This is a genomic window from Streptomyces sp. 5-10 (assembly GCF_014712245.1).
GTDB lineage: Bacteria > Actinomycetota > Actinomycetes > Streptomycetales > Streptomycetaceae > Streptomyces > Streptomyces violaceusniger.
The window spans coordinates 1-105,473 of the sequence record NZ_JACVYG010000040.1 but is presented as its reverse complement, the minus strand read 5'-3'; the positions used below and the strand labels follow the sequence as shown (position 1 = coordinate 105,473).

Sequence of the window (105,473 nt, the reverse complement as noted above, 5' to 3'; positions counted from 1 at the left end):
CGGGCGCTTCCCTTCGGTGTTTCCAACCTTACCAGATCCGATTTCCGGTCGTTTCCGATCCGAATTCCGTTTCCGGCCCCCTGCTGGAGCGGGGTCTTTCGCGCCTTCCGGCGTGTCCACTACTTTAGCGGATTCCCCCGGATGCTCATAATCGAGTTCCCCGGTCCGAATTTCGGCATGCCGAAATCCATCCCGATGAGGGGCCGTGCAGTAGTGGTTTGCCGCCGGTGCGGCTCGAGTGGTCGTCACGTTTCCCCGCAGGGCTCCGTGGCAACTCGGTGAACAGTACACGACGCCCCGAGGACCACCAAACCCATGGCCGGACCCCCCGTCAGGGCGTACTGTCGATGGCATGACGAGCGCATGTGTTCACCCACGGTGGTGGGCCGCCTGACGGCGGCCGCCCCTTCGAGCACATGCGCAACCACGGCCGCCGCTCCGGCGGCCGTTCGCGTTTCTCCCTCCCGCGAAGCCCGGCCGGCCGGGTCGGCGGTCCCGACGCAACGGGAGACGCGGAGAGATGACAGAGACGAAGACGGCACGGCGCCGGATCTTCAGTGGGATCAAACCGAGCGGGCATCTGACCCTCGGGAACTACCTCGGGGCCGTACGCCGGTGGGTTCAGGAGGACCAGCACCGTGCCGACGCGCTGTTCTGCGTCGTCGATCTGCACGCGCTCACGGTGGAGCACGATCCGGCGCGGGTGCGGCGGCTGACCCGACAGGCCGCCACGCTGCTGCTGGCCTCGGGGCTCGACCCCGAGCGCTGCACGCTGTTCGTGCAGAGCCATGTGGATGAGCACGCGCGGCTGTCCTACCTCATGGAGTGCACGGCCACCGACGGCGAGATGCGACGGATGATCCAGTACAAGGAGAAGTCCGCGCGGGAGCGGGCGAGAGGGGGCAGCGTACGGCTGTCGCTGCTCACCTATCCGGCGCTGATGGCCGCCGACATCCTCGTCTACGGAACGCATGAGGTGCCGGTCGGCGAGGACCAGACGCAGCATGTGGAGCTGGCCCGGGATCTGGCGCAGCGGTTCAACCAGCGCTACGGACCCGTCTTCACCGTGCCCCGGGCCACCAGTCCGCGGGTCTCGGCGCGGGTGATGGATCTGCAGGACCCGACCTCGAAGATGGGGAAGTCGCACGCGGAGACGGCGGGCATCGTCTATCTGCTCGACGAGCCGGACGTGGTGCGGAAGAAGATCATGCGGGCGGTCACGGACAGCGGCAGCGAGGTGCGGTACGACCGGACGGAGCAGCCGGGGGTGGCCAATCTGCTGGATGTGCTGGCCTCGTGCACCGATGGCAAGCCGGAGGTGCTGGCCGGGGAGTTCAGCTCGTACGGGGCGCTGAAGGGGGCCACGGCGGAGGCGGTGCTGGAGGTGCTGCGGCCGCTCCAGGCCCGGCACGCCGAGCTGTGCGCCGATCCGTCGTACGTGGACGGGGTGCTGCGGGCCGGGGCCGAGCGGGCGCGTGGGCTGGCCCGGCCCCGGGTGGACGAGGCGTATGCGGCGGTCGGGCTGCTGCCACCCGCCTGAGCTGCGCGGCTCCCGCCTGAGCTGCGCGGCCCTCCGTCAGCTGTTGCCGGAGGCGAGCTCGCGGCTGCGGTCGCGGGCCGCCTCCAGCGCGGCGATCAGCGCGGCGCGCACCCCGTGGCTCTCCAGCTCGCGGATGGCGTTGATGGTGGTGCCCGCCGGGGAGGTCACGGCCTCGCGCAGCTTGACCGGGTGCTGATCGCTGTCGCGCAGCATCACCGCCGCGCCGATGGCCGCCTGGACGATCAGGTCATGGGCCTTGTCGCGGGGCAGGCCCAGCAGGATGCCGGCGTCGGTCATCGCCTCGACGAGGAAGTAGAAGTAGGCCGGGCCGGAGCCGGAGAGCGCGGTCGCGGCGTCCTGCTGGGACTCGGGGACGCGCAGCGTCTTGCCGACGCCGCCGAAGATCGCCTCGGTGTGGGCGAGGTGCTCCTCGGTGGCGTGGCTGCCCGCCGAGATGACGGACATGGCCTCGTCGACCAGCGCCGGGGTGTTGGTCATGACCCGGACCACCGGGGTGCCGGCGGCCAGGCGCGCCTCGAAGAAGGAGGTGGGGATGCCGGCGGCGCCGGAGACGACCAGCCGGTCGGCGGGGACGTGCGGGGCGAGCTCATCGAGCAGGGCGCCCATGTCCTGCGGTTTGACGGTGAGGATGAGGGTGTCGGCGGCCTTGGCGGCCTCGGCGTTGGAGACGGCCTCGACGCCGTAGCGGGACCGGAGCTCCTCGGCGCGCTCGGGGCGGCGGGCCGTGACCAGCAGGTCGGACGGCGACCAGCCGCCTCGGATCATTCCGCTGAGAAGGGCTTCGCCGATCTTTCCCGTGCCGAGCACGGCGACCTTCTCCGTCATGGTGCGGCTCTCCTCATGCCTGTGCGGCTCGTACGGGTGCTGCCTAGGTGTTCTCCGCCATCCTCGCACGGGTGGCGCATTCCCCCTGGCGTTTATGGATTTCTTATTCATCGTTCGATGAATTAATTTTTATGCGCCCTCCGGCGTGAGGGGGAGGCGGCTTTGCGCCCGCGCCAACCAGGGCGCCCGGAACGAAGCAGTCCTGTTCGATGACTCGGTGTTCACAAGTCGGTTACATATCGACTTGCAAACGGTCACAGTCTCATGGACACAATAGGGGCCGGTGTCTATACGTACGGGAAGGGGGCGATGGTGAGGACGCTGCGGCATACCGCTCACGCACTGGTAACGGCGGTTGCCGTGTTGCTCGCCCTCTTCATCGCGGCCGATTCCGCGTCCGCGCAGGTCATCCATCCCGAAACGGTCAGCGTCACCGCATCGGCCGATTCGCGGCCGGCCACCGATTCATTGGTCTCCGCGCACGGCGACCACGGAATCGAAGATTGCAAGGGGCTCCGCGGAAGGGCCCCGCTCTCCGCTCCCACGCCGAGCGGCAAATACGGATGTGTGTGCGGTTGCGATGCCGGTGTCCCGGTGCCGCGTACCGCCATCTCCGCACCGATCACCGGACGGCAAGCCGTTCCGGTGTCGAGATCGGGCGAACTGCCCGTCATCCTCCAGATCTTCCGCTGCTGAGAGCTACACCGCCGTAGCCCGGCGGTCCGTCTCACGCACATCGCAACGCTTTTCACGCGTCTCGCAGCAAGCGATCTCAACCGCCAGCGACCGATTCCATCGATCCCACTGACGTAGCGCTATGCCGTGCCCCCGCCTGCCCATGAGCCGGTGACGGGGCGCACTGGAGGCAACCCTCATGCGAAATCTCCTTGACCGTTTCCGTGGTGCCGGAGGCACCTCAGGCTCATCCGGCGCCGGAACCTTCCGCGCCGACTTCACCGCTTCTCTCGTCGTCTTCCTGGTGGCCGTCCCCCTGTGCGTGGGGGTGGCGGTCGCCTCCGGCGTGCCGGCCGAACTCGGCCTGATCACCGGCATCGTCGGCGGGCTGGTCACCGGCCTCCTGCCGGGCAGCAGCCTCCAGGTCTCCGGCCCGGCCGCCGGTCTGACCGTGCTGGTCTACGAGGCCGTGGAGCAATACGGCGTCGCCGCGCTCGGCGTCCTCGTCCTCATCTCCGGACTGCTCCAGCTGGCCATGGGCGCGCTCGGCTTCGGCCGCTGGTTCCGGGCGATCTCCGTCGCCGTGGTGCAGGGCATGCTCGCGGGCATCGGCCTGGTGCTGATCGCCGGACAGCTGTACGCGCTCGCCGACGCCAAGGCCCCGAGCAGCGGGCTCGACAAGATCTTCAGCATTCCGGGGCTCATCGGGGATGTGGCCGGTTCCGCGGACGCCCTGAAGGCGGTCGCCGTGGGCGCCGGGACGATCGTCGTCCTGGTGCTGTGGCCGCGCTTCCGCCAGGGCGCCAAGGTGCTGCCCGCACCGCTGGCGGCCGTCGCACTCGCCACGGCCGCGACCGCGATCTTCGACCTGCCGATCGCACGGGTCGAGGTCAAGGGTCTGCTGGACGCCATCCAGCCGCCCGGCGGCAGTGAGTTCCAGGCCCTCGCCGAGGTGGGCGTCATCGGCACCGTGCTCGCGTTCACGCTGATCGCCTCCGCCGAGAGCCTGTTCAGCGCCGCGGCCGTGGACCGGCTGCACGACGGCCCGCGCACCGACTACGACAAGGAACTGATGGCGCAGGGCGCGGGCAACGCGGTGTGCGGTGTCCTCGGCGCGCTGCCGATGACCGCGGTGATCGTGCGAAGCTCGGCCAATGTGCAGGCCGGTGCGAAGACGAAGGCGTCGCGGGTGCTGCACGGTGTGTGGCTGCTGGTCTTCGCGGTGCTCTTCCCCTCGGCGCTGGGCGTCATCCCGGTGGCGACGCTCGCCGGTGTGCTGGTGCACGCGGGCTGGAAGCTGATCCCGACCAAGGACCTGGTGCCGCTGTGGAAGGCCCACCGGGGTGAGGCGATCATCCTGCTCGTCACCGCCGGCGCGATCGTGATCACCAATATGTTCGAGGGCGTGATCATCGGTCTGCTGATGGCCGTGGTCAAGACCGCCTGGGAGACCTCGCATGTGCATGTCGAGGTCAGCGGGCGCGAGGACGCCGGCCGGCCCCTGCACGTGCGGGTGCGCGGCAACGCGACCTTCCTGCGGCTGCCCAAGCTGCTGGACGAGTTGGAAGGGCTGCCCCGTGAGCGCGAGGTGGAGCTCGACCTGACCGGGCTGCGCCATGTGGACCACGCCTGCGAGATGGCGCTGGCCACCTGGACCGAGCGGCACAACGCGGTGGTCAAGCGGGGCGCCGCCCTCGAGGAGCGGGTCCCGGCGTAACGGCACCCGTATAAGACGGCACCCCTATAAGAGGGAGACGCCCGTACAAGAGGGAGACCCCGGATAAAGGGGAAGACCCCCTTCCGTCGCCCGGCCCCCGGCGCCGCACTCGCGGTGCCGGGGGCCGACTGCGCTCCGGGCCGGCTCGTGGGTCAGCCGCGGGGCGCGGTTGGGTCAGCCGCAGGGCGCGGTGACGAAGCCGTCGCTGCCGGTCTTCACATACGCGTCGGAGACGTACTGGCCCGGGGCGATGTTGTCCCAGATGTCCGAGGTGCCGTACGGCCCCGAGACCTTCTGGCCGTGCCGCTGGCAGCGGATGGGGACCCGGCTGTTGTACGGCAGCACCTTGACGATCGGGTAGTTGGTGCCGGGCCCGCTGCGGACGCGCACCTGGTAGCCGGGCGCGACCGGATAGGTGACCGCTCCGGCGGTGGTTTCCACCGTGTCCGCGACGGTGTCCGTGGCGTCGGTGGTGGCTACGGCTTCCGTGCTCTCTTCGATGGCCATGGCGGCCCCTCCCCCGTTGAACTTCTTTCCGAAGTTGTGCACATGTCGTGTGAAGTGACACGACATGCGGAGGCTAACAAGGCTCGCACGTGTCATCGACTAGGCTCGCCGAGTCGCGAATGCGGCCGAATTCACGGGGGTGGGGCATGCCGCCGGTGCGCAGAGCCGGGACGGGCCCGGAAGCGGAGGATCCGGAGTACGCCGGTCAGTACCAGCTCGAGGCGCGCCTCGGATCCGGTGGCATGGGCGTGGTCCATCTGGCCCGCTCGCCCTCGGGGCGGCGGCTCGCGGTGAAGGTCGTCCATGCCGAGCTGGCCGAAGACCCCGAGTTCCGGGCGCGGTTCCGGCAGGAGGTGGCGGCCGCCCGGCGGGTCAGCGGCGCGTTCACGGCGCCCGTGGTGGATGCCGACCCGGAGGGGCCGCGGCCCTGGATGGCCACCCTCTACATCCCCGGCCCGACCCTCGCCGAACACGTCAAGCGGAGCGGCCCGCTGGCGCCGGACGAGACGGTGCGGCTGGCGGCGGGGCTCGCCGAGGCGCTGCGGGACATCCATCGGGCGGGCGTGGTGCACCGCGATCTCAAACCGAGCAATGTGCTGCTCGCGGCGGACGGCCCGAAGGTCATCGACTTCGGCATCTCCCGGCCGTCCGACAGCGAACTGCGCACCGAGACGGGGAAGTTGATCGGCACCCCGCCGTTCATGGCGCCGGAGCAGTTCCAGCGGCCGCGTGCGGTGGGCCCGGCGGCGGATGTGTTCGCGCTGGGGTCGGTGCTGGTGCACGCGGCCACCGGGCGGGGGCCGTTCGAGTCCGAGAGCCCGTACATCGTGGCGTACCAGGTGGTGCACGACGAGGCGGATCTGGCCGGGGTGCCGGATGAGCTGCTGCCGCTGGTCGAGCGGTGTCTGGCCAAGAACCCCGAGGACCGCCCCACGCCGGACGCGCTGATGACGGTCCTGCGCGCCGTCCGCGGACCCCTGTCGCCGGTGCCGCGCGGCTCCGTGCCGCTGGTGCCGCAGCAGCGGACACCGGAGCCGCACTCGCTGCCGGGGGTGCGCTGGGGGCAGGACGACGGCGCCATGGACACGCATGTGAAGGCTTCCGCTGCCGCCGCTGTCGCCCCTGCCGATACGGCGGATCCCGATACGGCGGCCCCCGATACGGCGGCCCCCGATCCCCTGGCTCCCGATCCCGTGGATCCCGATACGCATGTGAAGGCGGCCCCCGAGCCGGAACCGGCCGCGGACCAACCCGAGTCGGGGGCGGACAAGCCCGTGGCGCGGCGCCGGGGGATCCGGCGGTGGGCCCTCTCCGGGCTCGCGGCCGCCGTCCTGCTCGGCGCGGGCACGGTCGTCGCACTGCGCCCGTTCGACGGCACGGACTCCTCCGGCGGCGGCCGGCCGCGGATCAGCGCGGCGACCGCGGAGGCGTGGCGCCCCTGGACGACCGGACTGGACCTCGGAAAGGCCGCGGGCTCGGGGGCGCGGCCCGCGTTCTGCTCGTACGGAGCGGGCGCGCTGTACTGCGCCCTTCGCGGAGTCGAGACCGCCCGGGTCGATCCGGACGACGGCCGCGTGGTCTGGTCGCGGCCGTCCGCGGCGGCGCGCCCCGGGGACGGCGCGACGGTCTCCGTTCCCGTGGTCGCGGGCGGTCTGGTGCGGACGGTGTCCCCGGACGGCGGGCGGCTGCGGGCGCTCGACCCCACGACCCACCGCGTCCGCTGGAGCCGCGATGTGTCCCGCTACCAGGGCGGGGTCTACTCCTCGGGCGACACCGTGCTGCTGGTCACGCCGGACGGCGTGGTCACGGCGGTGAACGGGACGACGAACAAGGAGCGTTGGAGCCATCGGCTGCCCGGCCACGCCCGGCCCGTCTTCTTCTCGTACGGCGACGGCCGCACCGCGTACGCCGTGACCACCGCGGGCGACGGCTCGCACACGCTGGTCACGGCGGTGGACACGGTGCGCGGTACGACGCGCTGGCACGCCTCGCTCAGCGGCAACCTCACCCCGGCCGGGAGCGGCCCCGGTGGCGTGCTGCTGCTGACCGAGACGGATTCCCGGACCAGTACCACCGCCGTGGTCCGCTACGACCCGGAGCGGCGCGCGGCGCGGCGGGTCGCGCTGTCCGCGCCGGTGTCCGCGCTCAGCGCCGCCACCAGCGGCGACCGGGTGTATGTCCTGGGCACGGACGGCGGGTTGGTGGCCGTCGACACCGCGCGCGCGGGCTCGGCGCGGGCGCGGCTCTGGCGCCTGGAGACCTCGGTCTCCAACGCCTCGCCGCTGGTGGCGGCGGACGGCCGACTGTACTTCTCGGCGGCGGACGGCCGGCTGCTGGCCGTGGACGCCCGGCGGGGCGAGGTGCTCGGCGAGACCCGCTCGCGCGGGGGCGCGGCCGGTCAGGGCTTCCTGGATCTGATGCCCGCGCCGGTGGTGGCGGACGGCAAGGTGTTCGCGACGGCCCCGGACGGCACGCTCTTCGCCGTGGACGGGCGGAATCCGGCCGGTTGGTGAGCGGCGCCACGGGCCCCCGGCGCGAGCCGGGCACAGTGCCGCGTCAGTCAAGGTGTGCCCGGTGGCGAGGCGTCCTGGTGCGGTCAGCCGCAAGGCGCCGAACCGGCCTCGAGCGGCGCCGCCCGGACGAAGCCCGGGGGAGGCCTACGCGGTCGGTTCGGCAACGCCGCCGGGGGCACCTCCCAGCGGTAGCCGGGGGCGGCCGTGCCAGGGCGGCGAGCGGGGCACACCTTGGCTGACGCGGCGCTAAAGTGACCGCGGATCGTGGGTCGGGTGGGAGAAGACAGGAATGGCACTGCGCGCCGGGGACCCGGAGTCCATCGGAGGCTACGCACTCGAACGGCGGCTCGGCCGTGGCGGGATGGGCACGGTGTATCTGGCCCGGTCGCAGTCGGGGCGGCGGCTGGCGCTGAAGGTGGTGCATCAGCAGTTCGCCGACGACGACGAGTTCCGGGTGCGGTTCCGGCAGGAGGTCGCGGCCGCCCGGCGGGTCAGCGGCGCGTTCACCGCCGCCGTCGTGGACGCGGACCCCGATGCCGTACTGCCGTGGATGGCGACCTCGTACGTCCCCGGCCGCACCCTTGCCGAGCAGGTCGCGGCGGACGGGCCGCTGCGCGGCGCCGGGCTGCGGCGGCTGGCGATCGGGCTGGTCGAGGCGTTACGGGACATCCACCGGGCGGGTGTGGTGCACCGGGATCTGAAACCGGCCAACATCGTGCTGTCCGACGAGGGCCCCCGCGTCATCGACTTCGGCATCTCCCGGGCGGCCGACCACCAGACCCTGACCATGACCGGCCGGGTCATGGGCACGCCCCCGTTCATGTCGCCGGAGCAGCTGCGCGATCCGCGCGAGGTCGGGCCGGAGTCCGATGTGTTCTCGCTGGCGACGGTGCTGGTGTACGCGGCGACCGGCCAGAGCCCGTTCGACGCGGACAGCCCGTATATGACCGCCTATCACGTGGTGTACGAGCCCCCGGCGCTGGACGCGGTGGCCCGGCCGCTGCGGGACGCGGTCGCGGACTGCCTGAGCAAGGACCCGTCCGCGCGGCCCGGTCTTGACGAGCTGCTGGAACGGCTGCGGACACTGCCCGAGGACGACGGTGACGACCGTAAGGGCGGTGACGACGACCGTAAGGACGTCACGGGCGCGGACGGCGGCACCGGCGTGGGCGACGAAGGCGACGCCGCCGTGCCGACCGAAGTCGGCCGTGCGCCGGGCCGCGCCCGTCTCACCCGCCGCCCCCTGGTGGCCGCTGCGGCGGCCGCGGGCCTGGTCGCCGTCGTCGTGGGGACGATCGTCGTCCTCAGGGCCGGATCCGGACCCGAGGGCGAGCCGGACGCCCGCCCCACCACCCGCTCGTCGGCGAACGGCTCGCTCCCGTCCGGCTGGCGCCCCTGGCAGCGCACCCTCGCCGGGCCCGGCACCGACATCGTGACCAGGGGTGATGGCACCCCGCGCTCGATCAGCGAGCCGACCGGCCGCCGCTGTCTGCCCTTGGGCACGGATCTGTACTGCGGTGGTTCCGGGATCCCCCTGACCCGGCTGGACGTCCGGGGGCATGTGGCCTGGCACCGGTCGGCGAAGCCGAGCGAGCTGATCGGAGTGGCCGACGGCCTCGTGCTGGGCACCGTGGAGCAGTCGGACGGCACGGCACGGCTGGAGGGCTATCGCACCAGCGACGGTGAGCGGGTCTGGCGGACCGACATCGGCAGCGCGTACCAGGGGGCGGTGTTCCAGCGGGGGCGCCACCCGGCCGTGCTCACCCAGAGCTGGGACGACGAGACCTTCCAGGCGGTGGAGGTGCGCACCGGCCGCACGCTCTGGTCACGCCGGGTCGGCCACGGGCTGAGCTGCGGCCCGAGCGTGGTGGCCGGGCGCCCCCTCGCCGACTGCGGTCCGGCGGAGGACCAGGGCGACCCGGCCGTTCCGAGCGGGCTCTACGCCCTCTCCCCCACCACGGGAGCGCCCCGGCGGATCGGCACGCTCTCCGTGGGCTCCCTCCTCGCCGAGCGCGCGGGCGACCTGCTCTATCTGGAGCAGCGCGAGCACGACACCGACGACTACACCGATCTGCTGTTCCTCGGCGCGAACGGGGGGCGGGAGCGCCGGGTGAAGCTGCCCGACGGGCTCTCCGCCCGGCAGACCACGCCCGCCCTGGTGGGCGACACGCTCTACTTCGTCCGGCAGAACGGCGAGGTCACCGCCGTCACCACGGCCGGAAAGCGGCTGTGGAGCAAGGCGACGCGGGTGGAGTGGCTGGGCGCACCCGTGGTGTCCGGGCGCCGGAACGCGCTGTACCTGGCCACGGCCGCGGGCCGGGTGGTGGCGCTGGACCGCCGCGACGGCCGGGTGCTGTGGCGGACCAAGGCGCGGACGGACCCCGGTGGCATCCCCGCCGAGCTGACGCTGAGCGGGGACGCCCTCACCACGGTCTACGGATACGACACCCTGGAGGCGTCCGGGATGGACGTCAGCCGGGGCGGCTGAGGCGAAGTGGGGCATCAGCCGGGGCGGCTGAGGCGAAGGGGCATCCGCCGGGGCGACTGCCGCGCGACATCAGTCGGGGCGGCTGGTGTCGCGCGAGATCTGCCCAGGCGGCTGACGCCCCGCTGCGTCAGCCCAGGCGGCTGATGTCGCGGACCGCGCCCTTGTCCGCGCTGGTGGCCATCGCCGCGTAGGCGCGCAGCGCGGTGGACACCTTGCGCTCGCGGTTCTTCGGGGCGTAGACGCCGCCGAGTTCCTCGCGGCGGGCCGCCAACTCCTCCTCGCTCACCAGGAGGTCGATGGAGCGGGCGGGGATGTCGATGCGGATCCGGTCGCCGTCCCGGACCAGGGCGATCGTGCCGCCGGACGCCCCCTCCGGCGAGGCGTGGCCGATGGAGAGACCCGACGTGCCGCCGGAGAAGCGGCCGTCGGTGACCAGCGCGCACGCCTTGCCCAGGCCCCGGCCCTTGAGGAAGGAGGTCGGGTAGAGCATCTCCTGCATCCCGGGGCCGCCCTTGGGGCCCTCGTAGCGGATGACGACGACGTCGCCCTCCTTGACCTGCTTGCCCAGGATCCGCTCGACGGCCTCCTCCTGGGATTCGCAGACCACGGCCGGGCCCTCGAAGGTCCAGATGGACTCGTCCACGCCCGCGGTCTTCACCACACAGCCGTCGACGGCCAGATTGCCCTTGAGGACGGCGAGTCCGCCGTCCTTGGAGTAGGCGTGCTCCATGTCGCGGATGCAGCCGCCGGCGGCGTCCGTGTCCAGCGAGTCCCAGCGCTCGGACTGCGAGAAGGCGGTGGCGGAGCGCTTGCAGCCGGGGGCCGCGTGCCACAGCTCGACGGCCTCGGCGGACGGCGAACCGCCGCGCACGTCCCAGGTCTTGAGCCAGTCGGCGAGCGAGGAGCTGTGCACGGAGTGGACGTCCTCGTTCAGCAGCCCGCCGCGGAACAGCTCGCCGAGGATCGCCGGGATGCCGCCCGCGCGGTGCACGTCCTCCATGTAGTACGTGCCGCCGGGGGCGACGTTCGGGGCGACCTTGGCGAGGCACGGCACCCGGCGGGAGACCTCGTCGATGTCCTCGAGGTCGTAGTCGAGACCGGCCTCCTGGGCGGCGGCCAGCAGGTGCAGGATCGTGTTGGTCGAGCCGCCCATGGCGATGTCGAGCGCCATGGCGTTCTCGAAGGCGGCGCGGGAGCCGATGGAGCGCGGCAGAACCGTCTCGTCGTCCTGCTCGTAGTGGCGCTTGGTGATCTCCACGACCGTGCGGCCGGCGGTCTCGTAGAGCGCCTTGCGGGCGGTGTGGGTGGCCAGCACCGAACCGTTGCCCGGCAGGGAGAGGCCGATCGCCTCGGTCAGGCAGTTCATCGAGTTGGCGGTGAACATGCCGGAACAGGAGCCGCAGGTCGGGCAGGCGTTGTTCTCGATGCGGAGGATGTCCTCGTCCGAGACGTTCTCGTTGACCGCGTCCGAGATCGCGTTGATCAGGTCCAGCTTGCGGACGGTGCCGTCGACGAGCGTGGCCCGGCCGGCCTCCATGGGGCCGCCGGAGACGAAGACGGTCGGGATGTTGAGCCGCATCGCGGCCATCAGCATCCCGGGGGTGATCTTGTCGCAGTTGGAGATGCAGATCAGCGCGTCGGCGCAGTGCGCCTCGACCATGTACTCCACGGAGTCGGCGATCAGGTCGCGGGAGGGGAGGCTGTAGAGCATCCCGCCGTGGCCCATGGCGATGCCGTCGTCCACGGCGATGGTGTTGAACTCGCGCGGAATGCCGCCCGCCGCGTGGATCGCCTCGCTGACGATCCGGCCGACCGGCTGGAGGTGGGTGTGGCCGGGCACGAACTCGGTGAAGCTGTTGGCCACGGCGACGATCGGCTTGCCGAAGTCCTCGCGCGCTACGCCGGAAGCCTGCATAAGGGCGCGGGCGCCCGCCATGTTGCGGCCATGGGTGACGGTGCGAGACCTCAGCTCGGGCACGGTGCTCGGCTCCCTCGTGATACGTGCGTCCTGCGGATCGGATCGGAGTCTTCTGAGCCTACGCCTGTGTCCACGGATCCGGATGGTCCGTCCGGATCCAGAGACGGCCGGGTCACGGAGCGGAACGGGTCGATCAGCTCTCGGTCAGCGATCGGGCCGTCAGCGATCGGGCGTCAGCGATCGGCTCGTTCGTGCCCGGCCGGGCCGGGTTGCGATCAGCTCTCGGTCAGATAGCGCTGGAGGGTCGGCCCCACCATGGCCACGATGTCGTCCGTCTCCGCCGAGGCCATCGGCTCCATCCGGATCACATACCGCAGCATCGCGATCCCGATCAGATGCCCGGCCGCGAGCTGGGCCCGGAACTCGGGGTTCGGGACGTCCAGCTCACCCGCCATCCGCAGCAGCACCCGGCGCTCGATCATGCCGCGCAGCACCACGGCGGCGGTCTCGTTGGTCAGCGCCGAGCGCATCACGGCGAGCAGCGGCAGCCTGCTGACCGGGTTCTCCCAGATGCCGAACATATAGCGGGCCATCCGCTCGCCCGCGCCCTCCCGGCTGCCGTGCACCGCGTCCGGGACGCCCATGGCGGGGGCGAAGATCAGCTCGATGGCGGCCTCGAAGACCTGCTCCTTGGTGCCGAAGTAGTGGTGGACCAGCGCCGGGTCCACCTCCGCGGCCTTGGCGATGCCGCGGATCGAGGTCTTGTCGTAGCCCCGCTCGGCGAACTCGTTGCGCGCCGCGATCAGGATCCGGTCGCGGGCGGCGGGGCCGTCGGACGCGCTCGTACGGGCCGGGCGGCCGCGCTTGCGCGGGGGTGTGGCGGACCCGGATGCGGCGGCGGTCATGAACCGGGCACCGCCCTGCTCGGCCGGGTGGCCGAGGTCGACGAGGCGAGGTGCAGCCGGGTGAAGGCCAGGGCCTCCGCCAGATCGGCCTCGCGCTCGGTCGTGGACATGGCACGCCGGGTGTTGACCTCGACGACCACATTGCCGTCGAAACCGCCGGCCGCGAGCCGTTCCAGCAACTCGGCGCAGGGCTGGGTGCCGCGCCCCGGCACCAGGTGCTCGTCCTTGTTGGAGCCCTGGCCGTCGGCGAGGTGGAGATGGGCCAGCCGGTCGCCCATGCGGTCCACCATCTCCAGCGCGTCCGTACGGGCGGTGGCGGTGTGCGACAGGTCGATCGTGAAGTGGCGGTAGTCGTCCTGGGTGACGTCCCAGCCCGGGGCGTACGCCAGCATCTCGCGGTCGCGATAGCGCCACGGGTACATGTTCTCGACCGCGAACCGCACCTCGGTCTCGTCCGCCATCCGCCAGATTCCGCGGACGAACTCGCGGGCGTACGCCCGCTGCCATCGGAACGGCGGGTGGACCACGACGGTGGACGCGTCGAGCTTCTCGGCGGCCGCCCTCGCCCGCTGCAGCTTCACCCACGGGTCGGTCGACCAGACCCGCTGGGTGATCAGCAGGCAGGGGGCGTGCACGGCGAGGATCGGCACCTGGTGGTAGTCCGAGAGCCGACGCAGCGCCTCGATGTCCTGGCTGACCGGATCGGTCCACACCATGACTTCGACGCCGTCGTAGCCCAGGCGTGCCGCGATCTCGAAGGCCGTCGCCGTCGACTCCGGATAGACCGAGGCTGTGGACAGCGCGACCTTCGCATCCGGGATGCGCACCACTGGCTCTGTCACGAGGGACAGCGTACGGCGGCTGCTCTCCGCAACCGAACCGCGGCGGCCATTGCGGCGGAACGTCCGCCGCTTTCCGGCCTCGGTCACGCTCCGTGCTCAGGTGGGCAGATGGTCCAGGCGGCGGAGGATCACGCCCTCGCGCAGCGCCCACGGGCAGATCTCCAGCTGGTCCACGCCGAACAGGTCCATCGCGGCCTCCGCCACCAGCGCCCCGGCCGTGAGCTGCCCGGCCCGGCCCTCGGAGACCCCGGGCAGCTCGGCCCGCTCCCGGGTGGGCATGGCGGCCAGCTTGGGCACCCACTCCTCCAGCGCCCGGCGGGTGAGCCGCCGCTCCACGTACAGCCCCTCGGCGGAGCGCGCGGCGCCGGTGATCCTGGCCAGCTGCTTGAAGGTCTTGGAGGTGGCCACCACATGGTCCGGCGCCCCGTGCCGGCTGAAATCGCCGACGCTCCGGGCGATCTCGGCCCGCACATGGCGCCGCAGGGCCCGTACGTCCGCCGGGTCGGGCGGATCGCCGGGCAGCCAGGCCCCGGTCAGCCGGCCGGCCCCCAGCGGCAGCGAAACCGCCGCGTCGGGCTCCTCGTCCATGCCGTACGCGATCTCCAGCGAACCGCCGCCGATGTCCAGGACCAGCAGCTTCCCCGCGGACCAGCCGAACCAGCGGCGGGCGGCCAGGAAGGTGAGCCGCGCCTCGTCCGCGCCGCTGAGCACCTGGAGCCGTACGCCGGTCTCCTCGGCGACCCGGGCCAGGACCTCATCGGCGTTGGACGCCTCGCGGACGGCGGAGGTCGCGAACGGCAGGACGTCCTCGACGCCCTTGTCCTCGGCCGCCTCCAGCGCCTCCCGGACCACCGCGATCAGGCGGTCGACGCCCTCGGGGCCGATGGCCCCGGCCCCGTCGATGAGTTCGGCCAGCCGCAGCTCGGCCTTGTGCGAATGCGCGGGCAGCGGGCGCGCGCCGGGGTGGGCGTCCATCACGAGCAGATGAACCGTATTCGAACCCACGTCGAGGACACCGAGTCTCATAACGTGAACGCTACTGCGCCCAGCTCGGTGTCATGCACAGGTCCCCCGCGTTCTCGCATGCGTTCTCGCGTGCGTTATCGCGCGCGTTCTCGCGCAGAGCCGCGCCGGGGACGTGTGCGGTCCCCACCTCCGGCTTCGCACCGAAGGCGCCTACCCTTGCACCGTGGCAAAGACGAAAAAGGCGAAGCAGGACAAACGCCGGAAGGCCGCCCTGGAGTGGGCGGCCGAGGAGCCGATGGCGTCCGGGGCGGAGGGCGCCGGGGACGCCGAGGGCGCCGAGGACGCCGAGGACGTCCCGAGCGCCGAGGACGAGGTCGGTCTGGACTTCGCCCGTGCATGGGTCGAATTCCCCGATCCGGCCGACGACGAGCAGCTCTTCCGATGCGATCTGACCTGGCTGACCTCCCGGTGGACCTGCATCTTCGGCCAGGGCTGCCAGGGCATCCAGGCGGGGCGGGCCGACGACGGCTGCTGCACGCTGGGCGCGCACTTCTCCGACGAGGACGACGAGGCGCGGGTCGGACGCCATATGGCCCGGCTGACCCCGGAGATCTGGCAGTTCCACGACGAGGGGCACGCCTCGGGATGGGTGCAGGAGGACGAGGACGGCGAGCGGCAGACCCGGCGCCACAAGGGCTCGTGCATCTTCCAGAACCGGCCCGGCTTCGCGGGTGGCGCGGGCTGCGCGCTGCACATCCTGGCGCTGCGGGAGGGGCGCGAGCCGCTGGAGACCAAGCCGGACGTGTGCTGGCAGCTGCCGGTGCGCCGGTCCTACGACTGGATCGACCGGCCGGACGATACGCGGGTGCTGCGGATCACCATCGGCGAGTACGACCGGCGCGGCTGGGGGCCGGGCGGCCACGACCTGCACTGGTGGTGCACCTCGGCCACCTCGGCGCACGGGGCCGGGGAGCCGGTGTTCCGGTCGTACCGGCCGGAGCTCACGGAGCTGATGGGCAAGGCCGGGTACGACCGGCTGGCCGAGCTGTGCGAGCGGCGCATGGCGTCGTCGCTGCCGCTGGTGGCGCCGCATCCGGCGGACCCGGACTTTCCGGTGGATCCGGCGGACCCGGACTTTCCGGTGGATCCGGCGGACCCGGTCGCTGCGGTGGACCTGGGCGATCCGGCGGACCCGGCCGATCCGGTGGACCCGACCGACTGACGCGGCTGTGCCGATGTCATGGGCGGACCGTAGGGCCCGCCGCAGGCACCACGACCCGGCGCGTCTACGGGGTGTCCGGCGGGCCACGCGGCGGAGCTCGATGCTTTCCCCTCCCCGCCCCTTCCCGTAACCAGGGGGCTCCGCCCCCTGGACCCCGATGAGTCTGGGGCGCAACCCTGGCCCGGGCCTGGGACGCAACCCCGGTCCCGAGGCCCGGGACACAACCCCGCCCCGGGGTCCGGGACGAAGCCCAGGCCCGGGCCTGGGACGCAGCCCCGGTTCCGAGGCCCGGGACGCAACCCCGGCTCGGGCTCTGAGACGGAGCCCCGACTCAGGCTCTGGGACGCAACCCTGGCCCGGGACGAAGGGCGCAGCCCCGCCCCGGCACCCGGAGCGCAACCCCGGCCCGGGACGAAGGGCGCAGCCCCAGTTCCGGGCCCCGGAGCGCAACCCGGTTTCGGGGTCTGGGACGCAACCCCGGTTCCGAGGCCTGGGACGAAGCCCTGGCCCGGGGTCCGGGGCGGAGCCCCGGCTCGGGGTCTGGGGCGGAGCCCCGGCTCGGGGTCTGGGGCGAAGCCCCGGTTTCGGGAAGGGGCGGGGAGGGGAGCAGCCCGCCGCAGGCGCCGCGACCCGTCGGACACCCGCTAGACCCCCGGTTGGCGTGTCCGGGCCCGCCCGTCCAGGGGGCCGGGTCTGCCAGGCGTCCGGTCCACGCGTCAGCGCCTCGCGTCAGCGCCTCGCGGCGGGTGAGCCCGAGGGCGTCGGCGACGGGTCGCCCGGGGGCGGGGTTGGCTGGTTGGAGGGGGGCGTGGGGGTGGGCGTGGGCTCGGGGGGCGTGCCTCGGCCCTCGATCCGCACCACCGCGCCCGCCGGGTCCACCGAGACCCGCGCGCTCCAGTGACCGGCCGGCTCCCGATCGTGGTCCACCGAGACCGTGATGGTCGTGGAGTCGCCGGGCCGCAGCACCCCGGCCGTGTGGTTCAGCTGGAGCCAGGGCGCCCCGGCGGAGGCCGACCAGCGCACCGGTGAGCCGCCGGAGGCGGTGAGGGTGATGACCGTCTCATCGCCCTCGGGGTGGGCCGTGACCGTGAGCCGCCCCGGTCCCGGGGCGGGCCGGGAGGGTCCGGAGCCGTCACCGGGGCGGCCGCCACCGGCCGGGGAGCCGTCCGGGTGGGACGCCTCGCCGCCCTCGCGCCCCGGCCGCTCCACCGTCCCGTCCGCGTCGATCACCTCGACCGACACATCCGACGCCCCACGGCCCGCCTTGGCACCGCGCGGCCCGGAGCCCAACCCCGTGCCGGAACGGTCCTGCGCGCCGCCGGTCTGCTCGTAGGAGCGCCGGGCGGGCCGGTCCTGACCGGCCGGGGCCTGGTCCGCACTGTCAGCGTCGGCGGCCGCCACCGATTCCGTGTCGCGCTCGTCACCGGCGAGCGGGGCGCCCCGGTAGGCGGCCCACAGGGCGAGCACCGGGGCCGCCACCACCGTGGCGACCACCGTCGTGGTCATCACACGGCTGCGCATCCGGCTGCGGCGGGCGGCCCGGTCCTGGGGCTCCAGCGGAAAGCCGCGCCGGTCGAACCGCGGCCCGGCGCCCGCGCGGGCGGGCCGTCCGCCCCGCGCGGACAGCAGCGCGGCGTGCACGGCGGCGCGGGGGGCCTCCACCACCGGCAGCGCGGCGGGCGCGGCCGCCGTACCGGGCCAGGGTCCGTCGGCCGTGGCGCGCTCGGCCATGCGGCGGCACTCGCGGCAGTCGTCCACATGGCGCACCAGCTCACGGCGGAGCGCGGCGGAGAGCAGTACCTGGGTGTCGCCCGCGAGCCGCGCGACCACCGGGCAGTGGCCGAGCTCGACGACGGCGAGCGCGGCGCGGGTCCGCTCCACCTCGCAGGCGGCGCTGGAGAGCAGGGCGCGGGTCTCCTCCTGGTCCTTGCCGAGCACGGCGGCCACCTCGGAGGGGCCCAGCCGGTGGCGCACCGCGAGTTCGAGCGCCTCGCGCTGCTCGGCGGAGGTCCCGGCGGCCTCCGGCCAGGCCAGCGCGGCCAGTTCGCGGCGGCGCTGGGCGGCGATGTGCTCGGGCAGCTCGGCCCCGGCGCCGTCGCCCGGGGTGTCCGTCCCCGTACGGCCGCGGCGCTCGGCCAGCTTGCGCAGACAGGCCCAGCGGGCGACCGCGTACAGCCAGGGGCGGGACAGCTCGCCCTCCGCGGTGGCCCGGCCGCGCCCCCGGCCGGTGCGGCGCTCGGCCACGGCCAGTACGTCGCCCACCGCGACGGCCGCGGCGTCGTGCTCGCACAGGGCGGACAGGCAGTACGTGAACAGGCCGTCCAGATACGGCTCGTAGCGTTCCGGAGGCCGCTGGGGGCGGGTCGTGGTGGAGCGGGGCGCACGGCGCCGCGCCCGCTGTGCGCCGGTGGTCTGTGTCGAGTGCTCGGACCTGCTGCTCATCACCCGGCGACGGTAGGCGGATGATGCAGACTTCCTCGCGCCACTTGGGCTGTTTTAACCCTTACGGGTGACCATCTCCCTCATAAGGGGACAGGTGTCCCCCTCCGGTGGCCGCGACCTGCTATGCGCCCGGCGCCCTCCGGAGGACCGGCGAAGGGGCCCGGGAAGGAGCCGGCGAAGGGGCCCGTGGGGGAACCGGCGAAGGGGCCCGTGGAGGAGCCGGTGAACGGGCGGCCGAAGGAGCCGATGAGGAGGCCGGTGAGGGGGCCGTGACCTCCGCCGTTCGGCTCTGTCGGTGGCCGACGCTAGCGTTACGGCATGGCTGCCCGTAGCTCCTCCCGCTCATCCGCCAAGGACCGGCCCTCCTACCGCTGTACGGAGTGCGGCTGGACCACCGCCAAGTGGCTCGGCCGCTGCCCGGAGTGCCAAGCGTGGGGCACCGTCGAGGAGTACGGAGCGCCCGCGGTGCGCACCACCACACCCGGCCGGGTCACCTCGGCCGCCCTGCCCATCGGCCAGGTGGACGGCCGTCAGGCCACCGCGCGGGGCACGGGCGTGGACGAGCTGGACCGGGTGCTCGGCGGCGGGCTGGTCCCGGGCGCGGTCGTGCTGCTCGCCGGGGAGCCCGGGGTCGGCAAGTCCACGCTGCTGCTGGACGTGGCGGCCAAGGCCGCCTCGGAGGAGCACCGCACGCTCTACATCACCGGTGAGGAGTCGGCGAGTCAGGTGCGGCTGCGCGCCGACCGCATCGGCGCGCTGAGCGAGCACCTCTACCTCGCCGCCGAGACCGACCTCTCCGCGGTCCTCGGCCATCTGGACTCGGTCAAGCCCTCGCTGCTCGTCCTGGACTCGGTGCAGACCGTCGCCTCGCCCGAGATCGACGGCGCGCCGGGCGGGATGGCGCAGGTGCGCGAGGTGGCCGGGGCGCTCATCCGCGCGTCCAAGGAGCGCGGGATGTCCACGCTGCTGGTGGGCCACGTCACCAAGGACGGCGCCATCGCCGGGCCCCGGTTGCTGGAGCATCTGGTCGATGTCGTGCTGCACTTCGAGGGCGACCGGCACGCCCGGCTGCGGCTGGTCCGTGGGGTGAAGAACCGCTACGGGGCGACGGACGAGGTCGGCTGCTTCGAGCTGCACGACGAGGGCATCACCGGGCTCGCCGACCCCTCCGGGCTGTTCCTCACCCGCCGCGACGAGCCGGTGCCCGGCACGTGTCTGACGGTCACCCTGGAGGGCCGCCGGCCGCTGGTGGCCGAGGTGCAGGCGCTCACCGTGGACTCCCAGATCCCCTCGCCCCGCCGCACCACCTCCGGTCTGGAGACCTCCCGGGTCTCGATGATGCTCGCCGTGCTGGAGCAGCGCGGCCGGATCAGCGCGCTGGGCAAGCGGGACATCTACAGCGCCACGGTGGGCGGGGTGAAGCTGTCCGAGCCCGCCGCCGACCTCGCCGTGGCACTCGCGCTGGCCAGCGCCGCCAGTGACACCCCGCTGCCCAAGAACCTGGTGGCGATCGGCGAGGTGGGGCTCGCGGGCGAGGTCAGGCGGGTCACCGGGGTGCAGCGGCGGCTGGCGGAGGCCGCCCGGCTCGGCTTCACCCACGCCCTGGTGCCGGGCGACCCGGGCCGGATCCCGGACGGGATGCGGGTGCTTGAGGTGGCGGACATCGGGGACGCGCTGCGGATGCTGCCCCGGCGCCGGGAGCGGGGCGAGAAGGCGCGGGGGGAGGCGGACGACCGGGGCTGACAAGGGGCGGTGGGAGGCGGACGACCGGGGTTGACATGGTGGGCGAGGCGTCACCGGGGCGGTGGCGGGTGCGTGGCCGAGTGCGCTGGTGAGGGCGTACGGCGGGGGTCGGCGAGCCGGGGAGCGGGGGTCGGCGAGCCGGGTGGCGCGCGGACCGGCGGGAGTCGCGCTCCGCTCCGTGCCCACGGTCGTACGCCGGGAGACCCCACGGGGGGCCGGTGGCCGCCGGTAGACTTTGCCCTGGTCTCGCCCATACGTGGCCTCGCGCATCGGCAGGGCAGGGCGACTCGTGGCACCGACAGACCTTGCGACGGAGGAGTGCAGTGGCAGCAGGCGACCGGGCATCGGCACCCGGCAAGGCCGACGGTCTGATGCGTGCCTCCCTGAGCGCGGTCGCGCCCGGCACGGCGTTGCGCGACGGCCTCGAGCGCGTTCTCCGGGGGAACACCGGCGGGCTGATCGTGCTCGGCACCGACAAGACCGTCGAGTCGCTGTGCACCGGCGGCTTCGTCATCGACGTCGAGTTCACCGCGACCCGGCTGCGCGAGCTGTGCAAGCTGGACGGCGCGCTGGTGCTCGACAAGGACATCACCAAGATCGTGCGGGCCGGGGTGCAGCTGGTGCCGGACGCGGCGATCCCCACCGAGGAGACCGGCACCCGGCACCGGACCGCGCAGCGCGTCTCCATCCAGACCGGGTTCCCGGTGGTCTCGGTCAGCCAGTCGATGCGGCTGATCGCGCTGTATGTGGACGGTCAGCGGCGGGTCCTGGAGGACTCGGCGGCGATCCTCTCCCGCGCCAACCAGGCGCTGGCCACCCTGGAGCGGTACAAGCTCCGCCTCGACGAGGTGGCGGGCACGCTCTCGGCCCTGGAGATCGAGGACCTGGTCACCGTCCGGGATGTGAGCGCGGTCGCGCAGCGGCTGGAGATGGTCCGCCGCATCGCCACCGAGATCGCGGAGTACGTGGTCGAGCTGGGCACCGACGGCCGGCTGCTCTCCCTCCAGCTGGACGAGCTGATCGCGGGCGTGGAGCCCGAGCGTGAGCTGGTGGTGCGGGACTACGTGCCCGAGCCGACCGCCAAGCGCACCCGTACGGTGGCCGACGCGCTCGCCGAGCTGGACCGGCTGACCCACGCCGAACTGCTCGAACTCCCCATCGTGGCCCGGGCGCTGGGGTACACGGGCTCGCCCGAAACGCTCGACTCGGCGGTCTCGCCGCGCGGCTTCCGGCTGCTGGCCAAGGTGCCGCGGCTGCCGGGCGCCATCATCGAGCGACTGGTCGAGCACTTCGGCGGCCTGCAGAAGCTGTTGGCCGCGAGCGTGGACGACCTGCAGATGGTGGACGGCGTGGGCGAGGCCCGGGCGCGCTCGGTCCGCGAGGGCCTGTCGCGGCTGGCGGAGTCGTCCATCCTGGAGCGGTACGTGTAGCTCCGCGGGGCCGCGGGCCGTGGGTGCGTCCTCCGCGCCGCCGGCGGCGCGGACCGCCCCCGGCGGCGCGGGCCCGCTCGCCGCGGACGGCCCGCCGGACCTCGACGCGCTGTCCGCGGCGGCGACTCCCCGGCGACGTAGGCGATCCCGCCCGGTTCGGGGGCGAGGCGTCGTACCGCGTCCGGGAGTGACGGGGCGCGGGTCGTTGCGTGCGGGGTCGGGGCCCGGCGGCTCCCGCCCCCGCGAGCGGTGCCCGCGCCTTCCGGCGGGGTTGATCGTGGCGGCCTTGTCCACCAGGACCCCGTCGGGCCGGGTGTCGGGCCGACGTGCGGGGCCACCCTCGCGGCACGACGGCCAGGGGCCGCCGGCCGCGAGGGGCAGGCCGCCGGCCGTGAGGGGCATCGTGGTGGCACTGAGCAGGTCAGAGGAAGTCCGCTACGGTTCGGTAGCGCCCCGAAGGAGCGCGGGGCCGTGTCGATGTGCGGCTCCGCCGCGTGGGACCAGCCACGACGGCGCCGCAGTCGGCCGACGGCGCATCGCGACACTTCCGGCGGAGCGCTTGGGTGCGGGTCCCGGCCGCGTGCGCCGCCCGCCTCACATCCAGGCGGTCGAGCCGTCGGGGCGTATCGGCACCTTTCGTTTCCAGGTGACCCAGTCATCCTCCACGAGCGCGGACTCGTCGATCTCGATGCCCCACCCCGGCCGGTCCGGGCGCAGGTCGAGGTGTCCGTCGGCGGGGAGATAGGGGTCGGGGCACCACGACACGTCGTCCGGCTTGTACTCCAGGATGGAGAAGTTGGTCGTCGCGGCCGCGAAGTGCACGTTCGCCGCGGTGGCGAGCGGGCCGAGCGGGTTGTGCGGCGCGACCGGGACGTAGTGCGCGTCGGCGATGGCGGCGATCTTCACCATCTGGGTGAGACCGCCGACGACGCAGATGTCCGGCTGCACGATGTCGGCTCCGCCGACGCTCAGCAGCGCGAGGAACTCATGGGGGGAGTACAGGCACTCCCCCGTGGCCAGCGGCACCGCGATCTCGGAACGGAGCCGGCCCCAGGCGGGGATGTGCTCGGGCCGTATCGGTTCTTCGAGGAAGAGCGGCTGGTTGGGGGCGAGCGCGGCGCCGAGGTCGACCGCCTGCCACGGTTCCCACAGACAGGCGTGCGCGTCGAACGCGAACTCCCACTCCGCGGGGTGTCCGGCGCGGACCTCGCCGAAGTAGTCGCCCAGTTGACGGACCAGGAGCCCGAACCGGGTGCGGTGCGGTTCCGTCCGGTAGGGGCTGAGTTTGAAGGCGGTGACACCGTACCGTTCGTGCAACGCGGCGGTGGTCCCGGACAGTTCGCCGATGTCCGGCGCGGAGTACAGACCGGCGTAGACCCGCACCCGGTCGCGTACGGCGCCGCCCAGCAGCTGGTAGACCGGCACCCCCACGGCCTTGGCGGCGATGTCCCACAGCGCGTGGTCGATGGCGGCGACGGCGGCCAGGCCCAGCGCGCCCTGGGGGAAGCGGCCGGACTGCAGCAGGAACTGGTTGATCCGGGCGGGGGACCGGGCGTCCATGCCCTTGATCTGCTCGAACAGATAGTCGAGCAGGGGCGGATACGCCAGGTCGGGGCCGTGGTTGTACACCTCCGACCACCCGTCGACCCCGTCCTCGGTGGCGATCTTGACCAGTACCCGGGGCCGGTCGCCCACCCGCTGCCGGAAGGTCCGCAGGGACTCGATCCTCATGCCACACGCTCCCCGGCCGTCTCGGGCACCAGGGAGTGCCACGGCGCCATGGACTCGGCGACCTCGCGGGCGAGGGCCGGGGACACCGGGTGGCTGGGGGGACGGACGTCCCGCCGGCACAGACCGATCCGGTGCATGGCCTCCTTCACCACCGACACGTTGTGGGCCGCGTCGTCGCGGGCCCGCAACTCCTCGAAGTGGCGGATCCGCCGCCAGACCCGGGCGGCGGTGCCGTAGTCCTCGTCGCGGAGCGCGGTGAGCATCCGCAGGGACACCGCCGGGGCGATGTTGACCAGGCCGGAGGTGAAGGCCCGGGCCCCCGCCTGCCAGTAGGCCGGGGCGTAGGACTCGGCGAGCCCTGCGATCCACAGCAGGCCGTCGGCGGCCTCCGCCCGCGTGGTGGCGAACGCGACCGGGTCGGGGACGGAGTACTTCAGCCCGACGACGTTCGGCGCCCGTTCCACCAGGCGGGTGATGTGCGCTCCGGTGACCGCGCGCTTGGTGAGGTAGGGCAGCACTCCGAGGTCCGGTACGGACCGGGCGATCCGCGCGTTGTACTCGACCCAGCCGTCCGCCGACAGATACGGCAGGACGGGCTGATGGATCATGATCGCGTCCGCGCCCGAGTCGCGGGCGAAGCGCGCGTCGGAGACGGCCGTCTGGATGTCGAGCCCCACCCCGGCGACGATCACCGTGGGCTCCGCCGGGGCGTCCGCCGGTGCGTCCGCCGTGGTGCCGGCGTGGGCGTCGCGGGCGGTGAGGACGCACCTCAGCACCTGACGGCGTTCGTCCGGGGAGAGGGCGTAGAACTCGCCGGTGTTGCCGTTCGGCGTCAGCGCGGTGACTCCATTGCGGATCAGACGTGCCGCCAGCGAGACGGTCAGATCGTGGTCGACGGCGCCCTCCTCGTCGTACGGGACCACCGGGATCCCGATGACGGTGGCGAGCCGGTCGACCAGGCGGGCGGTGCTGAACGAGGCGTTCACGAGGTGGTCCCTCCATGCGGTGCGACGGGGCCCGCGGGGTCGTCGTGGGGCTGGGTGACGGGCTTGACGCGCACCCAGAACAGGTAGATCGCCGCGCTGGCCAGACAGCTCACCGCCGCGCCGAGCAGCGGGCCCACATAGGAGCCGCCGCCGGACGCCAGGAACAGTCCGATGGCGATGGGGCTGAGCAGGTTGCCCACCTGGGAGCCGAAGTTCTGGAAGCCGGCCACCACACCGACGTACTCCGAGGAGCGCGCCACTTCCGCCGGGAGGCTCAGGATCGCCGCGCCGGCGAAGGAGTGGGCGGCGCTGCTGACGGTCAGGATCACCATCAGCACCACATTGCTCTCGATGAACGGGGCGAAGCCGATGCAGGCGCTCAGGCCGAGCCCGGCGACGATGGGCACCTTCCGGGCCAGGTTGGGGGAGGCTCCGGAGGCCAGCATCCGGTCGGACACGATGCCGCCGAGCACGGTGGAGCCGATCGCGACGAGCGCCGGAATCCACCCCACCATGCCGAAGTCCGCCTCGGAGAACCCGCGGTCGTCGAGCAGATAGCTGGGATACCAGGTGAGGAAGAACGCCCCGGCGAGCGAGCGGAACACATAGCCGACCGTCAGCGCCCACACCTGGGAATCGCTCAGCAGGTCGCGCCACGGCACGGTGCCGCCGCCGCTGCCGCCGACCGCCGGTTCCACGGGCTCCTCCCCGCCCTGGTCGGACCGGATGTGGGCCAGTTCCGCCGCGGAGACGCGCGGATGGTCCCCGGGGTCGCGGTAGACGACGGCCCACCCCACGAGCCAGAGGAGACCGACCACGCCGATCACGACGAAGGACAGCCGCCAGCCGCCGAGCACGGTCAGCGCCGTCACCACCGGAATCGACAGCGCCGTGCCGATCTGCTGGCCCATGTCGAACAGGCTGGAGGCGAAGGCCCGTTCCCGGCGCGGGAACCACCGCGAGACGACCTTGACGTTCGCCGGCTGCACCGGCGCCTCGCCGATACCGAGGCCGAGGCGGAACACCACGACCGATCCGACGCCGCGCGCGAAGGCCATCAGGGCCGTCCAGATCGACCACCAGCCGACCGCGATGGGGTAGACGACCCTCGGGCCGAAGCGGTCGAGCAGCCAGCCGGAGGGAATCTGGAACAGGGCGTAGGTCCAGAAGAACGCCGAGAGCATCACCCCCTGCACGGCGGAGCTGATGTGGAACTCGTCGGACATATGGGGCATCGCCACGCTCAGCGCGGCGCGGTCGAGATAGGCGATCGTGAGGCCGAGCGCCGAGAAGCCGACGATCGTCCATCGCATGTGGCTGCGTTGCCGAGGCGGTGACGCCGGGGATCTCCCGGCCTTGGACAGGGGCACGCTGGACTGGGGCACCATCGCTCCCGAAGTTGGATAGGCTCCCCCATAGAGGGAGCATGCTGACTCTCTGTCGCGGCCCGGGATCTTGGCGGTGAACGGGCCGCATCTCACGTCGTCAGTGGATGAGCGGCTGCTGCCTGATCAGTTCAGTCGGTCCGGCTGCCGGCCGGCGCGGCCGGTGCGCCCGAGGCACCCCCGCAGCACCATGGACATAGGCCCCCTAATCCGGGCATTGCGCCTCTCATATATGACGTACGATGCACGACGCGATGAAGGTAGGAGCGCCCAGGGTTATTCGTCAACGCTTTTGACAAACTCTGCGGCTGATGATCCGTCACCGATTCGGGCAGCGGTCGGCGCGCAGCGCACGGTGACACCACCGCCCCCCGGCAGAAGCGGCCGGGGGGCGGATTCGGTCCTTGGCGGGGGATCCAGACCTCGGCGGGGCCCGGTCCTCGGCGGGGCCTAGTCCTTCTCGAGGACGAACGACACCTTGGCCGTCCCGAGCCCGTCCACCTTCACCTCGACCAGGTACGTGCCCGGCTTGGCCGACGCGCTGCCCGACGGCGTGGCGCAGTGCTCGGCGCTGCGCTTGCGGTCCCACTCCACGGTGCGCTTGGTCTGGCCGGACCCGGGCACCTCGACCAGCGCGGCGGCGCTGCCCTCCGGGCAGTCGTCGGAGGCCCAGACGTGGGCGTTGTGGGCGTCGGTGATGGTCAGCGAGGCGGCCGCGCGCCCGAAGTCGACCTTGCAGGAGCTCGCCTTGGTGTTCTTCACGACGATCTCGAAGGTGGGCTTCTCCCCCGGCGCCCAGGTGTTCTTGACCTTGGAGTCCTTGACGCTGCGCACCGTCAGATCCGCGTCGCCGGGGCGGCAGTCCGGCAGGCTCGACCCGGCGGGCAGGCCCTGCCCGGTCCCGGTGCCGATGCCACCGCCCGCGCCGCCACCCGATGAACCGCCCGCGCCGCCCGCACCGCCCGCGCCACCGGACCCGCTGCCGCCGCCCGCGCCACCGCCGCTCGCGTCCGCGCCGCCGTCGTCCGAGCCGCCGCCGCTGCCCCCGCTGCCGCCGGAGCCCGAGCCGCCGCTGTCCGACTCATCGCGCCCGCCCGGCCGTTCGCTGTTGACCGGCCCGGAGGAGGAGGGGCCCGGGGTGATCGTGCTCGCGGGTCCCCCGCCGCCCGATCCCTTGCCCTCGTCACGTCCGCCACCGCCCGAACCACCCCAGCCGAAGGCCCAGATGACCACGAGGATGATGGCGATGAGCAGGGCCAGCGCAACGGCCCTCCGCCGCCAGTAAATGGAGGAGGGAAGCGGCCCGATCGGATTGCGCAGAGATCCCACGCGGAAACTCTACGAGAGATCGGGAGCGGTACCGGCCAATAACCCTCGCTCCAGGCCCTACTTTTCTCATGATCCGACCGGATCCGGCACATGAGGGCCCCACAGGCGGCCATGAGGTGCCCCCGAGGTCACCCCGGGGGCACCGGAAGACCGCACCCGGGCGCGGCAAGCGGCCATCCGTTCCCGTACGGGCGCCGTATCGCACGATTCGGCAACGACTGGCGCGGCTGAAACCCGAACGCCCGCGCCCTGGGCCCCGCGAGCCGTCCCGTCATGTCAGGATCGAGAGCGATGACTGCCATTTCCGCTTCCGCCGCCCCGGCCGCCGCATCCTCCGACCCCGACGGAGCCGTTCTGCACCGGCCCGTCATCGACTGGTTCGACGCGCACGCGCGCGACCTCCCCTGGCGCCGCCCCGAGGCGGGCGCCTGGGGTGTGATGGTGAGCGAGTTCATGCTCCAGCAGACCCCGGTGAACCGGGTGCTGCCGGTGTACGAGCAGTGGCTCGCCCGCTGGCCGCGCCCGGCCGACCTGGCCGCGGAACCGCCCGGGGAGGCGGTCCGCGCCTGGGGCCGGCTCGGCTATCCGCGCCGGGCGCTGCGGCTGCACGGCGCCGCGGCCGCCATAAGGGAGCGGCACGGCGGTGACGTACCGCGCGACCACGCCCAGTTGCTGGCGCTGCCGGGGGTGGGTGAGTACACGGCGGCGGCCGTGGCCTCGTTCGCGTACGGCCAGCGCCATCCGGTCCTGGACACCAATGTCCGCAGGGTGTTCGCGCGCGCGGTCAGCGGTGCGCAGTACCCGCCGAACGCCACCACCGCCGCCGAGCGCAAGCTGGCCCGCGCCCTGCTCCCCGAGGACGAGCCGACCGCGGCGCGCTGGGCGGCGGCCACGATGGAGCTGGGCGCGCTGGTCTGCACGGCCCGCACCCCGGACTGCGCGCGCTGCCCGATCGCCGCGCTGTGCGCCTGGCGGCAGGCCGGTTCGCCGGAGCACGACGGACCGCCGCGGCGCGGCCAGACCTACGCGGGTACGGACCGTCAGGTGCGCGGCAAGCTGCTCGCGGTGCTGCGGGAGGCTGTGACACCGGTGCCGCAGGCGGCGCTGGACCAGGTGTGGGACGAGCCGGTGCAGCGCGCCCGCGCGCTCGACGGACTCGTCTCCGACGGACTGGTGGAGCCGCTCCCGGGCGGCCTCTACCGGCTGCCGCTGACCTGAGAACATCCCTCGTCACGGCCCTGTCTGTGACAGACCTGTGACACGCCCAGGACCCGGTTCTGACACTCGGTCGAACCGGGTTCCGTTGTTACACAACCTATGGGTAGCTGTGCGTTTGCCGAGGCGCAGTTGCGCATGGCGCCGCAACAGCGCCTCCGTAGCGTCCTTCCCGTGCCGAGCGAGAAGCCGGACACACAAGCGGCGGGGAAACAGCGGGATGGAGGCTGCACACCATGAGCAGCAGCAGCAATGTTCTGGACTTTGAGGAGTACGTGCGGAATCGGCAGGACGCGCTGCTGCGCAGCGCCCGTCGGCTGATCCCCGACCCGGTCGAGGCACAGGACCTGCTCCAGACCGCCTTGGTGCGCACCTACGGCCGCTGGGACGGCATAGCCGACAAGTCACTCGCGGACGCCTACCTCCGGCGCGTCATGATCAACACCCGCACCGAGTGGTGGCGCGCCCGCAAGCTGGACGAGGTGCCCACCGAGCAGCTTCCGGAGGCGAGCGTCGAGGACGGCACCGAGCAGCACGCCGACCGCGCCCTGCTGATGGACATCCTTTCCGTGCTGGCTCCCAAGCAGCGCAGTGTCGTGGTGCTGCGACACTGGGAGCAGATGACGACCGAAGAGACCGCGGAGGCGCTCGGAATGTCGACCGGAACGGTCAAGAGCACGCTGCACCGGGCGCTGGCCCGGCTGCGGCAGGAGCTGGAGAGCCGCGATCTGGACGCCCGGGCGCTCGGCCGTCGGGACGGGGACGCGGGGTCGGCCACCAACGTCCGGCGGCACACGGGTCGGGTCCGGCGCGCCCGCCAGGAGCGGGGGCAGGAACGGTGCGCGGCCTGACCAGGGCCTCTCCCAGCAGGACAGTCATGCTCACCGGCGGCGCGGTCGTGGGCCTCGCGGCCGCCGGCGGCTGGATGCTGGCCGGATGCGGCGACGCGAGCCAGGGGGTGCGCAAGGAGGGACCGGCGAGCACCGAGTGGGCCTCGGCCGCCGCGGACTCCGGCGCGTACGCGGGTGGCCGCGCCTCGGGCCGGCCGTCACCGGCTGCCGGGAAGAAGGTCGACGTGATCAAGCTGGTCAAGGCGGATCCGCGCGTCAGCGACGATCTGAAGACGAGCCTCAAGCCCTGCCCCGCGGCCAAGGAGCGCGAGGCCAAGCAGGAGATCAAGGGCTATCCGGTGGACGTGACGTCCGGCCGGCTGACCGGCTCCGCCGACTCCGACCTGGTCATCAACGTCATGAGCTGCACCGACGGCTTCGGCATCGGCTCGTATGTGTACCGCAAGGTGGGCGGCCGGTACGAGAACGTCTTCAGCGACGAGCAGCCGCCCGTCTACGCCGACGTCGCCAAGGACGGGCTGCGGGTGACCAAGCTCTCCTACACCTCCGGGGACTCGGTCTGTTGCCCTTCGAGCGAGACCGTGATCACCTACGGCTGGTCCGGGGCGGACCGTTCGTTCACGGTGCGGTCCCGCGAGCGCACCGACTACAGCAAGAATGTGCCCAAGGAAGACGCGACCCCGGTGCCGACCGCGCGCGCCGACGACGGAACGGAAGGCTGAAGCGAGGCTGTGGCCGAGACCCATGTGCTCTTCGTCGAGGACGACGATGTCATCCGTGAAGCCACGCAGCTCGCCCTGGAGCGCGATGGCTTTCTCGTGACGGCCGCGCCCGACGGGCTGACCGGCCTGGAGCGCTTCCGGGCCGACCGCCCCGATATCGCGCTGCTCGATGTGATGGTTCCGGGCCTGGACGGGGTCAGCCTGTGCCGCCGGATCCGCGACGAGTCCACCGTTCCCGTGATCATGCTCTCCGCGCGCGCCGACTCCATCGATGTGGTGCTCGGCCTCGAAGCCGGCGCCGACGACTATGTGACCAAGCCCTTCGACGGCGCGGTGCTGGTGGCCCGCATCCGGGCCGTGCTGCGCCGCTTCGGCCATGCCAGCGGCCCCGGCGGGCGGGGCGCGGAGCCGGTCCCCGAGGAGCCCGACGGCGGGGTGCTGCGCTTCGGCGATCTGGAGGTCGACCCCGAGGGCATGGAGGTCCGCAAGGGCGGCCTTCAGGTGGCGCTCACCCCGACCGAGATGCGGCTGCTGCTGGAGTTCTCGGCCGCGCCCGGCACCGTGCTCTCCCGCGACCGGCTGCTGGAGCGGGTCTGGGAGTACGGCTGGGGCGGGGACACCCGGGTCGTGGACGTCCATGTGCAGCGGCTGCGCGGCAAGATAGGCCAGGACCGCATCGAGACGGTCCGCGGCTTCGGCTACAAGCTCAAGGGCTGAGCGGCGTTGCGGCGGTTCGCCCTGCGCACGGGCCTGCGGTGGAAGGTCAGCCTCGCCATCGCGGCCGTGAGCACGCTGGTGGCGGTGGTGCTGAGCCTCGTCGTCCACAACGCGGCCCGCGTCTCGATGCTCGACAACAGCCGCACCGTGATGGACGAGCGGGTGAAGGTCGCCCAGCGGTGGTACGAGCAGTCCCGGGTGCTGGGGTTCGGCGCCAAGCTGGACGACCCCCGTCTGCCCGACCAGCTGAAGAAGGAGGCGTGGCGCGGCCAGCGCGCCACCTATCTGGAGGACTCCGGCACCGGCACCCCCGAGGTGTGGGCCTCGGTGCCGCTGCGGAACGGCAAGGTGCTGTCCGTCCACACCAAGTTCCAGGACCGGTTCGCCGTCCTCGACGACCTGGACCGGGTGCTGATCATCGGCTCGGTGGCGGTGGTGCTGGGCGGTATCGCGCTCGGTGTACTCGTCGGCGATCAGCTCTCCCGGCGGCTGCGCAAGGCGGCCACCGCCGCCCGCAAGCTGGCCGAGGGCGACTCCGAGGTCCGGGTGCGCGAGGCGATCGGCGGCCGGGTGCGCGACGAGACCGACGATCTGGCGCGGGCGGTGGACGGCATGGCCGAGGCGCTGCAGCAGCGGCTGGAGGCGGAGCGCCGGGTCACCGCCGATATCGCCCACGAGCTGCGCACCCCGGTCACCGGCCTGCTCACGGCCGCCGAACTGCTGCCGCCGGGCCGCCCCACCGAGCTGGTACGGGACCGGGCGCAGGCGATGCGCACCCTGGTCGAGGACGTCCTGGAGGTGGCACGGCTGGACGGCTTCGCGGAGCGCGCGGAGCTCCAGGAGATAGCCCTGGCCGAGTTCATCACCCGCCGGGTCCGGGCGGTGGCCCCGGACGCGGCCGTCAACGTGGTGCGCGACGCCCATGTCTCCACCGACCCCCGGCGGCTGGAGCGGATCCTGGGCAATCTGCTGGCCAACGCCGCCCGGCACGGCAAACCGCCCTTCGAGGTCACCGTCGAAGGGCGGATACTGCGCGTCCGCGACCATGGCCCCGGCTTCCCGGAGGAGCTGCTGAAGGACGGGCCGAGCCGGTTCCGCACCGGCAGCAAGGACCGCGCGGGCACCGGGCACGGCCTGGGGCTGACCATAGCCGCGGGCCAGGCGCGGGTGCTGGGCGCCCGGCTGACGTTCCGCAACGCGGATCCGCTGATGGACGGCGGCGACGAGGCGGACGGGGAGTGCGTGGGCGCGGTCGCCGTGCTGTGGCTGCCGGAGTCCGCGCCCACCAACACCGGCAGCTTCCCGATCATCGAGGTGCCGGACTGAGCCGAGTCCGAGTTCTCGGACCGGGCGCTCAGTCCGAGACGCAGCCGCTCCGGGGCTTGTCGAAGTCCATCTGCTCGCGGGGCTGGGTGAACGAGAACCAGTTGCCGGAGTCGTCGCGGAAGAGCGCCTCGGTGCCGTACGGACGCTCCTGGGGCTCCTGGACGAACTCCACGCCCTTCGCCTTGAGCGCCTCGTAGTCCCGGTGGATGTCATCGGTGGTGATCACCCCGGGGCCGAGCACACCCTTGGCGACCAGCGTCCTGAGGGCTTCGGCGGACTCCGGGTCGAGCCCCGGCGAGCTGGGCACCATCAGGGTCAGCTGCACATCCGGCTGGTCCTTGGCGCCGACCGTCAGCCAGCGCATACCGCCGCCCTCGCCGTCCCCGCCGATGCTCATGTCGGTGCGGTCCTCGAAGCCCAGCTTCTCGGTGTAGAACTCCTTGGCCCGGTCCTGGTCGAGGACCCAGATGGTGACGATGGACATCCCTTTGATCATTGCTGCCTCCGGAGGCATCGGGGTGGGCCGCGCGTCGTCGCGACAAGGCCACGCTAGGCAGCGGCGGATTCATTCCGCTTCTCCAGAATTGCTGTCCTTGGAGCCGGGGGCTCGGACACCGGGGGCGGGGGCGGGGGAGCCGGGGGCTCGGGCGTCGCGCCCGCCGTACCACAGCATCGCGTAACACCCCGGGATGACCGATGCCGCCCGGCCGACGTGCAGGTCCCGGTACGCGCTGGGGGTGAGCCCGGTCTGCTTCTTGAAGCTCGTGGAGAAGGTGCCGAGGCTGCTGAAGCCGACGAGCGAGCAGATCTCGGTGACCGAGAGATTGGCCGAGCGCAGCAGCTCCTCGGCCCGCTCGATGCGGCGCCGGGTCAGATACTGCCCCGGCGTGGATCCGTAGGCGCCCTTGAAGGCGCGGATGAAGTGATAGCGCGAATAGCCGGCATGCCCGGCGACCGCGTCCAGGTCGAGCGGCTCGGCCCAGTCGCGGTCCATCACGTCCTTCGCGAGGCGCAGCCGGCGCAGTTGCGCCAGCCGCGCCTCGTCCGGCGAGGTCACCATGGGGCCGATGCTGTCATGTCCCACTGACAGCGGCCCTCTGATGGCGGCCCGGCCCACCCGGACCGCTGGTCAGACGGTCTCGGCGATCGGCGCCGGGTCAGACGGTCTCGGCGATCGGCGCCGTCTCGGCCGCGGCCTCGTCACCGTCGGCCGGCTTGGCGGCGGCCCCGCGCAGCGGGACCTCCTTGACGAACCAGGCGGCGACGGCACCGACGATGCTGATCAGCGCGCCCCACAGGAACACCTGGTGGGCACCGCTGGCCACCGCGTGGGTGTACGCGTCCCGGATGGGCGGCGGCAGCAGCTTGAGGCTGGCCGGGTCGAGCTGGGCACTCCCGGAGGTGATGGCCGCGGCCTTACTCCCGCCCCGCTCGGCCATGGTGTCGTTCACCTGGTTGGTGAACAGGGCGCCGAGGATGGCGACGCCGAAGGAGCCGCCCAGGGTGCGGAAGAGGGTGGCGGAGGAGCTGCCGACGCCCATGTCCTTCATCTCGACGCTGTTCTGCGCCACCAGCATGGTCGTCTGCATCAGGCAGCCCATGCCCATGCCGAGCACCGCCATGTAGAGACCGGAGGTGAAGCGGGTGGTCTCGGTGTCCATCGTGGACAGCAGGAACATCCCGGCGGTGATCAGGATGCCGCCGACTACGGGGAAGATCTTGTACTTGCCGGTCGCGGTGGTGACCCGGCCCGCGACCAGCGAGACGACCAGCATGCCCAGCAGCATCGGGAGCAGCAGCAGCCCGGAGTTGGTGGCCGTGGCGCCCTGCACGGTCTGCTGGTAGAGCGGCAGGAAGGTGGTCGAGCCGAACATCACGAAACCGGTGAGGAAGCCGATCGCGGTGACCAGCGTGAAGTTGGGGTTCCGGAAGATGTGCAGCGGCAGCACGGGCTCGGCGACCCGCGTCTCGACGTAGAGGAACGCGGCGAGCGAGAGGACACCGACCGCACCGAGGCCGATGATCTGGGCCGACCCCCAGGCGTACTCGTTGCCGCCCCAGGTGGTGATCAGCACGAGGGCGGTGATGCCCACGGTCAGCAGGGCCGCGCCGGTGTAGTCGATCCGTCCCTCGGAGCGCTTCTTCGGCAGGTGCAGCACCGCGGTGATCGCCGCCAGGGCGATGGCACCGAGCGGGAGGTTGATGTAGAAGATCCAGCGCCAGCCGAGGTGGTCGGTGAGCGTACCGCCGACCAGCGGGCCACCGATCATGGCCACGGCCATCACACCGGCCATGATGCCCTGGTAGCGACCACGCTCCCGGGGCGGCACCAGGTCACCGATGATCGCCATCACGCCGACCATCAGACCGCCCGCGCCCAGGCCCTGGATGGCCCGGAAGCCGATCAGCTCACCCATGCTCTGCGCCATACCGGACAGCGCCGAGCCGCCGAGGAAGATCACGATGGAGGTGAGGAAGACGCCCTTGCGGCCGTACATGTCGCCGAGCTTGCCCCAGATGGGGGTCGAGGCGGCGGTGGCCAGGGTGTACGCGGTCACCACCCAGGAGAGGTGGTCGAGGCCACCGAGCTCGCCGACGATGGTCGGCATCGCGGTGCCCACGATCATGTTGTCGAGCATCGCGAGCAGCATCGCGATCATCAGCGCGAATATCACCACACTGGTGCTGCGCTGCTTGGGCTCGGCCTTGGCCGGGGGCTGCTGGGCCTCCCGGGCGGCCTGAGCCGGTGCCGAAGCGGATGGCGCTTCGTCGTCTGATTGTTTACGGACCATGTTCTCCGTCTCCCCCTGGATGATGAGAGCCCTGACGCCCACTTACTTGCCGCCCGGCTAGTTCAGTACAGTAGAGAAGGTAAGGCGCCAACTAGCCGGGCGTCAAGTAAGTTACGTTCGCCCTGGCCAGGCAGCCAGACCACCAGTACAGGAGAGCACCATGGGCAGCACACCGCGGCGGGGCGACACCCGCCAGCGCATCCAGGACGTCGCCCTGGAACTCTTCGCCGAGCACGGCTACGAGAAGACCTCGCTGCGCGAGATCGCCGAGCAGCTCGAGGTCACCAAGGCGGCCCTCTACTACCACTTCAAGACCAAGGAGGACATCGTCCTCAGCCTGTTCCAGGACCTGGGCCGGCCGCTGGACGAGCTGATCGCCTGGGGCGAGCAGCAGCCGCGCACCCTGGAGACCAAGCAGGAGCTGCTGCGCCGCTACAGCGCGGCCCTGGACATCGGCGAGCCGCTGATGCGCTTCATGCAGGAGAACCAGGCGACGGTGCGCGAGCTGAGCATCGGCCAGATCTTCAAGAAGCGGATGCTCGCGATGTCCGCCCTGGTCAGGGACCCCGAGGCGCCCCTGGTCGACCAGGTCCGGAGCGTCACCGCGCTGTTCAGCATGCATGCGCGGATGTTCGCGCTGCAGACGGTCGAGGGCGACCCCGAGGACAAGCGGGAGGCTGTCCTGGAGGTCGCCCTCGATCTGCTGAAGCAGGCGCACGCGTCATCGACCCACGGATGACGCACGACGCGTCAGATATGAGCGTCAGAGCGTCGGATGTGAGCGTCAGACCTTGACGCCGTGGTCGCGGAGGAACTTGAGCGGCTCGACGGCGGAGCCGTAGTTCGGCGTCGTACGGATCTCGAAGTGCAGGTGGGGGCCGGTCGAGTTGCCGGTGCTGCCGGAGAGGCCGATCTGCTGGCCGGTGCTCACGGACTGCCCGACCCGGACGTCGATCCGGGAGAGGTGGGCGTACTGCGAGTACGTCGCGTTGTCGTGCTTGATCACGATCGCGTTGCCGTACGCGGGGCCGTCACCGCCACCGTTCGGGCCCGCCTTGACGACCACGCCGCCGTGCGCCGCGTGCACCGGGGTGCCGGTCGGCACGACGAAGTCCTGACCGCTGTGGTTGTGCGACCAGAGGTTGCCCGCCAGGCCGAAGGCGGCGCCTATCGCGTACTTGTCGACCGGGGTCTCCCAGGCGTTCGCCGCCTTCGCGGGGGCCTTCGCGGACGCCTTAGGAGCGGACGCCTTAGGAGCGGACGCCTTCGCGGCGGACGCCTTCGCGGCGGGGGCCTTCGGGGCGGGCGCCTTCGGGGCGGGCGCCTTCGGGGCGGCCTGGCTGACGGACGGGGCGGAGGCGGCCGTGCCCGTCCCCACGGCGAACGCCGTCCCGGCGCCGAGCGCGAGGGAGGCCCCCAGACCCACGGCGACCACGGCGGCGCGCCCCCTGGACACGGACGTAAGCGAGAATCGGCGGTTTGTGGCGCGCGGGGCCATGGGAAGTACCTCCAGAAGCGTCTTAGGGACGCCCCTTGTTATCCCGTTCTCGTTAATAGGCCAAGGTGTTCTTCTACTAAGTGGGTACGTAGCGAATTCCTTATGGGGAGCCGTATCCCGTGCGGAATTCCCAGAAACTCCCATCACACCTCTGACCTGCGAGATCCCCTATTTTCCGTAGTAGACCCCGGACGGCCTGTGTGAGATGTCACCTTCGCAGGGACTTTCGGATGTCCGGTTCGGGACCAAGGGCCTTACCCCGCTGTACGCTGTCGGCGGCCCTCCGCGGCCGGGGGGGCACACGACTACCGGGGGGAATGGGACGTGGATCCCGCAACCATCGGCGCTCGCCTCGCGTCGAGCGTCGTCACACCGCTCATCAAGAAGCTGTTCGTCAAGGAGGGGCCGGGCGCCGGGCTGGTGAACCAGCCGGTCCGCATTTCCTCCCTCATCTCGTTCCGGGGCGAGAAGCGCACCCTGACCGAGAAGGACCTCACCAAGCTCGCCGCCGAACTCGTCGCACAGGCCACCCGGCACGCGGGACCCGGCGAGCGGCCCTGCCCCGCCGACGAGGACGAGCTCGTCGCCGAGAAGCTGGCCACCACGCTGTACGCGCTCGGCGACCTCGACATGAACGACGTCCAGGCGGTGCAGCTCGGCCACCGCGGACTGGCCCATGAGCTGACCCACGCCACCCGCACGCGGGGACGGGACACCCTGCACCTCAGCCAGGGCGGCGCGGCGCTCCACGAGCGGCTGCTGGACACCGCCTGCCTGCACATCCTGCACTTCTTCACCCAGCGCTCGACCTTCGTCGCCCGCTCCCTCGTCGAGCAGAGCGGCCAGCTCAGCGACCTCATCACCAAGATCGACATCCTGATCGAGCGCATCCCGTCGCAATCCGCGCAGGACGCGGGGTTCGAGCGGCGGTACGCGGAGTACATGATCGGCAAGCACTCCACGCTGACGATCGTCGGGATCGACCTCAGCCACGCAGAGGCCACGTGGCCGCTGGACGCGGCGTATCTCAGCCTGGAGGCGGTCTCCTCCGGCGAGGAGCGCGCTCTGGGCGACCCGTTCGGCGAGGCGCCCGCCGCCACGCATACCGCCCTCCCCGCTCCCCTTCCCGCCGTCCTTCCCGCCGACCGGGCGCTCTCCGGCCACCAGCGCGTGCTGCTGCGCGGGGTCGCGGGCTCCGGAAAGACCACGCTGGTGCAGTGGCTCGCCGTCTGCACCGCGCGGCAGGACTCGCTGCGCGGTCTGGAGCAGCTGATCGGCCGCGTCCCCTTCGTCCTCCCGCTGCGCACGATCGCCCGCCAGGAATCGCTGCCCTCCCCGGCCTCGTTCCTGGCCTCCGTCCACAACCCCCTGGACAGCGCCCAGCCGCCCGGCTGGGCCGACCGCGTCCTGACCGCCGGGCGCGGGCTGCTGCTGATCGACGGCATCGACGAGATCCCCGAGCGCGACCGCGAGCGCACCCGCGCCTGGCTCGCCGACCTCCTCATCGCCTACCCGAACAACCTGTGGCTGGTCACCTCCCGCCCCTCGGCCGTGGCCGACGACTGGCTGGGGGCGCAGGACTTCACCGAGTTCACGCTCTCCCCGATGAGCCGCGAGGACATGGCGGCGTTCATCGACCGCTGGCACGAGGCGGCGCGCCAGACCTGCGTCACGGAGGAGGAGCGGACGGCGCTCAACGCGTACCAGTCGGCCCTCCACACCGCCATCCGCACCAAGCAGGACCTCAGCCGGCTCGCCACCAACCCCCTGATGTGCGGCCTGATCTGCGCCCTGCACCGCGCCCGCCGCGGCTATCTGCCACCGGGCCGCAAGGCGCTGTACGACGCCGCGCTGTCGATGCTGCTGACGCGGCGCGACGCCGAGCGCCACGTCTACGCGCCCGGCGACGTCCAACTGGACGAGGAGCCGCAGATCCAGCTCCTCCAGCGGCTCGCCTACTACCTGATCCGCAACGGCCAGGCCGAGCTGGACCGCGACCGCGCGGAGCGCATCATCGAGGAGGCCCTTCCCTCCGTCCCCGCCGCCCGCGCCCTGGGCGACGCGCCCGCCATCCTGGGCCATCTGCTGCTGCGCAGCGGGCTGTTGCGCGAGCCCTCGGTGAGCACGGTGGACTTCGTCCACCGCACCTTCCAGGACTACCTGGGCGCGAAGGCGGCGGTGGAGGCGTGGGACGTCGGCCTGCTGGTCCGCCATGCGCATGACGCCCAGTGGGAGGACGTCTTCCGCATGGCGGTGGCGCATGGGCGGCCGCGCGAGCGGGCGGAACTGCTGAGCACATTGCTGAAGGAATCGGAGCGATGGGACCCACAGACATCGCTCCGCCAGAACCTGCTGGCCATGGCCTGTCTGGAGCACGCACCCGATCTGGACCCGGCGATACGGGACGAGGTCAGGCGGCGTGCGATGGAGTTCATCCCGCCCTTGGACATCCCGCGAGCACGGGATCTGGCCAGGGTGGGCCCCCTGGTGCTGGATCTCCTTCCGGGGCCGGAGGGACTGACGGACGAGGTGGCGGAATGCTGCGTGGTGACGGCCTCACGCATACCGGTGGACGCGGCGATCCCGTATCTGGCCAGGTTCGCCGACCACCCGGCGGTCGGGGTGCGTGCGCAACTGGCGTCGAGCTGGGGGCGGTACGACACCGAGCGGTACTTCCATGAGGTGATCCTCCGCCTGGACCGGGACGACCTGTACTTCGTGGCCGAGTCCATGGAGCATCTGCGGCTGCTCCTGGACACGGGGCCGCGTCCGTGGCTGATCCTGCGCGGGGACTTCACGGAGGACGAGATCAGGAACAACCTCAAGGGCGAGGAGGTGACCCGGCTGCGGCTGAACGGCAACGAGATGGTCACCGACCTCGGCGCCGCGCTCGGCCATCTGGTGAACCTCGAGACGCTCTATCTGACCGGCTGCTTCGCGGCCCCCGACCTCTCCCCCCTGGCCGAACTCTCCCTCCGCACCTTGGTCTTCGAGCCGCCCGGCGGGTGGGGCAAGGCTGTCCTCCCCAAGGGCCTGGGGGAGCTGACGTCCCTGGAGCGGCTGAAGATCACGATCGGAAAGTCAGGCATCCACCCCCGCAGTTTCCCACCCGGCATCACCTGGCTGGATCTGCATGTCGAGGATGAGGGGCTGGGCACCGCCTGGATGCCCTCGGCGTTCCCCCGGCTTCGTCATCTGAACATCGCGTTTCCCCACGGCGCCGAGCGACCCATCAACCTGTCCCCGCTCGCCGCACTCCCCGACCTGGAGACGGTCACGACCAACGCGGAGATCAGCGGTGCCGCGTCACTGCCCGGCGTCACGGTGACGGCGCCCATCTAGGGCCCTGAAACGCTGCGAACCCACCCCGCGGGTGCGGGGTGGGTTCGTCTCTTGAGCGCCGGGCAGGGCTTGCACCTGCATCTCCCCGCAGGAAGCGGGGCGTCTTTCCTTGGACCACCAACGCGCGGCCGACTGCCCCGAGTTCGGGCGGCTACGGCAAGATCAACTGTAGCGCATCCCTCCTGAGACGTCGAGACGTGCCCGCATGTATTGAAACGATCTATCCAAAACGGCTAGGCTGACGCCATGGCCCGACCGAGGATGTTCGATGAGGAACGGGCCCTGGACGCGGCGATGCACACGTTCTGGGAGAAGGGCTACGAGGCCACTTCCACCCAGGACCTGTGCGAAGCCACGGGCCTGGGGCGCAGCAGCATCTACAACACGTTCAAGAGCAAGCACGACCTGTTCCAGCGTGCGCTGGCCCACTACATCGACACCATGACCACCGCCCAGCTGGCGGTCCTGGAGGACACGCGGCACAGCGCCGTCGAGCGCATCCGCGCCCTGTTCGCCATGGTCATCGACGGCGAGACCGAGCACCGGGCCGGCGGCCGCAGCCTGGGCTGCCTGACCGTGAACACCACGGTGGAACTGGCCGCACGCGACAGTCAGGCGGCGGGAATGCTGGAGCGCGACACAGCCCGCAGACTCACGGTGTTGCGTGCGGTGATCGAGGAGGGCCGCCGGGACGGCAGCATCACCTCCCGGCGGGACGCCGGGGCGCTGGCCCGCTTCATCAACGCGGCGATCGGCGGCATGCGCATCTCGAGCCAGGGCGGCGCCGACCGGACCACGCTGGAGTCGATCGCCGAAGTCAGCCTCGACGCGCTGACGCACTGACCCGTTGACCCCCTGACGCACTGGCCCGCTGGCCCGCCGACCCAGTGGCCCGCTGGCCCACGCTCCGCCCTGGTCGGCGCCGACCCGTACCCGCGTTTTGAACTAAGCAATACATAACTCTGACGTCAACTCTTGAGGAGACCGAACCGTGCCCCGTGCCGTATACGTCCTGGCACTCGGCATCTTTGCCATGGTGACCAGCGAGTTCGTGGTCGCCGGACTGATGCCTCAGATGGCCGACGGGCTGAACGCCACCGTCCCGCAGATCGGTTACCTCATTACCGCGTTCGCGGTGGCCATGGCGGTCGGCGGGCCGTTCCTCACCGTGGCGCTCATGAAACTCCCGCCGCGTACGGCACTGATGGTGCTGTTCGTCATCTTCCTGGCGGGCAACGTCCTGGCGGCCACCGCGACCGGCTACTCCACGATGATGGCGGCGCGGATCATCACCGGGATCGCCTCCCAAGCCTTCTTCGGCGTGGGCATCTCGATGTGCGCCCAGATCACCCGCCCCGAGGTCCGCGGCCGCGCGATCGCGGTCGCGATGAACGGCCTCATGCTCGGCACCCTGCTCGGACTGCCCCTCTCCACCCTGGTCGGCGAGCGGTTCGGCTGGCGCGCGGCGTTCTGGACCATCACCGCCATCACCGTGATCGCCGCCGTGACGACCCTGTTCGGCGTGGACCGCGTCGAGCGCGCCGAGGGCGGCGGCGGCTTCCGGCAGGAGGTCGGCGTCTTCAAGAAGCCCAAGCTGTGGCTGGCGCTGTCCACCAGCACGCTCATCATCGGCGCCACCTTCTCCGCCTTCAGCTACTTCAACCCCATCCTCACCGATCTCACCGGCTTCTCCACCGGCACCGTCCCCGTCCTGCTGATCGCCTACGGCGCCGCCACCGTCGTCGGCAACAACATCGTCGGCCGCTTCGCCGACCGCCACACCATCCCGGTCCTCGCCGTCGGCCTCGTCCTCAACACCGTGTTCCTGACCGGCTTCGCCCTGCTCGCCGACCTGCCCGCACCGGCCGTCATCTGCATGATGGGCATCGGCCTGGTCGGCGTCACCATGAACCCGGCCATGGCGACCCGCGTCCAGCGCACCGGCAACGCCGGTCCACTGGTCAACACCGTCCACTCCTCCTTCATCACGCTCGGCATCATCCTCGGCTCCTCCATCGGCGCCGTCGTGATCGACATCTGGGGCCTGCGCGCCCCCCTCTGGCTCGGCGCGATCACGGCCCTGGCCGGCCTGGCCACCGTCCTGCCCGACCTCGCCCGCCGTTCCACTTGGCCGATGTCTTAACCTCTCCGGTCCGACCGGGCCCGCTCGGCCTTCAGCAGGCGCTGGTAGTCCGTGAGCACGCGCAGCAGCGCGAAGCCGGTGCCGAGGGGGACGGTGCCGAGCTCCAGTTGGGGTTGGCGGGGGTCGCTGAGGTCGGCCCGTACGTCGGGGAGCCGTACGCCGTGGGCGGCGAACTCGTCCCGGAGGATCGCGGCGACCCGCTCGGCGGGAGTGGGGTTCATGCGGGGCTTTTCGTGTGCGTGGGCGGGACGTTGAACTCGAACCAGACTGCTTTGCCGGTGCCTTCGGCCGGTTCGTCGATGGTCATGCCGCAGACGTCGGAGAGGGCCGTGACCAGGAAGAGGCCGCGCCCGTTGGTCTCATCGTTCGCGGCGCGGCGGGGCGAGGGGAGTTCGGGGCTGTCGTCGTGGACGGTCACCCGGACGCGGTCGTGCTGAACGGTGGCGGCCATCCGTACGTCGCCCTTGCCGTGCCGGTGGACGTTGGTGACTAACTCCGATGTGCAGATCGCTGCCGCGTCGGCGAGTTGGGGAAGTCCTGAGGCCGTGAAGATCCCGCGCACGAAGTCGCGGCACAGGCGGGGTGAGGTGGGGAGGGCGGGGGCGGAGAGGGTGTAGCGGTGCGGGTGTTCCGGGTGTGCGTGTGCTCCCATGCGACGCCTCCGTGGCGCTTCGTGAACGGGCATCGTGCGGCCCAACACAGCTCCGCTGTGTGACTGCCACCACACACACGGTAGAGATGAAGGATGACAAGTTCAACCTAATCGCGAGAATGAGTGGACCGGCCCACCCCCTGACGGCAGACTGTGGCCCACACCCTGAGGAGAGACCCCGTTGGCACTGCGAACCAACCCCACCGAGAGACAGCGCCGCCTTGGCGCAGAGCTGCGAAGGTTGCGCGAGCAAGCCGGGTTGACGCTGCATGAGGCGGGCGCGCTCATCGACATGGGTCGTGTGCACCTGACGCACGTCGAGGGCGGCCGCACGGCGATCCCGAGCGACCGACTGCGCCGCCTTTGCGAGGGTTACGGGTGCACAAGTGTGCCCTTCATTGAGGCGTTGGTCAGTCTCGCGGAGGACAAGGGCAAAGGCTGGTGGAGCGGCTACAAAGGCACCATGCCCGCCGCAGTCCTGGACTTGGCGGAACTCGAGTCCCGCGCTGTCGGCCTTCGCTCCTACGAGTCGCTGTTCATCCCCGGGATCTTCCAGTCGGAGGATTACACCCGCGCCATCTTCCGGGTGAGCGACATGGTGACGAACCCTTCCGAGATCGACCGGGCGGTGGAGTTTCGAATGCTCCGTCAGGCGGCCCTCACTACCGAAGACCCGCCCACGGTCCATGCCGTCATCCACGAGGCTGCGCTGCACATGCGGTTCGGCGGCTCGGCCGCGACGCGCAAGCAGTTACTGCGGCTCGTAGAACTGGCCGAACTGCCGCATGTGACGATTCAGATCCTGCCCTTTACAGCAGACGGCCTTCCTATGGTGAAGACACCCTTCAACCTGATCGCTTCGCACGGCGGAATTCTGGAAACCATCCAGTTGGACCACGCAAGCCAGTCCATGTTCCTCCACGACCCGGACTCGGTCGCCCAGTACCGAAGGCACTTCGACCGGCTCCGTGGCGTGGCCCTACCGCCAGTGGACACCAGCCCTTCTGCGGTCCGCCACGACGTGCGAGATTCGCTGGGCCTGATCCAACACATCCTCTACAGCCATTACTAGGAAGCGTGGTCATGCCTGACCTCAAGTGGCGCAAGTCCTCCTACAGCGCGGACGTGAACCAAAACTGCGTGGAACTCGGCGTCGCCCCCGACGGCATCCGTATACGCGAGAGCGACGAACCCGACGCGGTGATCCGTACGACGCCCGCCGCGCTCGGCGTCTTCATACGCGCCGTAAGGGCGGGGCAACTCGATCGCTCCCTCTGAACACAGGCCGGAGGGAAGGCGCGGGCATCGTTTCGCGCGCTTCGCGCGATTGAGCAGCGGCGGGCGGGGACCGGGGCGCAGGGCGCGTTGCCGGCCGCCGGGCCGGTGACAGCCCGCGCCGTGACGGCCATCGCGCCCGGGAGCCGATGCCGATCCGGAGCGGGGCCCGGTGGCGCGGCCCCTCCGGGTACCCCCTCCGAAAACACTTGATCTGAAGCAACTACCTTGTCAAGGGTTTTCGGGAGAGGTACCCCCTGCGGCGTCGAATGCGACGGTGGACCGTCCAGGCACGGCTGCTGGTGGATGCGGAGTCCGGCGGTCCGGCGACGGGCCTCGCCCCCCCCCGCACACGGATGCCGCCACCGGCGGTCGCTCCCACCGGCCCGGCGGCCGGCGGTCGGCCCGCCGCCCCCGCCCCCCTTGCCCCGCTGCTCAATCGCGCGAAGCGCGCGAAACGGCGCCGCACCCGGCCAACGGGCCGCACCCAACCGATGCGGCACCCCGGCGGAGGCGGCCCGTCGGGCGAGCGGGACGGCCCCGGCCGACGGGACGGCGCTCCGGCTACGCGGCGGGCAGGGGCCAGGCCGCCGAGGGATCGCCGAGCCATACCCGGTGGTGGCCGTCGGCCGTGACCGTCAGGCCGAAGTCGAAGAGCGCAGGCCGCCCGGCGCCCTCCCACCAGGCGAGGGCCTCGGCGGTCTCGTCGGCCAGGTCGCGCGGGCCCCACTGGTGCACCGCGCCATCCGTCGCGTAGGCCCACGAGTCGCGGCTGCACCACCAGTGCCCGCCGTCCTGCGGCCAGTGCGCCACGTCCGCAAGCTTCAGCCCCACCGCGAACTCGGCGTGCGGGTCGGCGAGGACCGCGACGTCCAGGTCGGCCTTCCTCTCGCGGCTCTCCTCCCAGGCTTCTGTGGAGAAGACGGCATCGATGCGCGGACGCGCGCGTTGGCCACGCACCGCCATGAACATCACCGCGCCCGCGAACCGGCCCTCGGCGCGGCCCTCCGAGACGGTCAGCCGGGCGAGGCCGTGCGAGCAGAACGCGGTCCGGAAGGGGGCCAGGATCAGGCCGCCGGGCCGCATCTGCTCCACCCACGCCCATGGGACCGACGTCACCGAGGCCGTCGCCACCAGCCGGTCGTACGGGGCACCGCTGCGCCAGCCCCGCTCACCGTCCGCTTCGAGCACCGTCACCCCGCCGTACCCGGCCCGGTGCAGCGCGACCCGTGCGCCATGGGCCATGTCCGGGTCGATCTCCAGCGTGGTCACCCGCTCGGCGCCCGCACGCTCGGCCAAAAGCGCTGCGTTGTACCCGGTGCCCGCCCCGATCTCCAGCACCCGATGCTCCGGCCGCAGGTCCAGCTCGGCGAGCATGGTCACCACGGCAGCCGGTGCCGAGATGGAGCTGGTGGGAACATCGCCGCCGGCGGGATCGGGGGCACCGTCATCCACCTGGATGGCAATGGCCTGTGCGGGGTCGTACACCATGCGGGCCCACCGTTCCGGGTCGTCCGCTCGGCGGAGCGGCCGGTATACGCCGCCGTCCACCACCCATACGGTGCCGGGGACGAACTCGTGCCGCGGGACGGCCTCGAACGCGCGCCGTACCCACGGCTCGGTGATGTCGAGCGTCTCGGCCGCCCGCGCTTGTAGCCCTTCCAGGTCGGTCACTTGCGGTGGGTCCCGCCGCCCGGCCTGGAGACATCCGGATGCTGTCCGTCGGAGTCCCGTGGGCTCGGCTGCTTCGGCTGCGGGTTCGGTGTGGGCGGCTTGCCGTGCGTTCCCATGTCGGGCCCCCTCGCATCGTTGGTCAAGCAACCAGTTTGGGCTTCGCCCGTCGAGGGGCAGTAGAGCGCCTATGCACCAACTGCCCGGTCAGGTCCGGGTTCAGGCGCGGCGAGGTTCGTCGCAGGCGGTCCAGATGAGGCGGCGGGCGAGCTCACCGGTGCGCTGAGCCGGGCCCTGGGGGCCGAGGACGGTGGCGGTGACGTAGACGCCGTTGAGGACGAGCGTCAGGTCGTCGGCTAGCTGCTCGGGGTCGGAAGCGCAGGCGTCGGCTGCCAAGTCACGCATCCAGTCACGGACCCGCTGCTCGTGGGTGACCGCCACACGGTTCGCGGAGTGTTCCGGGTCGGGAAACTCGGTGTGGGTGTTGAGCATGGGGCAGCCGCGAAAGGTGGGCTGCCTGGTCTCCTCGATGACGGCCGTGAAGATCGCGAGGAGCTTCTCGCGCGGGTCGTCGACCTGGTCGGTGACCTTGCGCATACGTTCGAACCAGGCGTCGGCGCGGTCCTGCGTGTAGGCGCTGGCGAGAGCGTCTTTGGTGGGGAACTGCCGGTAGACGGTGGCGTTGCCGACCCCGCTCTCCTTGACCACCAGATCCATACCGACAGCGCGGATGCCGCGCTGGTAGTACAGGCGGCTCGCCACGGCCAGGACGTGGCGCCGGTTCTCCTCCGCTGTCTTGCGAGGCATGTGCGCTCCTTCTGCTTGCTATGACGCGGCGCGCGGTGGGTGCGATTCCAGCTTGACAGACGGATCGTTCCGTCACAAACTCCGTGACGGAACGATCCGTCACATTAACCGACCACAGTCAAGGATCACCCCGATGCGCACCCTGGTTGTCGTTGCCCACCCCGACCTGGCCTCCTCCCGCATCACCGCCCGCCTGGTCGAGGCCGTGAGAGACCTCGCCCACGTCACCGTTCATGAGCTCGGCACCGCCTGCCGCGATGGCCGCTTCGACATCGACCGTGAGCAGCAACTGCTGCGCGACCACGACCGGATCGTGTGGCAGTTCCCCTGGTACTGGTACTCCGTCCCCGCAGCGCTCAAGGCATGGATCGACCAGGTCCTCACCCACGGCTTCGCCTACGGCGGCAGCGGCTCCGCACTGCGTGGCAAGACCCTCCAGTTGGTCACCTCCACGGGCGGACCGGAAGAGTCGTACGCTTCCGTCGATCCCACTTCCCGTTTCACGATGACCCAGTTACTGGCGCCCCTCGACGCCACCGCCCGCCTGATCGGCATGCGTCTCGCCGAGCCGCTGGTTCTGCACGGCGCCCGCACCATCTCCGACGAGAACCTCGCCGTGCACGCCAAGCGCTACCGCGAGCTTCTGCGGAGGCAGCCTCCGGTGCTTGCCCCTGACGCCAACGTCAGGTTTTAGCTTGGCCGGGCCGCGCGACTCCGCGCGGTGATGACGTCCAGTCAAGGAGTGTCCACGTGTCCATAAGCAGGAGCGCCGAGCGTGCGGCCCAGGTGCTGTCCCGCCCCTTCACCGTGGGCGGGCTCACCGTGCCCAATCGGATCGCCATGGCGCCGATGACCCGCATGTTCTCGCCGGGCGGCGTGCCCAATGCCGAGGTCGTGGCGTACTACGCGCGCCGCGCGGCCGCCGGGGTGGGGCTGATCATTACCGAGGGGACCTATGTCGACCACCCCTCGGCCGGACTGAGCGACAGCGTGCCGCGCTTCTACGGGGAGGACGCCCTGGCCGGGTGGGCCGAGGTCGTGAAGCAGGTGCACAGCGCCGGTGGGCGGATCGCGCCGCAGATCTGGCATGTGGGGGTTTCGCGGGCGGAAGGGGCGCCCCCGTACCCCGAGGCGCCCGTGCTGAGCCCGTCCGGCGTCGGGCTGGACGGGCGGCCGGTCGGGCGGGCGATGACGCAGGGCGACGTGGACGCGGTGATCGCCGCCTTCGCCGACGCGGCCGCCGCGGCCGAGCGGATCGGCTTCGACGGGGTCGAACTCCACGGGGCGCACGGGTACTTGATCGACCAGTTCCTGTGGGGCGGCACCAACCGCCGTACCGACGCCTACGGCGGCGACCCAGCGTCGAGGGTCCGGTTCGCGGCCGAGCTGGTGGCGGCCTGCCGTAAGGCCGTCTCCGCCGAGTTCCCGATCATCTTCCGTACGTCCCAGTGGAAGCAGGACCATTACGACGTGCGGATGGCCGAGACCCCGCAGGAGCTGGAGGCGCTGCTCACCCCGCTCGTGGAGGCGGGGGTGGATGTCTTCCACTCGTCCACCCGGCGCTACTGGACGCCGGAGTTCGAGGGCTCGGACCTGAACCTCGCGGGCTGGACGAAGAAGCTCACCGGGAAGCCGACGATCACGGTCGGCTCGGTCGGCCTGAACCAGGACTTCCTGCCGACGTTCGTGCCGGGGACCGGCAGCGAGCGGGCCCAGGTGGCGGACATCGAGAATCTGCTGGACCGGCTGGAGCGGGACGAGTTCGATCTCGTGGCCGTCGGGCGGGCCCTGCTCGCCGACCCCGAGTGGGCCGAGAAGGTGCTGACCGGGCGCACGGACGCGCTCGTGCCGTACGCCAAGGAGCAGCTCGGCACGCTGCGCTGAGCCGTATGCCGCATGACCGGTTCAGCCCATGCGAATGGCCGGTTTCCTACCTCGCTGAGAGGATTGAGCCGGTTCGCTCCCCTGGGAACCACGGAGAACAAGGAGAGCCGGTCATGTCCAAACGACTGCATGTGGGCAATTTGAGCTACCAGACGACGACACAGGACCTGGCGACCCTGTTCGGGCAGTTCGGCGAGGTGCTGGACGCCACCGTGATCACCGACCGGGAGAGCGGCCGCTCGCGGGGGTTCGGGTTCGTGGAGATGGACGAGGTGGCCGCGGAGAAGGCGATGGCCCAGCTCGACGGCTGCGAGATGGACGGCAGGGCGGTGACGGTCACCGAGGCGAGGGCGGTCTCACGCGGCACGCGCTGAGAGCAGCACGCGCTGAGAGCGGCACGCGATAAGAAACGGCACGTGTACGGAAGGCAAAACCGGAACGTGCCGTTCGCCACGTATCGCCGCTAGGACTTGCGGGTGGAGCAGTGTGCCGTGGTGCTATTGACTGATGCGATCCCCCACACGCATACCTTCACCGCAGTCCTCACACCCCCACATTGGTTCACCCGGCGTTCATTACCGGAACCCGTACGAGGAACTCGCCGAGCTGGCCGACCCGTACGATCCGGACGACCCGCTGGGCCTCGGCCTGACGTCGGGCGATGACGACGACGCCGACCTCGGCGGGCGCAGAGACAAGCCGGCCGCCTCGGGCTCCGTGGACGACGGCGAGCAGTGGTCACCGCCCAACCACCGCCGCTCGTCCCGTCGTCGGCGCGGCCGCTTCCGGGCGGTGCCGCGCACCGCGAAGGCGCTGATCGGGCTGGTCGTGCTGGCGCTGCTGCTGGTGCTGGGCGACCGCTGGGCGGTGATGTACGCCGAGCGCAAGGCCGAGCAGGAGCTCCAGAAGAAGCTGAACCTGGCCACGGCACCGAACGTGACCATCCACGGCTTCCCGTTCCTCACCCAGGTGCTGGGCAAGGACCTCCAGCAGGTCGACATCGCCGTGCCGGACGTGGCGGCCGACCGGGTCTCGCTCGCCGAGGTGCGCGCCCAGGCCCAGGACATCCGGATCGTAGGGGATCTGCCCAGCTCCTTCAGGGGCGCGACGGTGGGCCGGATGAAGGGCGACGTGCTGCTGTCCTTCGAGGACCTCAGCCGTGAACTGGGCGCCTCCCAGGTGCGGTTCCGGGCGCTGGGGCCCAGCTCGGTGCGCGCGGACGGGAAGCTGCCGGTCGCGGGCCAGCAGGTGTCGCTGCACGCCCAGGCACATATCCGGCGCCAGGGAGACCGTGGGATCTCCACCAGCGTCACCGATATGCGGCTGGACATCCCCGGGATCGCCACCTACCGGCCCGGCCCCGAGCCGCGCGCCGGGCTGTATCTGCACAAGAAGGCGGCCACGCAGATCAGCGAGGACTCCGAGAAGGCGCAGGCGCTGCTGGCGATCCCGTCGGTGGCGGAGAAGCTCGGGGTGTCGCCGGTGGAGGCGGGGCAGGCGCTGAACGACGAGCGGAAGCTGGACGAGATCACGGGCGCGCCGCGGTTCGTCCCCGCGCTGCTCGCGGTCAACCTCGTCCAGGCGGCCAACGACCATCCCCAGCTGGCCAGGAAGCTCGGCATCGATCCGACGGTGGCGGCGGCGCTGGCGCGGCTGAAGGTGCCGGAGCTGACGAACAAGCTGGAACTCTCCTTCCAGCTGCCCGAAAAGGCCAAGGGCATCCGGCTGGCGAACATCGGCGTGTCCCCGGAGGGGATTCGGGCCGACCTGACCGGTGCGGGGCTGAATTTCGGAAAGACCCGCTGAGCCCGTCGGACCCGCTGAGCCCTTCGGACCCGCTGAGCCCTTCGGACCCGCTGAGCCCTTCGGACCCGCCCGGCCGCTGCGGCGGCTGATGTCTGAGCCGAACCGGACCCCCGAGCCGAACCGAACCCGGGCCGGACCGGGCTGAGCCGGACCGGGCGGGAGCCGGACCCGAGTCGGGCCGAGCCGCTTCGGACTCGCGCTCAGTCGGCCGCGATCCCCGGCGGAGCCGTCGGCGCGCCCGGGAGTCTGAGCCAGGCGACCGTGCCGCCGCCGGGGGCCGGTTCCAGCCCCACCTGGCCGCCCGACTGCTGGACCGTACGGGCCACGATCGACAGCCCGAGGCCCGAGCCGGGCATGCTGCGGGCGGACGGGGAGCGCCAGAAGCGCTCGAAGACATGCGGCAGTTCCTCGGCGGGGATGCCGGGGCCATGGTCCCGCACCCGTACCTCTCCGCTTCTGAGGACGACGTCGATCACACCACCCGAAGGGCTGAACTTCACGGCGTTGTCGAGCAGATTGACCAACGCCCGCTCCAGCGCGGTCGCCTCACCCCGGACGTACCACGGTTCGATCGAGGCGTTGATCGTGAGATGCGCACCGCGCAGCCGGGCCCGCTCCAGGGCCGTCCGCACCACCTCGTGCAGGGCGACCACCTGTGGGGGCCCGCTGCCGGGCAGGGCGTCGGGGCGGGACAGCTCCTGAAGGTCGCCGATCAGCGCCGCCAGCTCGGTCATCTGCGCCTTGACGCTCCCCATGAGCGCCTTACGGTCGGCGGGCGGCAGCGCGCGCCCGGTCTCCTCGCTGCGCGCGAGCAGTTCGATATTGGTCCGCAGCGAGGTGAGCGGGGTGCGCAGCTCATGCCCGGCGTCCGCGATCAGCTGCTGCTGACGGTCGCGGGAGGAGGCGAGGGCCGCCGTCATGGAGTTGAACGACCGCGAGAGCCGGGCGATCTCGTCATCGCCCTCCGCCGGGATGCGTACGGCCAGGTCCTCGGTGCGGGCCACATGCTCGACCGCCTCGGTCAGCCGGTCCACCGGCTTCAGCCCGGTCCTCGCGATCCACAGGCCCGCCGCTCCCGCGCCCACGACGCCGACCCCGGCGACGAGGGCGAGGACCAGCGCGAGCGTGCCCAGCGGATGTTCGACCTCGCTCAGCGGGCGGGCCATGGAGACGGCGATCCCGCGCGGCAGCGGGCTGCCGGGGCCGGAGGTCGGCCGGTAGGTGAACACCCGCATGCCCTCGCCGCCCTCGCCCGTCGCGTCATGCAGCGCGCTCGGCCGCTGCCCGACGGCCACGGCCACATCGGCGGTGGTCACCGGCAGCTTGGTCGCCCCGGGCTGGGTGCAGCGGCTCCCGTCGGCCAGCACGATCTGCACGGAGTACGAGCCGAGGGCGTGCGGGGTGCGGTCGTCGGCGCCCTCGGGGTTCTGGCACGCCTCCAGGATGCTCAGCACATTGCGCTCGTCCACCGTGACGTTGCGCAGGGACGAATCGAGTTGGGCGCTGAGCTGCTCCCGGACGATCAGCCAGCACGCGAACGCGGACACCGCCACCGCGACCGCGACCGCCACGGCGGTCAACAGGGCCAGCCGCGAGCGCAGCGGCAGCGTGCGGAACCTCACGAGGGCTCGCCCTCCGCGGGCCGCAGGACGTACCCCACCCCGCGCACGGTGTGCACGAGCCGCGGCTCGCCGCCCGCCTCGGTCTTGCGGCGCAGATACATCACGTACACGTCCAGCGAGTTGGACGACGGCTCGAAGTCGAAGCCCCACACCGCCTTCAGGATCTGCTCACGGGTGAGCACCTGGCGCGGATGGGCCAGGAACATCTCCAGCAGGGTGAACTCGGTCCGGGTCAGCTCGACGCGGCGCCCGCCCCGGGCGACCTCGCGGGTCGTCAGGTCCATCCGCAGGTCGCCGAAGGCCAGCACATCCCCCTCGGGCAGCGCCGCGCCCTGCTGGGCGGCGTAGGAGCTGCGGCGCAGCAGGGCGCGGATACGGGCCAGGAGCTCGTCCAGTTCGAAGGGTTTGACGAGGTAGTCGTCGGCGCCCGCGTCGAGCCCGGTGACCCGGTCGCCGACCGTGTCCCGCGCGGTGAGCATGAGGATCGGCAGCGTCACCCCGGTGGCGCGCAGCCGCCGCGCGGCGGTCAGCCCGTCCATCCGGGGCATCAGCACATCGAGCACGATCAGCTCGGGGTCGTAGGAGCCGACCTTGTCCAGCGCGTCCAGTCCGTCCACGGCGGTCTCGGTCGCGTAGCCCTCGAAGACGAGGCTGCGCCGCAGGGCTTCCCGTACGGCCGGCTCGTCGTCGACGATCAGGATGCGGGCCGGCTGATCGCCGTGGTCGGCGGGGCTCATGGGGCGGTTTCCTTAAGCGGTGACGATGGGGCGGGGAGGTGGCCGCGGCGGGCTGTGCGGCGCTGCTGCCAGCCTCGCACGTCCATCAGGTGTTGCTGTCACTTCCGCCCGCGCGGAGGGCGGCGAGATCGGACTTGACGGTGTTGATCGGGATCGAGAAGCCGAGGCCGACGCTGCCCGCGCTGCTGGAGCTCTGGCCCGAGGCCGCGGAGTACATCGCGGAGTTGATGCCGATGACCTGGCCGTTCATGTTGATCAGCGCGCCGCCGGAGTTGCCGGGGTTGAGCGAGGCGTCGGTCTGGATGGCCTTGTAGGTGGTGGTGGAGGAGCCGACGTCGCCGTTGTACCGGCCGCCGCCGAACTCGAACGGCCACTGCCCGCCGCCGCCCGGCCCCTGACCGTCCTGACCCTGGCCCTGGTCCGTGGAGACGGTGACGTCACGGTCGAGCGCGGAGACGATGCCGCTGGTGACGGTGCCGGTCAGGCCCTCGGGCGAGCCGATGGCCACGACCTGGTCGCCCACCGTGACCTTGCTGGAGTCGCCGAGGGACGCGGCCTTGAGCCCGCTCGCGCCCTCCACCTTGATCAGGGCGAGGTCCTTCTTGCTGTCGGTGCCGACGACCGTCGCGGTCTTCTTACTGCCGTCGCTGAACGCCACCTTGATCGCGTCGGCGCCGGAGACCACGTGGTTGTTTGTGATGATCTCGCCGCCGCTGGTGATGACCACGCCGGAGCCGGTGGACTGGCCGCTGGTGCCGCTGGCGCTGACCTCCACGATGCTGGGGCTGACGGCCGCCGCGACGGCCGAAACCCCGCTGTGGCTGGTGGAGTTGGCGTTGACCACGGGGGTGGAGATCGTGGTGTCGGACTTCTGGGTGGCGTTGGTGACCAGTGCGGCCGCCCCGCCGCCCACGAGTGCCGAGACCGCCGCCACGGCCGCGATCAGCACGACCGGCCGCGAGGCCCGCGCCCTGCGCCGCCCCGCGCCCCCGTGCGCCCCCTCACCCTCACCCACACTCGCGAACGCGCCGCCGTCCGCCCCCGCACCGCCGCCACTGCCGTTACTGCCGTCACCGCCGCCACTTCCGTCACCCGGCCATACGGTGACCCCGGACGGCGTGGTGACCGGCTGCTGAGGCTGGTACGCGGGCGGATCGGGATACCCCGCACCGGCACCGTACGCGTAGGGATAGGGCTCGTCTGCGCCGCTGCGGCGTGTGCTGTCCGTCATGTCTATGACTGTGCGGCGGGAGTATGAGAACCACCTGAGTGCCCGCTGAGAACCCCACCAGAAGTCGGTATGCCCGACATAAGGCCCCTCCGGGGCCGCGTGCGCGATGAGGGCGGGCCCTCGGGCCGCTCGGGTCTGTTCCGCGGCGCTGGGACCCCGTAAGGCGGGGGTCCGACGAACCTTGACGCCTGCGGCGGGCTGCTCCCCTCCCCGCCCCTTCCCGAAACCGGGGCATCCGCCCCAGACCCCAGCCCAGGGCTCCACCCCTTCCCACAGCATCGATATGCGGCTCCCCCGCATGACAGGGCCCCACCACATGACGGGGCTCCACCCCCGGTAGCGGGAAAGGGCAGGGAGCCCCCAGGACCTCAGCCCGGGCAGTACGCACTAGCCGGGGCACCCGACGCATCGTGACGCCTGCGGCGGGCTGCTCCCCTCCCCGCCCCTCGGGAGCATCGATACGCGGCTCCGCCGCATGGGGGGCGCTCCGGCCCAGGCCCCCGGGGTCCAGGGGCGGAGCCCCTGGTAGCGGGAAGGGGCGGGGAGGGGAAAGACCCGCCGGACACCCCATAGGCGCAGCCGCAAAAGCGGCGGACCACCAGCACGGGCGCCCCCACCACAAAGCACGCGGGCTCACCCGCGGGCCCCGCAAGGCCGCTCACGCCCTGCGGCGAAGACAACCGGGGCCGTCGGGGCCCCAAGGCCCCGACCCGAGCCAGAAGCGCGAAGCGCTATGCGCAGCCGCAGGAGTGGCGGACCACCAGCGCCGAGGGGAACTGCTTGACGCGTTCGCGGCGGGAGCCGGAGAGGCGGACGCCGTCGTCCAGGACGAGGTCGACCGCGGCGCGTGCCATCGCGGGGCGGTCGGAGCCGACCGTGGTCAGCGGGGGGTCGGTGAGGTGGGCTTCCTTCACATCGTCGAAACCGGCCACCGCCAGCTCCCCGGGGACATCGATCCGCAGCTCACGCGCCGCCCGCAGCACCCCGAACGCCTGGTCGTCGGTGGCGCAGAAGATGGCCGGGGGCCGGTCGGGGCCGGCGAGCAGATCGAGGGCGACCTTATAGGCGTCGTACCGGTTGTAAGGGGCCTGGAAGAGCCGCCCGTCGGTCGGCCGCCCGGCCTCGTGCATCGCGCGGCGCCAGCCCTCCACGTGGTCGGTGACCGGGTCGCCGACGGTCGGGGTTATCTCGGTGCCGCCGAGGCAGGCCACGTAGTCATGGCCGTGCTCCAGCAGATGCCGCACCGCGAGCTGCGCGCCTCCGACGTCGTCCAGCACCACCGCCACGTCGTCGATCGCCTCGGGGCGCTCGTGCAGCAGCACCACCCGGGCGTCCCACGCCTCGATCTCCGCCGCCGCGTTCTCGCTCGGGCCCTGGCTGATGAGGATCAGCCCCGACACCCGCATCCCCAGGAAGGCGCGCAGATAGTGCACTTCGCGCTCGTCCAGGTAGTCCGAGTTGCCGACGAGCACCATCTTTCCGCGCTCGGCGGCCGCCTGCTCGACGGCGTGCGCCATCTCCGCGAAGAACGGCTGCCGGGCGTCCGGAACGATCAGCCCTATGAGATCGGTCCGGCGGCTCGCCATCGCCTGTGCGACCCGGTCCGGCCGGTAGCCGAGCTCCTTGATCGCGGCGAGCACCCGCTCGCGCGTGGCCGGGGCGACCGGCCGGGGTCCGTTATTGATGACGTAACTGACGACCGCGGTCGACGTTCCCGCAAGCCTTGCCACATCATCCCGCGTCACCTTGGCCACGCGCGAAGTCTACGCGGGTCCAGCTAGCTGTTGGCCGGTCGTGCGGCAGCGGCCCTCGCCGTGGAGCCCGTGGAGCCCACAGAGCCCGTGGAGCCCACAGAGCCCGCCGAGCCCGTGGAGCCTGCCGAGCCGGTCGCGCCCTCGGGGTGCTCGCCCCGCGCCGCACCGCCCGCGCCGCCCGCACCGCCCGCGCCGGCGTCCCGCGTCATCGCCTTGGCCCGGGCCTCCTCCGCGGCGCGCTCGACCTTCTCCGGCGCGACGAAGCGGTAGCCCACGTTCCGCACCGTGCCGATCAGGGACTCGTGCTCCGGGCCCAGCTTGGCGCGCAGCCGCCGGACGTGGACGTCCACGGTGCGGGTGCCGCCGAAGTAGTCGTAGCCCCAGACCTCCTGGAGCAGCTGCGCCCGGGTGAAGACCCGGCCGGGGTGCTGGGCGAGGTACTTCAGCAGCTCGAACTCCTTGAATGTGAGATCGAGCACACGCCCCTTGAGCTTGGCGCTGTAGGTGGCCTCGTCGACCGACAGATCGCCGTTGCGGATCTCCATCGGGGAGTCGTCGGTGGTGATCTGCTGGCGGCCCATGGCCAGCCGCAGCCGGGCCTCGACCTCCGCCGGGCCCGCGGTGTCCAGCAGGACGTCGTCGATGCCCCAGTCGGCGGTGACGGCGGCGAGCCCGCCCTCGGTCACCACCAGGATCAGCGGACAGCCGGGGCCGGTGGACCGCAGCAGCTGGCACAGGCTGCGCACCTGCGGCAGATCGCGGCGGCCGTCGATCAGGATGACGTCGGCGCCCGGGGTGTCCACCAGGGCGGGCCCTTCGGCGGGGGCCACCCGCACGCTGTGCAGGAGCAGGCCGAGGGCGGGGAGCACCTCCGTCGAGGGCTGGAGTGCGTTGGTCAGCAGCAGGAGGGAACTCATCGTCCATCACCTGCCCCGGCCGTCTTCTCGAGGTTGTGCACGCTTCGCTCGCCCATTACGTCGGTTCCTCCTCGGTCCCTTGCGAGAGGGGCACCTCCCAGGCCGTGCCCGGGGGAGTCTGCGGCTACTACTTCGTACGGTCACGTTCCGCGCCCTTGGAGCGACGGTGCGCTCAAACGCGCACCCCCGCTCTGAAAGCACAAAAGGACCCGGGGGCTACGTTGCCCGGATCCTCTTCACGACAGAATAACCCACATGACATGTGCCGGAGAGGCTCAATCTGCTCCCCGTTGTCCCTCCACGGTCACCGCTGGGGAGCGACGGGCCATGTTGCTGACCGACGACGGGGTCTCGATCGAGGCGCGCTACGAGCCTTCCCCGGGGGTTCGCACCGAACCCTCCGGCCACCTCGCGCTGGTGGTCGGACACGGCTTCTCCGGCGCCCTGGAGCGCCCCGCGCTGCGGCGGGTGGCATCGGCGTTTCACCAGCGTACGGCCGTGGTCACATTCTCGTTCCGGGGCCATGGGCGGTCCGGCGGACGGTCCACGGTCGGCGATCGCGAGGTGCTGGACCTGGCCGCCGCGGTGCGCTGGGCGCGCCAACTCGGGCATCGGCGGGTGGCCACGGTCGGCTTCTCGATGGGCGGCTCGGTGGTGATCCGGCAGGCGGCGCTCTACGGGAAGACCGAGAAGAGCGATGAGATCCAGCCGCTGAAAGACATCACCCAGGGGGAGCGCACAGGGCGCTCACCGGGGCGCACGGACGCCATGCCCAGCGCGCCCGCCCAGGCGGCCGACGCCCTCAGGGAAGCAGCCGAACGCTCCCCCTCGACCGCCGACACCCTCGCCGGGTCGGCCGACGGCGCCGCGCCCGATGCCGTCGACGGCGCCGCGCCCGATGCCGTCATCGCCGTGAGCTCACCCGCCCGCTGGTACTACCGCGGCACCGCGCCCATGCGGCGGCTCCACTGGGCGGTCACCCGGCCCGCGGGGCGGCTGGTCTCCCGCTACGGGCTGCGCACCCGCATCGACCCCCGAGGCTGGGCCGTCGATCCGCTGTCCCCGGTGGCCGCGGCGCCGCTGATCGCGCCGACGCCGCTGCTGATCGTGCACGGCGACCGGGACCCGTACTTCCCGCTGGACCATCCGCGGATGCTGGCCTCGGCGGCGGACCCGGCCACCTCGGAGCTGTGGATCGAGCCGGGCTACGGCCACGCCGAGACCGCCGCCTCCCCCGATCTGCTGACCCACATCGCCGACTGGGCCGCGGCCCACGCCTGAACCCGCCTGCACCCGCCTGAACCCGCACCGAGCGGTCGCCTACTCGGTTTCCGCCACCGGCTCCGCGAACTGGGACGCGTAGAGCCGCGCGTACGCACCGCCCGCCGCGAGCAGCGCGTCGTGCGAGCCCTGCTCCACGATCCGCCCCGACTCCATCACCAGGATCACGTCCGCGTCCCGGATGGTCGACAGCCGGTGGGCGATCACGAAGCTCGTACGGCCGCTGCGCAGCGAGGCCATCGCCCGCTGGATGAGGACCTCGGTACGGGTGTCGACCGAGCTGGTGGCCTCGTCCAGCACCAGGATCGACGGCTCGGAGAGGAACGCCCGCGCGATCGTGATCAGCTGCTTCTCACCGGCGCTGACATTGGAGCCCTCTTCGTCGATCACCGTGTCGTAGCCGTCCGGCAGCATCCGTACGAAGCGGTCCACATAGGTGGCCTTCGCCGCCTCCACGATCCTCTCGAAGCTCGCCCCCTCCGCCCCGTACGCGATGTTCTCGGCGATCGTGCCGCCGAACAGCCAGGTGTCCTGGAGCACCATCCCGATGTGGGAGCGCAGCTCCTCCCGTGACATCGCGGCGATGTCCACCCCGTCCAGCGTGATCCGCCCGCCGCTGACCTCGTAGAACCGCATCAGCAGATTGACCAGCGTGGTCTTCCCGGCGCCGGTCGGCCCGACGATGGCCACGGTCTGGCCCGGCAGCACCGACAGCGACAGCCCCTCGATGAGCGGCGTGTCCGGCTGGTAGCGGAAGGAGACCTCCTCGAACGCGACCCGCCCGCGCACCGCCTCCGGCCGCCGCGCGTCCACCGGCTCGGCGCTCTGCTCCGGGGCGTCCAGCAGCTCGAAGACCCGCTCCGCCGAGGCCACGCCCGACTGCACCATGTTGGCCATGGAGGCCACCTGGGTGAGCGGCTGGCTGAACTGCCGGGAGTACTGGACGAACGCCTGGACGTCGCCGATCGACAGGGCGCCCGAGGCCACCCGGAGCCCGCCGACCACGGCCACCAGCACATAGTTGAGGTTGCCGATGAACATCATCGACGGCTGGATCAGGCCGGAGATGAACTGGGCCCGGAAGCCCGCCCCGTAGAGCTTGTCGTTCTGCTCCCGGAACGCCCGCGCGGACTCCTTCTCCCGCCCGAACACCTTCACCAGCGCATGGCCGGTGTACATCTCCTCGATATGGGCGTTGAGCTTGCCCGTGGTCTTCCACTGGGCGACGAACTGCGGCTGGGCGCGCTTGCCGATGCGCGTGGTCACCCACACCGAGACCGGGACGGTGATCAGCGCCACCAGCGCCAGCAGCGGCGAGATCCAGAACATCATCGACAGCACGCCCACGATCGTCAGCAGCGAGGCCATGATCTGGCTGAGGGTCTGCTGGAGCGTCTGCTGGATGTTGTCGATGTCGTTGGTGGCGCGGGAGAGCACCTCGCCGCGCGACTGTTTGTCGAAGTACGAAAGCGGCAGCCGGGCCAGCTTGTGCTCGACGTCCTCGCGCAGCCGGAAGACCGCGCGCTGGACGACGACGGTCGCCACTCGCGCCTGGCACAGGTTGAGGATCGAGGCGGCCACGTACAGCGCCGTGACCCACAGCAGCACCATGCCGACCGCGTGGAAGTCGACGCCCTGGCCCGGGGTGACGTCCATGGAGGCGACCATGTCGGCGACCGTGCCCTGGTCCTTGTCGCGCAGCCACTGGACGGCCTGCTCCTTGCTGACGCCGTCGGGCAGCTGCCGTCCGACGATGCCCGCGAAGATCAGATCGGTGGCCTCGCCGAGGATCTTCGGACCCACGACCGAGAGACCGATGCTGACCGTGCCCAGCGCGAGCACCAGCAGGGCGATACCGCGCTCGGGGCGGAGTCGGGCCAGCAGCCGGCGGCTGGAGCCGCGGAAGTCCATGGACCGCTCGGTGGGCTGCCCGCCCATGAAGCGGGCGGGCCCGGCGGCGGGCGCCGGCCCCCTGCGGGGTGCCGTGGGGCCGCTCATGCCGCCTCCTCCTCGGTGAGCTGGGAGAGCACGATCTCGCGGTAGGTCTCGTTGCCGGCCATCAGCTCGGCGTGGGTGCCGGCGCCGACGATCCGCCCCGCGTCGAGGACCACGATCAGATCGGCGCCGCGGATGGTGGACACCCGCTGGGCGACGATGACGACGGTCGCGTTGTCCGTCTCGTCCGCGAGCGCCGCCCGCAGCCGGGCGTCGGTGGCGTAGTCGAGCGCGGAGAAGGAGTCGTCGAAGAGGTAGACGGACGGCTTGCGGACCAGGGCGCGGGCGATCGCCAGCCGCTGCCGCTGGCCGCCGGACACATTGGTCCCGCCCTGGGCGATCGGGGCGTCGAGACCGCCCTCCATGGCCGCCACGAACTCCCGTGCCTGGGCGGTCTCCAGGGCCCGCCACAGCTCCTCGTCGGTGGCGTCGGGATCGCCGTACCGCAGGTTTGCGGCGACGGTGCCGGCGAAGAGGTACGGCTTCTGCGGGACCAGCCCTATGGTCCGGGTCATCACCTCGGGGTCGAGGTCGCGCACGTCCACCCCGTCGAGGTGGACGCTGCCGTCGGTCGCGTCGAACAGCCGCGGCACCAGCCCGAGCAGGGTCGACTTGCCGCTGCCGGTGGAGCCGATGACGGCGGTGGTCCGGCCGGGCCGGGCGGTCAGCGAGATGTCGCGCAGCACGGGCTCGTCGGCGCCGGGGTAGCGGAACTCCACGCCCCGCAGCTCCAGCAGCCCCCGTCCGGCGTCGGCGGGCGCGGGCGCGACGGGCATCAGCGGCGGTACGACACTGGTCTCGGTGTCCAGCACCTCCTGGACGCGCTCGGCGCACACCTCGGCCCTCGGCACCATCATGAACATGAAGGTGGCCATCATCACGGACGACAGAATCTGCATCAGATAGCTGAGGAACGCGGTCAGCGCGCCGACCTGCATCCCGCCGCTGTCGATGCGGTGCCCGCCGAACCAGACGACGGCCACGCTAGAGACGTTCACCACCAGCATCACCGCCGGGAACATCAGCGACATCAGCTGCCCGGCGCGCAGCGAGACATCCATCAGCCCGGTGTTGGCGGCGGTGAAGCGGTCGCGCTCATGGGTGTCGCGGACGAAGGCGCGGATGACCCGGATCCCGGTGATCTGCTCGCGCAGCACCCGGTTGACGGTGTCGATGCGCTGCTGGACGTCGCGGAAGAGCGGCCGCATCCGGCGGACGATGAGCGTGACCACGAGGCCCAGGGCCGGAACGATGAGCAGGAGCAGCCCGGACAGCGGCACGTCCTCGTTGAGCGCCATGACGACACCGCCGACGCACATGATCGGCGCCGAGACCATCAGCGTGAAGGCCATCAGGCACAGCATCTGCACCTGCTGGACGTCGTTGGTGGTGCGGGTGATCAGGGACGGCGCCCCGAACTGGTTCATCTCCCGGGCGGAGAAGGACTGCACCCGGTCGAAGACGGCGGCGCGCACATCGCGGCCGAGCGCCATGGAGGTGCGGGCGCTGAAGTAGACGGCTCCCGCGGCACACACGATCTGGACGAGGGTGACGGCGATCATCAGTCCGCCGACACGGAGGATGTAGCCGGTGTCGCCCTTCACCACTCCGCTGTCGATGATGTCCGCGTTCAGCGCGGGCAGGTAGAGGGTGGCGAGGGTCTGCACCAGCTGTAATAAGACGATCAGCGTGATCGTTCGGGTATAGGGCCTCAGATACGCCCGTATCAGTCGTACCAGCACACGGAAACCTTAAGTGACGCTCGCCCCTAACCGGCCGTATTTTCGACGAACCGCGCGTGGTCCCGGGCGCGGCCCCGCACCCGTCATCATGGAGGCGGCAGATGACGGGAAAGGGATCGCGATGGCGATGATGAGCACGCCCGCCGGGACCATCCGGTACTGGGCCGCGGCCCGCGCGGCGGCCGGGACCGCGGAGGAGACGTACACCGCGTGGACGCTGGCGGAGGCGCTCGACGCGGCCCGGCAGCGGCACACCGCACGACCGGAGTTCGCGCGGGTCCTGCTGCGCTGTTCGTTCCTGGTCGACGGAACCCCGGTCGGCACCCGTGACCACAAGACGATCCAACTCGCCGAGGGCGGCACGGTCGAGGTGCTCCCGCCGTTCGCAGGAGGGTGAACCCCGAGCTCATGAGCAACCAGCCGCACCAGCCCCACGAGCCACATCAGCCCCAGGAGCCTCACCAGCAGCAGGGCCAGCAGCCGCCGGGCCAGCAGCCGCAGCAGCCGTATCCCCCGTACGGGTCGTACGCGGCTCCTTATGGGGGATACGACCAGAGCGCGCATCCTTACGGCGGCCATGGCGGCCACGGCGGTCATGGCGGCCACGGCGGTCCCGGTGGCAACGGCGCTCACGGCGGCAATGGCCAGGGTGCCCAGCAGCCGACCGATTGGCAGGGGTACGCGGGGTATCCGCAGCAGCAGGGGTACGCCCAGGCCCAGCCGCAGCAGTACCAGCACCCGCAGCAGCAGTACCAGCAGCAGCCGTACGCGGATCCCTACGCCGCCGCCCAGCACGGCCACCAGGGGCAGCAGGGCCGGCAGCCGCACCAGGGCCACCAAGGGCACCAGGGCCAGTACGCCCAGGGTTGGGATCAGCAGCAGCACCCGTACCACCAGCCCGCCGACCCGTCCCAGGCGCCACCTCGGGCCCCGGCACCGCCCCAGCCCCCGGCACAGGCACAGCCCCCGGTACAGGCTCAGGCCCCGGCCCCGCCGCGGGCACAGGCCGCGACCGCGACCGCCGAGCCGCCCGCCCCGCAGCCCGACCGGCCGCTCACCGCCGCCGAGAAGGCCAAGGCCGAGGGCCGTCCGCAGATCCTCCACCCGGGGTTCGTCCCCGCCGTGCTGACCTCCGTGCTCGCCGCGCTGCTCGCGGCCACCGCGCCGCTGGGCCGCCCGGCCGTCGCCGTCGCGGTGGCGGCTCTCCAGGCGGTCACGGCGGCGGGCTGGTTCCGGCTGAACGGCATGTGGCCCGCCCGGCAGGGCATCGCACTCGCCTTCGCGGGCGGCCTTGCCGCCGACGTCGCCCTGCTCGCCACCGAGCCCGCGCACGCCCCTACGGTCGTCATCGGCACCATCGGCGTCTGGCTGCTGCTGGTGCTGATCCTCCAGCTGCGCAGCCACGCCTCCCCGGACGAGCGGCTGTACGGCCTTACGGCCGCCGTGGCCGCCACGGCCCTCGCCGTACTCGCGGCCGGCCATCTGGCCGCCGTCGCCGAGTCCTCGGACGCCGTGGTGGTGGGCGCGGCCGCCGTCGCCGTGGCCGTGCTCGTCCGGGCGCTGCCGCTGCCGACCGCCGCCGCCGTCGTGGTCGCGCTGGCGGCCGCCACGGGCGCCGGGGTCGGGGCCGGACAGCTCACCGGAACGGGCACGTCCACCGCCGCCCTGCTCGGGTTCGCGGCCGGGGCGTGCGCGCTGATCGGCCACCGGGTCGCCGCTTACGACTACCCCTCGCGCTTCGTCCATATGACGGCCGGCGTGGCGCTGCCGCTCGCGGCCGCCGCCCCCGTGGTCTATGTGATCGGCCGCGCCCTGGGCTGACTCCCCGGCTCCCGTTCAGCCGCTCCGGATAGGCTCGCAGCCTCAGGCGCGAGGGCCTGAGCGAGAGCCTGGGGGACCCACGCACATGCGCGCACTACGCATCACACTGATCGTCGTCGTGATACTCGGCGGCCTCTTCGTGGCCGCCGACCGCATCGCGGTGTACATGGCCGAGTCCAAGGCGGCCGACAAGATCAAGACTTCTCAGTCCCTGACCACCACGCCCAATGTCTCGATCAAGGGCTTCCCGTTCCTCACCCAGGTCGCGGGCAAGGAGCTGGACGAGGTCGACGTCGGCGTGGACGGGCTGACGACGGACGCGGGCGACGGCCGCAGCGTCCGGGTCACCGAACTCGACGCCCAGCTGCACAACGTCCGCATCTCGGGCAACTTCTCGTCGGCCAGCGCCGACCGGGCCACCGGCTCGGCCCACATCAGCTACGCGGACCTGTCACAGGCCGCCGGTCCGGGGATCACGGTCGCCTACGACCCGTCGGGCACCAACAAGGTCAAGATCACCGGCAGTCTGCTGGGCTTCAGCCTCACCGCCCACTCCCAGGTCACCATCGTGAACGGCAACACCATCCGGCTGCACGCCGAGTCCATCCCGGGCGGCAGCATCCCCCAGTGGGAGGACAAGGTGCGCGAGAAGACCGATATGGAGCGGAAGATCGAGGGGCTGCCCACCGGCATGCGGCTGGAGAAGGTGGAGACCTCCAAGGACGGCATAGACGTCTCGGTCGCGGGTAATAACGTCCAGCTGACGGGCTGACGCGATCAGTACCAGGGGCGTCCGATCACGCCCCTGGTCCATTCACTGAGACGATCATGTCCGCTCCTATGGACACTCCTGCCCGCCGCAGCCCCCTCCGGCCGCGCCTCCCGGCCGTTCACGCTTCTCTCATCTCACATTCCGGACGATAGCGTCTCATGATGCGACACTCCGGTGACATGCCCGCCCGTCCGTCCCTACGATCGGACCCATGAAGCGACAGGCGGATCTCACGAAGCGGCGGGCAGTCGACCTGTGCCGCGTCGCCGCCATGCTCTGTCGCACCGTCTGAATCGGACGTGGTCCGCACACGCCACGGACCGGCACCCCTCTTCGGCCCGTCAGCCGGGCCCTCCCGCACCTTCGCTCGTACGCTCGCCGCACGCCCCGCGCGGCGCCGCGTCGTGAGCGTGCCCGTACCGCCGCAACTGCCCCGGAGGAGAGAAACATGAGCCGCAGTGACGTCCTGGTGGACGCCGACTGGGTCCAGGCCCGTATCGACGACCCCAAGACGGTCATCGTCGAGGTGGACGAGGACACCTCGGCCTACGACAAGAACCACATCAAGAACGCCATCCGGATCGACTGGAAGCAGGACCTCCAGGACCCGGTGCGCCGTGACTTCGTCGACCAGGCCGGCTTCGAGAAGCTCCTGTCGGAGAAGGGCATCGGCAACGACGACACGGTCGTCCTCTACGGCGGCAACAACAACTGGTTCGCGGCGTACGCCTACTGGTACTTCAAGCTCTACGGCCACCAGGACGTCAAGCTGCTCGACGGCGGCCGCAAGAAGTGGGAGCTGGACTCCCGCGACCTGGTCGCCGAGGTGCCGACCCGCGCGCGGACCGAGTACAAGGCCAAGCCGCAGGACACCTCCATCCGCGCCTTCCGCGACGAGGTCGTGGACGCCATCGGCTCGCTGAACCTGGTCGACGTGCGCTCCCCCGACGAGTTCTCCGGCAAGCTGCTCGCCCCGGCCCACCTCCCGCAGGAGCAGTCGCAGCGTCCGGGCCACGTCCCGAGCGCCCGCAACATCCCGTGGTCGAAGTCGGCCAACGACGACGGCACCTTCAAGTCCGACGACGAGCTCAAGGAGATCTACGAGGGCGCGGGCGTGGACCTGTCGAAGGACACCATCGCCTACTGCCGCATCGGTGAGCGCTCCGCTCACACCTGGTTCGTCCTGCACGAGCTCCTGGGCCAGAGCAACGTCAAGAACTACGACGGCTCCTGGACCGAGTACGGCTCGCTGGTCGGCGTGCCGGTCGAGCTCGGCTCCGACAGCTGACCCCTCTCCCCCGAACGTAAGGACAGACATCCATGTGTGGAGCCAAGGCCGGCGGCCCCGACGCCTCGACGATCAAGCCCGGTGAGACCACGATCCAGGGTTCGGTGACCCGCGACGGCGAGCCCGTCACCGGTTACGTGCGGCTGCTGGACAGCACCGGCGAGTTCACCGCCGAGGTCCCCACCTCCGCGACCGGACAGTTCCGCTTCTACGCCGCGGAGGGCACGTGGACGCTGCGCGCCCTGGTTCCCGGCGGCACCGCGGACCGCACCGTCGTCGCCCAGAAGGGCGGGCTGGCGGAGGTCGCCATCGCCGTCTGACGCGCTACGACGCGTCGTGACGCACGGCCGGAGGGCCGCACCCCGGGGTTGGACGCCTCGGCGGGGTGCGGCCCTTCGTCCGTCGAGGCGGGGGCTTTGGTCCGTGGGCGCCGGGGTCCTTCGTCTGTCGGTGCGGCGGTCCCGGACGTACGCTGGACGTATGTACGCGCGACGCCGCCACGCATACTTCTTCCTGATGGGCGCGTGTCTGACGCTCTTCATCTCGGCGTGGGCCTTTGTGCGCCTGTGGTCCGTCCCCGCCGCGGTCGCGATGTGCATCGTCGCCATGGTGATCCCGCCCCTGGCCGCGATCGTCGCCAATCGCCGGGGCCCGGACGACCGGTGGTGGGACGAATCGGGGGACGAGGAGTCCGACCGGTGGTGGCGGGAGCTGGACGAGCACAACCACCGGCATTGACCTGCCCGCAGCATCGATATGCGGCTCCGCCGCGTGGCAGGGGCTTCACGGCTGAGACCCCGGGGTCTGGGGCGGAGCCCCGCCTTCCAGCCCCTCCGGCGCTTGAGGAGCGAGGCCTGGGGCGGAGCCCCACCTCCCAGCCCCTCCGGCGCTTGAGGAGCGAGGCCTGGGGCGGAGCCCCAGTTTCGGGAAGGGGCGGGGAGGGGAACAGCCCGCCGCAGGCGTCAAGAGCCGTCACCCGCCCCCTAGTACACGAGCGCCTGGACGCCGTCCGGCATGATCTCGCTCACGAAGACCTGCGCACCCGCGATCCGGGCACCCTCGATCAAATCCTTCTCCTCGATCTCCCGCCGCGCGGCACACTGTGTGCACACCGTGATCGTTCCGCCGCCCGTAAGGATGCCGTCGATCAGATCCGGAAGCGGCGCGGCATGCGGAAGCTCGAACTCCGCAGCCCGGCCCGGCAGCGCGAACCACGTCGACTCCCCGGTCAGCCAGAGCGAGACCTCGACCCCGCTCGCCGCGGCCACCGCCGCCACCGTGAACGCCTGGGAGCACCGCTCGGGAGCGTCCGCGCCCGCGGTCACCTTGATCACCAGCTTCTTCGCCATGCGTCAACCTTAGGCTCGGCACCCGGCCCCGGCGCCGCACGGCCACCTGTCTCCACCGGCCGTCCCGGTGCCGACTAGACTCGGTGCCGTCCGTCATCTGTTCCGAGGAGCGCGCTCGTGCTTGAGGCAGTCTTCACCACCCTGATGATCCTGGTCGCCGTGGCCACGCTCGGCTTCGCCGCGCTGACCTGGAAGAAGCTGTACCAGGGCCAGCGCTGAACCGCTCCCGCCCCGCCACCACGGCTCGACTCTCGACAGATCGCCTGAATTCATGATCCAGATTCCGTCCGACCTCCACCCGGACCTCGTGCCGCTCGCCTTCCTCCTGGGCAACTGGGAAGGGGCCGGCGTCTCGGACTTCCCCGGGGCCGAGAAGTGCAACTTCGGCCAGGAGGCCACCTTCACGCACGACGGCCGTGACTTCATCGAGTACGTCTCGCACACCTGGGTGCTGGACTCCGAGGGCAAGAAGGTCCGTCCCCTGGAGACCGAGTCCGGCTACTGGCGGATCGACAAGGACCGTAAGGTCGAGGTCGTGATGAGCCGGGACCAGGGCATCATCGAGGTCTGGTACGGCGAGCTCGCGGAGGGCAAGCCGCAGATCGACCTGGCGACGGACGCGGTGGCGCGCACCGCCCACGCGGCCCCGTACTCGGGCGGCAAGCGGCTGTACGGCTACGTCAACAGCGATCTGATGTGGGTCGGCGAGAAGGCCACCCCCGAGGTCGAGCTGCGCCCGTACATGTCCGCGCACCTGAAGAAGGTCGTGGACCCCCGGGAGTGGGCCAAGGACCTCAAGGACCTGCCGGACGACGGGATCGCCTTCTTCCGCTGAGCTCTCCGGCTCCCGGCTTCCGGCTCCCGGATCCGGCTTCCGACCCCCGCCGAGTCCGGCTCCTCCGTACCGCGTCCGGTTCTGCCCCTGCGCGTCCGGCCGGTCATCGCGGGCCCGCCTACACTTGCACCGTGGCGACCACCGACTGGAAGAGCGATCTGCGGGAGCGCGGCTACCGTCTGACCCCGCAGCGCCAGCTCGTGCTCGAAGCCGTCGATCATCTGGAGCACGCCACTCCGGACGAGATCCTCACCGAGGTGCGCCGCACCGCGAGCGGCGTCAACATCTCCACGGTCTATCGCACGCTGGAGCTGCTGGAGGAGCTGGGCCTGGTCAGCCATGCCCATCTCGGCCACGGCGCCCCCACGTACCACCTGGCCGACCGGCACCATCACATCCATATGGTGTGCCGGGACTGCACGGATGTGATCGAGGCCGATGTCTCCGTGGCCGACGCCTTCACCCGGCAGCTCCGGGCGGACTTCGGCTTCGACACCGATCTGAAGCACTTCGCGATCTTCGGCCAGTGTGCCTCCTGCTCCGCCCGGCAGCGCGCCGGAGAGACCGCGCAGCTCGGCGGAGAGGCCGGGCAACTCGGCGGAAAGGCCGCGCGGCGCGGGGGAGACGACGCCGGAAACCGCTCCGGTGAAGGCCGAGCCCGCAGGTCGTAGGCTGAGTTCATGAAGAGCCCTTTGCTGTCGCTGCCCGGCGCCGTCCCCGGCGAGGGCCCCGACGAAGGCGTCGCCGCCCACTACGGCGACCTGTTCCGCGAGCAGCGCGCGCTCGCCGACGGCACCGGCTTCGTGGACCTCTCGCACCGCGGAGTGGTCACGGTCAGCGGTGCCGACCGGCTCAGCTGGCTGCATCTGCTGCTCACCCAGCACGTCAGCGAACTCCCGCCGGGCCAGGCCACCGAAGCCCTGATCCTCTCCGCCCACGGCCATATCGAACACGCGCTCTACCTCGTCGACGACGGCGAAACCACCTGGGCCCATGTGGAGCCCGACAGCCAGGGCGATCTGATCGCCTACCTGGAGAGCATGAAGTTCTTCTACCGGGTGGACATCGCTGATCGCACCGAGGAGTACGCGGTCGTCCACCTTCCGGCGGGGAGCATCACCGAGGCCCCCGAGGACGCCGTCGTCCGCGAGACCCCGCACGGCCGGGACCTCTTCCTGCCGCGTGAGCGCCTTACCGCCTTCGCCGAGGCGAGCGGCCCGCCGATCGGGGTGCTGGCGTACGAGGCGCTGCGGGTCGAGGCCCACCGGCCGCGGGTCGGCCTGGAGACCGACCACCGCACCATCCCGCACGAACTGGGCTGGATCGGCTCCGCCGTCCATCTGCAGAAGGGCTGCTACCGCGGCCAGGAGACCGTCGCCCGGGTGCAGAACCTGGGCAAGCCACCGCGCCGGCTGGTCTTCCTCCACCTCGACGGCAGCGAGGTGGCGCTGCCGTCCCACGGCGCGCCCATACGGCTGGCCTCGGAGGGCGAGGAGGGCCGCCAGCTGGGCTTCATCACCTCCTCGGCCCGCCACCACGAGCTGGGGCCGATCGCGCTCGCGCTGGTCAAGCGCAATGTGCCGGTGGACGCGGAGCTGATCGCGGACTCCACGGCCGCCGCACAGGAGACGGTCGTGGAGCCGTGAAGCCGCTGCCGGTCCACCGGACCTCGCGGTTCGGCTGGATCCCGCGGTCGGGCTGGATCTCTCGGTTGGGCTGGACCTCGCGGTTGGGCTAGACCTCGACGAGCACCGTGAACGGGCCGTCGTTCGTGAGCGAGACCTTCATGGCCGCTCCGAACCGGCCCGTTTCCACGTGCGCGCCCAGCTTCCGCAGCTGGGCCACCACCTCGTCGACGAGCGGTTCGGCGACCCCGCCGGGCGCCGCCGCGTTCCAGGTGGGACGGCGCCCCTTACGGGCGTCGCCGTAGAGCGTGAACTGGCTGATGACCAGCAGCGGAGCGTCCAGGTCCGAGCAGGACTTCTCGTCGTGGAGCATCCTTACGGACCACAGCTTGCGGGCGAGCTGGGCCGCCTTCTCCGGGGTGTCGTCATGCGTCACCCCGACCAGTACGCACAGCCCCTGGCCGACGATCTCGCCGACGGTCTCGCCGTCCACGACGACGCTCGCCCCGTCCACTCTCTGTACCACAGCACGCATGGCGACCATCATGCCGTGCGTCCATCCGGGGCCGATCGGGTGGAGAGCCGCTGCACAGGGAGCATCACTGGTGGCACGATGCGTGCAGGCGGTGCAGGCGGGCAGGAACTGCGGGAACGACGCATCGCTGGAGGGGACGGACACCAATGACCACATCGGGCACCGGCCAGCCCATGGCCACCGAGGGCCTGCTGCCGCCGCGGCCGCCGAGCCAGCGCGGCGGGCGGCTGGCCGACTCCGCCGCCGTGACGGCGCCGGCCGTGACGTCCACGTCCGCGGCCGCGAGCGGTCTGAACGCTCTGCGGCTGCCGGAGCTGCGGGCGCTGCGCCGCTCGGCACAGCGCGAGGAGGCGGATCTGAGCTATCTGCGCAGACTGCTGCAGGGGCGGATCGACATCCTCCGCGCGGAGCTGGGCCACCGCCGTGACCCGGCGCCCGCGGCTGCCTCGGCCCAGCCGCCCGCCGCGCTGGTGGACCGGCTGCCGGAGATCCTCGCGGACCTCCCCCCACGGCACCGCTCCTCGGCCCGGCATGTCACCCTCGGGACGCCGCAGGACGCGGAGTACGAGCGGCTGGCCGAGGAGATGCTGGCCGAGGTGGGCCTGTCCGATCTGCGGGCCCGCACGGACGAGGAACTGCACGGCGCGATGGCCCGCCTCGTCGGCCATGAGCAGCAGGTGTCACGGCGGCGGCAGGAGCTCCAGCGCACGGCGGACGGCTGCAGCGCGGAGATCGCCCGCCGGTACCGCGAGGGGGAGGCGCAGGTGGACGACCTGCTGGCGTAGGCAGCGACGGGCTGCCCGCGGGGTGCTCAGGGTGCTGTTCGCACGGTGCTCAGGGAGCTGTTCGCACGGTGCTCAGGGAGCTGTTCGCGCGGTACTCACCGGAGCTGTTCGCGGAGTGCTCGCCAAGCTGTCCACAGGGTGCGGTGTGATGAAATGACCTGGTCCGAGGGCTGTGGAAATCGGCGTGCGGCCGGTGGCGGCGGCCGCTTAGCGTGTGCGCATGGCCCTCGAACTCCGCACCCCACTCGCCGATTCCGACCTCAGCCACTGGACCGTCGCGCTCAACACCGGCTTCCTGCGTCCGCCGGAGGCGCCGAAGGAGGAGGTGGAGCTGCGGCGGGAGCAGATAGATCTGTCCCGCACGCAGGGGGTCTTCGACGGGGACCGCTGCGTGGCCACCTTCCGCAGCTTCGCCCAGCGGCTGACGGCGGTCGGCGGTGCGGATGTCCCGGCCGACGCGATCAGCAATGTCGCGGTGTCGCCCACCCACCGCCGCCGGGGCCTGCTCAGCCGGATGATGGAGCACGATCTGCGCGCCGCCAAGGAGCGGGGCGAGGCGGTGGCCACCCTGATCGCGGCCGAGTATCCGATCTACGGGCGGTACGGCTTCGGCCCGGCCACCTGGATCACCGAATGGGAGGTGGACGTCCCCCGTGCGGGCCTCGACCCGCGCCACTCGGCTCCGGTGGACGGCGGCCGGGTCGACTTCGCCGACGCCGACGAGGTGCGGAAGCTGGGCCCCGCCCTGCATGAGCGGCTGCGCGCCCGGCAGCACGGCGCCATCGACCGTCCGGACCACTGGTGGCGGATCAACACCGGTCAGCGGCGGTTGCCCAACCGCCCCTGGACCGAGCCGTTCTATGTGCTCTACCGCTCCCCCGACGGCTCGGTGGACGGACTGCTCGCCTATACGGCGGACGACCACTGGGAGGGCAACAAACGACCGCACAACACCGCCACCGTGCTCGCGCTGACCACGGTCACCCCGGCCGCCGAGCGGGCGCTGTGGCACTTCCTGCTCTCGGTCGACTGGGTGACCCGGGTCCACACCGGCCGGCGCGCCCCGGACGATCTGCTCCCGCTGCTGCTCGGCGATCCGCGCGCCGCCCAGATCACCACCTATGCCGACTGGCTGTGGCTGCGCCCGCTGGATGTGCCCCAGCTGCTCGAGACCCGTACATACCCGGCCGAGGGCTCGCTGGTGCTCGAGCTGCGCGATGCCGCCGGGCTGGCCGGGGGCCGCTACTTCCTGGAGGCGGGCCCCGACGGCGCGGCGTGTGCGACCACGGGCCGCCCGGCAGATCTGACCATGGACATCGGCGAGTTGAGCACGCTGTGGCTGGGCGACGAGTCGGCGGTCAGGCTCGCCTCGCTGGGCCGGATAGCCGAGGAGCGCCCGGGCGCCGCGGCGCTGGCGGACCGGCTGCTGCGAACCCCGCGCCGCCCCTGGTGCCCCGACGGCTTCTGAGACGCTGAGGGCTTCAGCAGCTGGACCTGAGCAGTCGGCGCGCGCCCGCGCCCTGCTCGCCCAGCCGGTCGTAGGGGTTCGCCAGCGCGCACTTGTCGATCGACAGACAGCCGCAGCCGATGCAGTCGGTGAGGTGGTCGCGGAGGTTCTGCAGCTGTTCGATGCGCTCGTTGAGGTCCGCGTGCCAGCACTCCGAGATCCGTGCCCAGTCCTCCTTGGTGAGGACGTGGTCCTCGGGGAAGAGCCCGAGGACCTCCCGGATCCTCGCCAGCGGGATGCCGACGCGCTGCGAGGAGCGGACGAAGGCCACGCGGCGGAGGGTATCGCGGGTGTAGCGGCGCTGATTGCCGGAGGTGCGGCGGCTGTGGATCAGCCCCTCGCGCTCATAGAAGCGCAGCGCGGAGGCGGGCACCCCGCTGCGCTGCGAGAGCTCGCCGACCGTGAGCTCATGGGTCTTCCAGGTCAGTTGCGTCATAGTGCCGAGGGTAGCTTGACTTCAACCTTTGTTTAAGTCCGAGGCTCGTTCCATGACAACAGACACCGCCGTCCTGACGGCAACCACCACGTCCGCATCCGCCACCGGCACCGACACCGACTCCCCCATCCGGCTCGCCATCATCATCGGCAGCACCCGCGACGGCCGCTTCGGGCCGAAGGTCGCGGACTGGTTCGCCGGTCATGCGACGCTCCGCCCCGATATGACCGTCGACGTCGTGGACCTGGCCGAGACCCCGCTGCCCACGGCCCTCACCCACCGTCCCGGCGCCGAGGACGTCGCGGCCCTGGAGGCCGTGACGCCCCGGCTGGACGCGGCCGACGCGTTCGCCGTGGTCACGCCCGAGTACAACCACAGCTACCCCGCCTCCCTGAAGAACGCGATCGACTGGCACTTCACCCAGTGGCAGGCCAAGCCGGTCGGCTTCGTCTCCTACGGCGGCATCTCCGGGGGCCTGCGCGCGGTCGAGCATCTGCGGCCGGTCTTCGCCGAGGTCCACGCCGTGACCGTCCGGGACACGGTCAGCTTCCACAACGCGGGCGGGCTGTTCGGAGAGGACGGCCGGCTGAAGGACCCCGAGGGTCCGGACGCCGCCGCCGGGGCCATGCTCGACCAGCTCACCTGGTGGGCGCGGGCCCTGCGCACGGCGCGGACCACCCATCCGTACGGCAGCTGAGTTGCCCGGCGGCGCCGACCCCCGTTGACGGCGCCGCCGGGAACCCGCCCCAGTGGTTCAGCGGCTCAGTGATGAGTGGCTCAGTGGCTCAGCAGCAGCGGCTCAGCGGGCTCAGCCGGTGCGGCGGCGGAAGGGCACGCCCGACAGCCCGGCCGCCACCCCCAGGATTCCGCCGCACCAGACCAGGGCCTGCCGGGCGCTGTCGCCGACCGGCCGGCGCCGGAGTAGGTGCCCACGGTGCGGCGGGCGGCGCCGGTGAGGTCGAAGCGCTCCAGCAGTTCCCGCGCTCGGCCACGGGACCCGACGCGGCCGAGCCGGGTCAGCCGCCCCATCATCCCCAGGCTCTCCTCGCCGGTCTGCATCTCGTCCACCGCGGCGTACTGCCCGGTGAGGCTGATGGCGCGGCGGACCCGGCGGCGGTCGGCGACGACGTCGAAGCCCGCGACGCGGGCCCGCCCGGCGTCCGGTGGCGTCAGCGTGGCCAGGATCCGCACGGTCGTCGTCTTGCCCGCCCCGTTGGGGCCGAGCAGCGCGAAGACGCTGCCGGGCGCGACCGACAGATCGACGCCCCTGAGCACCTTCACCGACCCGTAGGACCTTCTCGAGGCCGCTCGCCTCGATGGCTGGTCGATGGGCCATGATCCCTCCCCCGCTCCACTCTCTGCGTATGCCATACGCGCTACTGCGTAGGGTATACATAACCCTAGGATTGCGGTCAACCGAGCCACCATCAGCGCACGTAGGTACGGAGGGCCGAGGCCATGGCCACCGAGGAGAGCGGCACCGGCCTGCCGGCGAGCATCGAGGCCGCCTGGGGACTGCGGGAACGCCCGGGCAAGGGACCCCGCCCCGGGCTGACCCTGGGCCGGATCGTCGACGCCGCCGTCGGCATCGCCTCGGCGGACGGCCTCGGCGCGGTCTCCATGAGCCGGGTCGCGTCCGAGCTCGGCGTCTCCACGATGTCCCTGTACCGCTATGTCTCGGCCAAGGACGAGTTGCTGATGCTGATGGAGGACGCGGCCTACGGCCCGCCGCCGCCCGGCGAACCGGCGAAGGACTGGCGGGCCGGGTTCACCGACTGGGCCCGGGCGCTGCGCACCGCCTACGCCCGCCACCCGTGGGCGGTGAACGTACCCGTAAGCGGCCCGCCCTCGACGCCCAACTCGGTGGCCTGGATGGAGCGCGGACTGGCCTGCCTTCGCCGCACGAACCTCAGCGAGGGCGAGAAGATATCCGTGCTGATGCTGGTCAGCGGCTTCGTCCGGAACGAGGCCCGGATCACCTTCGACATCCTGGCGGCCCACCGGCGCAAGGGGCAGAGCCCCGAGTCCGCGATGGCGTCCTGGGCCAGGCTGCTGGAGAAGCTGACCGACGCCGAGCACTTCCCGGCCGTGACGGCGGCGCTGCGGACCGGGGAGTTCGACACCCCGGGCGGCCCCGACGACGAGTTCGTCTTCGGCCTGGAGCGGATCCTCGACGGCGTGGAGGCGCTGATCAGCGCGCGGAGCTGACCGCCCGGATCCGCGCGCTCCGCACACCCCCTGGGGCTGGTCCCCATGCCGACGGGACTGGCCCGCACACTCACGAGACTGGTCCCCGCGCCCGCCGAACTGGCCAGATCCTTGTACATCCTGGCCATCCAGCCACTCGTCGGCCCCGGGGCCGGTTTCCGAGCATGGTGGGCATGAACGTGCTGTGGATATTCGCCCACCCCGAACAGCGGTCCCTCAGCGGTGCGTTGCGCGACGAGGGGCTGCGTGCCCTGCGCGAGGCGGGCCATGAGTACCGGCTGTCCGATCTCTACGCGATGCGCTGGAACCCGGTGGTGGACGGCGCCGACTTCCGGCATGACGCGGACGAACGCCTCATCGTCGGGGCCGCCTCGCGGCGCGCCTATGACGCGGGGACGCTCAGCGAGGACATCCGCGCCGAACAGGAGAAGATCGCCTGGGCCGATGCGCTCGTCGTGCAGTTCCCCCTGTGGTGGTACGGCATGCCCGCCATCCTCAAGGGCTGGTTCGACCGCGTCTTCGTCAAGGGCTTCGCCTACGGGATCATCGGGCCGGACGGCCGCACCCTGCGCTACGGGGACGGCAAGCTGGCCGGTAAGCGCGCCATGGTGGTGCTGACCGCCGGGGCGCCCGAGGCCACCATGGGGCCGCGCGGCGTCAACGGCGAGCTCGGCGATCTGCTGTTCCCGCTGCACCACGGCACCTTCTGGTACAGCGGGATGTCCGTGCTGCCGCCGTATGTGGTGTACGGCGCGGACCGGGTCCCGGCCGAGGCGTACGAAACCCATGCCGCCGCGCTGCGGAAGCGGCTGGCCGCCCTGCCGACCGAGGAGCCGATTCCGTTCCGCCGTCAGAACGGCGGGGACTACGACGAGCGCCTGGTGCTCCGCCCCGACCTCCTGCCGGGCCGCACCGGCCTCTCCGTGCACTACGCACACCCCCGCACCCCGGCCGCCGAAGGCGCCCAGGACACGCAGACCGCCGTGAGCGGCTAGGAGGGCGGCCACAGCTCCAGCCGCCAGTCGTTGCACCGCATCATCGTCCCCACCGGATACTCGAACTCGCACTCGCCGAGCAGCGTGAACCCGGCCTTGCGGCACACCCCGTTCGACGCGGGGTGGCCGACGGACGGATACGCGTGCAGATACCGATGGGTCCGCTGCGCCGCGGCCGCCCGGGCCACCTCCCTCGCGGCCGCGGCCGCGATCCCCCGCCCCTGGAACGGCGGCAGCACGGTCCAGCCGGTCTCGTACACCGACTCACCCCGCCACTCCCGCTCCCAGTACCCGATGCTGCCGGCCGTCTCGTCCCCCTCCGGCAGCACGATCCGGTACATCCGCCCGGCGCCCGGCCCGGTCAGCTCGGCGTACCGCCGGTGGCGGACCAGGATCCGCTCCTCGCTCTCCGGCCCGCCCAGGTGGCTCGTCATCTCCGGGCTGTTGACGCGGCGCAGCAGCTCCAGACAGAGCGCGCTGTCCTCCCACGGCTCGAGCCGCACCCGCACCCCGCTCGCCCCACCGGACATGCGCCACCTCCCGCCGTCGGCGCACCCTGCGCCCGCCTTCCGTTCATTCGACCACGGGGGTACGACAACGGCCTCGCGCCCAGGTCACGGCCCGTCCCGCCCGTCCCGCACCGGCCCGTCCCGCACCGGCCCGTCCCGCACCGGTCGGCCCACCCGTCGTCAGCCCGCCGACGCCACCGGCTCCAGCAGCGCCATGTCGTCCTCGTCCAGGGCGATCCGCGCCGCCGCCATGTTCTCCTCGAGGTGGGCCAGTGAGCTGGTGCCGGGGATCTGGATGATCGCGGGCGAGCGGGCGAGGCCCCAGGCGAGGGCGATCTGATGCGCGGTCGCGCCGTGCCGCTCCGCGACCGTCCGCAGGCTCTCGTGCTCCAGGGCGGTGTGACCGCCGCCCAGAGCGAAGAACGGCATATAGGCGATCCCGGCCGCGGCGCACTCGTCCACCAGCGCCCCGTCGGCCTGGTCGAGCACCCCGAACCGGTTCTGCACCGCCGCCACGGGCGCGATCGCGCGGGCCTCGGCGAGCTGCTCGGCGCTCACATTGCTCACCCCGAGCTCCCGTACCAGCCCCTCCTTCCGCAGTGCGGCCAGCGCGCCGAACCGCTCCCCGATCGGCACCCCGCCCACCGCCTTCAGCCGCCCCACCCGCAGATACACCAGGTCGAGCGCGTCCACGCCCAGCTGCCGCAGGTTCTCCTCCACCAGCCCGCGCAGCTGCTCCGGCCGCGCCTCCGCGTACATCTCCCCGGTCGCGGTGCGCAGCGGCCCGATCTTGGTGGCGATGGTGAGGTGCTCGGGGTACGGGTGCAGGGCCGCGCGCAGGATGTCGTTGGCCCGCTCGGTGGCGGAGAAGTAGAAGGCGGCGGTGTCGATATGACGGACGCCCAGCTCCACGGCGCGCCGTGCGACCGCCACGGCCGTCGCCCGCTCGACGACGGGACCGGCCCATCGTCCCGGCAGCTGCATCGCGCCGAAGCCCAGCCGATCGGCCGGTGACGAGAGAGGGGAAAACGACGACGAGGAAAACGCGGATGAGGATGAGGAAGAGGAAGAGGATGAGGTCATGGGGCAGCATGCGCACCTTTTCGCCCCGACCACAAGATCAGCTCCGCCCGGCAAGACCGGCCCAGACGGACAAGACCGGCTCAGACCGCCAAGATCAGCTCAGACCGCCAAGACCGGCTCAGCCCGACGACCGCTCCAGCAGCAGCGCCCGCTCACGGGCGTTACGGGTCAGGGCCGCCGCACGCGCGAACTCCGCCCGGGCCTCCTCATGCCGCCCCAGCCGCTCCAGCAGATCCCCGCGGACGCTCGGCAGCAGGTGGTAGTCCTTGAGGGCCGGTTCCTCCGCCAGCGCCTCGACCAGTTTCAGACCCGCCGCGGGCCCCTCCGCCATCGCGACGGCGACCGCCCGGTTGAGCTCCACCACCGGTGACGGAGTCAGCGCCATCAGTCGGCCGTAGAGGGCGGCGATGGCCGTCCAGTCGGTGTCCTCGTAGCGGATCGCCCGTGCGTGGCAGGCGGCGATGGCGGCCTGGAGGGAGTACGGGCCCTGGCCCGCCCGCTGCAGCGCCTCGACACCCCGGCGGATGAGCAGGCGGTTCCACTTGGTGCGGTTCTGGTCGGCGAGCAGCACCGGCTCACCACCGGGGCCGGTGCGGGCCGCGATCCGGGAGGACTGGAACTCCAGCAGCGAGACCAGCCCGTGCGCTTCGGGCTCCTGGGGCAGCAGCCCCGCCAGCACCCGCGCCAGGCGCAGCGCGTCCTCGCACAGGGCCGGGCGCACCAGATCGTCGCCCGTGGTCGCGGAGTAGCCCTCGTTGAAGACGAGGTAGACGACCTCCAGGACCGAGGAGAGCCGGGCGGTCCGGTCGTCGCCGTACGGCACCTCGAAGGGGACCTCGGCCTTGGCGAGCGTCCGCTTGGCCCGGACGATGCGCTGAGCGACGGTGGACTCCGGGACCAGGAACGCGCGGGCGATCTCCTCCGTGGTCAGCCCGCCCAGCAGCCGCAGGGTGAGCGCGACCCGGGCCTGGGTGGAGAGCACGGGGTGGCACGCGGTGAAGATCAGCCGCAGCAGATCGTCGTCGATGTCCTCGGCGGTCCCGGCCAGATCCGCCGGGTCGGGCGGTGAGACGTCCTCCAGGGCCCGCCCGACCTCCGCCAGCTTGCGTGCGTAGGTCTCCTTACGGCGGACGAGATCGATCGCGCGGTGCTTGGCGGTGGCCATGAGCCAGGCGCCCGGATTGCCCGGCACACCCGACTCCGGCCACCGCTCCAGCGCGGCGACCAGGGCGTCCTGCGCGAGTTCCTCGGCCAGGCCGACATCCCGCACGATGCGGGTGACGCCTGCGATGATCCGCGCGGACTCGATCCTGAAGACCGTTTCGACCGTTCTGGCGATGTCGGCTGCTTCGCCACTTTGGGCGCTTTCAGCCGCTTTCGCCGCATCGGCCGGGCTTGCTGCCGTCACGGCCACCATCAGAGCAGCCATAAGGGGACGGAGCAAGCGTTACCGGCTCAGGGCTCGACCACCTCACGGACCTCGACGGTGATGGTCCAGAACTCCTCATGGACCCGCAGGAACCGCTTGGTCCACTCCAGGGCCTCGGCCTTGTCCTTGGCCTGGAGCAGGGCGTAGCCGCCGATGACCTCCTTGCTCTCGGTGAAGGGGCCGTCGGTGCAGCTGATCTTCCCGCCGGACCAGGTGACCCGGGTGCCGTCGGAGGTCGGAGTGAGCCCGGCCGTGTCCAGCATGACCCCGGCCTTGGTCATCTCCTCGATCAGCTCGCCCATCCGCTCCATGAGCTCGGGGCTGGGGCCCTCGGCGGGGGCGTTCTGCTCATCGACGCGGATCATCGACAGATAGCGCGGCATGGTGACTCCTCATGGGGAACGAGATCGGGATTTCGGAACGAAGGCCGGGGGCTTCCCCGCCTCTCACCCCTGCGTCGAACGGGCACCGCCCGGATCGACAGACCGCGCGAAATTTTTTCGACGCGGTCACGCCACCGAGATCGCACCACCGACGACGCACCGCCGAGACGCAACGACCGGCTCACACTCACGGCCCCGCATGACACGCGCCACTATTGCAAGCAAATGCTTGCAATAGTTAGCACGTCTGTTGCAGCATCGAAGACATGGCATCACTCAACGTCGGCAACCTCGGCGAGTTCCTGCGCGAGCAGCGGCGCAGTGCGCAGCTGTCGCTGCGGCAGCTGGCCGATGCGGCCGGGGTGTCCAATCCGTACCTCAGCCAGATCGAGCGCGGGCTGCGCAAGCCGAGCGCCGAGATCCTGCAGCAGCTGGCGAAGGCGCTGCGGATATCCGCCGAGACCCTGTACGTACAGGCGGGGATCCTCGACGAGCGGGACCGCGAAGAGACCGAGGTGCGCAGCGTGATACTCGCCGACCCCTCGATCAACGAGCGGCAGAAGCAGGTCCTGCTGCAGATCTACGAGTCCTTCCGCAAGGAGAACGGGCTCCAGACCGCCTCGGACGACGCCTCCGACACCCCCGACACCGGCGCCGACGTCGCCGCACCCTCGAACTGATCCGGGAGGACCATCACCATGGCCATCACCGACGACGTACGCAAGACCCTCACCGACCCGACCCCGCTGTACTTCATGGCGGGCACGGCCGACATCGCCGCCCAGAAGCTCAAGGAGGTGCCGTCGTTCGTCGAGAAGATCGTCGCGGAGGCCCCGGAGCGTCTGAACGCGGTGCGCAACACCGACCCCAAGGTCGTGCAGGAGCGGGTCTCCCAGCAGGCCAAGGGCGCCCAGGACAAGCTCACCGAGATGCTGGGCACGCTCGACACCGACATCAAGCGGCTGCGCGACACGGCGCAGGAGCTCGCGCTGCAAGGTGTGGGCCGGGCCGCCGAGCTCGCCGTGAAGGCGCGGGAGCGGTACGACGAGGTGGCCGAGCACGGCCAGGAGGTCGTACGGAACTGGCGCGGTGAGGCGGCCGACGAGGTCGTCGACATCGCCGGCGCGATCGAGCCCAAGGAGGAGCGGGACGGCCACGCCCGGTCCAAGGCGCCGTCGCAGTCGGTTTCCATGGACTCCAAGGAGGCCCCGAAGTCCCCGGCCAAGCCGGCCGCCCCGGCCGCGTCGAGCAATTCCGGCCACTCGGCCGCGCAGACGTCCGCGGCCTCGTCGGCCTCCCAGGCCAAGAAGGCCCCGGCCCGCGGCAACAAGCCCGCCCCCGCCGCCAAGAAGCCGGAGCCGAAGTCGGCCGGCTGACGCGCGCACGCCCACGTCCGGGCCGGGTACGCCGGGTATACCCTGCGTGCCCGGCCCGGTGGGCGGGTACGGTGGCCCGCAGAGACGCTTCCCATACAAATCTTCTAGGCGGTGGACGGCGTGCTGGTGGAAGGCTTCGGCAAGCTGATGTACTGGGTCTCCTGGGCCCTGCTCCTCTTCAGCCTCTTCGCCTTCGTCGACTCGGCGATCCGCCGGGAGGACGCGTACCGAGCGGCGGACAAGCAGACCAAGGCATTCTGGTTGATCATCCTCGGTCTCGCGGCCGCGGTGAACTTCTTCATGGGAATCCTGGACTTCCTGCCGATCATCGGGCTGATCGCGACGATCGTGTACATCGTCGACGTCCGGCCCGCGCTGCGGCAGGTCTCCGGCGGCGGCCGCCGCTGGCCGCGCGGCCGCGGCTCCAGCTCCGACGGCCCTTACGGACCCTTCAACGGCCGATAGCGGGCACGAGCGACATCACAACCGGCCGCGGCCGATCAGCCGCGGTCCAGCAGCAGCACCGCCAGATCGTCGGTCAGCTCCCCGCCGTTCAGCGACCGCACCTCGGTGACGGTCGCGTCCAGCAGTTCCTCACCGCGCCGTCCCTCCGCGACCTGGCGCGCCACGATCTCGACCATCCCCTCCTGGCCGAGCCGCTGCACCCCCTGCCCGACGCGGCCCTCGATCAGCCCGTCGGTGTACATCATCAGGCTCCACGCCCCGCCGAGCTCGACCTCGCGGCGCGGCCAGCGGGCGTTCGGCAGCAGGCCCAGCGCCGGGCCGTTCTCGTCGGTCGGCAGCAGCCGGGGCGCCATGCTCGGGCGGATCGCCAGCGGTGAGGGGTGCCCGGCCAGACAGACCCCGGCCCGGCGGCCGTCCGGGGCGATGTCGACCGTGCACAGTGTGGCGAAGATCTCATCGTCGGCGCGTTCGTTCTCCAGCACCTGCTGAAGGGTGCCCAGCAGCTGATCGCCGCAGAGCCCGGCGAAGGTCAGCGCGCGCCAGGCGATCCGCAGCTCCACGCCGAGGGCGGCCTCGTCCGGGCCGTGGCCGCAGACGTCGCCGATCATCGCGTGGACCGTGCCGTCCGGGGTGCGGACGGTGTCGTAGAAGTCGCCGCCGAGCAGGGCCCGGCTGCGGCCGGGCCGGTAGCGGGCGGTGAAGCGCAGCCCCGAGCCGTCCAGCAGCGGGGTGGGCAGCAGTCCGCGCTCCAGCCGGGCGTTCTCCTGGGCGCGCAGCCGTGACTCGGTGAGCTGGCGCTGGGCGAGGTCGGAGCGTTTGCGCTCGACGGCGTAGCGGATGGCGCGGCTGAGGATCCGGCCGTCCAGCTCGCCGCGGAAGAGGAAGTCCTGGGCACCCACCCGCACCGCCTCGGCGGCGCGCTCGGCGTCGTCCTCCGCGGTGAGCACGAGGACGGCGTGCGAGGGCGCGAGCCTCAGCACCTCGCGCAGCATGGCCAGCGAGTCCGCGCCGTCGTGGCACGGGCCCGGCAGGGCCAGAAGGATGCACTGCACCCCGTCGGTGAGCAGCCGGCTGGCCTCGGTGAGGTTGCGGGCCGTACGGATGCGGACCCGGTTACCCTCGGTGTCCAGCATCTCGGGAACGTTGAAGGCACCGGACGGATCGTCCTCGATCACCAGCAGGGTGAGCCCGTTGTCGGGCAGGGTGGCGGGACCGGCTGACTGGGCCGGTGCCTCCCGTTGCCTCGGCACGGGTACGGACATCGCTCGATTCCTTCCCTCCCCCCGAGGGCGCGCCCCGCCGACGGTGGAGCGCACGTGGGATTCCGGTACGCACACCGACTGGTCGGTTTCAGCGACGTCAGGGCGCGGGTACCGGATACTGCCAGGCGACCTTAGCGCTAGGCGGCCGTTTCGCGGAATGACCTCCAGGCACCGACTTTTGTCATATGCCGCACGTCATGCGGCACTTGGCGGGCCGGGAGACAATCCCGGGATGACGAACATCACGCTGGCGCTGGGCGATATCACCGAGCAGAGCGTCGACGCGGTCGTGAACGCGGCCAACTCCTCCCTGCTGGGAGGGGGTGGCGTCGACGGAGCCATCCATCGGCGGGGCGGGCCCGACATTCTGGATGAATGCCGCGATCTGCGCGCGTCCCGCTACGGCAAGGGACTTCCGGCGGGTGAAGCGGTCGCCACCACGGCCGGCCGGCTGCCCGCCCGCTGGGTGATCCACACGGTCGGACCGGTCTTCTCCGCGGCCGAGGACCGCTCGGCCACCCTCGCCTCCTGCTACCGCGCGTCACTGCGGGTCGCCGACGAACTGGGCGCCCGTACGGTCGCCTTCCCGGCCGTCTCCACCGGCGTCTACCGCTGGCCCCTGGACGACGCGGCCCGGATCGCGCTCAGCACCGTCCGCGATGCGGACACCTCGGTCACCGAGGCCCGCTTCGTCCTGTTCGACCAGCGCGCGTACGACGCCTTCGAGACGGCCCTGAACGAGCTGCCGCCGGCCTGAGAGGGCCTGTCCGGATGGCCCGCACTACCTCGCGTCCGGCCGCACCACGCCCAGGATCGGCATCGAGCCCGCGCCCGCGACCGTCACCTGGCGGCCGGGGCGCGGGGCGTGGATCATCGCGCCGCTGCCCACGTACATCCCCACATGGCTCGCGTCCTTGAAGTAGATGATCAGATCGCCCGGGCGCATGTCCTTCACGCTCACCTTCGGCAGCAGCCGCCACTGCTCCTGCGAGGTCCGCGGGATCGCCCGGCCGGCCGCCGCCCACGCCCGCTGGGTCAGCCCCGAGCAGTCATAGGTGTCCGGGCCCACCGCGCCCCACACATAGTCCTTGCCGAGCTGGTCCTTGGCGAAGTCGACCGCGCGTCCGCCCTTCGCGGTGGCGCCGCTCCCGAGCTCCCGCAGTATCCCGGTGTCCAGCCATTTGGCCTGCGCGCCACGGGCCTTGTCCTCCTCCAGCCGGCGCAGCCGCTCCCGCTCGTCCTTCGCCAGCCGGGACTCCAGCCGCTGCGCCCGGGCCAGCTTGCGCAGGATCTCCTTCTTCGCGGCCGCCTTCTTCGCCCGGCTCCGGTCCAGCCGTTCCCACTCCTGTGAGGCCGACTCGGCGTAGCGGTCCAGCGCCACCTGGGTGCGCGCCAGACGGCCGATCAGACCGTGGGTCGCCTTCTCCCCCTTGCGCGCGAGCGTGACGCCGTCGAGGAAGTCACCCGGGTCGCCGTTGAGGAACAGCCGCGCCTCCGCCGGCATCCCGCCGCCCCGGTACTGGGCCCGGGCCATCGCCCCGGCCCGCTTGCGCAGTCCGGCCATCTCCTTCTGGGCCTTCACCACGGCTCGGGCGATCCTCAGGATGGACTTCTCCTGCCGGGCCTGTTTCTCCCGCGCCAGGTTGTACGCGTCGGTGGCGGACTCCGCCTTGCGGTAGAGCCCCTCGACCTCCTGACGGACCGCCTCCAGGCTCCGGTCCCCGGCCCCGCCGCCACCGGCCCCGCCACCGGTCCCGCCACCCGGCGTCGGCCCCGGCTCGCCGGGCGCGGCGTACGCCGTCTCCGGCACGGCCGACAGTCCCAGCGCGCAGACGAGTGCGGTGGCCGCGGCGACGCTCACACTCCTCCCTCTCCCGTCCCGCTTCACCCGCGGTCTCCTCTCGTTCCGCTCCGGCCGTGCGCGCTCCTGTCTCCCCAGGCCCTGTCCGGCGGATCTTCGCGGGCCCGCGACGCCTGGCACGGCGCCTCGCCGCGTTGTCGGGATCGTCCGAGTACAACCCGGTACGAGGACGACCCTCCGCCTTGCGATGCTCCCCCAGCTACCGCTGGGAGGTGCCCGCTGCACCAGACGCCGTGGGCTGATCCGCGAAGATCCACCGGGCAGGGCCTAGCGCGCCAGATCTGACGTACAGGCACGTAGGGACGGATAGTGACATGCCGCACCGCAATCCGACAGAGACACGCGGCGGTTACGCCGGCAGCCACCCCGATCCGGTTCACCGGACGGGTGCCGCACAGGTGTCGGACGGGCCCCGGGCGACCTCCGCGAGGAGGTCACCCACGCCGCGATCCAGCCGTGACCTGGCCGTGACATGGCCACCACACTGACGGCCGAGGTTCACCATCCGTTAACTCACCCCCTCAGGCCGCTTCACCTGATCTGCCTAATTTCGGCCCTACTGAGCGTGAGCCGCGTTCGGCTCCGGCGCACGCCGCAACAAGTGCGCTCCACCCATCTCGCGCCGTCCCCCACCGGCGGCTCTCCGGAAGGAACTCCTGAAAGTGAAGCTTCAGCGCAAGAACCGGCTTCGCGCCATCGCCGCCGGTGCCCTCGCTGTCTCCGGCGTCCTTGTCCTCACGGCGTGCGGCTCCGACGACAACAGCGGCGGGGGCGGCGGGGGCGACTCCAAGGCCGCCTCCAACATCAAGTGCGACGGCAAGGGGCAGCTGCTGGCCTCCGGCTCCTCCGCGCAGAAGAACGCCATGGACCTGTGGATCAAGACCTACGGGGCGGCGTGCAAGGACACCAAGCTCAACTACAAGGCCACCGGCTCGGGCGCGGGCATCCAGGAGTTCCTGCAAGGCAAGACCGCCTTCGCGGGTTCCGACTCGGCGCTGAAGCCCGAAGAGGTCAAGTCCTCGAAGCAGGTCTGCAAGGGCGGCCAGGCCATTGACCTGCCGATGGTCGGCGGCCCGATCGCCGTCGGCTTCAACGTGCCCGGCGTGGACAAGCTGACGCTGAACGCCGATGTCCTCGCCAAGATCTTCAACTCCGAGATCAAGAAGTGGGACGACCCCGCGATCAAGGCGCTGAACAAGGACGCGAAGCTTCCGAGCCTCAAGATCCAGGCGTTCCACCGCTCCGACGAGTCGGGCACCACGGACAACTTCACCAAGTACCTCAAGGCCGCCGCGCCCAAGGCGTGGCCGCACGAGCCGGGCAAGGCGTGGGAGGGCGAGGGCGGCCAGTCGGCCGACGGCTCCTCCGGTGTCTCCTCGCAGGTCAAGCAGGTCTCGGGGGCGATCTCGTACTTCGAGCTCTCCTACGCGACCGCGAACAGCATCAAGACCGTCGACCTCGACACCGGCGCCTCCGCCCCGGTCCAGGCCACCGTCGAGAACGCCTCCAAGGCCATCTCCGAGGCCAAGATCAAGGGCACCGGCAAGGACCTGGCCCTGGACCTGGCCTACGACACCAAGGCTGACGGCGCCTACCCGATCACCCTCGTCACCTACGAGATCGCCTGCGACAAGGGCAACAAGGCGAGCACCCTCGCCGCGACCAAGTCCTTCCTGACCTACGTCGCCAGCGAGGACGGCCAGACCTCGCTGAAGGAGCTGGGCTACGCCCCGCTGCCGACCGAGATCGCCAACAAGGTCCGCGAGAGCGTCAAGAGCCTCTCCTGACCCGAGTGCGGCTGACTCCGCCCTGGCGATCGCCACGGCGGAGTCAGCCGCATCGTCCGGTGCACCGCCGCACAGGGAGCCTCACCGCAACAGGCTCCGCAGACCGGAGAACCCATGAAAACGGACATAGAACCCACATCAACAACCGCAGGGTCACCATCGAAGGTCAGGACCCGCTCCACCGGCCGCGCCGGTGACAAGATCTTCCTCGGCCTCTCCCGGGGTTCCGGTATCGCTCTGCTGGTGATCATGGCGGCCATCGCGGCCTTCCTCACCTACCGCGCCGCCATCGCGATCTCCAAGGACGAGGCCAACTTCCTCACCACCTTCGAGTGGAACACCGGCTCCTCGCCGATGCGGTTCGGCATCGCCGTCCTCGCCTACGGCACGGTCGTCAGCTCGATCATCGCCATGGTCATCGCGGTCCCGATCGCGGTGGGCATCGCGCTGTTCATCTCGCACTACGCCCCGCGTCGGCTGGCCGCCCCGGTCGCCTACGTCATCGACCTGCTCGCCGCGGTCCCCAGCATCGTCTACGGCCTGTGGGGCGCGCTGTTCCTCGTGCCGCACCTGACCGGCCTGTACACCTGGTTCGACGACTACCTGGGCTGGACCGGGATCCTCAGCTACCAGGGCGGCGCCGCGCGCTCCCTGTTCACCGTCGGCATCCTGCTGGCGATCATGATCCTGCCGATCGTCACCAGCGTGAGCCGCGAGGTGTTCCGGCAGGTCCCGAAGATGCACGAGGAGGCGGCGCTGGCGCTCGGCGCCACCCGCTGGGAGGTCATCCGGATGGCGGTCCTCCCCTTCGGCCGCTCCGGCATCATCAGCGCCTCGATGCTGGGCCTGGGCCGTGCGCTGGGCGAGACCATGGCGGTCGCCACCGTGCTGTCCCCCAACTTCCTGATCGAGACCAGCCTGCTGGACCCGGGCGGCGGCACCTTCGCCCAGAACATCGCCAGCCGCTTCAAGGAAGCCGGCAACGACGGCCGTGACGCGCTGATCGCCTCCGGTCTGGTGCTGTTCGTCATCACCCTGCTGGTGAACGGCGCCGCGCGCATGATCATCGCCCGCCGCAAGGAGTACTCGGGGACCGCCGCATGAGCACTGTCGTTGACAAGAACCCCGCACGCCGCGCTTCCAGCCTTCAGCAGGCCCGGCTGCCCGGGTGGGCCCCGTACGCCCTGGTCGTGGTCTCGCTGGGCCTGGGAGCGGGCATCGGCACCGCCCTCGGAATGGGCAATCCGTTCCAGATGGGCCTGCTCGCCGCCCTGGTCTTCATCATCGCCTCGTACGCCCTCGGCGCCGTGGTCGAAGGCAGCCGGCAGGCCAGGAACCGGCTGGCCACCAGCCTGGTGTGGGTCTGCTTCCTGCTCGCCGTCGTCCCGCTGCTCTCCCTGATCTGGGAGACCATCGACCGGGGCCGGACCGTGCTCGACGGCTACTTCCTCAGCCACTCCATGGAGGGCGTGCAGACGATCCTGCCCGGCGGTGGCGCGTACCACGCGATCATCGGCACCCTGGAGCAGGTCGGCCTCGCCGCGCTCATCGCCGTTCCGATCGGCCTGCTGACCGCCATCTACCTGGTGGAGTACGGCCGCGGCCGGCTCGCCAAGGCCGTCACCTTCTTCGTCGACGTGATGACCGGCATCCCCTCGATCGTCGCCGGTCTGTTCATCCTCAGCTTCTGGATCATCATCCTCGGCTTCAGCTACTCGGGCTTCGCCGGTGCCATGGCGCTGGCCATCCTGATGATGCCGATCGTCGTCCGCTCGACCGAGGAAATGCTCAAGCTGGTCCCGGACGAGCTGCGTGAGGCGTCCCTCGCGCTCGGCGTGCCCAAGTGGCGCACCATCCTCAAGGTGGTGCTGCCCACCGCGATCGGCGGGATCACCACGGGCGTGATGCTGGCGATCGCCCGTATCGCCGGTGAGTCCGCGCCCATCGTGCTGCTGGTCTTCGGTGCCGCGGGGATCAACAACAACCCGTTCGAAGGCGCCCAGTCGTCGCTGCCCTACTACATCTACGAGCAGTGGCAGCTCGGCAACGAGGCCTCCTTCAACCGGGCCTGGGCAGCGGCGCTCGTGCTCATCGCCTTCGTCATGATCCTGAACCTGGTGGCCCGCGGCATCGCCCGCTGGAAGGCCCCGAAGTCCGGCCGCTGAGGCCAAGAAGAAGAGAAGTGATTCACATGGCCAAGCGCATCGACGTCAGCGGGCTCACCGCCTACTACGGCAGCCACAAGGCCATCGAGGACATCTCGATGACCGTCGAGCCCCGCTCGGTGACCGCCTTCATCGGCCCGTCGGGCTGTGGCAAGTCCACCTTCCTGCGCACCCTCAACCGGATGCACGAGGTCACCCCCGGCGGCCGGGTCGAGGGCAAGGTGATGCTCGACGACGAGAACCTCTACGGCTCGGGGGTGGACCCGGTCTCCGTGCGGCGCACGGTCGGCATGGTCTTCCAGCGCCCCAACCCGTTCCCGACGATGTCCATCTTCGAGAACGTGGCCGCCGGGCTGAAGCTCAACGGCTCGTACAAGAAGAACGAGCTCGAGGGCGTCGTCGAGAAGTCCCTCAAGGGCGCCAACCTGTGGAACGAGGTCAAGGACCGGCTCAACAAGCCGGGCGCCGGGCTCTCCGGCGGTCAGCAGCAGCGGCTGTGCATCGCCCGCGCCATCGCGGTCGAGCCCGATGTGCTGCTGATGGACGAGCCCTGCTCGGCGCTCGACCCGATCTCCACGCTCGCCATCGAGGACCTGATCGGTGAGCTCAAGGAGCGCTTCACGATCGTCATCGTGACGCACAACATGCAGCAGGCGGCGCGCGTCTCGGACCGTACGGCCTTCTTCAACCTGGCCGGTGTCGGCCAGCCGGGCAAGCTCATCGAGATCGACGAGACCGAGCGGATCTTCTCGAACCCGTCGGTGCAGGCGACCGAGGACTACATCTCCGGCCGCTTCGGCTGACCAGGCCCCTCGCACGACCGGCGAGGACAGAACGTCCTGCGGTGCTGCATGGCGGTGCCACCGCAAGACGAAGGGCCCGCCCCTGGCTCCCGGGGGCGGGCCCACTTCTCATGGGTCCGGTCTTGTTGTGCGGCGGTCAGCCGAAGGCCAGGTTGACGATCCAGTAGCTGCCCGCGGCGACTCCGCCCGCCGCTGGCATGGTGATGAACCAGCCGAGGATGATGTTCTTCGCGACCCCCCAGCGGACCGCGCTCACCCGCTTGGTCGCCCCCACGCCCATGATCGCCGAGGTGATGACATGGGTGGTCGAGATGGGCGCCTGGAACATGAACGACGCCGTGTACATGACGCCTGCCGCCGTGGTCTCCGCCGCGAACCCCTGCGGCGGGTCCAGCTCGATGATCCGCCGTCCCAGCGTGCGCATGATGCGCCAGCCGCCCGCGTAGGTGCCGAGCGACAGCATCGCGGCGCAGGAGATCTTCACCCACACCGGAATCGCGTCGCCTTCGTCCTCGACACCCCCGATGACCAGGGCCATCACCACAACACCCATGGTCTTCTGGGCGTCCTGGAGGCCGTGGCCGAGCGCCATGCCCGCCGCCGAGACGGTCTGCGCTATCCGGAAGCCGCGCTTGGCCTTGTGCGGGTTCGCGTCACGGAAGACCCAGAGGATGATCACCATCACGAAGTAGCCCAGCACCAGGCCGACGATGGGCGAGAGGACCATCGGGATGACGATCTTCTCCAGCACCCCGTCCCAGTGGACCGTGCTCGCCCCCGCGAGCGCCGCGCCGACCAGCCCGCCGAACAGCGCGTGCGAGGAGGACGACGGCAGACCGTAGTACCAGGTCACCATGTTCCAGGCGATCGCGCCGACCAGTCCGGCGAACAAGATCATCATGCCTTGGTCGCCGGTGGGGGTGGCGATCAGGCCCTCGCTGACGGTCTTGGCGACGCCGCTGCCGAGGAAGGCACCCGCGAGGTTCATCACGGCGGCCATCGCGAGCGCCGCCCGTGGGGTCAGCGCCCGGGTGGAGACCGAGGTCGCGATGGCGTTGGCCGAGTCGTGGAAGCCGTTGGTATAGGTGAAGAACAGCGCGACCGCGATGGTCACGACAAGCGCGAAGGTGTCCATGCCCGGGCTCAGGACTCCTTGACGGCGATGGTCTCGACCGTGTTGGCCACATGCTCGAAGGCGTCCGCCGCCTCCTCCAGCACATCGACGATCTGCTTGAGCTTGAGCACCTCGATGGCGTCGTACTTACCGTTGAAGAGGTGGGCCAGGAGCTTGCGGTGGATCTGGTCCGCCTGGTTCTCCAGCCGGTTGACCTCGATCCAGTACTCCGTGAGGTTGGTCATGGTGCGCAGATTCGGCATCGCCTCGGCGGTCAGCTCGGCCGCCCGCGCCAGCACCTCGATCTGCTGCTCGACGCCCTTGGGCAGCTCTTCGACCTGGTAGAGGACGACCAGGTCGACGGCCTCCTCCATGAAGTCCATGATGTCGTCGAGGGACGAGGCCAGGGAGTAGATGTCCTCGCGGTCGAACGGTGTGATGAAGGAGGAGTTCAGCTGGTGGAAGATCGCGTGCGTGGCGTCGTCCCCCGCGTGCTCCGCGGCCCTCATCCGCTCCGAGATCTCGGCACGAGCGGAGGAGTCCGCCCCGAGCAGTTCCATCAGGAGCTTGGAGCCGGTCACGATGTTGTCCGCGGACGCGGCGAACATGTCGTAAAAGCTCGTCTCCCTGGGGGTCAGACGAAAGCGCACTGGGGATCCTCGGAATGCAGCGGATGGGGACTCGACGATGCTAGGCGCATCTTCCGGCCACGGTAACCGGCGTTCCCAGTGTCGCCCATGGGGCGGAGTGCTCAGCACGGGGGCCCGGTTCGACCGGAAAAGGCGGTACCATATACCCACTGGGGGTATATGCGGACATAGCGCAACCAACGGGAGGAAGCCATGACGACCACGGCGGCCGACGCCACCGCGCCCACCGACGGCGACGAGCGGGGCCAGGCGTCCGGGCACACCTCCGCCCAGGACTCCGTACCCCAGGGTGGGCATGGATACGCCAAACAAAAGGATCAGCACCTGAAGCGGCTGCGCCGGATCGAGGGCCAGATCAGGGGATTGCAGCGGATGGTCGAGGAAGACGTCTACTGCATCGACATACTCACCCAGGTCTCGGCGAGCACCAAGGCGCTCCAGTCCTTCGCCCTGCAGCTGCTCGAGGAGCATCTGCGCCACTGTGTCGCCAGCGCGGCCGTGGAGAGCGCCGCCCAGGGCGAGGCGGAGGGCACGGGAGAAGTCGACGCCAAGGTGGCCGAGGCCACGGCGGCCATCGCCCGGCTGCTGCGGACCTGAGCGCGGGGACGGGCCGTTGCCGGGTGGGCGGCCGTACGGCCCGTCCTCGGGTCAGCGCCGGTACGGGCCGCTTTCGGGGCACCACGAGCACGGGACACCTCCGGCCGGTACAGGCCGTTGCCGGGTCGGTGCCGGTACGGGTCCGTTCCTCCGGGCGTGGACATGACCGTCCGCTCGCCTCTCGCCGGACGGGGCCGCTGGGCGCCCGCCGGCGAGACGACGGCATCGACGCGTTGCCGGGGCGGCGTCCGCTACGGGGCGTCCGGGCTCCCGGCATCGGCCTCCGAGGCGGCCTTCGCCTCCTCGGCGGCCTTCGCCTTCCCCGGACGCTTCGCCTCCTCCGGGCGCTTCGCCTTCTCCGAGCGCTTCCTGTCCTCGGCGCCCTTTCCGTTTCCCTTGGCGCCCGTGGGCCCCTCGGCCGAATCTGATCGGTCGGCCCGCACCCGGAGCACCTCGTCGATACGGTCCGTACTGAGCCTGTCCTCGTCCGCGCTCGACGCAGCGATCATCAAGTCACCGTAGAGATCGATTTCGACGAGGGCCACGGGGTCCGGGCCCGACGAGCCGCGACGCGCAACCACGTGTTTCACCTCCTCCAGCGAGCACCTGCGAGCACTTTCGAGCAGCGGCTTCCCAGCGTAGGGATCGGTACACACTCCGCGCATGGCACGGATGGGCCATTTCGAAGGGCAAAGCGGGCCCCTCCGACTACTTCTGAGGTGATCCGACCTTTCCTGTGTAGATATCCGTGGGCTTGGGGAGCTCAACCTCGGCCGGGGCCCCGAAGTCGTACAGCTCCGTGGTGGAGGCGACCCCCAGTTCGCCGCGGTGCCGCCCGGCGGCGTCCGGGCGCTCCGCCGCCTCCTGGCCGTCGGCCCGGCTGGTCACCGTGAACCGGTGGCGCACCTCGCGCAGCCGGCCGAGTCCGTCGAGATACGCGTCGAAACGCACCGTGCCCTCGTCGAACCCCCTGGCCGCGGCCGCCAGCGATCCCCGCGCGCCCTCCGAGGCGGCCCGCGCCGCCCGGCCGATGTCGGTGGTGCCGCGGTAGTGGCGCACCAGGTCCCCGCCGAGTCCCTCCTCCCCGACCAGGCTGGCCTCCCGCGCCCCGCGCAGCAGCTCGGCGGCGGTCAGCGGATCCGTGGCCCCGCCGGTGACCAGATTGCCGTCGGGAATGTCCGTCGTATCCACCCGCACCCATTTGTCGCGGGGAATGCCCGCGCCGCGGTTGCGCATGAAAAGCGCCCCGGAGGCCAGGAGTTCGGTGATCGGCGCATGCTCGGCGGCCCCCATCGCGTCCCTCGGCAGCAGCAGCCGCAGCCGTCCCAGCCGCTTCTCGAAGTCGTACGCGCCGGCGCCCCGGATGGACACGCGGGTGCCGCCCGTCGCCGTCTCCATGGTCGTACGGACCCGTGAGCTGCCCGACTTGACCAGCACATCCGCGGCCCGGTGCAGCACCGTGACCGCGCTCTCGCGCGCGGTGCCGCCTGGGCGTTCATCGGCCGCCGTCTCGGTGGAGCAGCCGCTCACGGTCGCCAGCGACACGGCCAGCAGGCCGCCCGACAGGGCTCCGGCGACCGCTCTCACCCGTCTCCGTACGCCGAGCCCGCGCTGCTGGAACACCATCGACCGCCGACCCCCTGGCCACGCTCGTCCCGCTTGGTACTTGTTCGTTTAACGATTCACACCGGTGGCTCGTCACGGCCCGGTAGCGTGGTCATGTGCTCGACTCAGGCGACATAGGCCCCGGCCAGAACCGCACCACCACCGTGGAGCGGGGCTCCTTCTCCATCGCCCGCTGCACCTGCGGCTGGTCCGGTCCGGCCCGTCGCGCCAGAGCCCTCGCCCGCGATGACGCGGCGAACCACACGACGGCCCGTCATACGCCGTCCGACACAGGCGATTCATCGGACTCGTCCGATTAGTTCGGATCGGACTCGTCCGATTGGCGCGGGTTGTCCGTACCCCGACAACTCTTCGGCCACGAGCGGAACCACACCCCCGGGCCCACCCCTCTGACCAAGGGACCGGGCCGGCTTCGCGGTGGCCCGGTCGACGGTTGGGAGCAGCGTCGACAGGGAGGGGACACCGCCATGAACCGGCGGACACTGCTGGCAGCGGGCACGGGGCTGGCGGCCACCGCCACGGCGGTCACCGCGTGCGACGATGACGCGGGGAAGGCCGGCGGTGACACGAGCCCGGCCGGCTCCTCCTCGACGTCGGACGCCCGTTCGGCCTCGGCGAGCGGCAGTCGGCCCGCCGTCGACGGCAAGCCGAAGTCCGCGGACTGGAGCGCGCTCGGCAAGGACCTCCAGGGCGACCTGGTGCGCCCCGCAGACTCGGACTACACCTCCGCCAGCCGGCTCTACAACACCCGCTTCGACCATCTACGCCCGGCCGCCGTCGCCTATATAGAGAACACCTCGGACATCTCCGCCTGCCTGGACTTCGCCCGGCGCCACGGCGCCCCCGTCGCGATCCGTAACGGCGGTCACTCCTACGCCGGCTGGTCGAGCGGCGACGGCCGCCTCGTCATCGACGTCTCCGCGCTCTCGGCGATCCGTACGACCTCCGGCGAGGCGCGGATCGGCGCCGGGGCCAAGCTCATCGACGTCTACACCACACTGGGCGCGCGCGGGGTCACCGTCCCCGGCGGCTCCTGCCCGAGCGTCGGCATCTCGGGGCTGACCCTCGGCGGCGGCCACGGCGTGGTCTCCCGGGCGTACGGGCTGACCGCCGACAGCCTTACGGGCGCCACCATCGTCACCGCGGACGGCAAGGCCCTGGAGGTCTCCAAGAGCCGCGAGGCCGAGCTGTTCTGGGCGCTGCGCGGTGCGGGCAACGGCAACTTCGGCGTCGTCACCGAACTCCGCTTCCGTACGCATGACGCGGCCGACGGCGTGACCTGTTACATGTCATGGCCATGGTCCAAGGCCGCGAAGGTGCTGAGCGCCTGGCAGAAGTGGGGCCCGGACCAGCCGGACGAGATCTGGTCGGCGCTGCATCTGTCGGCCGCCCCCGGAGGCACCCCCACCGTCTCCGTCAGCTGCTTCTCGCTCGGCACCTACGGCGCGCTGCAGAACGCGGTGGACAAGCTCGCCGACGGACCGGGTGGCCCCGGCCCCGCCTCGCGGGTCAGCCTGCGCCGCCGCGGCTACGTCGACGCCATGCGGATGTACGCGGGCTGCGGCGACACCTCCACGGCCAACTGCCATCTGCCCGGCGACAAGCCCGGCCGCAGCACCTCCGGGGTGCTGAACCGCGAGACCTACGCGGCGCGCTCGGACTTCTTCGACCGCTCGCTGAGCCAGGCGGGCGTCCGGGCGATGCTGGACCAGCTCGAGCGCTACGGGCGGCGCACCGGCGGCGGGGGCGCGGTCAGCATCGCGCTCACCGCGCTCGGCGGGGCGGTCAACCGGGTCTCGCCCACGGCCACCTCCTTCGTCCACCGCCGCTCGCGGTTCCTCGCCCAGTACACCGCGTCCTGGGCGGCGGGCGGCTCGGGCACCGCGGGCAACGCCTGGCTGGACGGCGCCCACAAGGCGATGCGGCGCTACGCCTCCGGGGCGGCGTACCAGAACTACACGGACGCGTCGCTGAAGGACTGGCGCTCGGCCTACTACGGCTCGGCCGCCGACAAGCTGACGCGGGTGAAGAAGCGTTACGACCCGGACCGGCTCTTCGACTTCCCGCAGGCCCTGTGAGCTCTTGCGCCAGGGACTCGCGGGACGTCGGACATCGGACGTCGGGTCGGACGTCGGGTCGGACGTCGGGTCGGACGTCGGGTCGGACGTCGGACGTCGGCAGCGGCGGATCCGCGGAGATGACAGAAGGCCCGGCAGCCGCCGGGCCTTCTGTCGCATCCGTTCCGTCTTCGTGGCGTCCGTGTTCGTTGGCGTCCGTGTTCGTCGCGTCCGTGTTCGTGGCGTCCGTAAGGGTGCCGCTAGGCCGCCAGGTCCTTGTTCCCGTGGTCGCCGCCCACCGAGCGGGGCTCGGCGAGCTCCGCGCGTGCCTCGTCCGCGTCGTGGTCGGCGGCGGCGGGCTCGACCCGTATCAGGCGGCCGACGCGCGAACCCGCGACCGCGGTGGTCAGCGGGGTCAGCAGCATCATCGCGAGCGGCGCCAGCAGCAGCGTGACCGCCATCCCCAGGGCGAACCCGCCGATCACATCGGTCGGGTAGTGGACGCCCATGTAGACGCGGCAGAACCCTTCCAGCAGCGCGAGCCCTATGGCGGCCGCCCCATAGGCGCGGTGGGCCATGAAGACGCCGACGGCGACCGCCATGGTCAGCGTCGCGTGGTCGCTGACGAACGAGAAGTCGGTCTTGCCCGCCACCAGGACGTCGAGCCCCTGATGGTCCCTGAAGGGCCTGGGCCGCTCGACGAAGCCGCGGATGGGGATGTTGGCGATCAGCGCCAGCCCGGCGGCCAGCGGGGCCCACACCAGCCCGGCGACGGCGGACGGCGCCTCCTGGGGCCGCTTCCGGACGCTCCACCAGGCGGCCAGGGTCACCATGGCGAGCCCGATGATGATCCCGTACTCGCCGACGAACTCCATGACGCGGTCGAACCAGTGCGGGGCGTCCTTCGCCAGCCCGTTGATGTCGTAGAGAAGGCTGACATCGGGGTTCGACCCGTCCAGTGCGAGTCCAGCCATATGCCGTGGCCCCTTATCTCTTGCCTGTCACTACGTGCAGCTGCCGACCCCCGTCATGCCTTGCGAGCCGTGGCAACGCGACCGGCGCCGGAGAATCCGCCGTCGACCCACGCTGATCCACGCCTCGATCCACCTCCAGGGAACGCCCTCTTCTCGCCAGGGGTTCCGTACTCCACCCAACGATCACCGGGACGTTATCGAAGGGTGACCGATCGTCGCAGCTCAGAGGGAATCCTCACGCGGGGTTCGCCCGCGGCAGCGCTTTCGCGCCATCCTGAGTCACCCGCGTAGCACCGATGTAGTCCGGCGAGTCGATCTTGTCAAAACGGATCACCGCACCGGTGTAGGGCGCGTTGATCATGTAGCCACCCCCCACATAGATCCCCACATGGTGGATCGATCTCGGATCGTCGAGATCGTAGGCGAAGAAGACCAGATCACCGGGGAGCAGCTCGCTCCGCTTGGGATGCGGTCCGGCGTTCCACTGATCGTTGGCGACGCGCGGCAGATCGATGCCGACCGTCTTGTACGCCGCCTTCGTCAGCCCCGAGCAGTCGAACCGCCCGCCCTCCTCCGGCGTGCCGTTCCCGCCCCAGAGATAGGGCTTGCCGAGCTGCTTCTGCGCGAAGTAGATCGCCCCGGCCGACTGCTGGGAGGGCTGGACCTTCTGGATCGGCGCCTCGAAGCTCTTGGCAAGGGTGGTGATGGTCTTCACATAGTTCTGGGTCTCGCGGTAAGGCGGCACCCCGCCGTACTTGATCACGGCATAGGCGCCCGCGTTGTACGAGGCCAGCATGTTGTGCGTCTGATTGCCCGGCACATCCTTGACGTACTTGGCGAGCGAGCAGTCATAGGCGGCCGCCGACGGGATCGCGTCCTGCGGGTCCCAGATGTCCTTGACGCCGTCCTTATTGCCGTCGACCCCGTGCGAGGCCCAGGTGGCGGGGATGAACTGCGCTATCCCCTTGGCGTTGGCCGGGCTCTGCGCCTTCGCGTTCCAGCCGCTCTCCTGGTAGAGCTGCGCGGCGAGGAGCGCGGGGTTGATGGCCGGACAGGAGTTCCCGTACCGCTGGATGAGCGGTTCGTACGTGGCGGGAACGGCGCCCTTGGCCAGCCCGACGGCCTTACCGCCGGCACCGCCGACGAGGTCCGCCGCGACCATGTAGGTACCGACGACGAGCAGCGCGACGAAGGAAAAGGAGACTCCGATACCGACACTGACACCCAGCCAGACCTTACGCACCCGGCCATCCTCCCCCATTCACCCGTCATGCGAACGTGTTTCCGCTCGCACGGCGAAAATCAGCCGCTCCCCAGCCGAAACCATACGACGACCGTCGACGCGCGCCCCCTTGTGCGCCGCCGACCCGCCCCGCGCGCCTCACCGCCCCGCCCGGGCCGCCTCTCGCGGGGCCGGGGAACGCGTAGAGTCCAGCCGTCCGAGCACCACGACCCCTGGGGACCACACATGACACGGCTCGACTGGCAAGAGCTCGACTGGCAGCGGGCCGCACCCGCCGACCTGGAGGAGGGCGCCGCCTACCTCGAGGTGGCCGTGGGCCCCGACGACCAGATCCTGATGCGCGAGAGCAACGACCCGGAGACCGTGGTCGTCACGACCCGGGCCAAGTGGGACGCGTTCATCAAGGGCGTCAAGGCGGGCGAGTTCGACGACTTCGCGGACCTTACGGAGACGGACGAGCCCGCGGGGAAGTGAGGGGACGGGGCCAGCAGGCGGAGCACAGCGGGCGGAGCGCAGCAGCCGGGGCACTGCGCGAGGCACACTGATGACCCTTCACCCAGGCGCCTGCCCCTCAGCCCCCTCAACCCCTCACGGATCGTTGTCCGACACCCACCCGCGTGATACACAGAGTAACCATACGACACTCCGTTGACACGCCTCACACGTCCGCCGGGCGGGCGTGTCCCACAACACGCACGAGATCCGCCAAGAAATGCCGCCAAGTCGACATGCGGAAGCGGATTCATCAGCGAAGATAGAAGCTGACCCACGCCATGCCGGCGAAGAGACACAACAACCCACAAGGGGCGGTGAGTTCATCATGTTCCTAGCGGCCGAAAAGGGCGACATCAACACCATCATCGGCGGAATCGCCCCAGACTGGGGTCCGTTCGGCAGCCTGGGCAGCGAGGCCCGCGTCATGATCGAGGTCGTGATGGCGGTCGCACTGCTGCTGTGCTTCGGCATCGCCATCTGGGGCGCGGCCAAGCAGCGGATCGGCGCGACGGCCCTACGGGACACCTTCAGCGCGGAGCAGGGCAAGGGGCTGATCGTCGCGGGCCTGACCGGTGTGTTCATCATCGGATCACTGGGCACGCTCTTCACGATCGTGTACGGCATGGCCATCTAGCCGCGTCCCCGCCCACCCCCCGAGCCGCCCCTCCGCGCGGGGCGCACACCCCTGGCCGCAAGCCTCCGCTCCCGATTCCCCCTACCGGCCCCACACCCCGTACCCGAGGCTGCTCCCCGATGCCCGCTCCCGCTCACCACGCTGAGGTCGTGTCAGCTTGATGTCCACTCACACCAGCGCGCCCGAGCGTCAGTCCTCGCCGTTACCGTCGTATGCGGGTGACGGAAGAGGGACGATGGATGACGCGGTCGGCAGAATCGGCGGGATCGGCGATACCAGCAGGCTCGGCAGGCTCGGCACGGGTGAAGGGGCGTACGCAGGATGAGTCTCGGCGGCGACGACGGATACGGCGGTGACTACGAGGGCCATGAGGCGCGCCGCGGACGCGGCGCGGCCCCCGGAGGGCACCTGACGCGCACCCGCCTGCCCGAGGGCGACGGCGACCCCTACGGTCCACCCCGCCGAGCCCCCGGCCGCGCCAAGCCCAGCCGCAACCTGATCACCGTGGTCGGCGTCGTCGTCCTCCTCCTCGCCGCCATCGCCTTCGTCAACCGCGGCGACGGCAAGGACAGCGACTCCAGCGCCGGCGACACCGGCAGCACCGGCACCGAAGCCCACCCCACCGCCCCCACGGGCGAGCGCCCGGTCGACGGCAAGAACGGCACGACCGGCATCGCCTCGGGCTTCGCCAAATCAGAGCAAGGCGCCCAGAGCGCGGCAGCGAACTACGCGGTGGCGCTGGGGTCCGCCGATATGTACAACCGCGACCGACGCCATGAGCTCGTCCCTCAGATCTTCACCGACGCGGCCGCCAACCGGCTCCAGACCAGGCTCGACAAGGCCTACTCCGCGTCGTCCCTGGAGAGAATCGGCCTGGACGCGAACGGCAAGGCCGCCGACGGCATGACCTACGTCTCGCGCACCGCCCCTCTGGGCACCAAGGTCGGCAAGTTCTCGGGCACCAGCGCGACCGTCGCGGTCTGGTGCACCGGCGTGTTCGGCACGGCCGGAGAGGGATCGAAGAACCCGGTCACGAACGACTGGTTCACCCTGACGCTCAAGCTGCGATGGGTGAACAACGACTGGAAGGCCGAGAGCTATTCGCAGAAGGCCGGTCCGGCCCCGGTCAACAGCGACCGCACCGCGTCCACGGCCGATGAGATCGCCAAGGCAGTCGAGCAGTACGGAGGGTTCACCTATGCCCGCTAGCCCCCGCCGGCGCGCTCTCACCCTCGCCGGAGCCCTGGTCTCCGTGCAGACGGCCGTCGTCCTGCTGGCCAGCCGCGCCGCGGCGGCGCCCTCGCCGACGCCCACTCCATCGGGTGGCAAGCAGGACGACTGCGACCTCCTCCTCGGTCAGGTCCGGGAGAACTGCGAAAAGGGCGGGGGCAGTGGCGGCTCCAGCGGCCCCCCCGACCCCTCCAACCCCCTCGACCCCGCCGCCTCCCTCGCCCGCGGCTGCGCCGACGCCGCCTCCTGGCTCGTCGGCAAGCTCTCCAAGCTCGTCAAGGAGACGGCCAACGTCGACTTCACCAACGAGGCCTTCCTCCGCCAGTACGCCGTCGTCTTCGCCGCCTCCACCGTCCTCACCCTCATCCTCTGGCTCCTCGCCGTCGCCAAGCGCGCCATCCGCGGCGTCCCCCTCGGCGAGGCGCTCTCCGAGGCCATAGGTTTCCTCTGGCTGACGGTCCTGGCCTCCGCCTTCACCCCCCTCATCCTCTATACGGTCGTCACCGCGACCGACGCCGTCACCGACGCCATCGCCTCCGGCACCGGTGCGGACAACGACGCCTTCTTCGGCTCCTTCGCCCAAGCGCTCAAGCGGGACGAGGACATCGGCGGCGGCCCCATCATGCTCATCGTCGTCTCGCTCGTGACGATCCTCGCCGCCGGCGTGCTCTGCCTCGAGCTCGTCATCCGCGCCGCCCTCCTCTACGTGGGCGCGCTGCTCGGCACCGCCGTCTACGCGGGCCTCGTCGACAAGAACATGTGGGGGCATGTGCGCCGCTGGGCGGGGATCATGATCGCCGTGATCCTCGTCAAGCCGGTGATCATCACCGTCCTGGCCCTCGCCGGCGCGCTCTCCACCAACGGCGACAAGCCCGACGCCTTCTCGGCCGTCGTCTCCGGCCTGTCCATCATCATCCTCGCCATCTTCGCCAGCGCGATGATCTACCGCTTCGTGCCCGGCTTCGGCGACGAGATCGTCAAGGCCCGCAGTGCCAGCGCCGACCCCGCGTCCCGCCAGGCCGCCGCCGTCATCAGTTCCCCCGCCGCCCTGGTGAAGCAGGGCATCAACACCCACAGCGCCCGCGGTGGAGGCGAGGCCGGCGGGGGCGGCGCCGCCCCGGGGCAGGCCAAGCCCGCCAACCCCGTCTCCGGCGGTGTGGCGGCCCACTCCACCCGCACCAGCGGCGGAGGCGGCGGGGGCGCCTCCCCCGCGCCCGCCAGCCGCACCGGCCACACCGGTGGCTCCGGTGGCGGCTCCGCCACAAACCGCAGCTCCGGCAACAACTCGGGAGGTGACCGGCGGTGACGATCGACGCCCAGTCGCACCCCATCGCGCCCCGTCGCACATATCTGATCGGGCGTCCCCGCCCGAACGCGATCGTCGGTAAGAACCGCGAGACCGGCGAGATCGCGCTGATCATCGCGGGGGCTTTCCTCGGGATGATGTGCGGGCTACTGGTACCGGTGCTGATGTTCCGCATCACCGCCCTGGTCGGCTTCCCCACCCTCGCCCTCGCCGCCGTGTACGTCCCGTACAACGGGCGGACGTTCTACCGCTGGTTCGAGATCAACCGCTCCTACAAGCGCAACGTCCGTAAGGGCACCACGACCTACCGCTCCGGCGCCGCCGAGGCCGGCACCCGCCTGGACGGCCGCGAGATCGAGGTCGGCCCACCCCCCGGCATCGGCCGGATCAACTGGCTGGCCGCCCCCTTCGGCCCCGACGAGATCGCCGTGCTCCTGCACGCCGACCGCCGCACCGTCACCGCCGCCATCGAGATCGAGGGCCCCGGTGTCGGACTGCGCGACAGCGAGGACCAGGAGGCCCTCGTCGACCGGTTCGGCACCCTGCTCAAGCATGTGGCCAACGGCGACGGCTTCGTGACCCGGCTCCAGATGCTGGCCCGCACCCTCCCCGCCGACCCCGACGCCCACGCCAAGGACGTCGAGCGGCGCGGCGACGACCAGGCCCCCGACTGGCTCAAGGACTCCTACGACCAGCTGCAGTCCATGGTCTCCACCTCCTCCGAGCAGCACCGCGCCTATCTCGTCGCCTGTATGCACTACACCCGCGACCTGGCCGCCGAGGCCCAGGCCATCGCGCGCGCCGCCCGCCACAGCGGCGGCGGCCGGCGGCTCGACAAGGACGCGGGCCTCGCCGTGGTGATGGCCCGTGAGCTGACCGACATCTGCGCCCGGCTCGCCGAGGCCGACATCCGGGTCCGCCAGCCCCTGGGGCAGGGGCGGCTGGCCTCGCTCATCCACTCCATGTACGACCCGGACCACCCCATCGACCACATCCAGGCCATGACCAAGCGGAACGCCTGGCCCGCCGAGCTGGACGCCATGGAGCCCACCTACCTCCAGGCCAAGACCCGGGAGTCCAGCACCCGCGAGCCCTGGTGCCACTCCACGGCCTGGGTGAAGGAGTGGCCCATGACGCCCGTCGGGGTCAACTTCCTCGCCCCGCTGCTCGTCCACACCCCCGATGTCATCCGTACGGTCGCCGTCTGTATGGACCTCGAGCCCACCGAGGTCGCCATCGAGCGGATGCTCACCGAGAAGACCAACGACGAGGCCGAGGCCAGCCGCGCCGCGAAGATGAACCGCACCGTGGACCCGCGCGACATCGCCGCCCACGGCCGGCTCGACCAGCGCGGTGAGGACCTCGCCAGCGGCGCCGCGGGCGTCAACCTCGTCGGCTACATCACCGTGTCCTCCCGGTCGCCGGAGGCCCTCGCGCGCGACAAGCGGACCATCCGCGCCTCGGCGGGGAAGAGCTACCTCAAGCTGGAGTGGTGCGACCGCGAGCACCACCGGGCCTTCGTGAACACACTGCCGTTCGCGACCGGCATCCGCCGCTAGCGCAGACAGAGCCGATACAGCCATAGAGCTGATAGACACGACTGGGACGACAGGGACGATAGGGGCTCCGCCGTGGCTGATCCGATGAGCGCCATCACCGATGCGTTCACCAGCTTTCTCTTCGGAAAGGTGGAGACGACTCGGCTGCCCGTACGCACCTCCACCGGCCAGGCCCAGGCGGTCTACCTGCCCACCGCGGCACCCGGCCTCGGCGACTCCGGCGTGGTCATCGGCCGTGAGGTCTACTCCGGCAAGGGCTATATCTACGACCCCTTCCAGCTCTACGGCCAACAGCTGCCGGCCCCCCACTGGCTGGTGCTCGGCGAGTCCGGTAACGGCAAGTCGGCCCTGGAGAAGACCTATGTCCTGCGCCAACTGCGGTTCCGCGACCGCCAGGTGGTGGTGCTGGACGCCCAGGGCGAGGACGGCGTCGGCGAATGGAACCTCATCGCCCAGGAGCTGGGGATAACGCCCATCCGGCTCGACCCCATGGCGGCCCTGGACGGCGGTATCCGCCTGAACCCCCTGGACCCGGCGATCACCACGACCGGTCAGCTCGCCCTGCTCCGCACGATCATCGAGGTCGCGATGGGGCACGGGCTCGACGAGCGCTCCGGGTTCGCCCTGAAGGTCGCGCACGCCTACGTCAACGAGACCGTCGTCGACCGCCAGCCGGTGCTGACCGACATCGTGGAGCAGCTGCGCCACCCCGAGGAGGAGTCGGCGGCGGCGATGAACGTCGATATAGACGACGTACGGGCCTGGGGCCTCGATGTCGCCCTGGTGCTGGACCGGCTGGTCGACGGTGATCTGCGCGGTATGTTCGACGGCCCCACCACGGCCGGAATCGATCTGGACTCACCCCTGATCGTCTTCGACCTGTCCCATATCGATCGCAACTCGATCGCGATGCCGATCCTGATGGCCATCGTGGGCGTCTGGCTGGAGCACACCTGGATCCGTCCCGACCGTAAGAAGCGCATCTTCCTGGTCGAGGAGGCGTGGCACATCATCAACTCGCCCTTCGTCGCCCAGCTCTTCCAGCGGCTGCTGAAGTTCGGGCGGCGGCTCGGCCTGTCGTTCGTGGCCGTCGTCCACCACCTCTCCGACGTGGTCGACGGCGCGGCGGCCCGGGAAGCCGCGGCCATCCTCAAGATGGCCTCCACCCGGACGATCTACGCCCAGAAGGCGGACGAGGCGCGGGCCACCGGCCGCGTCCTGGGCCTGCCCCGCTGGGCCGTCGAGATCATCCCCACGCTGTCCCCCGGCATCGCGGTATGGGACGTCAACGGCAACGTACAGGTCGTCAAACACCTGATCACCGAGGCCGAGCGGCCCCTCGTCTACACCGACCGCGCGATGACGGAGGACGCGCTGGCCGTACAGATGGCGGCCGAGGCGGAGGCCGAGGAGCGCGCCGCCGCGGCGGTCGAGGCGGCGGAGGCGGACACCTACGGCGGGCCGTCGTACGGATCCACGGTGGCGTGAGATGGCGGCGGGACAGAATCACGGCGGGCCCGCGGAGCACGGAAGACCTCCGTCCGCGGAACGCGGCATTCCGGACGGGCTGCTGGTCGGCGCCATCGCCCTCCTGCTGGGCACACTCGGCCTGATGTGGTCGGCGACCGGGCTGGCCGGGCTCTTCGCCCGCGGCGCCTGGCCGGACAACCTGACCTTCATGCGCGCACCGGTGGCGCTGCGCCATCTGTTGCAGGAGCCCCAGGACCTGGCGGCGGCCTGGCCCGACACCCCGAAGGACCAGCTGTCGGGATACGGGCTGTTCTGGGGCATCTTCATCAGTGAGCTGATGGTGCTGATCGTCCTGGCGATCTTCGTGATGGGCACACTGGCCCGCTACCGAGCGGTCCGCGCCCAGCGCCGCGTCGCCCGCGCGACCGCCCACGCGAAGGCGGCGGAGGCGAAGCGGCTCGGCCTTACGGGCACGAGGACCGAGCCCGCGACTGGCAACGGTACGGGTGTGGAGGCCTCCCCGGGCGTCGAGGCGCCGCCCCCGCCCGCCCCCGGCCCTGGAAGCGCCTCAGCGGCCCCAGGAGCCGCCTCCGCCGGACCTTCTGAGGGTTCGCCCGGTGCCGCGGCTCCAGGCCGCCCCAGCGGGCTCCCCGCGCCGGGCCCGGCCGAGGCGGTCCCCGGCGACGGCGTCATCGCGCCCGTCACCGGTCACCGCCCCCCGACCGAAACCGTCGCCGCCCAAGCGTCCGCCGGGACGGGACCCGAGCCGCATCCCCACATCACCGAGCAGAGAGCCGGCGCCCAGGACGCCCCCACCGGGAGCGCGACCACTCCCCCGGCCCAGGATGACCTGTACGCCCCGCTCGACCCGACATCCGCACCACAGGCGCTCCCCACCCCCCGCACCGGCCCGCTGACGTCGGCCGCCCTCCCCGACGGGGAGCTGGTCCGGTCCCGCGTCCTCTTCGGCGCCCAGCGCGGGGAGTCCGCGGCCCACACCGTCCTGGAGGCCGTCGGCCCCGTCCTCGTCGTCACCAGCGATCCCAAGCTCTGGGCCACGACCAAGGACGCCCGCGCCAAGCTCGGCCCCACCCACGTCTTCGACCCGTCCCATCTGCTCGACACCCCCGCCCGGCTGCGCTGGAACCCGGCGGCGGACTGCGGCTCCCGCGATATCGCGGCCGCCCGCGCCACCGCCCTCCTCGCCCCCGTACGGCCCATGCACGCCATGGACCGGCCCCTGGCGGAGGCCGCGGAGACGATGCTGCGGTGCTGGCTGCACGCAGCCGCGGTGGACGGCCGACCATTCCGCCATGTGCACCGCTGGGCGCAGGGCAGCGCGGCCCACGAGCCCGTAAAGATCCTCCGTACGCATCCCAAGGCGGCGGGCGGCGCGGCCGGCGAGTTGGAGGCCACCCTCACCGCCCACCGCGAACGCCGCGACATGGCCCAGGAACTGACCGCCCGTGCCCTCGGCGCGCTCTCCTCGATCCACATCCGGGACGCCTGCAATCCGGGACGCGCCGACACGCTCGCACTGGAGTCATTCGCCGCCGAAGGGGGAACGCTCTATCTGATGGGTGAATCCATCGAGGACCCCCGAACCCAGCCGGGTGCGATGCCCCTGTTGACCGCACTCGCCTCACACGTGGTCGAGCACGGCCGGCGCATGGCCGAACGGTCATCCTCCGGTCGGCTCGACCCACCACTGACCCTCGTCCTGGACGACGTCGCCGCCGTGGCCCCGCTCCCGGCACTCCCCGACCTCCTCGCCCAGGGCGCGGACCAGGGGCTGCCCACCCTGGCCCTGATGCGCTCCCAGGAGCAGGCCCGAGCCCGCTGGCCGCACCGCTCCCTGGTGGGCCAGGAGTCGCACTGACGGCACGCCACACTCCGCCGGCTCTCTTCCGGTCAGCCGTCCCCGAACGCGCCCTCCCCGAACGCGCCCTCGTCGGCAAGGCCCGCGTCATGGGACGGGATAGGGGAGCTGAACGCAAAAATGCCTCGGTCCCGAGCACTAAGTACTCGGGACCGAGGCTAAAAATTGTTCGGCGGCGTCCTACTCTCCCACAGG

Annotated in this window: 98 protein-coding genes, 1 tRNA gene and 1 pseudogene; 57 read left to right on the top strand and 43 right to left on the bottom strand. The window is 71.3% G+C overall.

Annotated elements, in window-relative coordinates:
* Nucleotides 1-520: 520 nt before the first annotated feature.
* A complete protein-coding gene (trpS, locus tag IEJ02_RS34005; RefSeq protein ID WP_191068349.1) occupies nt 521-1,540 on the top strand; it encodes a tryptophan--tRNA ligase in 1,020 nt (339 codons plus the stop codon).
* A gap of 36 nt (nt 1,541-1,576) precedes the next feature.
* Here the strand turns inward: trpS and proC are convergent, their stop codons facing one another.
* Nucleotides 1,577-2,386, bottom strand: coding sequence for a pyrroline-5-carboxylate reductase (gene proC / locus IEJ02_RS34000; protein WP_137978957.1), 810 nt, complete (start codon nt 2,384-2,386; stop codon nt 1,577-1,579).
* 309 nt (nt 2,387-2,695) lie between these two features.
* Here proC and IEJ02_RS33995 point away from each other — a divergent pair, with 309 nt between their 5' ends.
* Both IEJ02_RS33995 and IEJ02_RS33990 read left to right on the top strand, forming a co-directional pair.
* Nucleotides 2,696-3,082 carry a hypothetical protein gene (locus tag IEJ02_RS33995; RefSeq protein WP_191068348.1) on the top strand — a complete coding sequence of 129 codons (387 nt, stop codon included), beginning with the start codon at nt 2,696-2,698 and terminating at the stop codon, nt 3,080-3,082.
* Nucleotides 3,083-3,260: 178 nt separating this feature from the next.
* The gene (locus IEJ02_RS33990; RefSeq protein ID WP_191068347.1) at nt 3,261-4,778 is read left to right on the top strand and encodes a SulP family inorganic anion transporter; all 1,518 of its coding nucleotides are present in this window, start codon (nt 3,261-3,263) and stop codon (nt 4,776-4,778) included.
* A gap of 174 nt (nt 4,779-4,952) precedes the next feature.
* Here IEJ02_RS33990 and IEJ02_RS33985 read toward each other — a convergent pair whose 3' ends face one another.
* Nucleotides 4,953-5,285, bottom strand: a complete 333-nt coding sequence (locus tag IEJ02_RS33985) for an SH3 domain-containing protein (protein WP_191068346.1) — start codon at nt 5,283-5,285, stop codon at nt 4,953-4,955.
* Nucleotides 5,286-5,431: 146 nt separating this feature from the next.
* Here IEJ02_RS33985 and IEJ02_RS33980 point away from each other — a divergent pair, with 146 nt between their 5' ends.
* Together IEJ02_RS33980 and IEJ02_RS33975 are read left to right on the top strand one after the other, a co-directional pair.
* The gene (locus tag IEJ02_RS33980; RefSeq protein ID WP_191068345.1) at nt 5,432-7,798 is read left to right on the top strand and encodes a protein kinase domain-containing protein; all 2,367 of its coding nucleotides are present in this window, start codon (nt 5,432-5,434) and stop codon (nt 7,796-7,798) included.
* 289 nt (nt 7,799-8,087) lie between these two features.
* The gene (locus tag IEJ02_RS33975; protein ID WP_191068344.1) at nt 8,088-10,286 is read left to right on the top strand and encodes a serine/threonine-protein kinase; all 2,199 of its coding nucleotides are present in this window, start codon (nt 8,088-8,090) and stop codon (nt 10,284-10,286) included.
* A gap of 127 nt (nt 10,287-10,413) precedes the next feature.
* Here the strand turns inward: IEJ02_RS33975 and ilvD are convergent, their stop codons facing one another.
* From ilvD to IEJ02_RS33955, 4 genes are all read right to left on the bottom strand, one after another.
* Complete coding sequence (ilvD, locus tag IEJ02_RS33970) at nt 10,414-12,264, bottom strand: dihydroxy-acid dehydratase (protein WP_191068343.1); 1,851 nt, start codon at nt 12,262-12,264, stop codon at nt 10,414-10,416.
* 215 nt (nt 12,265-12,479) lie between these two features.
* The gene (locus IEJ02_RS33965) at nt 12,480-13,109 is read right to left on the bottom strand and encodes a TetR/AcrR family transcriptional regulator (protein WP_191068342.1); all 630 of its coding nucleotides are present in this window, start codon (nt 13,107-13,109) and stop codon (nt 12,480-12,482) included.
* Nucleotides 13,106-13,951: a sugar phosphate isomerase/epimerase family protein gene (locus IEJ02_RS33960; protein WP_191068341.1), complete on the bottom strand. Its 846-nt coding sequence runs from the start codon at nt 13,949-13,951 to the stop codon at nt 13,106-13,108. Before IEJ02_RS33960 ends, IEJ02_RS33965 begins: the two co-directional genes overlap by 4 nt.
* A 96-nt stretch (nt 13,952-14,047) precedes the next feature.
* Nucleotides 14,048-14,977, bottom strand: coding sequence for a Ppx/GppA family phosphatase (locus IEJ02_RS33955; RefSeq protein WP_191068340.1), 930 nt, complete (start codon nt 14,975-14,977; stop codon nt 14,048-14,050).
* A gap of 163 nt (nt 14,978-15,140) precedes the next feature.
* Between IEJ02_RS33955 and IEJ02_RS33950 the strand changes: the two genes are divergently transcribed.
* Complete coding sequence (locus tag IEJ02_RS33950; protein ID WP_275561491.1) at nt 15,141-16,139, top strand: DUF3109 family protein; 999 nt, start codon at nt 15,141-15,143, stop codon at nt 16,137-16,139.
* A gap of 729 nt (nt 16,140-16,868) precedes the next feature.
* Here IEJ02_RS33950 and IEJ02_RS33945 read toward each other — a convergent pair.
* Nucleotides 16,869-18,581: a BACON domain-containing protein gene (locus IEJ02_RS33945; protein ID WP_191068339.1), complete on the bottom strand. Its 1,713-nt coding sequence runs from the start codon at nt 18,579-18,581 to the stop codon at nt 16,869-16,871.
* Nucleotides 18,582-18,899: 318 nt separating this feature from the next.
* On the opposite strand from IEJ02_RS33945, the gene radA reads away from it, so the two are divergent.
* Together radA and disA are read left to right on the top strand one after the other, a co-directional pair.
* Nucleotides 18,900-20,324: a DNA repair protein RadA gene (gene radA / locus IEJ02_RS33940; protein ID WP_191068338.1), complete on the top strand. Its 1,425-nt coding sequence runs from the start codon at nt 18,900-18,902 to the stop codon at nt 20,322-20,324.
* A gap of 371 nt (nt 20,325-20,695) precedes the next feature.
* Nucleotides 20,696-21,754: a DNA integrity scanning diadenylate cyclase DisA gene (disA, locus tag IEJ02_RS33935; RefSeq protein WP_044581604.1), complete on the top strand. Its 1,059-nt coding sequence runs from the start codon at nt 20,696-20,698 to the stop codon at nt 21,752-21,754.
* A gap of 594 nt (nt 21,755-22,348) precedes the next feature.
* Here the strand turns inward: disA and IEJ02_RS33930 are convergent.
* The 4 genes from IEJ02_RS33930 to IEJ02_RS33915 form a co-directional block, all read right to left on the bottom strand.
* Complete coding sequence (locus IEJ02_RS33930; RefSeq protein ID WP_191068337.1) at nt 22,349-23,485, bottom strand: mandelate racemase/muconate lactonizing enzyme family protein; 1,137 nt, start codon at nt 23,483-23,485, stop codon at nt 22,349-22,351.
* Entirely contained in the window at nt 23,482-24,471 is a 990-nt protein-coding gene (locus tag IEJ02_RS33925) for a dihydrodipicolinate synthase family protein (protein ID WP_317985989.1), read from the bottom strand. Before IEJ02_RS33925 ends, IEJ02_RS33930 begins: the two co-directional genes overlap by 4 nt.
* Nucleotides 24,468-25,784 carry an MFS transporter gene (locus tag IEJ02_RS33920; protein WP_191068336.1) on the bottom strand — a complete coding sequence of 439 codons (1,317 nt, stop codon included), beginning with the start codon at nt 25,782-25,784 and terminating at the stop codon, nt 24,468-24,470. The genes IEJ02_RS33925 and IEJ02_RS33920 overlap by 4 nt, the downstream gene beginning before the upstream one ends.
* 522 nt (nt 25,785-26,306) lie before the next feature.
* Nucleotides 26,307-27,185, bottom strand: coding sequence for a hypothetical protein (locus IEJ02_RS33915; protein WP_191068335.1), 879 nt, complete (start codon nt 27,183-27,185; stop codon nt 26,307-26,309).
* Nucleotides 27,186-27,476: 291 nt separating this feature from the next.
* Here IEJ02_RS33915 and IEJ02_RS33910 point away from each other — a divergent pair, with 291 nt between their 5' ends.
* The 5 genes from IEJ02_RS33910 (at nt 27,477) to cseC (ending at nt 32,016) form a co-directional block, all read left to right on the top strand.
* Nucleotides 27,477-28,403: an iron-sulfur binding domain-containing protein gene (locus tag IEJ02_RS33910; RefSeq protein ID WP_223864916.1), complete on the top strand. Its 927-nt coding sequence runs from the start codon at nt 27,477-27,479 to the stop codon at nt 28,401-28,403.
* Nucleotides 28,404-28,636: 233 nt separating this feature from the next.
* A complete protein-coding gene (locus IEJ02_RS33905) occupies nt 28,637-29,251 on the top strand; it encodes a SigE family RNA polymerase sigma factor (protein WP_191068334.1) in 615 nt (204 codons plus the stop codon).
* 26 nt (nt 29,252-29,277) lie between these two features.
* Nucleotides 29,278-29,973 (top strand): hypothetical protein, encoded by a 696-nt coding sequence (locus IEJ02_RS33900; RefSeq protein ID WP_191068333.1) that lies wholly within the window; start codon nt 29,278-29,280, stop codon nt 29,971-29,973.
* Between the two features lie 9 nt (nt 29,974-29,982).
* Nucleotides 29,983-30,690, top strand: a complete 708-nt coding sequence (cseB, locus tag IEJ02_RS33895) for a two-component system response regulator CseB (protein WP_086881012.1) — start codon at nt 29,983-29,985, stop codon at nt 30,688-30,690.
* Between the two features lie 6 nt (nt 30,691-30,696).
* Nucleotides 30,697-32,016, top strand: coding sequence for a two-component system sensor histidine kinase CseC (gene cseC, locus IEJ02_RS33890; RefSeq protein ID WP_191068332.1), 1,320 nt, complete (start codon nt 30,697-30,699; stop codon nt 32,014-32,016).
* A 28-nt stretch (nt 32,017-32,044) separates the two neighbouring features.
* Here cseC and IEJ02_RS33885 read toward each other — a convergent pair whose 3' ends face one another.
* The 3 genes from IEJ02_RS33885 to IEJ02_RS33875 all read right to left on the bottom strand — a co-directional run bounded on the left by IEJ02_RS33885 (nt 32,045) and on the right by IEJ02_RS33875 (nt 34,808).
* Entirely contained in the window at nt 32,045-32,512 is a 468-nt protein-coding gene (locus IEJ02_RS33885) for a VOC family protein (RefSeq protein WP_191068331.1), read from the bottom strand.
* Between the two features lie 69 nt (nt 32,513-32,581).
* The gene (locus tag IEJ02_RS33880; protein ID WP_191068354.1) at nt 32,582-33,010 is read right to left on the bottom strand and encodes a helix-turn-helix transcriptional regulator; all 429 of its coding nucleotides are present in this window, start codon (nt 33,008-33,010) and stop codon (nt 32,582-32,584) included.
* Nucleotides 33,011-33,173: 163 nt separating this feature from the next.
* On the bottom strand, nt 33,174-34,808 hold the full coding sequence (locus tag IEJ02_RS33875) for an MDR family MFS transporter (protein WP_223864915.1): 1,635 nt from the start codon (nt 34,806-34,808) through the stop codon (nt 33,174-33,176).
* A 160-nt stretch (nt 34,809-34,968) separates the two neighbouring features.
* On the opposite strand from IEJ02_RS33875, the gene IEJ02_RS33870 reads away from it, so the two are divergent.
* A complete protein-coding gene (locus IEJ02_RS33870; protein WP_191068330.1) occupies nt 34,969-35,547 on the top strand; it encodes a TetR/AcrR family transcriptional regulator in 579 nt (192 codons plus the stop codon).
* 45 nt (nt 35,548-35,592) lie between these two features.
* Here IEJ02_RS33870 and IEJ02_RS33865 read toward each other — a convergent pair whose 3' ends face one another.
* Nucleotides 35,593-36,306 carry a M23 family metallopeptidase gene (locus tag IEJ02_RS33865; RefSeq protein WP_191068329.1) on the bottom strand — a complete coding sequence of 238 codons (714 nt, stop codon included), beginning with the start codon at nt 36,304-36,306 and terminating at the stop codon, nt 35,593-35,595.
* Between the two features lie 324 nt (nt 36,307-36,630).
* On the opposite strand from IEJ02_RS33865, the gene IEJ02_RS33860 reads away from it, so the two are divergent.
* Nucleotides 36,631-39,648, top strand: coding sequence for an NACHT N-terminal Helical domain 1-containing protein (locus tag IEJ02_RS33860; RefSeq protein WP_191068328.1), 3,018 nt, complete (start codon nt 36,631-36,633; stop codon nt 39,646-39,648).
* 54 nt (nt 39,649-39,702) lie between these two features.
* Here the strand turns inward: IEJ02_RS33860 and IEJ02_RS33855 are convergent.
* Nucleotides 39,703-39,772, bottom strand: a tRNA-Gly gene (locus tag IEJ02_RS33855).
* A 122-nt stretch (nt 39,773-39,894) separates the two neighbouring features.
* Between IEJ02_RS33855 and IEJ02_RS33850 the strand changes: the two genes are divergently transcribed.
* Entirely contained in the window at nt 39,895-40,491 is a 597-nt protein-coding gene (locus IEJ02_RS33850; protein ID WP_191068327.1) for a TetR/AcrR family transcriptional regulator, read from the top strand.
* Nucleotides 40,492-40,639: 148 nt separating this feature from the next.
* Complete coding sequence (locus tag IEJ02_RS33845) at nt 40,640-41,791, top strand: MFS transporter (RefSeq protein ID WP_191068326.1); 1,152 nt, start codon at nt 40,640-40,642, stop codon at nt 41,789-41,791.
* On the opposite strand, the gene IEJ02_RS33840 is transcribed toward IEJ02_RS33845, so the two are convergent.
* Together IEJ02_RS33840 and IEJ02_RS33835 are read right to left on the bottom strand one after the other, a co-directional pair.
* Nucleotides 41,788-42,012 carry a hypothetical protein gene (locus tag IEJ02_RS33840; RefSeq protein WP_191068325.1) on the bottom strand — a complete coding sequence of 75 codons (225 nt, stop codon included), beginning with the start codon at nt 42,010-42,012 and terminating at the stop codon, nt 41,788-41,790. The genes IEJ02_RS33845 and IEJ02_RS33840 overlap by 4 nt on opposite strands.
* Nucleotides 42,009-42,443, bottom strand: a complete 435-nt coding sequence (locus tag IEJ02_RS33835; protein WP_191068324.1) for an ATP-binding protein — start codon at nt 42,441-42,443, stop codon at nt 42,009-42,011. Before IEJ02_RS33835 ends, IEJ02_RS33840 begins: the two co-directional genes overlap by 4 nt.
* Nucleotides 42,444-42,624: 181 nt before the next feature.
* On the opposite strand from IEJ02_RS33835, the gene IEJ02_RS33830 reads away from it, so the two are divergent.
* On the top strand, nt 42,625-43,515 hold the full coding sequence (locus tag IEJ02_RS33830) for a helix-turn-helix domain-containing protein (RefSeq protein WP_191068323.1): 891 nt from the start codon (nt 42,625-42,627) through the stop codon (nt 43,513-43,515).
* A gap of 11 nt (nt 43,516-43,526) precedes the next feature.
* A complete protein-coding gene (locus tag IEJ02_RS33825; protein WP_191068322.1) occupies nt 43,527-43,721 on the top strand; it encodes a DUF397 domain-containing protein in 195 nt (64 codons plus the stop codon).
* A gap of 561 nt (nt 43,722-44,282) precedes the next feature.
* Here IEJ02_RS33825 and IEJ02_RS33820 read toward each other — a convergent pair.
* On the bottom strand, nt 44,283-45,392 hold the full coding sequence (locus tag IEJ02_RS33820) for a methyltransferase domain-containing protein (RefSeq protein ID WP_317985988.1): 1,110 nt from the start codon (nt 45,390-45,392) through the stop codon (nt 44,283-44,285).
* Between the two features lie 216 nt (nt 45,393-45,608).
* Nucleotides 45,609-46,196, bottom strand: coding sequence for a TetR/AcrR family transcriptional regulator (locus IEJ02_RS33815; protein WP_191068321.1), 588 nt, complete (start codon nt 46,194-46,196; stop codon nt 45,609-45,611).
* A 133-nt stretch (nt 46,197-46,329) separates the two neighbouring features.
* Here IEJ02_RS33815 and IEJ02_RS33810 point away from each other — a divergent pair, with 133 nt between their 5' ends.
* The 4 genes from IEJ02_RS33810 to IEJ02_RS33795 all read left to right on the top strand — a co-directional run bounded on the left by IEJ02_RS33810 (nt 46,330) and on the right by IEJ02_RS33795 (nt 49,886).
* Nucleotides 46,330-46,890, top strand: coding sequence for an NAD(P)H-dependent oxidoreductase (locus tag IEJ02_RS33810; protein WP_191068320.1), 561 nt, complete (start codon nt 46,330-46,332; stop codon nt 46,888-46,890).
* Between the two features lie 56 nt (nt 46,891-46,946).
* Nucleotides 46,947-48,080: an NADH:flavin oxidoreductase gene (locus IEJ02_RS33805; RefSeq protein WP_191068319.1), complete on the top strand. Its 1,134-nt coding sequence runs from the start codon at nt 46,947-46,949 to the stop codon at nt 48,078-48,080.
* A gap of 113 nt (nt 48,081-48,193) precedes the next feature.
* The gene (locus IEJ02_RS33800; protein WP_137978931.1) at nt 48,194-48,454 is read left to right on the top strand and encodes an RNA recognition motif domain-containing protein; all 261 of its coding nucleotides are present in this window, start codon (nt 48,194-48,196) and stop codon (nt 48,452-48,454) included.
* Between the two features lie 133 nt (nt 48,455-48,587).
* Nucleotides 48,588-49,886: an LmeA family phospholipid-binding protein gene (locus IEJ02_RS33795; protein WP_191068318.1), complete on the top strand. Its 1,299-nt coding sequence runs from the start codon at nt 48,588-48,590 to the stop codon at nt 49,884-49,886.
* A gap of 200 nt (nt 49,887-50,086) precedes the next feature.
* Here the strand turns inward: IEJ02_RS33795 and IEJ02_RS33790 are convergent, their stop codons facing one another.
* From IEJ02_RS33790 to IEJ02_RS33770, 5 genes are all read right to left on the bottom strand, one after another.
* The gene (locus tag IEJ02_RS33790; RefSeq protein ID WP_191068317.1) at nt 50,087-51,508 is read right to left on the bottom strand and encodes a HAMP domain-containing sensor histidine kinase; all 1,422 of its coding nucleotides are present in this window, start codon (nt 51,506-51,508) and stop codon (nt 50,087-50,089) included.
* The gene (locus IEJ02_RS33785) at nt 51,505-52,245 is read right to left on the bottom strand and encodes a response regulator transcription factor (protein ID WP_191068316.1); all 741 of its coding nucleotides are present in this window, start codon (nt 52,243-52,245) and stop codon (nt 51,505-51,507) included. The genes IEJ02_RS33790 and IEJ02_RS33785 overlap by 4 nt, the downstream gene beginning before the upstream one ends.
* A gap of 85 nt (nt 52,246-52,330) precedes the next feature.
* Nucleotides 52,331-53,476: a S1C family serine protease gene (locus IEJ02_RS33780; protein ID WP_191068315.1), complete on the bottom strand. Its 1,146-nt coding sequence runs from the start codon at nt 53,474-53,476 to the stop codon at nt 52,331-52,333.
* Nucleotides 53,477-54,207: 731 nt separating this feature from the next.
* On the bottom strand, nt 54,208-55,230 hold the full coding sequence (locus IEJ02_RS33775) for a LacI family DNA-binding transcriptional regulator (RefSeq protein WP_137978926.1): 1,023 nt from the start codon (nt 55,228-55,230) through the stop codon (nt 54,208-54,210).
* Between the two features lie 23 nt (nt 55,231-55,253).
* On the bottom strand, nt 55,254-56,147 hold the full coding sequence (locus IEJ02_RS33770; RefSeq protein WP_191068314.1) for a response regulator transcription factor: 894 nt from the start codon (nt 56,145-56,147) through the stop codon (nt 55,254-55,256).
* A 327-nt stretch (nt 56,148-56,474) separates the two neighbouring features.
* On the opposite strand from IEJ02_RS33770, the gene IEJ02_RS33765 reads away from it, so the two are divergent.
* Nucleotides 56,475-57,428, top strand: coding sequence for an alpha/beta hydrolase family protein (locus IEJ02_RS33765; RefSeq protein ID WP_223864914.1), 954 nt, complete (start codon nt 56,475-56,477; stop codon nt 57,426-57,428).
* A 39-nt stretch (nt 57,429-57,467) separates the two neighbouring features.
* Here the strand turns inward: IEJ02_RS33765 and IEJ02_RS33760 are convergent, their stop codons facing one another.
* Together IEJ02_RS33760 and IEJ02_RS33755 are read right to left on the bottom strand one after the other, a co-directional pair.
* On the bottom strand, nt 57,468-59,426 hold the full coding sequence (locus IEJ02_RS33760) for an ABC transporter ATP-binding protein (RefSeq protein WP_275561472.1): 1,959 nt from the start codon (nt 59,424-59,426) through the stop codon (nt 57,468-57,470).
* A complete protein-coding gene (locus tag IEJ02_RS33755; protein ID WP_191068312.1) occupies nt 59,423-61,165 on the bottom strand; it encodes an ABC transporter ATP-binding protein in 1,743 nt (580 codons plus the stop codon). Before IEJ02_RS33755 ends, IEJ02_RS33760 begins: the two co-directional genes overlap by 4 nt.
* 121 nt (nt 61,166-61,286) lie before the next feature.
* On the opposite strand from IEJ02_RS33755, the gene IEJ02_RS33750 reads away from it, so the two are divergent.
* The 7 genes from IEJ02_RS33750 (at nt 61,287) to IEJ02_RS33725 (ending at nt 65,784) form a co-directional block, all read left to right on the top strand.
* A complete protein-coding gene (locus IEJ02_RS33750; RefSeq protein WP_174890267.1) occupies nt 61,287-61,562 on the top strand; it encodes a MoaD/ThiS family protein in 276 nt (91 codons plus the stop codon).
* 11 nt (nt 61,563-61,573) lie between these two features.
* Complete coding sequence (locus IEJ02_RS33745; RefSeq protein ID WP_191068311.1) at nt 61,574-62,986, top strand: hypothetical protein; 1,413 nt, start codon at nt 61,574-61,576, stop codon at nt 62,984-62,986.
* 85 nt (nt 62,987-63,071) lie between these two features.
* A complete protein-coding gene (locus IEJ02_RS33740) occupies nt 63,072-63,758 on the top strand; it encodes an LmeA family phospholipid-binding protein (protein WP_191068310.1) in 687 nt (228 codons plus the stop codon).
* A 211-nt stretch (nt 63,759-63,969) separates the two neighbouring features.
* Entirely contained in the window at nt 63,970-64,050 is an 81-nt protein-coding gene (locus IEJ02_RS50900) for a putative leader peptide (RefSeq protein ID WP_350203226.1), read from the top strand.
* 156 nt (nt 64,051-64,206) lie between these two features.
* On the top strand, nt 64,207-65,046 hold the full coding sequence (locus tag IEJ02_RS33735; RefSeq protein ID WP_191068309.1) for a sulfurtransferase: 840 nt from the start codon (nt 64,207-64,209) through the stop codon (nt 65,044-65,046).
* A gap of 32 nt (nt 65,047-65,078) precedes the next feature.
* Nucleotides 65,079-65,366 carry a DUF1416 domain-containing protein gene (locus IEJ02_RS33730; protein ID WP_028814639.1) on the top strand — a complete coding sequence of 96 codons (288 nt, stop codon included), beginning with the start codon at nt 65,079-65,081 and terminating at the stop codon, nt 65,364-65,366.
* 160 nt (nt 65,367-65,526) lie between these two features.
* A complete protein-coding gene (locus IEJ02_RS33725) occupies nt 65,527-65,784 on the top strand; it encodes a DUF3099 domain-containing protein (RefSeq protein WP_014053929.1) in 258 nt (85 codons plus the stop codon).
* A gap of 245 nt (nt 65,785-66,029) precedes the next feature.
* On the opposite strand, the gene IEJ02_RS33720 is transcribed toward IEJ02_RS33725, so the two are convergent.
* The gene (locus IEJ02_RS33720) at nt 66,030-66,395 is read right to left on the bottom strand and encodes a DsrE family protein (RefSeq protein ID WP_014053928.1); all 366 of its coding nucleotides are present in this window, start codon (nt 66,393-66,395) and stop codon (nt 66,030-66,032) included.
* 271 nt (nt 66,396-66,666) lie between these two features.
* Here IEJ02_RS33720 and IEJ02_RS33715 point away from each other — a divergent pair, with 271 nt between their 5' ends.
* The 3 genes from IEJ02_RS33715 to ygfZ all read left to right on the top strand — a co-directional run bounded on the left by IEJ02_RS33715 (nt 66,667) and on the right by ygfZ (nt 68,876).
* Nucleotides 66,667-67,230, top strand: coding sequence for a heme-binding beta-barrel domain-containing protein (locus IEJ02_RS33715; protein WP_137978920.1), 564 nt, complete (start codon nt 66,667-66,669; stop codon nt 67,228-67,230).
* A gap of 131 nt (nt 67,231-67,361) precedes the next feature.
* On the top strand, nt 67,362-67,901 hold the full coding sequence (locus tag IEJ02_RS33710; RefSeq protein ID WP_191068308.1) for a Fur family transcriptional regulator: 540 nt from the start codon (nt 67,362-67,364) through the stop codon (nt 67,899-67,901).
* 9 nt (nt 67,902-67,910) lie between these two features.
* A complete protein-coding gene (gene ygfZ, locus IEJ02_RS33705; RefSeq protein ID WP_191068307.1) occupies nt 67,911-68,876 on the top strand; it encodes a CAF17-like 4Fe-4S cluster assembly/insertion protein YgfZ in 966 nt (321 codons plus the stop codon).
* An 88-nt stretch (nt 68,877-68,964) separates the two neighbouring features.
* Here ygfZ and dtd read toward each other — a convergent pair whose 3' ends face one another.
* Entirely contained in the window at nt 68,965-69,390 is a 426-nt protein-coding gene (dtd, locus tag IEJ02_RS33700; RefSeq protein ID WP_137978918.1) for a D-aminoacyl-tRNA deacylase, read from the bottom strand.
* A gap of 146 nt (nt 69,391-69,536) precedes the next feature.
* On the opposite strand from dtd, the gene IEJ02_RS33695 reads away from it, so the two are divergent.
* Both IEJ02_RS33695 and IEJ02_RS33690 read left to right on the top strand, forming a co-directional pair.
* Nucleotides 69,537-70,175 (top strand): RsiG family protein, encoded by a 639-nt coding sequence (locus tag IEJ02_RS33695; RefSeq protein WP_191068306.1) that lies wholly within the window; start codon nt 69,537-69,539, stop codon nt 70,173-70,175.
* A 220-nt stretch (nt 70,176-70,395) separates the two neighbouring features.
* A complete protein-coding gene (locus tag IEJ02_RS33690) occupies nt 70,396-71,643 on the top strand; it encodes a GNAT family N-acetyltransferase (protein ID WP_191068305.1) in 1,248 nt (415 codons plus the stop codon).
* 13 nt (nt 71,644-71,656) lie between these two features.
* Here IEJ02_RS33690 and soxR read toward each other — a convergent pair whose 3' ends face one another.
* Nucleotides 71,657-72,118 (bottom strand): redox-sensitive transcriptional activator SoxR, encoded by a 462-nt coding sequence (gene soxR / locus IEJ02_RS33685; RefSeq protein ID WP_191068304.1) that lies wholly within the window; start codon nt 72,116-72,118, stop codon nt 71,657-71,659.
* A 52-nt stretch (nt 72,119-72,170) separates the two neighbouring features.
* Here soxR and IEJ02_RS33680 point away from each other — a divergent pair, with 52 nt between their 5' ends.
* On the top strand, nt 72,171-72,815 hold the full coding sequence (locus tag IEJ02_RS33680) for an NADPH-dependent FMN reductase (protein WP_191068303.1): 645 nt from the start codon (nt 72,171-72,173) through the stop codon (nt 72,813-72,815).
* A 209-nt stretch (nt 72,816-73,024) separates the two neighbouring features.
* Here the strand turns inward: IEJ02_RS33680 and IEJ02_RS33675 are convergent.
* Nucleotides 73,025-73,454 (bottom strand): annotated as a pseudogene (locus IEJ02_RS33675) (ATP-binding cassette domain-containing protein); the annotation flags it as partial.
* 122 nt (nt 73,455-73,576) lie between these two features.
* Between IEJ02_RS33675 and IEJ02_RS33670 the strand changes: the two are divergent.
* On the top strand, nt 73,577-74,326 hold the full coding sequence (locus IEJ02_RS33670; RefSeq protein ID WP_191068302.1) for a TetR/AcrR family transcriptional regulator: 750 nt from the start codon (nt 73,577-73,579) through the stop codon (nt 74,324-74,326).
* Nucleotides 74,327-74,499: 173 nt separating this feature from the next.
* Nucleotides 74,500-75,321 (top strand): NAD(P)H-dependent oxidoreductase, encoded by an 822-nt coding sequence (locus tag IEJ02_RS33665; protein ID WP_191068301.1) that lies wholly within the window; start codon nt 74,500-74,502, stop codon nt 75,319-75,321.
* Here the strand turns inward: IEJ02_RS33665 and IEJ02_RS33660 are convergent.
* The 4 genes from IEJ02_RS33660 to IEJ02_RS33645 all read right to left on the bottom strand — a co-directional run bounded on the left by IEJ02_RS33660 (nt 75,318) and on the right by IEJ02_RS33645 (nt 78,725).
* A complete protein-coding gene (locus tag IEJ02_RS33660; RefSeq protein ID WP_191068300.1) occupies nt 75,318-75,851 on the bottom strand; it encodes a GNAT family N-acetyltransferase in 534 nt (177 codons plus the stop codon). The two genes, IEJ02_RS33665 and IEJ02_RS33660, sit on opposite strands and share 4 nt — an antisense overlap.
* A gap of 159 nt (nt 75,852-76,010) precedes the next feature.
* On the bottom strand, nt 76,011-76,913 hold the full coding sequence (locus IEJ02_RS33655) for an oxidoreductase (protein WP_191068299.1): 903 nt from the start codon (nt 76,911-76,913) through the stop codon (nt 76,011-76,013).
* A gap of 118 nt (nt 76,914-77,031) precedes the next feature.
* Nucleotides 77,032-78,321, bottom strand: coding sequence for an RNA polymerase sigma factor (locus IEJ02_RS33650; RefSeq protein ID WP_370467169.1), 1,290 nt, complete (start codon nt 78,319-78,321; stop codon nt 77,032-77,034).
* Nucleotides 78,322-78,368: 47 nt separating this feature from the next.
* Nucleotides 78,369-78,725, bottom strand: coding sequence for a YciI family protein (locus IEJ02_RS33645; protein WP_191068298.1), 357 nt, complete (start codon nt 78,723-78,725; stop codon nt 78,369-78,371).
* A gap of 266 nt (nt 78,726-78,991) precedes the next feature.
* On the opposite strand from IEJ02_RS33645, the gene IEJ02_RS33640 reads away from it, so the two are divergent.
* From IEJ02_RS33640 to IEJ02_RS33630, 3 genes are all read left to right on the top strand, one after another.
* Complete coding sequence (locus tag IEJ02_RS33640) at nt 78,992-79,405, top strand: helix-turn-helix domain-containing protein (RefSeq protein ID WP_137978909.1); 414 nt, start codon at nt 78,992-78,994, stop codon at nt 79,403-79,405.
* An 18-nt stretch (nt 79,406-79,423) separates the two neighbouring features.
* The gene (locus IEJ02_RS33635) at nt 79,424-80,101 is read left to right on the top strand and encodes a hypothetical protein (RefSeq protein ID WP_191068297.1); all 678 of its coding nucleotides are present in this window, start codon (nt 79,424-79,426) and stop codon (nt 80,099-80,101) included.
* 120 nt (nt 80,102-80,221) lie between these two features.
* Nucleotides 80,222-80,566 (top strand): DUF2516 family protein, encoded by a 345-nt coding sequence (locus IEJ02_RS33630; RefSeq protein WP_037955086.1) that lies wholly within the window; start codon nt 80,222-80,224, stop codon nt 80,564-80,566.
* A gap of 35 nt (nt 80,567-80,601) precedes the next feature.
* Here IEJ02_RS33630 and IEJ02_RS33625 read toward each other — a convergent pair whose 3' ends face one another.
* Nucleotides 80,602-81,828: a PP2C family protein-serine/threonine phosphatase gene (locus IEJ02_RS33625; RefSeq protein ID WP_191068296.1), complete on the bottom strand. Its 1,227-nt coding sequence runs from the start codon at nt 81,826-81,828 to the stop codon at nt 80,602-80,604.
* Between the two features lie 232 nt (nt 81,829-82,060).
* Here IEJ02_RS33625 and IEJ02_RS33620 point away from each other — a divergent pair, with 232 nt between their 5' ends.
* Nucleotides 82,061-82,585, top strand: coding sequence for an O-acetyl-ADP-ribose deacetylase (locus IEJ02_RS33620; protein WP_191068295.1), 525 nt, complete (start codon nt 82,061-82,063; stop codon nt 82,583-82,585).
* 24 nt (nt 82,586-82,609) lie between these two features.
* Here the strand turns inward: IEJ02_RS33620 and IEJ02_RS33615 are convergent, their stop codons facing one another.
* Nucleotides 82,610-83,689, bottom strand: a complete 1,080-nt coding sequence (locus IEJ02_RS33615) for a C40 family peptidase (protein WP_275561461.1) — start codon at nt 83,687-83,689, stop codon at nt 82,610-82,612.
* Between the two features lie 662 nt (nt 83,690-84,351).
* Between IEJ02_RS33615 and pstS the strand changes: the two genes are divergently transcribed.
* The 4 genes from pstS to pstB all read left to right on the top strand — a co-directional run bounded on the left by pstS (nt 84,352) and on the right by pstB (nt 88,444).
* Nucleotides 84,352-85,476, top strand: a complete 1,125-nt coding sequence (pstS, locus tag IEJ02_RS33610) for a phosphate ABC transporter substrate-binding protein PstS (RefSeq protein ID WP_137978904.1) — start codon at nt 84,352-84,354, stop codon at nt 85,474-85,476.
* 114 nt (nt 85,477-85,590) lie between these two features.
* Entirely contained in the window at nt 85,591-86,580 is a 990-nt protein-coding gene (gene pstC, locus IEJ02_RS33605) for a phosphate ABC transporter permease subunit PstC (RefSeq protein ID WP_191068293.1), read from the top strand.
* On the top strand, nt 86,577-87,641 hold the full coding sequence (pstA, locus tag IEJ02_RS33600) for a phosphate ABC transporter permease PstA (protein WP_191068292.1): 1,065 nt from the start codon (nt 86,577-86,579) through the stop codon (nt 87,639-87,641). Before pstC ends, pstA begins: the two co-directional genes overlap by 4 nt.
* Before the next feature lie 26 nt (nt 87,642-87,667).
* Nucleotides 87,668-88,444: a phosphate ABC transporter ATP-binding protein PstB gene (gene pstB, locus IEJ02_RS33595; RefSeq protein WP_137978901.1), complete on the top strand. Its 777-nt coding sequence runs from the start codon at nt 87,668-87,670 to the stop codon at nt 88,442-88,444.
* A gap of 136 nt (nt 88,445-88,580) precedes the next feature.
* Here pstB and IEJ02_RS33590 read toward each other — a convergent pair whose 3' ends face one another.
* Complete coding sequence (locus IEJ02_RS33590; RefSeq protein ID WP_191068291.1) at nt 88,581-89,579, bottom strand: inorganic phosphate transporter; 999 nt, start codon at nt 89,577-89,579, stop codon at nt 88,581-88,583.
* An 8-nt stretch (nt 89,580-89,587) separates the two neighbouring features.
* Entirely contained in the window at nt 89,588-90,208 is a 621-nt protein-coding gene (locus IEJ02_RS33585) for a DUF47 domain-containing protein (RefSeq protein ID WP_191068290.1), read from the bottom strand.
* A gap of 192 nt (nt 90,209-90,400) precedes the next feature.
* Between IEJ02_RS33585 and IEJ02_RS33580 the strand changes: the two genes are divergently transcribed.
* Complete coding sequence (locus tag IEJ02_RS33580) at nt 90,401-90,805, top strand: metal-sensitive transcriptional regulator (protein ID WP_191068289.1); 405 nt, start codon at nt 90,401-90,403, stop codon at nt 90,803-90,805.
* Nucleotides 90,806-91,056: 251 nt separating this feature from the next.
* On the opposite strand, the gene IEJ02_RS33575 is transcribed toward IEJ02_RS33580, so the two are convergent.
* Nucleotides 91,057-91,314, bottom strand: a complete 258-nt coding sequence (locus IEJ02_RS33575) for a hypothetical protein (RefSeq protein ID WP_191068357.1) — start codon at nt 91,312-91,314, stop codon at nt 91,057-91,059.
* Between the two features lie 199 nt (nt 91,315-91,513).
* On the bottom strand, nt 91,514-92,431 hold the full coding sequence (locus tag IEJ02_RS33570) for a hypothetical protein (RefSeq protein ID WP_191068288.1): 918 nt from the start codon (nt 92,429-92,431) through the stop codon (nt 91,514-91,516).
* 95 nt (nt 92,432-92,526) lie between these two features.
* Between IEJ02_RS33570 and IEJ02_RS33565 the strand changes: the two genes are divergently transcribed.
* Nucleotides 92,527-92,730, top strand: coding sequence for a hypothetical protein (locus tag IEJ02_RS33565; protein ID WP_137978896.1), 204 nt, complete (start codon nt 92,527-92,529; stop codon nt 92,728-92,730).
* A gap of 168 nt (nt 92,731-92,898) precedes the next feature.
* Complete coding sequence (locus tag IEJ02_RS33560; RefSeq protein ID WP_191068287.1) at nt 92,899-94,509, top strand: FAD-binding oxidoreductase; 1,611 nt, start codon at nt 92,899-92,901, stop codon at nt 94,507-94,509.
* 239 nt (nt 94,510-94,748) lie between these two features.
* On the opposite strand, the gene IEJ02_RS33555 is transcribed toward IEJ02_RS33560, so the two are convergent.
* Together IEJ02_RS33555 and IEJ02_RS33550 are read right to left on the bottom strand one after the other, a co-directional pair.
* The gene (locus IEJ02_RS33555) at nt 94,749-95,462 is read right to left on the bottom strand and encodes a phosphatase PAP2 family protein (RefSeq protein ID WP_191068286.1); all 714 of its coding nucleotides are present in this window, start codon (nt 95,460-95,462) and stop codon (nt 94,749-94,751) included.
* Between the two features lie 235 nt (nt 95,463-95,697).
* The gene (locus IEJ02_RS33550; protein ID WP_275561454.1) at nt 95,698-96,705 is read right to left on the bottom strand and encodes a C40 family peptidase; all 1,008 of its coding nucleotides are present in this window, start codon (nt 96,703-96,705) and stop codon (nt 95,698-95,700) included.
* 225 nt (nt 96,706-96,930) lie between these two features.
* Between IEJ02_RS33550 and IEJ02_RS33545 the strand changes: the two genes are divergently transcribed.
* The 7 genes from IEJ02_RS33545 (at nt 96,931) to IEJ02_RS33515 (ending at nt 105,278) form a co-directional block, all read left to right on the top strand.
* Nucleotides 96,931-97,179 carry a DUF397 domain-containing protein gene (locus tag IEJ02_RS33545; protein WP_191068284.1) on the top strand — a complete coding sequence of 83 codons (249 nt, stop codon included), beginning with the start codon at nt 96,931-96,933 and terminating at the stop codon, nt 97,177-97,179.
* Between the two features lie 346 nt (nt 97,180-97,525).
* The gene (locus tag IEJ02_RS33540) at nt 97,526-97,834 is read left to right on the top strand and encodes a DUF8827 family protein (protein WP_009716148.1); all 309 of its coding nucleotides are present in this window, start codon (nt 97,526-97,528) and stop codon (nt 97,832-97,834) included.
* A gap of 321 nt (nt 97,835-98,155) precedes the next feature.
* The gene (locus IEJ02_RS33535; RefSeq protein WP_191068283.1) at nt 98,156-99,043 is read left to right on the top strand and encodes a DUF8175 domain-containg protein; all 888 of its coding nucleotides are present in this window, start codon (nt 98,156-98,158) and stop codon (nt 99,041-99,043) included.
* A complete protein-coding gene (locus tag IEJ02_RS33530) occupies nt 99,033-100,370 on the top strand; it encodes a hypothetical protein (protein WP_191068282.1) in 1,338 nt (445 codons plus the stop codon). The genes IEJ02_RS33535 and IEJ02_RS33530 overlap by 11 nt, the downstream gene beginning before the upstream one ends.
* A 2-nt stretch (nt 100,371-100,372) precedes the next feature.
* Nucleotides 100,373-101,929 carry an SCO6880 family protein gene (locus tag IEJ02_RS33525; RefSeq protein ID WP_137980854.1) on the top strand — a complete coding sequence of 519 codons (1,557 nt, stop codon included), beginning with the start codon at nt 100,373-100,375 and terminating at the stop codon, nt 101,927-101,929.
* A gap of 84 nt (nt 101,930-102,013) precedes the next feature.
* A complete protein-coding gene (locus IEJ02_RS33520) occupies nt 102,014-103,417 on the top strand; it encodes an ATP-binding protein (RefSeq protein ID WP_223864918.1) in 1,404 nt (467 codons plus the stop codon).
* A 1-nt stretch (nt 103,418) separates the two neighbouring features.
* Nucleotides 103,419-105,278, top strand: a complete 1,860-nt coding sequence (locus tag IEJ02_RS33515) for a type IV secretory system conjugative DNA transfer family protein (RefSeq protein WP_191068281.1) — start codon at nt 103,419-103,421, stop codon at nt 105,276-105,278.
* Nucleotides 105,279-105,473: the final 195 nt, after the last annotated feature.

Coding starts and splice junctions, on each gene's coding strand:
- trpS (WP_191068349.1), top strand. CDS start 521: ATGACAGAGACGAAGACGGCACGGCGCCGGATCTTCAGTGGGATCAAA.
- proC (WP_137978957.1), bottom strand. CDS start 2,386: ATGACGGAGAAGGTCGCCGTGCTCGGCACGGGAAAGATCGGCGAAGCC.
- IEJ02_RS33995 (WP_191068348.1), top strand. CDS start 2,696: ATGGTGAGGACGCTGCGGCATACCGCTCACGCACTGGTAACGGCGGTT.
- IEJ02_RS33990 (WP_191068347.1), top strand. CDS start 3,261: ATGCGAAATCTCCTTGACCGTTTCCGTGGTGCCGGAGGCACCTCAGGC.
- IEJ02_RS33985 (WP_191068346.1), bottom strand. CDS start 5,285: ATGGCCATCGAAGAGAGCACGGAAGCCGTAGCCACCACCGACGCCACG.
- IEJ02_RS33980 (WP_191068345.1), top strand. CDS start 5,432: ATGCCGCCGGTGCGCAGAGCCGGGACGGGCCCGGAAGCGGAGGATCCG.
- IEJ02_RS33975 (WP_191068344.1), top strand. CDS start 8,088: ATGGCACTGCGCGCCGGGGACCCGGAGTCCATCGGAGGCTACGCACTC.
- IEJ02_RS33965 (WP_191068342.1), bottom strand. CDS start 13,109: ATGACCGCCGCCGCATCCGGGTCCGCCACACCCCCGCGCAAGCGCGGC.
- IEJ02_RS33955 (WP_191068340.1), bottom strand. CDS start 14,977: ATGAGACTCGGTGTCCTCGACGTGGGTTCGAATACGGTTCATCTGCTC.
- IEJ02_RS33945 (WP_191068339.1), bottom strand. CDS start 18,581: ATGAGCAGCAGGTCCGAGCACTCGACACAGACCACCGGCGCACAGCGG.
- radA (WP_191068338.1), top strand. CDS start 18,900: ATGGCTGCCCGTAGCTCCTCCCGCTCATCCGCCAAGGACCGGCCCTCC.
- disA (WP_044581604.1), top strand. CDS start 20,696: ATGCGTGCCTCCCTGAGCGCGGTCGCGCCCGGCACGGCGTTGCGCGAC.
- IEJ02_RS33930 (WP_191068337.1), bottom strand. CDS start 23,485: ATGAGGATCGAGTCCCTGCGGACCTTCCGGCAGCGGGTGGGCGACCGG.
- IEJ02_RS33920 (WP_191068336.1), bottom strand. CDS start 25,784: ATGCGATGGACGATCGTCGGCTTCTCGGCGCTCGGCCTCACGATCGCC.
- IEJ02_RS33910 (WP_223864916.1), top strand. CDS start 27,477: ATGACTGCCATTTCCGCTTCCGCCGCCCCGGCCGCCGCATCCTCCGAC.
- IEJ02_RS33905 (WP_191068334.1), top strand. CDS start 28,637: ATGAGCAGCAGCAGCAATGTTCTGGACTTTGAGGAGTACGTGCGGAAT.
- IEJ02_RS33900 (WP_191068333.1), top strand. CDS start 29,278: ATGCTCACCGGCGGCGCGGTCGTGGGCCTCGCGGCCGCCGGCGGCTGG.
- IEJ02_RS33885 (WP_191068331.1), bottom strand. CDS start 32,512: ATGATCAAAGGGATGTCCATCGTCACCATCTGGGTCCTCGACCAGGAC.
- IEJ02_RS33880 (WP_191068354.1), bottom strand. CDS start 33,010: ATGGACCGCGACTGGGCCGAGCCGCTCGACCTGGACGCGGTCGCCGGG.
- IEJ02_RS33875 (WP_223864915.1), bottom strand. CDS start 34,808: ATGGTCCGTAAACAATCAGACGACGAAGCGCCATCCGCTTCGGCACCG.
- IEJ02_RS33870 (WP_191068330.1), top strand. CDS start 34,969: ATGGGCAGCACACCGCGGCGGGGCGACACCCGCCAGCGCATCCAGGAC.
- IEJ02_RS33865 (WP_191068329.1), bottom strand. CDS start 36,306: ATGGCCCCGCGCGCCACAAACCGCCGATTCTCGCTTACGTCCGTGTCC.
- IEJ02_RS33850 (WP_191068327.1), top strand. CDS start 39,895: ATGGCCCGACCGAGGATGTTCGATGAGGAACGGGCCCTGGACGCGGCG.
- IEJ02_RS33840 (WP_191068325.1), bottom strand. CDS start 42,012: ATGAACCCCACTCCCGCCGAGCGGGTCGCCGCGATCCTCCGGGACGAG.
- IEJ02_RS33835 (WP_191068324.1), bottom strand. CDS start 42,443: ATGGGAGCACACGCACACCCGGAACACCCGCACCGCTACACCCTCTCC.
- IEJ02_RS33825 (WP_191068322.1), top strand. CDS start 43,527: ATGCCTGACCTCAAGTGGCGCAAGTCCTCCTACAGCGCGGACGTGAAC.
- IEJ02_RS33815 (WP_191068321.1), bottom strand. CDS start 46,196: ATGCCTCGCAAGACAGCGGAGGAGAACCGGCGCCACGTCCTGGCCGTG.
- IEJ02_RS33810 (WP_191068320.1), top strand. CDS start 46,330: ATGCGCACCCTGGTTGTCGTTGCCCACCCCGACCTGGCCTCCTCCCGC.
- IEJ02_RS33800 (WP_137978931.1), top strand. CDS start 48,194: ATGTCCAAACGACTGCATGTGGGCAATTTGAGCTACCAGACGACGACA.
- IEJ02_RS33795 (WP_191068318.1), top strand. CDS start 48,588: ATGCGATCCCCCACACGCATACCTTCACCGCAGTCCTCACACCCCCAC.
- IEJ02_RS33785 (WP_191068316.1), bottom strand. CDS start 52,245: ATGAGCCCCGCCGACCACGGCGATCAGCCGGCCCGCATCCTGATCGTC.
- IEJ02_RS33780 (WP_191068315.1), bottom strand. CDS start 53,476: ATGACGGACAGCACACGCCGCAGCGGCGCAGACGAGCCCTATCCCTAC.
- IEJ02_RS33770 (WP_191068314.1), bottom strand. CDS start 56,147: ATGAGTTCCCTCCTGCTGCTGACCAACGCACTCCAGCCCTCGACGGAG.
- IEJ02_RS33765 (WP_223864914.1), top strand. CDS start 56,475: ATGTTGCTGACCGACGACGGGGTCTCGATCGAGGCGCGCTACGAGCCT.
- IEJ02_RS33760 (WP_275561472.1), bottom strand. CDS start 59,426: ATGAGCGGCCCCACGGCACCCCGCAGGGGGCCGGCGCCCGCCGCCGGG.
- IEJ02_RS33750 (WP_174890267.1), top strand. CDS start 61,287: ATGGCGATGATGAGCACGCCCGCCGGGACCATCCGGTACTGGGCCGCG.
- IEJ02_RS33745 (WP_191068311.1), top strand. CDS start 61,574: ATGAGCAACCAGCCGCACCAGCCCCACGAGCCACATCAGCCCCAGGAG.
- IEJ02_RS33740 (WP_191068310.1), top strand. CDS start 63,072: ATGCGCGCACTACGCATCACACTGATCGTCGTCGTGATACTCGGCGGC.
- IEJ02_RS50900 (WP_350203226.1), top strand. CDS start 63,970: ATGAAGCGACAGGCGGATCTCACGAAGCGGCGGGCAGTCGACCTGTGC.
- IEJ02_RS33735 (WP_191068309.1), top strand. CDS start 64,207: ATGAGCCGCAGTGACGTCCTGGTGGACGCCGACTGGGTCCAGGCCCGT.
- IEJ02_RS33730 (WP_028814639.1), top strand. CDS start 65,079: ATGTGTGGAGCCAAGGCCGGCGGCCCCGACGCCTCGACGATCAAGCCC.
- IEJ02_RS33725 (WP_014053929.1), top strand. CDS start 65,527: ATGTACGCGCGACGCCGCCACGCATACTTCTTCCTGATGGGCGCGTGT.
- IEJ02_RS33720 (WP_014053928.1), bottom strand. CDS start 66,395: ATGGCGAAGAAGCTGGTGATCAAGGTGACCGCGGGCGCGGACGCTCCC.
- IEJ02_RS33715 (WP_137978920.1), top strand. CDS start 66,667: ATGATCCAGATTCCGTCCGACCTCCACCCGGACCTCGTGCCGCTCGCC.
- ygfZ (WP_191068307.1), top strand. CDS start 67,911: ATGAAGAGCCCTTTGCTGTCGCTGCCCGGCGCCGTCCCCGGCGAGGGC.
- dtd (WP_137978918.1), bottom strand. CDS start 69,390: ATGCGTGCTGTGGTACAGAGAGTGGACGGGGCGAGCGTCGTCGTGGAC.
- IEJ02_RS33695 (WP_191068306.1), top strand. CDS start 69,537: ATGACCACATCGGGCACCGGCCAGCCCATGGCCACCGAGGGCCTGCTG.
- IEJ02_RS33690 (WP_191068305.1), top strand. CDS start 70,396: ATGGCCCTCGAACTCCGCACCCCACTCGCCGATTCCGACCTCAGCCAC.
- soxR (WP_191068304.1), bottom strand. CDS start 72,118: ATGACGCAACTGACCTGGAAGACCCATGAGCTCACGGTCGGCGAGCTC.
- IEJ02_RS33680 (WP_191068303.1), top strand. CDS start 72,171: ATGACAACAGACACCGCCGTCCTGACGGCAACCACCACGTCCGCATCC.
- IEJ02_RS33670 (WP_191068302.1), top strand. CDS start 73,577: ATGGCCACCGAGGAGAGCGGCACCGGCCTGCCGGCGAGCATCGAGGCC.
- IEJ02_RS33665 (WP_191068301.1), top strand. CDS start 74,500: ATGAACGTGCTGTGGATATTCGCCCACCCCGAACAGCGGTCCCTCAGC.
- IEJ02_RS33660 (WP_191068300.1), bottom strand. CDS start 75,851: ATGTCCGGTGGGGCGAGCGGGGTGCGGGTGCGGCTCGAGCCGTGGGAG.
- IEJ02_RS33655 (WP_191068299.1), bottom strand. CDS start 76,913: ATGACCTCATCCTCTTCCTCTTCCTCATCCTCATCCGCGTTTTCCTCG.
- IEJ02_RS33645 (WP_191068298.1), bottom strand. CDS start 78,725: ATGCCGCGCTATCTGTCGATGATCCGCGTCGATGAGCAGAACGCCCCC.
- IEJ02_RS33640 (WP_137978909.1), top strand. CDS start 78,992: ATGGCATCACTCAACGTCGGCAACCTCGGCGAGTTCCTGCGCGAGCAG.
- IEJ02_RS33635 (WP_191068297.1), top strand. CDS start 79,424: ATGGCCATCACCGACGACGTACGCAAGACCCTCACCGACCCGACCCCG.
- IEJ02_RS33625 (WP_191068296.1), bottom strand. CDS start 81,828: ATGTCCGTACCCGTGCCGAGGCAACGGGAGGCACCGGCCCAGTCAGCC.
- IEJ02_RS33620 (WP_191068295.1), top strand. CDS start 82,061: ATGACGAACATCACGCTGGCGCTGGGCGATATCACCGAGCAGAGCGTC.
- pstC (WP_191068293.1), top strand. CDS start 85,591: ATGAAAACGGACATAGAACCCACATCAACAACCGCAGGGTCACCATCG.
- pstA (WP_191068292.1), top strand. CDS start 86,577: ATGAGCACTGTCGTTGACAAGAACCCCGCACGCCGCGCTTCCAGCCTT.
- pstB (WP_137978901.1), top strand. CDS start 87,668: ATGGCCAAGCGCATCGACGTCAGCGGGCTCACCGCCTACTACGGCAGC.
- IEJ02_RS33590 (WP_191068291.1), bottom strand. CDS start 89,579: ATGGACACCTTCGCGCTTGTCGTGACCATCGCGGTCGCGCTGTTCTTC.
- IEJ02_RS33580 (WP_191068289.1), top strand. CDS start 90,401: ATGACGACCACGGCGGCCGACGCCACCGCGCCCACCGACGGCGACGAG.
- IEJ02_RS33575 (WP_191068357.1), bottom strand. CDS start 91,314: ATGATCGCTGCGTCGAGCGCGGACGAGGACAGGCTCAGTACGGACCGT.
- IEJ02_RS33570 (WP_191068288.1), bottom strand. CDS start 92,431: ATGGTGTTCCAGCAGCGCGGGCTCGGCGTACGGAGACGGGTGAGAGCG.
- IEJ02_RS33560 (WP_191068287.1), top strand. CDS start 92,899: ATGAACCGGCGGACACTGCTGGCAGCGGGCACGGGGCTGGCGGCCACC.
- IEJ02_RS33555 (WP_191068286.1), bottom strand. CDS start 95,462: ATGGCTGGACTCGCACTGGACGGGTCGAACCCCGATGTCAGCCTTCTC.
- IEJ02_RS33545 (WP_191068284.1), top strand. CDS start 96,931: ATGACACGGCTCGACTGGCAAGAGCTCGACTGGCAGCGGGCCGCACCC.
- IEJ02_RS33540 (WP_009716148.1), top strand. CDS start 97,526: ATGTTCCTAGCGGCCGAAAAGGGCGACATCAACACCATCATCGGCGGA.
- IEJ02_RS33535 (WP_191068283.1), top strand. CDS start 98,156: ATGAGTCTCGGCGGCGACGACGGATACGGCGGTGACTACGAGGGCCAT.
- IEJ02_RS33530 (WP_191068282.1), top strand. CDS start 99,033: ATGCCCGCTAGCCCCCGCCGGCGCGCTCTCACCCTCGCCGGAGCCCTG.
- IEJ02_RS33520 (WP_223864918.1), top strand. CDS start 102,014: ATGAGCGCCATCACCGATGCGTTCACCAGCTTTCTCTTCGGAAAGGTG.
- IEJ02_RS33515 (WP_191068281.1), top strand. CDS start 103,419: ATGGCGGCGGGACAGAATCACGGCGGGCCCGCGGAGCACGGAAGACCT.